The following is an 88,092-nucleotide window of genomic DNA, read 5'->3' as shown; positions in this document are numbered from 1 at the left end:
CTGTGGATCCTGCAGACCGCGGTGGCGCTGGTGGCCGGCCTGTTCACCCGCTGGTTCCACCGCTGGGCGCTGCTGGCCGGCTGGGCGGCCGGCATGGGCTACGGGACGTGGACGGCCTGGGGGATCGCCTCCCCGGCGACCGGGCACTTCGGCGGGAACAGCGCGGAGGTGCCCGGCCTCGGCGAGACCGGCTACATCGGGCTGACCGCGTTCGTGCTGAACCTGGCGGTGGCGGTGGTCCTGACGCTGGTCCTGCGGGCCGTGAGGGCCCCCGAGGGGGCCGACGAGACCGCCCCGGCCGACTACCGCGCGGAGGCCGGCGACGAGGCCGTGGAGCGCGCCCCGCAGCCCGCGGCGGCGCACTGACGCACCAGGGGCGCGCACTTCCTCGTCGTGCGCCCTGTGGTCGCGCCGTCCCCCCGATCGACACTGGGGTGACGGCGCGACCGTCCGTCACCGCCGGCCCCGCGCCGGAGGACCGGGAGCGACGGCACACCGCAAGCGCCACCGACACGGGGAGCCACCGCCATGACCGACCTCAGCACGGTACGCAACGGACACCGCCCCGAGGCCGACCAGCCGGACCGGACGCGGCGGCTGCCCTCGGTGCTGGTCGCCACCCGGCACGGCGAGTCGACCGCCAACGTGGAGTTCCGGCACGCGGACGCCAGCGGGGCGCTCGCCGTCCCGATCACCTGCCGGGACGCCGACATCCCGCTCTCCCTGCACGGCCAGGACCAGGCCCGCGACCTGGGCCGCTGGTGGGCCGAGCGGCCGCCCGCCGACCGGCCCCGCTCGGTGTGGTGCTCCCCGTACGTGCGCACCGCGGAGACCGCCCGGATCGCGCTGGCCCAGGCGTCCGGGCTGGGCGCCGTCCCGGTGGGGCTGGCGGTGCGCTACGACGAGCGGCTGCGCGACCGGGAGCTGGGCGTGCTGGAGATGCTCACCAAGGCGGCCATCGAGCGCGACCACCCGGCGGAGGCCGAGCGGCGGCGGCGGATGGGCGAGCTGTACTACCGGCCGCCCGGCGGCGAGTCCTGGCTGGACGTGGCGCTGCGGGTGCGCGACCTGCTGCGCGACCTGTGCGAGGAGGAGGCGGGCCGACCGGTGCTGGTGGTGGCGCACGACTGCACGGTGCTGATGCTGCGGCACGTGCTGGACCGGCTCCCCGAGGAGGAGTTGCTGGCGCTGGACCCGGTGGCGAACTGCTCGGCCAGCGTCTGGCGGGCCCGCGAGGGACGGCTGCGGCCGGCCGGCTGGAACCAGACCGGCCACCTGTCGGCCTGACCCGCCCCGCCCCCGCCGCTCAGCGTCCCGCCGCCCCCGCCCCCACCGCACCCGCCGCCCGGCGTTCCGGCTCGCTGCCCTCCCGCTCGCGGCCGTCCGGCTCGCGGTCCCCGGTCTCGGGCCCGGCGGGCCGTCGCGGGCCGCCGAAGGCCCGCCGGTACGCCTGCGGGGTGGTGCCGAGCCGGAGGCCGAAGTGGTGCCGCAGCGCGGCGGCGTTGCCGAAGCCGCAGCGGGCGGCGACCGCGTCCACGCTCTCGCCGGTGGACTCCAGCAGGCGCTGGGCGAGCAGCACCCGCTGGCCGGTCAGCCAGCGGTGCGGGGTGGTGCCGGTCTCCTGCCGGAAGCGGCGGGCGAAGGTGCGCGGCGACATGTGGGCGAGCCGGGCGAGCCGGTCGACGCCGGTGTCCCGGTCGAGGTGGCGGCGCATCCACTCCAGCACCGGGGCCAGCGACTCGCCGTCGGCCTCGGGCAGCGGGCGGCTGATGAACTGGGCCTGGCCGCCGTCGCGGTGCGGGGCGACCACCATCCGGCGGGCGATCGCCCGGGCCACCTCGGCGCCCTGCACCTTGCGGACCAGGTGCAGGCAGGCGTCGATGCCCGCGGCGGTGCCGGCCGAGGTGATCACGGGGTGGTCGTCGACGTACAGCACGTCGGGTTCGACGGTGGTCAGCGGGAAGCGCTCGGCCATCAGGTCGGCGTACCGCCAGTGGGTGGTGCAGCGGCGGCCGTCGAGCAGGCCGGCCGCGCCGAGCAGGAAGCTGCCGGAGCAGATCGACAGCAGGTGGGCGCCGCGGTCGTGGGCGGCCCGCAGCGCCTCGACGACCTCCGCGGGGTACTGCTCGCGGATGCCGGTGGCGGTGGTGATGACCAGGTCGGCCGCGGCGATCCGTTCGGGGCCGTGCGGGACGTCGATGGTGAACCCGGCGTGGGTGCGCATCGGCCCGGGGCGGTCGCCGACCAGCGCGAAGTCGTAGACCGGCAGGCCGGATTCGGCCCGGTCCAGGCCGAACACCTCGCAGGCCACGCCCAGTTCGAAGGGGTGGACCTCTTCCAGCACCACCACGGCGACGTTCTCCAGCTTTCGCATCCCGCCAGGATGGCAGTGGCAGGATTTCGTGGCAATGGTGCGTTCCTGCCACTCGTGGGCGGCGGCCGGTGCGCGGACAGTGGAGGCATGACCACCGCGCTCGCCCTGCTGGGCCTCATCGGCACTTTCGGACTCCTCGGCGTCCTGGTCGGCCGCGACCTGGACCGGCACGGCCGCCACGGCCGCGACAACGCGCACCGCCCGACCGGCTACCCGTTCGACCCGGACCTGGCCGACCCGCGCCGCCGGCCGTCCGGCACACTGGCCGGATGCGCTCCCCGACCGTCCGCCGTGCCCTCCTCCCCGACCTCGCCGGAGCCGGAGAGGTCAGCGTCGAAGCCTTCGTCGGGGACGGCCACACCCGTCCGGACTCTCCGTACGTCGACCTCCTGCGCGACACCGCCCGCCGCAACCGGGAGGCCGAGCTGCTGGTCGCCGTCGACGGCGCCGGGGCGGTCCTCGGCTGCGTGACCTTCGCGCCCGGCGGCACCCCGTGGGCGGACGTCGCCGGGCCGGGCGAGGGCGAGATCCGGATGCTCGCGGTCGGCGCGGCGGCCCGCGGCCGGGGCGTCGGCCGGGCGCTGGTGGTGGCGGCGATGGACCGCAGCCGGGAACTGGGACTGGCCGGGATGGCGTTCTCCACCCGTCCGACGATGACCGCCGCGCACCGGATCTACGAGGCGCTGGGCTTCGTCCGCGCCCCCGAGCGGGACTGGTCGGCCGCCCCCGGCACGGACCTGATGGTCTACACGATGCGGTTCTGAGGCCCGGGGCCGGCGGCCCGGCGGACGCCCGCGGGCGACGCGCCGGGCTTCCCGGTTTTTCTCCGGCCGATCGGAAACATCCGCGCCCCGTTCCCCGTTCTCCCCCTCGGCCGTCCGCTTCGGCCGGGCCGCCGCAGCCGGCACCGGGCGCGGGGCCGACGGTCCCTCAGGAGCCGTCCGCCCCGTTTTCGTTGTCTACGCGCGGCGCCGCCGACGCGACACGCGCTACTACATCTGGTGCTTCCAGCTCCAGTCGCCACTACATGTATGCTCACTCTCGCTGTCGACGCAGGGGAATCCGGTGGAAGTCCGGGACTGCCCCGCAACGGTGAGCGGGCTGCAGCGACGCCCGCGCAGTCCGAGGACCTGCCGACGGCGTGCGACACGGCATCCCCGCAGACGCCATGCAGCACAGCTTTGCCGTCCGGTCTCGCGGGCGGACCGGGGGTGGTCTTCGGCGCGCCGGAACGCGTTCGCGTTCCTTCGTGCTGCCCTCCCCTGGCCGCGTGCGGTGCCGGACACCCGAGAGCACGTCCGCCGCCGCCACAGGAGAGAGTGCGCCTTGACCGTCGCCGCCTCAGTCACCCTGCCGTCCCAGGGATCCGCCGACGCCTTCACCGACCCCGGTGCGGCGTTGCTCCGGCTGCTCACCGACCGCAGCACCGACCTCCCCCAGGTGGACCCCGGCCACGTCGCCGCCGCCGCGCTGCGCGGCCGCCACGCCGGTTCGGACTTCGCCGAGCTCCGCGGGCTGGCCGTGGAGGCCGCCGCGTCGATGATCGCCGAGGACCCGCAGTACTCGAAGCTGGCCGCCCGCCTGCTGGCGCTGGAGATCCGCGACGAGGCCGCCACCCAGCACGTCACCTCGTTCTCCTCCTCGGTGGCCGTGGGCCACGCCGAGGGCCTGATCGGCGACGCCACGGCCGCGTTCGTGGCCGAGCACGCCGACCTGTTCGACTCGCTGATCGACGAGTCGGGCGACGACCGCTTCGAGTACTTCGGCCTGCGCACCGTGCAGTCCCGCTACCTGCTGCGCCACCCGATCACCCGCAAGGTGGTCGAGACCCCGCAGCACTTCCTGCTCCGCGTGGCGGCGGGCCTGGCGGTCGGCACGACCGAGGAGTCGGTGCGCGAGGTCGCCGAGCTGTACACCCTGATGAGCCGGCTGGAGTACCTGACCAGCTCGCCGACGCTGTTCAACTCCGGCACCCGGCACCCGCAGATGTCCTCCTGCTACCTGCTGGACTCGCCGCTGGACAACCTGGACTCGATCTACAACCGGTACGCCCAGATCGCCCGGCTGTCCAAGCACGCCGGCGGCATCGGCCTGTCCTACTCGCGGATCCGCTCGCGCGGCTCGCTGATCCGCGGCACCAACGGCAAGTCGAACGGCATCGTGCCGTTCCTGCGCACCCTGGACTCCTCCGTGGCGGCGGTCAACCAGGGCGGCCGGCGCAAGGGCGCGGCCTGCGTGTACCTGGAGACCTGGCACGCCGACATCGAGGAGTTCCTGGAGCTCCGCGACAACACCGGCGAGGAGGCCCGGCGCACCCACAACCTGAACCTGGCGCACTGGATCCCGGACGAGTTCATGCGCCGGGTCAACGCCAACGCCGACTGGTCGCTGTTCTCCCCGGCGGACGTGCCGGAGCTGGTCGACCTGTGGGGCGCCGAGTTCGACGAGGCGTACGTCAAGGCCGAGCTGGCGGGCAAGGCCGTGCGCACCATCCCCGCGCAGACCCTGTACGCCCGGATGATGCGCACCCTGGCGCAGACCGGCAACGGCTGGATGACCTTCAAGGACGCCTCCAACCGGGCCGCCAACCAGACCGCGCTGCCGGGCCGCACGGTGCACTCCTCGAACCTGTGCACCGAGATCCTGGAGGTCACCGACGACTCGGAGACCGCGGTCTGCAACCTCGGCTCGGTCAACCTGGGCGCGCACGTCGCCCCCGGCGCCACCGCCGCCGACCTCACGAGCGCGATGGACTGGGACCGCCTGGACGCCACCGTCCGCACCGCGGTGACCTTCCTCGACCGCGTGATCGACATCAACTTCTACCCGACCACCGAGGCCGGGACGTCCAACTCCCGCTGGCGCCCGGTCGGCCTGGGCGTGATGGGCCTGCAGGACGTCTTCTTCCAGCTGCGGATCGACTTCGACTCCGCCGAGGCGGTCGCCCTCTCCACCCTGATCGCCGAGCGCATCATGCTCACCGCGTACGAGCGCTCCGCCGACCTGGCCGAGCAGTTCGGCCGGCACGAGGCGTACGGCGAGACCCGGGCGGCCCGCGGCCAGCTGCACGTGGACCACTTCGAGTCCGCGAACCCGCACTGGGCCGCGCGCTGGGAGGCGCTGCGGGCCCGGATCGCCGAGGTCGGCCTGCGCAACTCGCTGCTGCTCGCGATCGCCCCGACCGCGACCATCGCGTCCATCGCCGGCGTCTACGAGTGCATCGAGCCGCAGGTCTCCAACCTGTTCAAGCGCGAGACCCTCTCCGGCGAGTTCCTCCAGGTCAACCCGTACCTGGTGCGGGAGCTCAAGGAGCTCGGCGTCTGGGACCAGCAGACCCGGGACGCGCTGCGCGACGCCAACGGCTCCATCCAGGAGTTCAACTGGCTGCCGCAGGAGGTCCGTTCGCTGTACCGCACGGCGTGGGAGCTGCCGCAGCGCGCGCTGATCGACCTGGCCGCCGCCCGGCAGCCGTACATCGACCAGAGCCAGTCGCTGAACCTGTTCATGGCGGCGCCGACCATCGGCAAGCTCTCCTCGATGTACTCCTACGCCTGGAAGGTCGGTCTGAAGACCACCTACTACCTGCGCTCCCGCCCGGCGACCCGGATCGCCCAGGCCGCGCCCGGAGCCGCCCGCACCGCCGCCCCCGTCCCGGTGCAGTCCCCCGCCCTCTCCCAGGCCGAGCAGGACGCCATCGCCTGCTCGCTGGAGAACCCCGAGTCCTGCGAGGCCTGCCAGTAATGAGCACCGAAGACCAGAAGAAGATGCTGCTCGACCCGGGCTTCGAGCTGACGCTCCGTCCGATGCGCTACCCGTCGTTCTACGACCGGTACCGGGACGCGATCAAGAACACCTGGACGGTGGAGGAGGTGGACCTGCACTCCGACGTCGCCGACCTCGCCAAGCTCTCCGAGGGCGAGCGGCACATGATCGGCCGGCTGGTCGCGTTCTTCGCCACCGGTGACTCGATCGTCGCCAACAACGTGGTGCTGAGCCTCTACAAGCACATCAACTCCCCCGAGGCCCGCCTCTACCTGTCGCGGCAGCTGTTCGAGGAGGCCGTGCACGTCCAGTTCTACCTGACGCTGCTGGACACCTACCTGCCCGACCCGGAGGACCGCAACGCCGCCTTCGCGGCGGTGGAGAACATCCCCTCCATCGCGCAGAAGGCCCAGTTCTGCTTCAAGTACATGAACGCGGTCGACCACATCGAGTCGCTGCAGAGCAAGGAGGACCGCCGGGCCTTCCTGCTCAACCTGATCTGCTTCGCGGCCTGCGTCGAGGGCCTGTTCTTCTACGGCGCCTTCGCCTACGTGTACTGGTTCCGCAGCCGCGGCCTGCTGCACGGCCTGGCCACCGGCACCAACTGGGTGTTCCGCGACGAGTCGATGCACATGGACTTCGCGTTCTCGGTGGTCGACACCGTCCGCGCGGAGGAGCCCGACCTCTTCGACGACAAGATGGCCCGGCAGGTCACCGAGATGCTGGAGGAGGCCGTCGAGGCCGAGCTCCAGTTCGCCCGCGACCTGTGCGGCGAGGGCCTGCCCGGCATGAACACCGAGTCGATGCGCGAGTACCTGCAGGCGGTCGCCGACCAGCGCCTGGCCCGCCTCGGCCTGCCGGTCCGGTACGGCTCGACCAACCCGTTCGGCTTCATGGAGCTGCAGAACGTCCAGGAGCTGACGAACTTCTTCGAGCGCCGGGTCTCCGCCTACCAGATCGCCGTCGAGGGCTCGGTCTCCTTCGACGACGACTTCTAGGCCGCACCGCGACACGGAGGGCCGCACCCCGCCCGGGGTGCGGCCCTTCCGCGTGCCTGCCCGCCGCGCCGTCAGTCGTTCGGGACGGTGGCGTACTTGGGGGTGCCGTCGGCCATCTGCCGCAGCGCGTCCTTGCGGTCGCGCTTGGAGAGCCGGTCGATGTACAGGTAGCCGTACAGGTGGTCGGTCTCGTGCTGGAGGCAGCGGGCGAAGAAGCCGGTGCCCTCGACCCGGACGGGGTTGCCGTCCTTGTCCTGGCCGGTGACGGCGGCGAAGTCGGGGCGGGCCAGCTCCTGGTACGCGGTGGGCACCGACAGGCAGCCCTCCTGGCCGTCGTCCAGCACCCGGCGGCCGGCCGGCAGCTCCTCCAGCACCGGGTTGACCACGTGGCCGACGTGCCGGACGCCCTCGTCGTCGGGGCAGTCGTAGACGAAGACCTTCAGGTCGACGCCGATCTGGTTGGCGGCCAGGCCGACGCCCTCGGCCGCGTACATCGACTGGAACATGTCGTCGATCAGCGCGGACAGCTCGCCGTCGAAGGCGGTGACGGTCTTCACCTCGCGGTGCAGCACCGGGTTGCCGACCACGGTGATCGGACGCGCGGTGCCCTTGGAGAGGTCCGGCTCCTCGCCGACCACCCGCTGGGGCTCGGTGTCCTCGTGCGCGTGGTCGTGTCCGTGCTCGTGCTCGTGGTCGTGCTGCTCGGCCATCGCTCGGTTCCGCTTTCGTCCGCTTCCGCCTGGTGTACCGGTCCAGGGTACGGGGCGCGGTCCGGCCGGGGGCGGCCGCGGGTCAGCAGACCTCTTCGAGGTCCCGGTAGGCGCGGGTGGCCGGGGAGGCGGCGACCCAGCGCTCCAGCAGCGCCCGGACCAGGCCGGCGGGCGCGGCGATCCCGCACTCGCGCTCGACCTGCCAGGGGCCGCCGGCCGAGCCCTGGCTGAGGTGGCTGAGGTGGCCGGGGTGCAGCGGGTCGCCGTCGTCGTGCGGGTCGTGGTGGGCGGTGTGGCCGTCGTCGATGGCCATCCGGGACTCCGAGCAGGTGCGGCACAGCAGCCGCACCGAGGACGTCCAGTCCTCGGCCGCGTACCCGGCGTCGGCCACCGTCTTCTCCAGCGCGTCCCGGTCGGCGGCGGTGGCGGCCTGCAGCAGCACCACCCAGGTCGGCACGGGCGAGGGCGCCCACAGCTCGATCTCGTCGAAGACCGGGTAGGCGACGCCGTCGGCGACCCGCTCGCCGTGCGGGGCGCCGTCGTGCAGCACCACCTCGCCCCAGCGGCGGCCGGAGGACGGCAGCGGGATGGACAGCACCTCGATCCGGGCCGGGTCCAGCCGCCGCCCCCACACCACCTCGGACTCGCCGTCCGGGGACAGCCGCACCGGGGTGGTGCCCAGGTCGAGCTCGATCGGCCCGTCCAGCGCGGGCCCGCCGGGCAGCCGCAGCCCGTACGCCTGCCAGGCGCGGCGGGCCAGCGGCCAGTCCTGCAGGGCGGTGGCGGTGATGCCCAGGTTCCACCAGTCCGGAGCGCCGTGCTGGCGGTCGAGCAGCGCGACGGCGCGCAGGCCGGCCGAGCGGGCCTGCTCCCAGTCGCGGCGGAACTTGTGCAGCAGGGCCAGGTTGAACCAGGAGTCCGACAGCCACGGCTCCAGGTCCGCGGCCATCACCAGCAGCGCCCCGGCGTCCTCGTAGCGGCCGTCGCCGATCAGGGTGAACGCACGGTCGGTGGTCTGCCGCCAGGTCGCCGACGGACGATGCCGTGCGCGGTGGAAGATCCTCACGTTGGTCCCTTGCCGTCGGTCGTCACCGGGTCGCCCCGCCTCCGGGTCTTCCCGCCACGACCGCATCCAACCACGCCCGCCCCCGGCCGCGCGCCCCGCGCGGCCATTCAGGCCGCCGGGCGGCAGCGCCCGTCCGGACCGCGGGCCGCGCGGTGGCCGCGGCGGCCCAGCCGGGCCAGCGCGTCCAGCACCACCGGGTCGTAGCCGTGCCCGGCGTCCAGCCGCAGGTGCTCCAGCGGGTCGAGCAGGCCCGCCCGGGGGCGGTCGGCGGCGGCGGTGCGCAGGTCGTCGTGGGCGTTGGCGACCCGGATGATCCGGGAGGCCAGCGGCAGCGTGGGGTCGTGCCGGCCGTCGGCGAGACGGCACGGGTCGGCCAGCCGGGCGACCTGCTGCCACACCTGCCGGGGCACCCCGGTGCGCTGGATCACCTCGCTGCCGAGCCGGGCGATCCGCTGCTGCTCGGCGTCGGGCAGCAGCGCCGTGGCCCCGCCCGGGACGGGTTCGACCAGCGACAGCTGCCCGATGTCGTGCATCAGCGCGGCGTACTCCAGCAGCGTCAGTTCGCGGCTGCCGAGCCCGAGCTCGCGCCCCAGCGCGCACGCCGTGTCGGCGACCCGGCGGGCGTGCCCGGGGGTGGTGTACCCGGCGATCTCGGTGGCCCGGGCCAGCGTCTCGATGGTCTGCCCGGTGGTGGCCCGCACCGCGACGGCCCGCCGGAACGAAGCCTGGGCGAGCAGCAGCGGCAGGCAGAACACCGGCAGCGCCCACAGCCCGGCCTCCCCGGCGAGCAGGCTCAGCAGCAGCCCGGTGGCGACCTGCGCGGAGCCGATGCCGAGCAGCGCGTGCAGCTGGTCGTCCAGCGCGGCGGCGTACCGCAGCCCGGTCCGGACGCCCTGCTGGGCGGCGGCCAGCACCGCGTCGCCGAGCGCGGCCAGCGCGGCCACGCCCGCCAGCAGCGCCCCGTACGCGGGCCCGGGCATCCGGTCGGTGACGCCGGAGTTGTACAGCGGCTGGAACAGCAGGGCGGCGAACGCGACGGTGACCAGGCGGCGGGCGGCGGCGTCGAGGCCGGAGAGCGGGGTCCGCGGGCGGTGCCGGAGCGCGGCCAGCAGGTGCTGCCCGGCGAGCTGGACGGCCAGTCCGGCCAGCGTGCCGACCGCGGTGACGGCGGCGACCTGCAGCACCCCGTGGGTGGTGGGCAGGCCGTGCAGCGGTCCGAGCAGCGCGTAGGCGAGGGCGACGGCGGTGGCGACGGGCGCGGGTTCGCGGTCGCCGGGCAGCGCGGGCCCGGCGCACTGGCCGAGCGCGACCAGCCCGGCGAAGGCCAGCGCCACGCCGCCCTGGGCGACGCCGTCGGTCAGCGCGTGCAGGACGGCGGCGGTGCCGAGCGCGACGGCGGCAACGAGCAGCAGGTCGGCCGGGACCGGGCGGCGGCGGGTGTTCACGCCGCTCCCCCGGTCGGCAGGCCGGTGCCGGACTGCTGGGGCAGCCGGGCCGGTTCGGGCACGCCGAGCGGGATGTCGGGCACCTCGCCGTCCCAGCCGCCGGGCGGCGGCGGTTCGGGCTGCCAGCCGTGCTCGGCGACGGCCTCGACCAGGGCGGTGACCATCACCGGGTCGAACTGGCTGCCCGCGCACCGCTCCAGTTCGGCGACCGCCTCCGGGACGGGGCGGCCGCGCCGGTAGGAGCGGGTGGAGGTCATCGAGTCGAAGGCGTCGGCGACCGAGATGATCCGGGCGAACTCGGGGATCCGCTCCCCCGCCAGCCCGTACGGGTAGCCGCGGCCGTCCATCCGCTCGTGGTGGTGCAGGATGCCGTCCCGGCCCTCGCCGAGGAAGTCCAGCTGCCGGACCAGCTCGTGCCCGAACACCGGGTGCACCTCCACGGCGCGCCGCTCGGCGCCGGTGAGCGGCCCGTTGCGGCGCAGCAGTTCGGTGGCCACGGCGAGCTTGCCGACGTCGTGCAGCGTCCCGGCGAAGTGCAGGGTGCGGACCCGGTCCTCGGCCAGTCCGAGCTGGCGGGCGATCAGCACCGAGGCCCGGCCGACCCGTTCGCTGTGGCCGCGGGTGTAGGCGTCCTTGATCTCCACGGCCTGCACCAGCGCCTGCACGGTGGCGCGGTGCGCGGCCCGCTCGCGGTGGCCCTGCGCGGACAGCCAGGCGGTGATGGTCAGCGGCAGCAGGCCGAGCACGGCGGCGAACGCCCCGTACGGGCCCTGCCACAGCACGGCGATCATCAGGCCGCCCGCGCCGTGCAGCAGCGCGGCGGGCGCGGCCCGGCGCAGGCCGCGCAGCGCGCCCGGGCCGGCCCCGGCGCAGGTCAGCCGGACCATGCCGGCCACCAGGGCGCCGTTGACCAGGCAGAACGTCAGGATCGCGGCCAGCGCGCCGAGCGCGGCCCCGGGGAAGCGGGTGCCGAGCAGCAGCCGGGACCCGCCGAGCAGCCGGAACACCTCGGCGGCGGCGGCCGCGGCCAGGGCCAGTTGGGCGGCGTTCCACACCCGGCGCGGCCCGCGCGGCGGCGCGGCGGGGCCGAGCAGCGCGCCGGGCAGGGCGACCAGGGCGGCGGCGGCGGGCGGCAGCATCAGCACGCCGGCGAACAGCACCGGGAAGAAGCCGCTGCCGCGCGGGTCGGCGGGGGTCTCCTCGGCGGGGCGGCCGCGCAGCCAGCGCCAGAACCGGGCGCACGGGGTGCGGGCGCCCTGCGCCAGCGACTCCAGGCACAGGTGCAGCAGGGCGAGCAGGCCGATCCGGGGCCACTGCGGCGCGGGGCCGGACAGGGCCAGCGGCAGCAGCACCGCGCACGCGGCCGCCAGGACGACGGCCAGGTAGGCCACGGCCCACCCCGGCAGGGTGGGGTGCTGCTCGCGTGTGCTTGCGATCTCGGCCTCCCCCGCCCGTACGGGCCCTCCGACGTGAGGACTCGTCAGAGAATAGGGCCCGCCCGGACGGGTGCGGCGCACGATCGCGCATCGCCGCAGCCGGAGCAGCGACAGCTCACCCGATCGAGTGAGCGCTACTCCGCGGTCGCGACCGCCGAGCCGTGCCCGGCCGTTCCGTCGACCGTCACCTCGACGCTCACCGAGGACACCTCGATCACCGAGGTGTCCACCTCGCCGGAGCGCTGGGTGCGGATCGAGTCGATCCGGGCCAGCACCTTCGCCCGCAGGTCGGTCGGGGTGTCGTCACAACCGCAGGAGCGCTTGATCAGCGCCTTGATCGCCTGCTCCAGGCCGTACTTCTCGAAGCACGGCGAGCACTCGTCGAAGTGCACCCGCAGCTTGACGCAGTCACCCTCGGGCATCTCGTTGTCGAGGAATTCGTAGAGGTGGTCGAGCACCTCTCCGCACTCGGTCTCGTGCGGATCGCCGCAGCTCATGAGCCCGCGCCCTTCGCTTCCTGCCCTGCACCGGTACCGGCCGGGACCAGCCCCCGCTCGCGGGCGTAGTCCTCCAGCATGCCGCGCAACTGACGGCGGCCACGGTGCAGTCGGGACATCACCGTACCGATGGGTGTACCCATGATGTCCGCGATCTCCTTGTACGCAAACCCCTCGACGTCCGCGAGGTAGACCGCGATCCGGAACTCCTCCGGGATCGCCTGCAGCGCGTCCTTCACGTCGCTGTCCGGCAGGTGGTCGAGCGCCTGCGCCTCGGCCGACCGCAGGCCGGTCGACATGTGCGACTCGGCGCGCGCCAGCTGCCAGTCCTCGATCTCCTCGGCCGCGGTGCGCTGGGGTTCGCGCTGCTTCTTGCGGTACGAGTTGATGAACGTGTTGGTGAGGATGCGGTACAGCCACGCCTTGAGGTTGGTGCCCTCGCGGAACTGGTGGAACGACGCGTACGCCTTGGCGAACGCCTCCTGGAGCAGGTCCTCCGCGTCGGCCGGGTTGCGGGTCATCCGCAGCGCCGCCGAGTACATCGGGTCCAGGTAGCCGAGCGCGTCGCGCTCGAAGCGCTCGCGCCGGGCCTCCTCGGTCTCGTTCTCGGACACCCGGAAGGTGTCCTCGCCGATCGCCTCGGCCAGTTCGTCGCCGGTGAGCTGCTCGCCCTCCGGACGGCCCTGGTCGGCGCCAGCAGCGCCCGACACGGCCGCGTCATCGGTCCCGACGACCGGACCCACCTCCTCGGAAACCCGCACACGGCCCACCTCGGGCCGACCCGCAAGCGAGGATATCGGGCTGACCGGCTTCTCGCCCGCGGCAACCCACTCCGACCAGTCCGGCAGGAGCGCAGACTGCGCGGCCCGCTCTTCCGGCCGCTCGCGGCACGCGATCGAACCCATGGACGCTGCCTTTCCACCGGGGGCATCTTCTGACGACTCGTGCAACCCCGCCCGCCGCCCGGACATTCCCGGGCCCCCGCCGTGCGACACAACTCACTTCCGGCGCGGCGCCCTTGCCCGACCGGCGCCGCTCAGCGGCGGAGCCAGTCGGCGACCGCCCCGGTGATCACTTCCAGGGCCGCCGCCCGGGTGAGCGGGGCCCGCTTGGGCACCTGGAAGCCGTGCCCGGCGTGCGGGACCTCGACCAGGCGGTGCCCGGCGGGCGGGGCGGGGAACTCCGCCGGGGTGCCGAAGGTGTCCGCGCCGCCCTGGACGACCAGCGTGGGCAGGCCGGTGCCGAGCAGCTCGTCCGCCCGGCTCCGCTCCGGCCGGCCCGGCGGGTGCAGCGGGAAGGCCAGCGCGAGCACGCCCGCCGCCCCGAGCCCGGCCGAGGTGCGGCAGGCGACCCGGGCCCCGGCGCTGCGGCCGCCCGCGTACACCGGCAGCCCCGCCTCGGCGGCGGCGGCGAACTGCGCGGGCCACCCCGCGTCCAGCACGGCCGGTGCCGGGGCCAGCCTGCGCCCCGCCACCCGCCAGGGCTGCTCGGCGAGCACCACGCTGACGCCGTCGGCCGGCAGCGCGGCGGCGAGCGCCTGCAGGTCGGGCGCCTCGACGCCGCCGCCCGCCCCGTGCCCGAGGAGCAGGACGGCCCGCGGCCGGGCGGCCGGGAACCAGTGGAGCCGGGCGTCCCCGGCGGGGGTGTCGACGATCCGCTGCATGGCGCAGAGCGTATAGAGGAGCGGCCCCCGGGCGGCTCCCGCCGCACCCCGCTGCGGGACCCCGCCGCTCAGAACAGCGTGGTGAGGTCGTCCTCGGTGAGCGGCCGGGTCAGTCCCGGGTGGTTGTTGCGGATCTTGCCGACCTCGTCGGGGACGGCGTGGACGCGCAGGTCGCCGGGCGGGGGCGGGGTGAGGTCGGCGGTCTCGGCGTGCGGGTCGAGCCAGGCGTCCCAGCGGTCGGGGCCGAGGTACAGGGGCATCCGCTCGTGGACCGGGGCGAGCAGCGGTTCGGCGGCGGTGGTGACGACGGTGCAGGTGACCAGCCAGGCGTCGGGGTGGCCGCCGGGGCGCTCGCGGTCGCGCCAGAACTCGTACAGCCCGGCGAGGGCCAGCGGCGCGCCGTCGGCGCGGTGCACGAAGTAGGGGCGGCGGGGCGGGCGGGAGACGTCGTCGGTGGGGGCGGTCTGCCACTCGTAGTAGCCGTCGACGGGTATCAGGCAGCGCCGGGAGGCGTACGCCTGGCGGTACGCGGGCTTCTCGTGGACGGTCTCCGCCCGGGCGTTGATCATCTTGACCGCGGTCTCGGCGCTGCTCGCCCAGCCGGGCACCAGGCCCCAGCGCAGCACGTGCAGTTGGCGCACCGGGCGGCGCTGCCCGCGCGGGGCCCGGTCGAGGACGGCGTAGGTCCGCGCGGTGGGGGCGACGTTCCAGCTGGGGGCGATCGTCTCGGTCGGGTCCCACTGCTCGACGCCGAACAGGCGGACCAGTTCGGCGGGTTCGGTGGAGGAGGCGAAGCGTCCGCACATGGCTCCCAGCTTGCCAGAGCGGGGGGAAGCGGGACCAGCGGCTACCGGCGGCCCGCCCTTCCGTGGGAGGCTGCCCGCCCCGGACCGGGGAGACGGCGGTGATCGGAGGTCGGCGATGGACTTCGCGGAGCTGTGGGAGCGGGTGGCGGCCGTGCGGCCGGAGCCCCCGCACTGGCTGGTGTGGGGCACGGCGGCGGTGGCGTTCCTGGCGGTGGCGGTGCGCCCGGTGTGGCTGTGGACCCGCACCGTGGTGACGATCGCGCACGAGGGCGGGCACGGGCTGACCGCGCTGCTGACCCGGCGGCGGCTGTCGGGGATCCGGCTGCACTCGGACACCTCGGGGCTGACGGTCTCCTCCGGGAAGCCGACCGGCCCGGGCATGGTGCTGACCGCCGCGGCCGGCTACCCGGCGCCCTCGCTGCTGGGCCTGGGCGGGGCGGCGCTGCTGGCGGCGGGGCGGACCACCGCGCTGCTGTGGATCGGCATCGTGCTGCTGGCGGCGATGCTGCTGACCCTGCGCAACCTGTTCGGGGTGGCGGCGGTGCTGGTCACCGGCGGGGCGTTCGTCGCGGTGTCCTGGTACGGGACGGCCGAATGGCAGGGGGCGTTCGCCTACCTGGGGGTGTGGTTCCTGCTGCTGGCGGGGGTGCGCCCGATGCTGGAGCTGTGGGTGACCCGGCGGCGCGGCGGCGCGCCCGGCTCGGACGCGGACCAGCTGGCGCGGCTGACCGGCGTTCCGGGGGCGCTGTGGGTGGTGGCGTTCCTGGCGGTGGCGCTGGCCTGCCTGGGGCTCGGGGCGGCCTGGCTGCTGCCCCGGTAGCGGCACGGCGCCTCATAGACTTGGCGCCATGACCGACTCCCTGTGGCCCGCTCCCGTCGCCACCGCCGCCGTGGACGCGACCGTGACCATCCCCGGCTCGAAGTCCGCGACCAACCGCGCGCTGGTGCTGGCCGCCCTCGCCGACGGCCCGGGCTGGGTGCGCCGCCCGCTGCGCAGCCGCGACTCGCAGCTGATGGCGGACGGCCTGCGGGCGATGGGCGTGACGGTCGAGGAGACGGTGAACGCGGCGTCCGGCGGCACCGGCGGCGGCGAGGCGTGGCGGGTGATCCCGGCCGAGCGGCTGCGCGGCCCGGCCCAGGTGGACGTGGGCAACGCGGGGACGGTGATGCGCTTCCTGCCGCCGCTGGCGACCCTGGCGGACGGCCCGGTGCACTTCGACGGCGACCCGCGCAGCCACGAGCGCCCGCAGCACGGCGTGATCGACGCGCTGCGCGCGCTGGGCGCCCGGATCGAGGACGGCGGCCGCGGCGGCTTCCCGCTGACCGTGCACGGCACCGGCGCGCTGGACGGCGGCGCGGTGGAGGTGGACGCCTCGTCCTCCTCGCAGTTCGTCTCGGCGCTGCTGCTCTCCGGCGCCCGGTTCAACTCCGGCGTGGAGATCCGCAACACCGGCGGGCCGGTGCCCTCGCTGCCGCACATCCGGATGACCGTCGACATGATCCGCAAGGCGGGCGGCCAGGTGGACGCGCCGGAGGACGGCGGCGAGAAGGACGTCTGGCGGGTCACCCCGGGCGCGCTGATCGGCCGCGACCTGGTGGTCGAGCCGGACCTGTCGAACGCGGCCCCGTTCTTCGCGGCGGCGCTGGCCACCGGCGGCCGGGTGACCGTCCGGGACTGGCCGAAGCACACGTACCAGCCGGGCGACCAGCTGCGCGAGATCTACACCGCGATGGGCGGCTCCTGCGAGTTCACCGACGACGGGCTGCGGTTCACCGGCACCGGCAAGATCCACGGCATCGAGGCGGACCTGCACGACGTCGGCGAGCTGACCCCGGTGATCGCCGCGGTGGCGGCGCTGGCCGACTCCGAGTCGCACCTGTACGGCATCGCGCACCTGCGGCTGCACGAGACCGACCGGCTGGCCGCGCTGGCCAAGGAGATCAACTCCCTGGGCGGCGACGTCTCGGAGACCGAGGACGGCCTGCGGATCCGGCCCCGCCCGCTGCACGGCGGCGTCTTCCACACCTACGAGGACCACCGGCTGGCCACCGCCGCCGCCGTGCTGGGCCTGGCCGTGGAGGGCGTGCTGGTGGAGGACGTGGCGACCACCGCCAAGACCCTGCCGGACTTCCCGCGGATGTGGGCCGACCTCCTCGGCCAGGTCTGACGGGGGGAGAGCAGCATGCGCCGCTACGACAAGAACGCCGACGAGGACGACATCCGCAGCCGCCCGGGCCGCCGGGGCTCCCGCCCCCGCACCCGGATCCGGCCCAAGCACGAGGACGCCGCCGAGGCGATGATCCTCACCGTGGACCGGGGCCGGATGACCTGCCTGGTCGACGGCGGCACGAAGGACGAGCGCCAGGTCGTCGCCATGAAGTCCCGCGAACTGGGCCGCAAGGGGGTCGTCGTCGGCGACACCGTCAGCGTGGTCGGCGACCTGTCCGGCGAGCCGGACACGCTGGCCCGGATCGTCCGGGTCGAGGAGCGCAGCTCGGTGCTGCGCCGCACCGCGGACGACGACGACCCGTACGAGCGGATCGTGGTCGCCAACGCCCAGCAGATGGCCATCGTCACCGCGCTGGCCAACCCCGAGCCGCGCCCCCGGCTGATCGACCGCTGCCTGGTGGCCGCGTACGACGCCGGGCTGGAGCCGCTGCTGGTGCTCACCAAGGCCGACCTGGCCTCCGCCGACGGGCTGCTGGAGTCGTACGCGCCGCTGGGCATCCGCTACGTGGTGACCCGGGCCGACGAGCTGGAGACGGCCGGGGCGGAGGCCGTCCGCACGCACCTGCGCGGGCGCACCACGGTGTTCATCGGGCACTCCGGCGTCGGCAAGACCACCCTGGTCAACGCGCTCGTCCCGGAGCACCGGCGGTCCACCGGCCGGGTCAACGCGGTCACCGGCCGCGGCCGGCACACCACCGTCTCGGCGCTGGCCCTGCGGCTGCCCCCGGCGCCCGGCGCGAAGCCCGGTTCGAAGAAGGCGCTCGACCCGGGCTGGGTGATCGACACCCCGGGCTTCCGCTCCTTCGGCCTGTCCCACATCGACCCGTCCCGGGTCATCCACGCCTTCCCCGACCTGGAGCCGGGCACCGCGGACTGCCCGCGCGCCTGCTCGCACGACGAGCCGGACTGCGCGCTGGACGCCTGGGTCGCCGACGGCCACGCCGACCCGGCCCGGCTGTACTCGCTGCGCCGCCTGCTGGCCGCCAAGGACGCCTCCGAGGGGGACTGAGATTCGGCGCGATCACGAGTCGCTGGGGCCGCTGCGCTGGGTAACGATAGGAAGGTCACACCGTCCTACCTGACAGGGAGTCAACCCGATGGCATGGGCCATGGTGATCCTCGCCGGTCTGCTGGAAACGGGATTCGCGGTCAACCTGAAGCTCAGCCACGGCTTCACCAAGCTCTGGCCCACCATCAGCTTCGCGCTCTTCGCGCTGGGCTCCTTCGGCCTGCTCACGCTCTCCCTGAAGACCCTCCCGGTCGGCAGCGCCTACGCGGTGTGGACGGGCATCGGCGCGGCCGGCACCGCGGTGTACGGGATGGTGTTCCTCGGCGAGTCCTCCTCCACCCTCAAGCTGGTCTCCATCTCCCTGGTCATCGCCGGGGTGATCGGTCTGCAGCTCAGCGGCTCGGGACACTGAGTCCGCTAGGGTTCCGTGCATGGCCGATTACCACGACGACCTCCGACTCGCCCACGTCCTCGCCGACTCGGCCGACTCGATCACCATGGAGCGCTTCAAGGCACTCGACCTGAAGATCGAGACCAAGCCCGACCTGACCCCGGTCAGCGACGCCGACAAGGCCGCCGAGGAACTCGTCCGCTCCGTCCTGCAGCGGGCCCGCCCGCGCGACGCCGTGCTCGGCGAGGAGTACGGCCTGCAGGGCTCCGGCCCGCGCCGCTGGGTGATCGACCCGATCGACGGCACCAAGAACTACGTCCGCGGCGTCCCGGTCTGGGCCACCCTGGTCGCCCTGCTGGAGGAGCAGCCGGACGGCGAGCACGTCCCGGTGGTCGGCATCGTCTCCGCCCCGGCGCTCGGCCGCCGCTGGTGGGCCGCGAAGGGGCTGGGCGCGTTCGCCGGCCGCAGCCTGGCCAAGTCCCAGCGCATCCACGTCTCCAAGGTCTCCCGCCTCGCCGACGCCTCGCTCTCCTTCTCCTCGCTCAGCGGCTGGGAGGAGCGCGCCCGCCTCGACGCCTTCCTCGACCTGACCCGGATCTGCTGGCGCACCCGCGCCTTCGGCGACTTCTGGTCCTACATGATGGTCGCCGAGGGCGCCGTCGACATCGCCGCCGAACCCGAGCTCTCGCTCTGGGACATGGCCGCCCCCTGCATCATCGTCCAGGAGGCCGGCGGCCGCTTCACCGGCCTCGACGGCATCGACGGCCCCACCGGCGCGGACGCGGTCGCCACCAACGGCGTCCTCCACGAGGCGGCGCTGCGCTCGCTCAGCGTGTAGCCCGCGGGCGGCGACCGCCGGGGAGCGCACCGCCGGGGCCCGGCGGCAGCCCTACGCGCTGAGCTCGGCGTTGAGCGCTCCCAGCAGCCGTCCCGCGCGCTCCGCGACCTCGGCCGGGCCGTACTCCGCGGCGCGCTTGCACCAGTTCTCGGCCTGGCGGGCCTCGCCGCGGCGCAGGGCCAGCAGGGCGAGCCGGAGCGCCGCGCGGCCGTGGCCGGCGTCCGCGGCGCGGGTGTACCAGAGCATGGCCTCGGCCTCGCTGTCCTGGCGGGCGAGCAGCAGGCCGAGGTTGAAGGCGGCGCTGCGGCTGCCGCCCTCGGCGGCGCGGCGGTACCAGCTCTCGGCGATCTGCAGCGCGCCGCGCTCCGCGGCCCGGACGCCCATCCGGACCTGGGCGCGGCGGTGTCCGGCGTCGGCGGCGATCGCGTACCAGTGTTCGGCCTCGGCGTCGGCGTCGCCGCGGCGGTCGAGCAGCGAGGCGAGCCGGAAGCCGCCTTCCGCGGAGCCGCCGTCGGCGGCCTGCCGGTAGCGTTCCAGGGCGCCGGCGAGGTTGCCGCGCTGTTCCTGGGCGACGGCGAGCTGCAGGGCGGCCTCGCCGTGGCCCTCGGCGGCGGCGCGGGCGTACCACTCCTGGGCCTGCCGGGTCTCGCCGCGGCCGGCGTGCAGCACGCCGAGGTTGAAGGCGCCGTCGACGGATCCGGCTTCGGCGGCCTTGGAGAACCAGGGTTCGGCGCCGGACTCGTCGCCGCGCTGGAGCAGGACGATGGCGAGCGCGTTGCAGGCTTCGCGGTGCCCGGCGTACGCGGCGCGGCGGTACCACTGCTCGGCCTGGGCCTCGCGGCCCGCCCCGGCGCACAGCAGGCCGAGGTTGAAGGCGCCGTTGTGGTCGCCGGCGTCGAGGGCGGCGCGGTACCAGCGCTCGGCGACGGTGCTCTCGCCGCGGCCCGCGTGCAGGGCGCCGAGGGCGTTGGCGGCGGTGCCGTCGCCGGCTTCGGCGGCCTCCTGCCACCATTCGGCGGCGGCGGAGAGGTCTCCGGTGTCGCGGAGCAGGAAGCCGAGGGCGCAGGCGGCGCGGGCCTCGCCGTTCTGGGCGGACTGCCGGTACCAGCGGGCGGCCTCGTCGAGGTCGCCGCGGGCTTCGAGCAGGACGCCGAGGCGCAGGGCGGCGCGGGCGTGGCTGCGGGCGGCGGCGGTGCGGTACCAGGTCTCGGCGGTGTCCTTGTCGCCGGCGGCCTCGCGCATCCGGGCGAGCCGGTAGGCGGCCTCGCGGTGGCCGGAGTCGGCGGCGGCCTTGAACCAGCGTTCGGCCCGGACGTCGCGGCGGTGCTCCATCAGGTCGCCGAGGGCGTAGGCGCCGAGCGGGTGGCCCTGTTCGGCGGCGAAGTGCAGCCAGTACTCGGCGGCCTCCTCCTCGCCCTGGTCGCGCAGTTGCAGGCCGAGGGCGTGCGCGGCGGGGGCGGAGCCGGCGACGGCGGCCTGCCGCCACCACTGGGCGGCCTCGGCGCGGTGGCCCTGCTGGTGGAGCAGGACGCCGAGGTTGTTGGCGGCGGCGCGCAGTCCGGCGGCGGCGGCGGAGCGCAGGTACGGTTCGGCGTCGCGCAGGTCGCCGCGGCGCAGCAGGAGGGCGCCGAGCTGGCTGGCGGCGTTCGGGTCGCCGGCGTCGGCGGAGCCGCGGTGGCGGGCTTCGAGGGCGGCCTGTTCGCGGGCGGCGAGGGCGGTCTCGAAGCTGTCGTCGCCGTCGTCGACGGCCGGGGCGAGGTCGCGGGCGGCGCCGGCCGCGGCCTGGTCGGCCGTGAGGTGGACCAGGCTCTCCGGGCCGTAGCCGGTCACGTCGACGGCACCGGTCGCGGTTCCGCGCTGGGCGGGCAGGCCGCCGGTGGCCTGCTCGGTGGGCCGGGCGCCGGTCTCGGTGTCCGCGCTGGATCCGGCGGCCTGTCGTTCTCCCGTCCCGTTGTTGCCGATGAGCTTCATGCCGACTCCCGCTCCCCCAGAGTGTCGCGGCATCCGCCCCGGGCCTTCGGCCCCGGGCGTGTCCCCCAGGGGGCACGTCGGACCGGACGGCCCGTCAGTGGCCGTGCCGTGTCCCCCTCGTGGTCCATCGTCGCATCACCCGCACACCGCGTACACCTGCTCCGTCCGTTTTGGCGGAGCGGGGCCGAAGCGCGGCGAGATCGCTTCGGCTCTTTGTCGATTTCCCGACACTTGAGCCCCACAAACCCCGGCCACGCATCGTACCGGAGTCGATCAACTCCGTGCGTCCGCAAGGGGGAAGGCCCGGAGGACGGAATCCTCCGGGCCTTCCTTAAAGCAGGGTTGACGCAGGCTCAGCTGACGCTGAAGTCATCGGCCTGGTAAGCACCCTGTCCGTACCAACCGTGCACCCAGACGGTCACCGAGGTGACCGAGGCGCCGGTGGTGAACTTGGTGGACAGCTGCGTCCACGCGCTCCCGCCGGGGGTCCAGGTCGAGCTGTCCGCGCCGGAGCCGGTGACGCCCAGGTAGGTGTAGTTGCCCTTGACCCAGGCGGACAGCGTGTAGGTGGTGTTGGGCTTGACCGTCACCACCTGCTGGCACTGCGCGGTGTCCCCGGCGCTGGCGTTGCCCTGCAGGGCGTACGCGCCGGTGTGGCCGCCGCTGACCGCCGATCCGCCGCTGCCCGCGCAGGTCCACGGGCTGAGCGCGCCGGACTCCAGGCCCGGGTTGGCGACGATGCCGCCGCCGGGCGAGGTGGGCGAGGAGGACGGGCTCGTGGACGGCGAGGTCGACGGGCTGGTCGACGGCGAGGTCGACGGGCTGGTCGACGGGCTGGTCGACGGCGACGGGGAGGAGGACTTCGTCGGCGAGGCGCTGGCGCTCGGCGAGCCGGTCGGCGGGGCCGGGCAGGAGGCGGCCGAGCCGTTGGTGGCCGTCATCAGCGGGTTGAGCAGCGCCGCGTTCGGGTCGTCGTACAGCGAGAACACGAACGATCCGCCGAGTCCGTTGCAGTGCGCGTAGTCCATCTTGGCCTGGATGGACTTGGCGTTCTCCCCGGACCAGAAGTTGTTGCCGTCGTAGAAGTACGCGGCCTGCGAGGCGGCGTCCCAGTAGGTGTAACTGGGGTTGTCCACCGTCCCGAGCAGTTCCTTGTACATCCGCACGCCGTTGACGTTGCCGGAGTTCGGCGCGCCCTGGGCCGGCCCGCTGGCGGGTTGGAACAGCCCGTGGTTGGCCCCCGCCGCCACGCCCGTCCAGCCGCGGTAGTACAGCGGGACGCCCATGTTCAGCTTGTTCGCCGGGAACCCGCCGGGGATGCCGTACGAGGAGTCGCCGACCGTGTACGCCTTGACCGCCTCGTCGATCGAGTACTTGGCGTTGCCCGGCGGCACGTTGTTCATCGGGTCGTTCGGGTTCTGGTAGACCGGCGTCTGGTGGTTGGTCGGCCCCTGGGCCTCCCAGCCGCCGTGCATGTCGTACGTCATCGGGTCCGCGAAGGTCAGGTACTGCCCGATCTTGTCGGTCTCGATGTACTGGATCTTGTCCTGGCCGGCCGGCAGCGCCGCGCTCAGCGCGTAGGTCTTGCCGTCCGCACTGCCCTGGGTGTTGAGCTGGTTGCGGAACTCGGCCAGCAGGGCGGTGAAGTTCTGCTTGTCGTTGGGCGAGGCGTGGTTGCCGAGGTGGCCGCCGCCGCCCGGGTACTCCCAGTCGATGTCGAAGCCGTCGAAGATTCCCTTGCCGGTGCCCGGGCCGCCGTAGCCGCCCTGGGCGGGCAGGTTGCCCTTGATGAACATGTCGACGCAGGAGGAGACGAACTTCTTGCGCGCGGCGTCGTTGGCCGCCACGTCGGAGAAGTACTTGGAGTACGTCCAACCGCCGATCGACATCAGCACCTTGAGCTTCGGGTACTTCGCCTTCAGCTCCTGGAGCTGGTGGAAGTTGCCCGCCAGCGGCTGGTTCCAGGTGTCGGTGGAGTTGTCCACGCTGTTGCCGTTGGCGAAGGTCTTGGCGTAGTCGGCGTAGTAGTCGCCCGCGCCGTCACCGGCGTTCGGATTGTTCTCGTCCTGCGAGGCCGCCGAGTTCGGCTCGAAGCAGGTCAGGTTGTTGGGGTCGATGTTGGCGAAGTCGTACAGCAGGTAGTCGAGCTTCCCGGCCATGCCGTTGGTGTCGACGTTCTTGAGGTAGAAGGCGTTCGAGTAGATCGACCACTGGTCGAAGTACGCGACCTTCATGCCGCCGCTGGTGGCGGGGGCGCCGGTCGTGTTACCCGGCCCGGCGGTCGCGCTGGGGGCTCCCAGCAGCGACACCGCCCCGGCGAGCAGCGTGGCGGCCGCGGCCGTGACGGCCCAGGCCCTGCGGTTGTTGCGATGCATGCGGATGTGCCTCTCTCCTGTCACGTGGGGATGCAGGAACACCGTCGGACACCCGGTCGGGAGAGCGGCAGACGGAACCAGAACGTGATCAATTCCCGTTACTGGCAAAGGACTTGCAGCGCATCAGGACGGGCGGTGGGGGCCGCCCGTCATGGGCATGACTCAGGTTGGACTAGACCACATGGCGTGTCAATCGACCGGACTTCCAAGGAATGGCAAAGGGAACGACAAAGGCCCGGAGGCTGATGCCTCCGGGCCTTCGTGCTACTGAGTAGCGGGGACAGGATTTGAACCTGCGACCTCTGGGTTATGAGCCCAGCGAGCTACCGAGCTGCTCCACCCCGCGTCGGTGAAACCACTGTATCACGATCACGGGGTGGACCAACAAACCGGTTTTCGCAGCTCAGCCGGTGGGCGAGGCCGAGGGCGAGCCGCTCGGCGACCCGCTCGGCGCGGGGGACGCCCCGCCGGCGGCCTTCTGCTCGGCGGCCACCGCGTCGGCGATCGCCTTCTTCAGCGCCTCCTGGGACTTGCCGTACGCCGTCCAGTCGCCGTTCTTCATCGCCGCCTGGCCGTCGTCGAACGCCTTCTGCGCGTCGGCGAGCGCCTTCTGCACGTCCGGGTCCTCGGTGCCGGGCGCGGTCGGGGTGCCCGGGTTCTCCGGCTGGCTCGGGGCGGTGGGCGTGGTGGCGCCGTCCGCCGCGCCGCCGAGCACCTTGGTCAGCACCTCGCTCAGGGTGTCCCCGATCGCCACGTTGCCGGTGCCGTACACGGCCAGCACCTTCTTCAGGGCCGGCACCTTGGCGCCGCGGGCCACCAGGTAGACCGGCTCGACGTTGAGGATGCCGCCGCCGACCGGCAGGGTCAGCAGGTTGCCGTAGACCAGGCCGGACTCGTTGTTGTTGCTCAGCAGGGTCAGCTGGTGGGCGACTTCGGAGTCGGAGTTGAACTTCGCCTGGACCAGCCCCGGGCCGAGCGCGCCCGAGCCGGACGGCAGCCGCAGGATCCGCAGCTTGCCGTAGTCCTCGCCCGGGTCGGCGTCCACCGCCATGAACGCGGCCAGGTTCTTGCGCCCCGAGGGCACGAAGGAGGTGGTCAGCGAGAAGCTGGCCTCCTTCGCGTCCGGCATCCGCACCGTCAGGTAGTACGGCGGCTGGACCTCGGTGGTGTCGAGCGTCGGGTCGGCCGGCACGTCCCAGATGTCGGTGCCGTTGAAGAACGCCGTGGCGTCGGTGATGTGGTACTGCCCGAGCAGGTCGCGCTGGACCTTGAACAGGTCCTGCGGGTAGCGCAGGTGCGGCAGCAGGGTCGACGGGATGTCCGCCTTCGCCTTCACCGTGCCCGGGAACGCCTTCATCCAGGTCTTCAGCACCGGGTCGGCCTCGTCCCACTGGTAGAGCGACACCTCGCCGGTGTACGCGTCCACGGTGGCCTTCACCGAGTTGCGGATGTAGTTGACCTGGTTGGTGGCGGTCAGGGTGCGGCCGCGCTGGTCGGTCATCGAGTCCTTGGTGGCGTCACCGAAGGTGGTCTTCGAGGAGAACGGGTAGCCGTCCGAGGTGGTGTAGCCGTCCAGCACCCACACCAGTCGGCCGTTCTGCACCACCGGGTAGGGGTCGGCGTCGATCGACAGCCACGGCGCGACCTTCTCGACCCGCTCCTTGGGGGTGCGGTCGTACAGGATCTTCGCGCCGTCCTTGATCGCCCCCGAGTAGAACAGCTGCGGCTCGGCGAACTTCACCGCGTACGCGGCCCTGGTCAGCGGGTTGTCCAGCGAGACGCCGCTGCCGCCGTTGTACTGCCAGGTCTGGTCGGGCTGGCCGTCCCGGGTGTAGTCGATCTCGTCCATGCCGGGGCCGACGACCGAGTACAGCGGCGACTTCTCGCCGTAGTACACCCGCTGCTCGTACGCGCCCAGGTCGCCGGTGGTCGGCAGCGAGTGCTCGGTGTAGACCGGGTTGCCGTTGGCGTCGACCTGGTTGCCCTTGGCGGACACCATGCCGTAGCCGTGGGTGTACTTGAAGTGGTCGTTGATGAAGTTGCGCTGCTGCACGCCCGACAGGTCCAGCTCGCGCACGCCCAGCACGGTGTCCTGGTCGCCGTAGCGGTCCACGTCCAGGGTCTTCGGGAAGGCGTAGTAGTTGCGCAGCGCCTGGTTCTGCTGGAACGTCGGCGAGACCACGTTCGGGTCCGCCAGCCGGATGTCGGTGATGGTCTGCGCGTCCTGCTTGAGCTTGTCGGCGTCGACGGCGCTGTCCGGCGCGTCGTACTGCTGCTCGACGGTGTCCGCGATGCCGTACGCCTGTCTGGTCGCGTCGATGTTCTTCTGGATGTACGCGGTCTCCTTGGCCTGCTCGTTCGGCTTGACCTGGAACTGCTGCACCAGCGCCGGGTAGAGGCCGCCGACCAGCAGCGCGGAGAGCGCCATCAGGCCGAAGCCGATCAGCGCCGGCGCCCAGGTCCGCCGGATCGGGGTCAGGAAGAACAGCAGCGCGCAGATGATCGCCACGAAGAACAGGATCGTCTTGGCCGGCAGGAACGCGTTCGCGTCCACGTAGCGCAGGCCGGTCCAGCCGTCGACCTTCTTGTACGACTCGCTCTTCACCGCCAGCGCGTACCGGTCCAGCCAGTACGCCACCGCCTTCAGCAGCACGAACACGCCCAGCAGCACGGCCAGGTGGCCCTGCGCCCCGGCGCTCGCCCGCCGCCCGGGCCCCTGCAGCCGCAGGCCCCCGTACAGGTAGTGCACGGCCGTCGCGGCCAGCAGCGAGACCAGCACCGCGCTGAACGCGAAGCCCAGCACGAACTGGTACCAGGGCAGGTCGAACGCGTAGTACGAGACGTCCTTGTGGAACTGGCTGTCCTTCACGCCGAAGGAGGTGCCGTTGACCCAGAGCATCCAGGTCCGCCACTGGGCGCCCGCGGCGGCGCCGGCCGCCAGGCCGACCAGCAGCGACAGGCCGATCAGCAGCCACTTGCGGAACGGCGCGACGCCCATCCGGTAGCGGTCCAGGCTCTGCTGCTCCACCGACATCGCGGCCAGCGGCGGCCGCAGCCGGTGCGCCAGCCACAGGTTGAAGCCGACCACCAGCGCCATCAGCAGCCCGAACACCGCGAACAGGCCGATCTTGGCGCCCAGTTGCCCGGTGAACACCGAGCCGTAGTGCACCGAGTCGAACCACAGCCAGTCGGTCCACAGTCCGGCGAACATCACGAACAGCAGGAACAGCGCGAACAGCACGCCGACCGTCAGCAGCAGCACCTTCGCCCGGCGCGACGGCGGGCCGACTCTCGCTCGGGAACCCGGACCTGAACGGTCCGGCATCTGGAAGGTCAAGGGGCCACCTCAGCTGTCGTCGTCGGAGTTGCGTGCCGCCGCACCATGGCGGACAGCGGTCTCCCATGCAACTTAATCAGTCTTTACCTGAGTTCCCGGACGCTGCGTCGGAGTTGGAGCGGGCCCCCTCGGACATGTGAGGATGGGCCCATGTCCGACTCCCCTGACCTGACCGCCGCCGCCTCCGGCCTCCCCGCGGCCACCCCCCTCACCCGGGCCGCCCTGGAGATCGACGAGCACGCCGCGACCCTCGGCTGGGACCTCCCCGCCCGCCTGTTCGCCCTGGTCGACAACGCGCAGATGCGCAAGGCCAATCCGCGGCTCGCCTCGCAGCTCGGCCTGGACGACAACCCGACCGGCCTCACCCCGGTCGAGCAGGAGGAGATCCCCGCGGGCACCGAGCTCGACCGCTTCCTCGGCACCATCGCCTGGCCCGACGGCGTCGTCGGCTGCGCGCTGGTGGTCGAGCGGCTGATGCTCCCGCCCGGCGCCGAGGCGTCCCGACCGAAGAACGCCACCGAGAAGGAGATCAACGACTGGGTGGCGACCCACCCGCAGCGCCAGGAGGTCCGGATCACCGCGGCCGTCCTGCGCGACGGCTCCCGGGAGGTCGCCCTGCGGCTGCGCGAGAAGGACCTCGCCCGCGAGGTCCTCACCGGCCCGGAACTCGTCCCCAACCTGACCGAAGCGCTGCTCGCGACCCTCGCCTGACCCTCGGAGGCGAAATCAGGGGCCCGGGGAACTCTCGGCAGGCGGCTCGGGAGCAATCAGGGGCCCGGGGAACGGCGGGTCGATGCTGCTGGTGGCCGGAGCCCATCGAAGTGTCCGTGCTGCTGCGTGCCGTAGACAGAACCGGAAGCAGACGCGCTGGGCGGCAGTGAACCGACCGCAGCCACGGCCTCGCCGTTCCCCGAGCCCCTGTCGGTGCTCGCTCTGCCGAGCCCCTGACGGTGCTCCTACTTGCAGCCGGGCAGCGCCGCCTTGTCGCCGCTGCGGATGCTGTCCAGCGCCTTCATCGCGCCGTCCAGGTTCTCCACCTTGACCAGGGTGAGGCCGGACGGGGTGCCCTTGACCGCCTCGGAGCAGTTGTCCGCGGGGGTGAAGAAGTACTCGGCGCCCTTGTCCCGGGCCGCGATCAGCTTCATCTGGATGCCGCCGATCGGGCCGACCGCGCCGTCGTCGTCGATGGTGCCGGTGCCCGCCACGAACTTGCCGCCGGTGAGGTCGGTGGGGGTGAGCTTGTCGACGATGCCGAGCGCGAACATCAGGCCGGCACTGGGGCCGCCGACGTCCTGCAGGCCGATGTCGATCTTGAACGGGTAGACGTGGTCGACGCTGGGCGTGATGCCGACCACCGCCCGCTCGGGGGCGTCGTCATCGGACTTGGCGGTGACCACGGACACCTGGACCTCGTCCGCCGGGTTCGGCGTCGCGCCGGCCTTGGCGTGCGGCACCACGGTGAAGACCACCGTCTCGCCGGGCTGGTGCTTGGTCACCTGCTCGGCGACCTGCGCCCGGTCGGTGATGGCGACGCCGTCGACCGCGACGATCTGGTCACCGGCGTGCAGCTTGCCCTCGGAGGGTCCGCCCGCGGCCACCGCGGCCACGACGACCTCGGTGCCGACCGGGATGTCCAGCTGCTTGAGGGCCGCGGTCTTGGCGCTGTCCTCGGAGGAGGCGAACTGCTCGGCGTTCTCCTGCTGGGCCTCCTGGTCGGTCTGGCCCTTCGGGTACACGTTGTCGTGCGGGACGACCAGCACGTCGTCGCGGATCCAGCCGACGATCGCCGAGACCAGGCTGGGCTGGTAGTTCGCCCCGGTGACCTGCACCGTGGTCATGTTGAGGTGCCCGCTGGTCGGGTAGGTCTCGTGGCCGGTGATGGTGATCACCGGCGTGCCCGTCTTCCCCTGCTCGCCGAGGGTGTTGTAGGTCGGCCCCGGGCTCATCTCGGTGAACGGAACCTTGAAGACGACCGAGGCGCAGAGCAGACCTATCAGCAGCAGGGTGGCGGCGAGCATCGTCGCCGATCGGCGTGGCATGCCACGACAGTACGGGAAGTGCGGGGCCGGGTGTACCGCTGGTCCGGGCCCCGCACCGCCGATCGGGGGCGCCCCCGTCAGTCCCGGGCGCCGGTGCTGCGTTCCATCGCGGCGCGGAACCGCTCGTGCTCGGCGAGCGAGCTCGGATCGGTCGTCGCGCGGGGCGGGCGGGCCGCCCAGGTGGCCCAGACCGTGGCCAGCACACCGGCCACCACGGGAATGCTCAACCAGGCGAGCACAGCCATTTTCGAACTCCCCACAGGCTCGTCGTGCGTATCAGCAGATTAGCCGCCCGTAGGGGGAACGGCGCGCGCGGCATCCGGGTTACGGGCCCGGGCCCGGCCTCCACCGCAAGGGGTACCGCCGAACGGGGAACGAGCCCCGCCCGGCCCGGACACGGGGGCGTCAGCAGGAGCCCGCGCCGACCCACTCCTCCTCGCCGTCGGTGAAGACCTGGTGCTTCCAGATCGGCACCTCGTGCTTGAGGTCGTCGATCAGCTGCCGGGAGGCCGCGAACGCCTCGCCGCGGTGCGGGCAGGACACCGCGACGATCACCGCGACGTCGCCGATCTCCAGCCGGCCGGTGCGGTGCACCGCGGCCAGCGCCCGGACCGGGAAGTCCGCGCAGACCTTCTCGGCGACCCGGCGCAGCTCGCGCAGCGCGCTCGGGTGGGCGCTGTACTCCAGCGCGGCGACCGGCTTGCCGCCGTCGTGGTCGCGCACCGTCCCGACGAACAGGGTGGTGCCGCCGGCCGCGTCGTCGCCGACCGCGGCGTGGACCTCGTCCAGCGAGAGCGGCGTCTCGCGGACGGCGAGCAGGCGGATCGGGCCGGGGTTCTCGGACGTGCCATGACTCTCGGACATGACGGCCATCATTCCGCATGCCCGCCGACGGGCCGCAAGGATTTTCGTATCACGATGAGGTAATTCCGTGATGCGAAAAGATGGTGATCAGATCCGCCGGTGCTTGCGGGCCCGGCGCACCAGCGCCGCGGTGCCGATCAGCGCGACCGTCGCCCCGGCCGCGCCCAGGCTGGTGGCCGCCTCCTTGCCGCCGAGCCGGCGCCCGGCCACCGCGTGCTTGCCCGACACCTGGGCCAGCAGCTCGGCCAGCACCTCCTCGTTGGTGTGCCGCGGCCGCCAGCCCGCCTCGTGCAGCCGGCTGCCGGACACCACCCACGGGTACATCGTGTAGGCCAGGTCCCCCGCCGGGGCCGGGGTCAGGCCCAGCCGGTGCAGCCGGGCCGCGGTGCCCAGGGCCAGCGAGGCGGGCAGCTCCATCCGGCGGATCCCGGACAGCTCCTCCACGTCCTCCTGCTCCAGCCAGCCGTCGCAGCCCACCGTCACCTCGCCCTCCACCAGGCCCAGCGCCGCGTACTCCAGCGCCGCGGCCAGGTCGTCCAGGTGGCAGAACTGCCAGCACGGGCGGGAACCCGCCACCACCAGCAGCCGCGGCGCCTCGAAGTGCCGGGTCAGCACGGTGTCGATGCCCGGGCCGACCACCACGGCCGGGCGCAGCACGGTGATCTGCAGCCCGGGGTGGGCGCGCGGGGCGCGCCGGGCCAGCCGCTCGATCTCCAGCAGGTCGCCGACCAGCGACGCCTCCTCGGTGGCCCGCAGTTCGGAGTCCTCGGCCAGCGGGACCTCGTTGTCGGGCAGCGCGCCGTAGACCATCGCGGAGGTGCACAGCACCACCCGGTGCACCCCCGCGGCCGCGGCGGCGGTCACCACGGTCTGCGCACCGCGCACGTTGTACGCGCTGCGGGTGCGCGGGTCGGACTCCATGCCGAGGTCCATCGCCAGGTGCACCACCACGTCGACCCCGGCCAGCCGCTCGGCCACCGCCGGGTCGCGCACGTCCAGCACCCGCCACTGCACGCCCTGGACGTCGCCGCGCCGCTCGTCCACCGCCAGCACCCGGCGCACGTGCGGGGAGTCGACCAGGCGCTGCGCGACGCGCTCGCCGAGCACGCCCGCCGCGCCGGTGACGGCCACGGTCAGCGGCTTGCCGCCGTAGGCTGGAGTCGGCGAACCGGCGTCGGTCGGCGCGTCCTCGCCCTCGGTCAGCCCAGAGCGAACGTCCGAAGGCGGGGAACTCACCGGCCATCCTCCACGGTTAGCTTAAGTGCGGACGTACGAGTGTCACGCACTTGACCATCCTGCCCGAGGCTCGGCCCCGGCGGTGCACCCGGCGCGGTCGCCGCGAGACCATTGAAACCGCTCGGAGCCCCCGGGCGGCAGACTTTCCCGCCACACCACCCGCGTGACGGCCGATCAGATCGAGGACCCCCGTGAGCGACCTCCCCTTCGGATTCGGCGTTCCCCCCGAGGAGCCCGAGGACGGCGAGAACAAGGGCAAGAAGGACGGCGAGCAGGGCGACTCGACCCCGCAGTCGCCGTTCGGCTTCGGCAACGGCAACCCCTTCGGGGCGCTGTTCGGCGCGGGCGGCCCAGGCGGCGGCCAGGGCGGGGACAACCCGTTCGCCGCGATGATGGGCGGCTTCAACCCCAACGACCTCGGCGCGGCCTTCCAGCAGCTCGGGCAGATGCTCTCGTTCGAGGGCGGCCCGGTGAACTGGGAGCTGGCCAAGAACATCGCCCGGCAGACCGTGGTCGCCGAGCAGCCCGAGGGGAAGACCAAGGACCGCTCGGTCGGCGCGGCCGAGCGCACCGCCGTCACCGAGGCCGTCCGGCTCGCCGACCTGTGGCTGGACTCCGCCACCGAGTTCCCGTCCACCTCCTCCGCGGCGGTGGCCTGGAGCCGCGCCGAGTGGATCGAGGCCACCCTGCCGGTCTGGAAGGACCTGGTCGACCCGGTCGCCGAGCGGGTCGGCAACGCGATGGGCGGCGTGCTGCCCGAGGAGATGCAGGCGGTGGCCGGGCCGCTGATGGGCATGATGCGCTCGATGGGCGGCGCCATGTTCGGCACCCAGATCGGGCAGGCGCTCGGCGCGCTGGCCGCCGAGGTGCTCGGCTCCACCGACGTCGGCCTGCCGCTCGCCCCCGCCGGGAAGGCCGCGCTGCTGCCGCAGAACGTCGCCGAGTTCGGCGAGGGCCTGAACGTGCCCGCCGAGGAGGTCCGGCTCTACCTGGCCCTGCGCGAGGCCGCCCACCAGCGCCTGTTCGCGCACGTGCCGTGGCTGCGGGCGCACCTGTTCGGCGCCGTCGAGGCGTACGCCCGCGGCATCAAGGTCGACACCTCGCGGATGGAGGAGCTGGTCGGCCAGATCGACCCGAGCAACCCCGAGGCCCTGCAGGACGCGCTGGCCGGCGGCCTGCTGCAGCCCGAGGACACGCCCGAGCAGAAGGCCGCGCTGGCCCGGCTGGAGACCGCGCTCGCCCTGGTCGAGGGCTGGGTCGACGCCGTGGTGCACACCGCCGCCGCCCCGCACCTGCCGCACGCCGCCGCGCTGCGCGAGACGCTCCGCCGCCGCCGCGCCTCCGGCGGCCCCGCCGAGCAGACCTTCGCCACCCTGGTCGGCCTCGAACTGCGCCCGCGCCGCCTGCGCGACGCCTCCCGCCTGTGGGCCTCGCTCGCCGACGCCCGCGGCGTCGAGGGCCGGGACGCGCTGTGGAGCCACCCCGACATGCTGCCCACCGCCGCCGACCTGGACGACCCGGACGGCTTCGTGCACCGCGACACCGCGGCGGTCGCCGAGGGCGGCTTCGACTTCGACGCGCTGGACAAGCTGCTCGGCGAGGCCGCGGGCGGGGGCGCCGGGACCGGCGGGGGCAAGGCCGACCTGAGCAAGGACGCCGCCTCGGACGAGAGCACCTCGGGCGAGAACGCCCCGAACGAGGACGGCAAGGGCGAGGACGCCCCGAACGAGGACGGCAAGGGCGAGGACGGCAAGGGCGGCGAGCAGGGTCCGGAGGGCACCGCCAAGTGACCTCGCTGCACGCGGACGCCGTCCGCGCCCTGACCGACTGGGCGCCCGACGGGGCCGGGCAGGACGCGCTGCGCCGCGACTACCTGGCCCACCTGGCCGAGCGCCCCGACGGCATGTGGCGGGCCTGCCTGCCCGGGCACGTCACCGCCAGCGCGCTGGTGGTCGACCCCGACGGCGGGCGGGTGCTGCTCACCCTGCACCCGAAGGTCGGGCGGTGGCTGCAGATGGGCGGCCACTGCGAGCCCGGCGACGACACGCTGGCCGCGGCCGCGCTGCGCGAGGCGGTCGAGGAGTCCGGCATCGCGGGCCTGGAACTGCTCGCCGTCGACGGCCGCACCGCGCCGGTGAAGCTGGACCGGCACCGGGTCCGCTGCGCCGGGAAGGACCGGCCGGAGAACACCCACCTGGACGTGCAGTACGTGGCCCTCGCCCCGGCCGGGGCCCGCGAGCTGATCAGCGAGGAGTCGCTGGACCTGCGCTGGTTCGACTGGGACGGGCTGCCCGCCGACACCGACCGCTCGGTGCGCGAGCTGGTCGCCCTGGCCCGCCGACTGGTCTGACCGACCGCCCGCGGCCTCCGGCCCGCCCCTGCCGGGGGCGGGCCGGAGGCCGCGGGCGTGCCGTCCCCGCTTCAGGTGGCGCGGGCGGGCGGGACGTGCGGCAGCCGGGCGGCGGAGGCGACGCCCTCCAGGTAGCCGCGGGCCCGCTCGGTGCGCGGGTAGCTCTCCAGCAGGGCCCAGAACCGGGGGCCGTGGTCGGGCACCAGCAGGTGCGCGAGCTCGTGCAGCAGGACGTAGTCGACCACGTACTCGGGCATGCCCTGGAGGCGGTGGGAGAGCCGGATGGTGCGCTCACTGGGGGTGCAGGAGCCCCAGCGGGAGTTCTGGTTGGTCACCCAGCGGACCTGCTCGGGGACGGCCCGGCCGCCCAGGTAGAGCCGGGAGAGCTCGTGGGCGCGGGAGTGCAGGGCCTCGTCGCCGAGCGTCCGGCGGCTCTCCTGCGCGGCCAGCTTGTCGAGCATCTGGGCCACCCAGCGCTGCTCCTCGGCGTGCGACATCCGGGCCGGGATCAGCACCACGGTGCGGTCGCCCTCGCGGTAGGCCGAGACGGTGCGGCTGCGGCGGGCGCTGCGGCGCACCTCGACCTTGCTGCGGTCGAGGCCGGCGCGCTCGGTGCCGGGCCGGTCGAGGTCGGTGCGGTCGAGGCCGGTGCGGTCGGTTCCGACGCCGCGCTCGCTGCCGGTCCGGGCGGGGCCGCCGCGGTCGGGCGGACGGTTCGGGTCGAGCACGTGCTCGCGGTCGGTTGTGCACTCACGACCGGCCCCGGTGCTGGCGTGCGCACCCGGCGCCGCAGTCGCCGCTCCGGAGGCTGCCCGGGAGCGCCGACGCGACGCCGACCGGTGGGAGTCCCGTTCGGCTGCCATGGCACAGGACGTTACCCCGTCCCCCTGACAGAAGTCCGGCACCGGGGCGGCGCGGCCCCGGGGTCCACCCGAGCGCGTTGTCCACAGGCTGTGCACAGTGACGATCCGATCGTCCTACCGGGGCTGTGGACAACGGATTTCCACCGTTCGGGACGGGCGGGCAAGCTGCGGTCACCAGCGATCCCGACGCCGGGGTCCCGACCGTGGGAGGAACCGCATGCGCCCCGTGATCAAGCCCGCCCTGTCCCGGTTGTGGCGGGAGAAGCAGGCCCTGCAGTTCGGCACCGTGCGGCGGCACGCCCGGCTGATCGAGGGCGTCGACCGGGGGCTGGCCGGCTTCCTGGAGCTGGTCGACGGCAGCCGGGACGGCCCCGCGCTGGTCGCCGCCGGGCAGCGGCTCGGCCTGAGCGCCGAGTACTGCCGGGCGGTGCTCGACTCGCTCCGCGACAGCGAACTGCTCGACGACGCCCAGGCCCTGCGGGACGTGCTGGAGCTGTACCCGCCCGCCCGGCGCGAGCTGCTCGGCCCCGACCTGGCCTCGCTCTCCCTGGTGCACCCGGCGCCGGGCGAGGCCGCCACCGTGCTGCAGGGGCGCTCCCGGGCCCGGGTCGAGGTGCGCGGGGCCGGGCGGATCGGGGCCGCCGTCGGGGCCGCGCTGGCGGCCGGCGGCATCGGCGAGGTCGCGGTGCTGGACCGCGGCCGGGTCACCGCCCGGGACTGCGCCCCCGGCGGCCTGCCGCCGGGCGACATCGGGCGGCTGCGCTCCACCGCCGCCCGCGAGCTGGTGCACCGCGCCACCGGCGCCCCGGTCGGCGAGCGCTACCGGCGCCCGCCCACGGCTCCCCCGCCCCCCACCCTGGTGGTGCTCGCCCCGCGGGACGGCTCGGCCGCGTACACCGGGGCCGCCGTCGACGCCCAGGAGCTGATGCGGGCCGGCATCCCGCACCTGTACACCGGGGTGCTCGAACACCTCGGCGTGGTCGGCCCGTTGGTCGTCCCCGGCGCCTCCGCCTGCGGCAGCTGCGCCACCCTGACCCGGCGGGACGAGGACGAGGCGTGGCCCCGGCTGCTGGCCCAGCTGATCGACGGCGGCCCGGGCCGGGCCCGCCTCCCGGCCTGCGACGGCGCGGTCGCCGCCGCGGTCGCGGGGCTCGCCGCGCTGCACGTCCAGCTGTACCTGGACGGGTCGCCGCCGCCGAGCGTGGACGGCTGGTGCGAACTGTCCGCCGCCGACGGCATGGTGCGCCGGCTGCGGCTGCGCAGCCACCCGGACTGCGGTTGCCTCTGGCAGTCCTCCGCACCGGGACGAACGGGCACAATGGCCTAGTGCCGCGTCGGCCGGCCTTCGCCGTGCAGGAGCGGAGTCCGGTGCGTGCTCTCGGCGCGCCGACCGGAAGCCTTCGTACCGGGTGTACTCGGGTTCTCGGCCGGTGCGGCGAGCGGGCGTGCCGGGGGTCGCGGCGGGCGAAGGTTGCCCGATGCGGCGCTAGGGTCTGTCTTCGAGCCCCGGGGCCCGGCCGGGCGTGCCGGACGGGAGCCGGGAACGCCGCTGTACCGACCGCCGGCGGGGCGCCGGTCGGTCCGGAGGATCAGGAGGTCCGGTGAGCGATCTACCGCGCAAGGCAGGAACCGGCGGGGTCCGGCCGGTCGCCGGCCCGCGTGCCGGGGCGGCCCCGGCCGTCACTAGCCGCACCGACCGGACGGGGGCGGCGGATGTCTGAGATGCCACGCAAGGCGGTCTCCCGGACGGCCCGGCTGGCGGCCCTGCCGCTGAGCTTCGCCGGGCGGGCCACCCTCGGCCTGGGCAAGCGCCTGGGCGGGCGGCCGGCCGAGGAGGTCGCGGCCGAGCTCCAGGCCCAGACCGCGGAGCAACTCTTCGCGACGCTCGGCAAGTTGAAGGGCGGTGCGATGAAGTTCGGGCAGGCCATGTCGGTCTTCGAGTCCGCCCTCCCGGAGGACGTCGCGGGCCCCTACCGGGCCGCGCTCACCAAGCTCCAGGAGTCCGCCCCGGCGATGCCGACCCGCACCGTGCACGCGGTGCTCGCCGAGGACCTCGGCGCCGACTGGGCCGACGGCTTCCGCTCCTTCTCCGACCAGCCGTCCGCGGCCGCCTCGATCGGCCAGGTGCACCGCGCCGTCTGGAAGGACGGACGGGAGGTCGCGGTCAAGATCCAGTACCCGGGCGCGGGCGACGCCCTGCTCAGCGACCTCGGCCAGCTCTCCCGGCTGGCCCGGGTGCTGGGCCCGCTGATCCCGGGGGTGGACGTCAAGCCGCTGATCGCCGAGCTGCGCGAGCGGGTCGCCGAGGAGCTGGACTACCGGCTGGAGGCGGAGTCCCAGCAGTTGCACGCCGAGGAGTTCACCGGGGACGCCGACATCCTGGTGCCCCGGGTGGTCGCCCAGTCCGGGCGGGTGCTGGTCACCGAGTGGCTGGAGGGCAAGCCGCTGTCCCAGGTCGTATCGGACGGCACCCGCGCCGAGCGCGACCGGGCCGGGCAGCTGCTCGCCCGCTTCCTGTTCGCCGGCCCGGCCCGCACCGGTCTGCTGCACGCGGACCCGCACCCGGGCAACTTCCGGCTGGTCAAGACCGGCCGCACCGCCGCGAGCTGGAAGCTCGGCGTGCTCGACTTCGGCACCGTCGACCGCCTCCCCGGCGGCCTGCCCCGCCCGATCGGCACCTCGCTGCGGCTGGCCCTGGCGGGCGACGCCGGGGCGGTGTACGAGCTGCTCCGGCAGGAGAACTTCGTCCGGGCCGGCGTCTCGCTCGACCCGGACGCGGTGCTCGACTACCTGCTGCCGATCATCGAGCCGACCCGGGCCGAACAGTTCACCTTCAGCCGGGACTGGATGCGCGCCCAGGCCGCCCGGATCGCCGACCCGCGCTCCCCCGCCTACGACCTGGGCAAGCGGCTCAACCTCCCGCCCTCCTACCTGCTGATCCACCGGGTCACCCTGTCCACCATCGGCGTCCTGTGCCAGCTCGGCGCCACCGTCCGCCTGCACGAGGAACTGCTCCGCTGGCTGCCCGGCTTCGCCGAGCCGGAAGCCGACTGAGCGATGGGCGCGGGGCGGCCGGGCGGCACGCCCGGCTGATGCTGGCGATGCGCGGCGGGCGGCCGGGCCGGACCGCTCCGGTGGCGAGTACCACCTGGCGGGAGCGGGCCTGCGGGACGAGACGGGCCTGCACTGTGCGATCGGTGAGGCGCTGCTCGGTCCGGGCGGCTACTACGGGCGGGAGTGGAACGGCCTGCGCGACTGCCTGGGCGGCGGCTTCGGGCTCGTCCCGCCGTTCACCCTGCACTGGCACGGCTTCGCCGCCACCGAGCGGGAGTTGGCCGGAACGACCGACCCGGCCTCCGGGCCCGGGTACCCGGAGGAGCTGGCCCGGATGCTGGAGCGGTGCGGGGTGACGGTCGTCCGGGCCTGAGCGGCCCGGGCCGTCAGGTCCGCTCGGTGCCGAGCGGGCCGGCGGTGGGCCAGGTGGTGCGGGCGCGGGCGGCGAGGGTGCCGCAGAAGCGGCCGAAGACCGGCAGCGCGGTGTCGGCGTCGGCCAGTTCGGCGACCACCCGCAGGCGGTGCAGGATGCGGCGGCGGGCGGTGGCGTTGCCCCAGGTCCAGTCGCCGTGGTGGAGCCGGGCCAGGTGGTCGGCGGTGCCGCGTTCGGCCTTGGGGACGAGGGCGTCGCCGCGGATCAGCCAGCCGGCGCAGGCGTCGGCGAGTTCGGCGGCGCCGGGGGCCGCGGTGCCGGTGGCCGCCCGCCAGGCGGTGCGGTAGGCGGCTTCGGCCTCGGCCAGGTCGGCGGCGGGCTGGGTGGTGGCGCACCAGCAGGTGGGGAAGCCGACCCGCAGGTAGGCGAGTTCGACCGCGCCGGGGCCGAGGGCGGACTGCTCGAAGTCGACGAACCGGACGCCGTCGGCGGTGTGCAGGTCGTTGCCGGGGCAGGGGTCGCCGTGCAGCAGCGCGTGCCGGACGGGGGTGGCGGAGAGCCGGTCGACCAGGGCCTCGGCCTCGGCGCGGGCGCCGGGCGGGGCGGGCACGTCGAGGATCCGGGCGAGCGCGATGAAGCAGCCGAGGTCGCGCTCGGTCGGGCCGGTCCAGGCGGGCAGGTCGGTGCCGGGGGGCGTCCCGGCGAGGTCGTCGAGGTCGGCGGGGGCGCTGGCGTGCAGCCCGGCCAGCGCGGTGGCGTAGTCGCGCTGCCAGCCGGGCCCCGGGGTGCGGTCCTCCAGGCGTTCCAGCACCAGCAGGCGGCGGGCCGGGTCGGTGCCGAGCAGCGCGGGCACCACCGGGGGGCCGGGGCGGCCGGGCCGGGCGGCCAGGGCGAGCGCGGCGGCCTCGCGGGCGAACCGCTCGTCGGCGCCGGGCGAGTCGACCAGTTGCTTGACCACCACCGGACGGCCGGAGAGTTCGGCCCGCCAGACCCGGGAGCGCGGGCTGCTGACCAGGCGGCGGACCTTGCGCGGCTGGCCGAGGACGGTGCGCAGCTTCTCGCCGAGCGGGAGGGAGGGCCACATGGGGCCCATCCTTGCACGACCCGTTCGAGAGGCGAACAGGGGTGCGGGTGGCGGCAATTGGGCCCGGTGGAATGAATGCGGCGGAACGGGGGCAGACGGTACCGGGGCAGCGCCGGGGGCCCCGGAAACACGCCGACGGCCGACTTCCCGGGGGCGGGAAGTCGGCCGTCGGCGTTCAGGGGCGGTTCACCGGCGGGGCCTCGTGGTCGGCCGGCCGGGGTGGAGCGTCCGTCACATCAGGGCGACGGCGAGGGCCTTGCGGGCGCGCAGGGAGGCACGTTCGGCCTTGCGGCGCAGTCGCGCCGCGCGCATCACCCGCAGGCCGAGGCGTTGCTCCTCGGCCTCGTGGAGGCGTTGCTGCATATGCGCGCGCGCCAGGGATTCTTGCAGGAGATTCATCTCAAGGGTCCTGTTCTGGATCTGGAGTTCGGTGGTCTGCTCGGAGCGGACGGTCGGATCGATGCCGGCGGGGTTCATGTGGTGGTCCTGCTCGTGGTGCGTGCTCGGGAAGGGACGGGTCAGTTCTGCGTCGGCCTTGGCGGCCGCGATGCGTACCGAGTGGCGCAGAGCGGTGTCCAGCGGGGGCTGCTCTCCCCTGCGGACGGCTCCGGTGCCGCTGCGGACGGTCCTGGCTGCGGGGTTCACGCCATGACCTCGGTCTTGCGCGGACGGCCACGCGGGCGCTTCCGGGCGACGACGACGCCCTGCACGAAGAGCTCACCGCCCCAGACGCCCCAGGGCTCGCGGCGCTCGACGGCACCGGTGAGACAGGCGGCCTTGACGGGGCAGGTGCCACACAGCGACTTGGCGTACTCGACGTCCGCGGGGGTCTCCGCGAAGAAGACCTCCGGGTCGAAGGCCCGGCACGGGATCGGGAGCCCGAGCGAGTCAGCCTCGTCGATGGCGGTGAGCTGCATGAGTGTTACCTCCGGGGGATCGGCCTGGTCGGCCTTGACGGTCTTGTCGGTCGGTACGGACGGGAGGGGCGGCGGTGTGATGACCGTGGACACTGTGGGCGTCTTCCTCGTCTTCGATGTGGATCCGGCCGTTCCGTGGTTCGGATCGGGCCGGAGGCCCCGTGGGGCCTGGGTAGGTCTTGCGTACCGGACAAAACAGAAGGGCCGCGGAACCCGGTTACTGGGTTTCCGCGGCCCTGGAGGCACCGCCCGTGACTGGCTCAGTCAGGGTCGTTCGCTCCAGGGTCCAGGCCCGCGGAAAGCCTGCTTCCGGCCTGCCTCGGCGCCGCGAGCGGCGGCCTCGGCCAGGGAGGTCTGCTGGTCCTGCTTGTTGGATCCGGCACCGATGACGGCCGCATAGCGCCCATGCAGGGCTTCTGCCGCTACTGCCTTCGGTGCCTCGGTCGGTCGCTCGTCGGACAGCGAAATGCCGTCGACAAACACCGCCCAGTCACGGGGGAGACCTGCCTCGACACGGGTGCCCACAGCATTGCCGAGATCACTGACAAGGCAGTGCTCCGACAGCAGGGCTCCGGCGTTGCCGCCGGCCGTACCGAGACCCAGACCCGTCACGCTGACGCGCGAGGGCATGGCGAGGGTGGTCATCAGGCTGGTCATTTTCGTGATCATCGTGGTCTCCACTGAACTCGCCTCCTCTCGGCGTCTCGCGGTGCCCGGTCGCCCGGGTTCCGGTATCTGGTTGATGGTCGGCGCACGCAGAAACAGGCCCTCTGCGAGCTTCGCGGTCTCGTCCCCTTGACCGCTCCGGCAGGCTATTGCGCCGTACACGCGGCGCGCAAACTATTTTTCCGGCGAGTTCTCAGCCTCGTTCTCAGCTTCGCCCTCGGCGGGGGCGGGCTCCGGCTCCCGGTCGGTCTCCCCCGCCGGTCCGGGACTCTCCCCCGCACACAACAAGAGCACGTCGGCGCCGTACTTGTCCAGCTTCATGGCGCCCACCCCGGAGATCCTGGACAACTCGGCGAGGCTGCCCGGCACGGCCTCCGCGATGGCCTCCAGGGTGGCGTCGGTGAACACCACGTAGGCGGGGGCGCCCTGTTCCTTGGCCTTGACCAGGCGCCACTCGCGCAGCCGCTCGTACAGCGCCTCGTCCATGTCGGACGGGCAGCCCTCGCAGCGGCGGAGCTTGAGCTCGCGGGCCTCGGTCAGGGTGCGCTCGCACACCCGGCACTTGACCGGGCCTCTAGTCCGGCGCGCGGCGGAGCGCTCCGCGCCGGGTTCGACGCCCCCGCGCCCGCCGCGGGTGCGCGCGCCGGGGGCGCCGGAGCCGGGGCGCAGCCCGTCCAGGAAGCGGGTGGGCTTGCGGGAGGCGCGGCCGCCCGGGGAGCGGGAGAGCGACCAGGAGAGGGTGAGGAAGCGGCGGGCCCGGGTGACGCCGACGTACAGCAGCCGGCGCTCCTCCTCGACCTGCTCGTCGGTCTTGGCGTAGATGATCGGCAGCGTGCCCTCGCTCAGGCCGACCAGGAACACCGCGTCCCACTCCAGGCCCTTGGCGGCGTGCAGCGAGGCCAGCGTGACGCCCTCGACGGCGGGGGCGTGCTGGGCGGCGGCCCGGGCGTCCAGCTCGGCGACGTAGGCGGCCAGGTCGGTGCGCTCCCCCGCGGCGGTGCGGGCGGCCTCGAACTCCTCGGCGAGCCGGACCAGCGCGTTCAGCGACTCCCAGCGCTCGCGGACGGCGCCGGAGCCGGCCGGCGGGGTGGCCGCGAAGCCGCGGGTGGCGAGCACCGCGCGGACCTGGGCGGCGAGGTCGGGCGCGCCGGAGGTGAGCGGGTCGTCGGCGGCCCGGGCGGCGCCCTTGAGCAGCACCCCGGCCTCGCGGACCTCGGGGCGCTCGAAGAACCGCTCGGCGCCCTTGAGCTGGTAGGCGATGCCGAGGTCGGCGAGGGCCTGCTCGTACACCTCGGACTGGCTGTTGGTGCGGAACAGCACGGCGACCTCGCTGGCCCGCACGCCGGTGCCGAGCAGGTCGCGGATCAGCCGGGCGGTGGACTCGGCCTCGGTCGGCTCGTCCGGGTACTCGCGGTAGACCGGCTCGGGGCCGGCCTCGCGCTGCGAGACCAGCTCCAGCCGGTGCTGGGCGGCCTGGCCGCGGGCCTGCGCGAGCAGCCCGTTGGCCAGGTGCACGACCTGCGGGGTGGAGCGGTAGTCCCGGACCAGCTTGACCACGGTGGCGTCGGGGTGCCGGTGGCGGAAGTTCAGCAGGTGGTCGGGGGTGGCGCCGGTGAAGGAGTAGATGGTCTGGCTGGCGTCGCCGACGACGCAGAGGCTGGCGCCGCCGTCGCCGCCCGTCCACTGCTCCAGCAGGCGCTGCTGGAGCGGGGAGACGTCCTGGTACTCGTCGACGGTGAAGTGCCGGTACTGGGAGCGGACCCGGTCGGCGATCTCCGGGCGCTCCTCCAGGATGGCGGCGGTGAGCAGCAGCACGTCCTCGAAGTCGATCAGGTCGCGCTCGCCCTTGAGCTTCTCGTACGCGCGGTAGACCCGGGCGGTCTCCGCCGGGTCGCGCGGGGCCTCCCGGCCGGACTTGGCGAGGGCGGTCGGGTAGTCGTCGGGGACGACCTGGGTGACCTTGGCCCACTCGATCTCGGCCGTCAGGTCGCGCAGTTCGGTGCGCTGGACGCGCAGGCCGCTGCGGCCGGCCGCCTCGGCGACCAGCTGGACCTTGCGCTCCATCAGCCGGGGGAAGGCGCCGCCGACGGCGCGCGGCCAGAAGTACTGGAGCTGGCGCAGCGCGGCGGAGTGGAAGGTGCGGGCCTGCACGCCGTCGGCGCCGAGCTGGCGCAGCCGGCCGCGCATCTCGCCGGCGGCGCGGGCGGTGAAGGTGACGGCGAGGACCTGGGCGGGGTGGTAGACGCCGCTGCGCACGCCGTAGGCGATCCGGTGGGTGATGGCGCGGGTCTTGCCGGTGCCGGCGCCGGCCAGCACGCAGACCGGGCCCTGCAGGGCGGTGGCCACGGCCCGCTGCTCGGGGTCGAGCCCGGCCAGCACCGCGTCCGCTCCGGCGGGGGCGTGGCCGTACTGGGCGTGGGGGTCGTCGAACCCGAGGAGGTCTTCCTGCATGCCCCCATCCTCGCAGGCGGGCCGGACAGTCCGGACGGGTCTGTCCACAGGCCGCCGGTGATGGTCGGATCGTCGGACCGCGATCCGCTCCGGAATGGGTCCGGGCCGCCGGACGTTGCACCGGGCGGCCGCCCGGCCACCGTCCGTCGACCGAAGGAGTCCCTCGCCATGTCCGGCACCGTCACGATGTACAGCACGACCTGGTGCGGCTACTGCAACCGCCTCAAGAGCCAGCTGGAGCGCGAGGGCATCGCCTACACGGAGGTCAACATCGAGCAGGACCCGGCCTCGGCGTCCTACGTGGAGTCGGTGAACGGCGGCAACCAGACCGTGCCGACGGTCGTGGTGGTCTCCGCCGCCGGCGCCGAGAGCGTGATGACCAACCCGAGCCTGCGCCAGGTCCAGGCCGCACTGGTGGACTGACCTGCGCGAGCATCATGCAGAGGCCCCCTCCACCGGGGGCCTCTTGCTGTCTGCACAGGTCGGCCGGAGCCGACCCCGCTACGCCGTGATCTCGTCCATGAGCATGCGCAGGGTAAGGCTGTGTTTCTCGCGAGGGAGCGAGTCCAGCGCGGCACGCGCGTACCCGACTCCACCGGATCGGTCACCCGACCGGGCCAGCATCAGGCCACGGTGCATTTCAAGGTGCGTCCGGAACCGGGGCAGGGTGGCAGGCAGCTTCCTGGCGGCCTGCTCCTGCGCCTCGACCGCCCGGCGCTCGTCACCCAGACGAGCAGCCAGCAACGACACGAAGACGTTCATCCGCCACTCCGGCACCGCGTAGTCCGACTCCTCGCGGTCGCCGGAGGCGGCATGCTCGAACACCCGCCAGCCTTCATCTGTGAGGGCCAGGGCGGCCCTGTGGTCACCCTTGAGGGCCGCCACGTGCGCCTTGCCCATCAATGCGTTCAGGCGCCCCAGGGAAGGCCGGTCGGACAGGGCCAGGGCCTCATCCGCGAAACGGTCGGCAACGGTCAGTGAGGCCCCCTCGTAGCCCAGCGCGATAGCAGCCCGACCACGGACCCAGACGCGAGAGTCCGTGTCTCCCGACCTGTCGGCCGACGTAGCGGCCATGCGGTACCAATCAACGGCCTTGGAGCCGTCACTACCGGGGAACGTCTTCGCGTACAGCGTGGCCAGCTTCGCGGCCACGTCCCACATGCCCGGAGTCTCCAACTGCTGTTGCAGCACTACGAGATCAGCACTCAGGCGACGTTGGATCTCTGCCGCTCCGGCCGACATGTAGTCACGGCCGTACGTCGCCAACTTGGCTTGCCAGTCGTCCACCGACGGACGACGCCGCAAGGCGGCATCAAAGCCGTGGGTAAGAAGGTCGGACGCCACGATCGGCGCTATGGCCGTGGCAGCAACATCGGTGAGGAAGGTACGGCGGTCCACGTCAGCCAACTCCAAAGTTGCAAGCGGTACTTGCAGGACCGTCGCAAGGTGTCTCAGCCACCAAGGGCCCGGCTTCACCTTGCCCCGCTCCCACCGGCTGATTTCCTCGCGCGTGATGTTGGCCTTGTAACCCGTCGCCTTGCACAACTCCTCGGCCAACCGGCCCTGAGACCAACCGTGACCCCTGCGGAGATCACGGATCAACCCACCGATGCCCATGCGGGCATCATGCCCCTAACGCTGCCCCTACGCGGCCTGATTCCCGCCGGTAGACCAGTAGTCGAGCCGGAAGACTGACCAGGGGAGCACCACATGTCGGCAACCACCCAAGCAGAACATCGGTACAGGGTCGTACCCCTGCCCCCGCAGGAGGGCTTGCCCTCGGTGGACCTGTGGGGCGTGGCCAAGGAAGTCGGCGAAGGCGGTCCCATGACAGGGCCGGACGGCAAGCCGCTGGTCTTCTACAGCTTCCCCGACGCCGCACGGTGGGCGGACGACCATGCCTGAGCGGTGGGAGCCCCAGGAGGGGCAGGCGGCCTACGACCAGCAGTCCGGCCAGGTGGTCAGGGTCATGTCCGTGCACGGCTTCGGCGCGTTCGTCCGGCCCCTCAAGGGCGGACGCGAGAGCATCGCGAAGCTGTGCGACCTGATCCCGCCGGAGCAGCGGACGGAGCAGCCGTGACGGATGCATCCCGACGGGCCTGGGAGGCGGCTTCCCGGCTGGCGGCGCTGACGGGTGCGGAGGTGCGGGTTTCGGAGGATGCCGAAGGGGTCCGCATCAGGCTCCCGGTGAATTCAAACGACAGCGACGTAGACCCCTTGGAAGTGCTTGCCGTCCTGGGTACGTCCGACCGCTACGGGCACCGAGGATCATCCAACGGCCACGGACACCTGTGGGCCGTCTACTACGAGAAGCGCTCCTGACCGTCCCGGACATGACGGGAGCCGCCCACCCGCGATGAGTGGACGGCTCCCAATTACCGCTGCGCTGCGCCCTACTCGGTCCCGAAGGCCCGGTACAGGGTCGCCCGGCTGATCCCGAGCGCCTTAGCGATCGCGGTCACACTCTCGCCCTTTGCCTTGCGGGCGCGGGCTATCCTCATCGAGGACGGTCGGCCGTCCACCGGTCCGCCCCTGAGCCTTGGCGGCCTCAAGACCGGCCTTCGTGCGGTCCTTCGAGGTCCATTTCTTCCGCGTCCGCCCGCTTGGTGATGCGGGTTCGCTGGACCTCCGGCCCTGTCTGGTTCTCGTTCCCGACCGAGATTCGAACGACCCCCAGAGCCCGCAGCCTGTCCATCTCTTGACCCCTACCACCTGCCTGATCACGTACGGGCCACCGCAAGGCGGCCGGGAGGGAACTTTCAAGACCGTGCCGACGGTCGTGGTGGTCTCCGCCGCCGGGGCCGAGAGCGTGATGACCAACCCGAGCCTGCGCCAGGTCCAGGCCGCGCTGGTCTGAGCCGCCCCGGCCGGAGGGCCCCGGGAGGTCCCGGGGTCAGCCGGCCACCGCGCCGTCGCCGAGCTCGTACAGCAGCCGGGCCCGGTCGGCGGCGTAGCGGGTCTCCACCACCCGGATCGGGCCGCGCCGGTCGCTGCTGATCCGGGTGTTGACCAGCAGCGGCACCCCGGGGCCGAGCCCGAACCAGGCGGCCTCGGCCGGGTCGGGCATCCGGGCGGTCAGGTGGTCGGTGGCGGCGGTCTCGGTCCGGCCGAGCTGCGCCAGTATCCGCTCGTCCCCGCCGGGGACGGGCTGGTCCTGCATCAGCGGGGTGCCGGCGGCCAGTCCGGCCCGGTAGTGGCTCTCCTCGATGGCGTACGGCTCGTGGTCGACCCGGCAGAGCTGGCGGCGCATCATCACGGTGTCCTCGGGCCGCAGTCCGAGCCAGGCGGCGATGTCGCGGCGGGCCCGGACGGCGGCCACCTCGAAGTCGACGGTGAGCTGCCGCCCGGCGGCCACCGCCTCGGCGGCGTACACCTCGGCGCTGGGGGTGAGCGGTTCGCGGCGGGCCGGGCGGGGCGGCCGGGCGTGCACCCGGTGGTCGTGCCGGGAGGGCTCGCGCAGGTAGGTGCCCTTGCCCTGGACGCGCACCACCCGGCCCTCGTTGACCAGCACGTCCACGGCGAGCCGGACGGTGTTGCGGGCGACCCCGTACTGCTCCTCCAGTTCGGTCTCGACCGGGAGCCGGCCGCCGCCCTCCCACTCGCCGGACGCGATGCGCCGGCGCAGGTCGGCGGCGAGCTGCTGGTACTTGGGCGGGTGCGCGGAGCCGCGGGGGATCGTCACGCGAGTGAATGTAGTCAGTGGGCTCGCGCGGTTTCAGCGGAATCCGACAACCGTGCCCCTGATTGGGGCACGGGAAACCCCGGCGGGGCGTTCCGCCGCGCCCGGGTGCTCCGGTCGGCCGGAGCCCGCCGGACGCACGGCGGGGGCGCGCGGACCGCTCCGCGCGCCCCCGTCGGCACCGGTCACCAGCGGGCGGCCGCCGGGAGCGGTTCGCCGTACCAGAGCTCGACCAGGTACCGGGCGATCGAGATGCCGGACGGCGGCAGGATCTCCCCCGCCACCATCCCGGCCCGCAGTTCCTCCCGGGTGAACCAGCGGGCCTCGGAGAGCTCCTCGCCGTCCACGGTGATCCCGGTGCCGTCGGGCAGCGCCCGGCCGAGGAAGCCGAGCATCAGGCTGGACGGGAACGGCCAGGGCTGGCTGGCCACGTACTCGACCTCGCCGACCCGGACGCCCGCCTCCTCCAGCACCTCGCGGGCGACCGCCTGCTCGATGGACTCGCCGGGCTCGACGAACCCGGCCAGCGTCGACCAGCGGCCCTCCGGCCAGAGCGCCTGGCGGCCCAGCAGGCAGCGGTCCTCGCCGTCGGTGATCAGCATGATCACCGCGGGGTCGGTGCGCGGGTAGTGCTCGGCCGCGCAGGAGGTGCAGCGGCGCAGGTGGCCGGCCCCGGCCTTCTCGGTGGGGTGACCGCAGCGGGAGCAGAAGGAGTGCAGCCGGTGCCAGTGCTCCAGCGCGACGGCGTGCACCAGCAGCCCGGAGTCCCGGTCGCTGAGCGTGCCGCCGACCTCGCGCAGGCCGGCCGGGCGGGCGTCGCCGTCGAGCCGGCCGGGCAGCGACTCGCAGTCCAGCGCGAAGTAGTGGGTGCCGTCCTCGTCGGTGCCCAGGAAGTACCGGTGGCCGGACTCCGGGGCCTCGAAGGAGGGCAGCAGCACCAGTTCGCTGCCGGTGGCGGTGTCCACCACGAAGGCTTCGCCGCCGGCGATCGGCAGCACCCGGGTGGTGGGGTGGCTCCAGGCCGCGGCCAGCCAGGGCTCGTCCAGCCGGCGGTGCGCCGCCCGGTCCACCCCGGCGCGGGCCAGCGCGAGGTGCTTGGTCTCGGGTGCGCTGCTCAACTCGTCCATCCCCGTTCGCGTTCGGTGCGGTGGTGGTGGCGGCGGGCCGTCACCGGAAGTTCTCCGCGAGGTCGCCCCACAGGTGGGCTGCGGTCTCGACGCCCTTGCGCAGCAGGTCGAGCTCCACCTTCTCGTTGATCGAGTGCCAGCCGTCCGAGGGCACCGAGATGCCGAGGAACAGCACCGGCGCCCCCAGCACGTCCTGCAGGTCGGCGGCCGGGCCGGAGCCCCCCTCGCGGGTGAACAGGATCTTCTGCTCGAAGGCCCGCTCCATCGCCCGGACGGTGGACCGCAGTGCGGGATGGTCCAGCGGCGTCAGGCAGGGGCGGGTCGCGCCGGGGAAGACGATCTCGTACCGGATGCCCTCCGGGACCTGCGCGGAAACCCAGGCCGCGACGGACTCCCGGACCTTTTCCACTTCTTGACCCGCGACCAGCCGGAAGGAGAGCTTCAGGTGCGCCTCGGCCGGGACGATGGTCTTGCCGCCGGGGCCGGTGTAGCCGCCCCAGATGCCGTTGACCTCGGCGGTCGGCCGGGCCCAGACCCGCTCCAGGGTGGTGTAGCCGGCCTCGCCCTGCGTGCCGTACGACTTGGCGACCTTCAGCCACTGCGCCTCGTCGAAGGGCAGTTCGGCGAAGAGCGCCCGCTCCTCGTCGGTGAGTTCGACCACGCCGTCGTAGAAGCCGGGGACGGCGACCCGGCGGTCGGCGTCGTGCAGGCCGGCCACCAGGGCGGCGGCCGTCTCGGCCGGGTTGGGGACGGCGCCGCCGAAGGAGCCGGAGTGGATGTCGTTGTCCGGGCCGTACAGGTCGATCTGGCAGTCGGCCAGGCCGCGCATGCCGGTGCACACCGTCGGGGTGGTCTCGGACCACATGCCGGTGTCGGAGATGATCACCACGTCGGCGGCGAGGCGCTCGGCCTCGCGGCGCACCAGGGCGGCGAAGTGCGGCGAGCCGGACTCCTCCTCGCCCTCGACCAGCAGCTTGAGGTTGACCGCGGGCGCGGTGCGGCCGGTGGCGGCGAGGTGGGCGCGCACGCCCAGGGTGTGGAAGAGGACCTGGCCCTTGTCGTCGGCGGCGCCGCGCGCGTACAGCCGGCGGCCGACCACGGTGGGTTCGAACGGGTCGGTGTCCCAGCCGTCCTCGCGGGCGGCGGGCTGCACGTCGTGGTGGCCGTAGACCAGCACGGTCGGCGCGCCCTCCTCGCCGGCGGGCCACTCGGCGAACACCGCCGGCAGCCCGTCCGTCTCCCACACCTCGGCGACCGGGAAGCCGGTCGCGCGCAGCTTGTCGGCCAGCCACTCGGCGGAGCGGCGGACCTCGCCCGCCCGGCCCGGTTCGGCGGAGACCGAGGGGATGCGCAGCCAGTCGGCGAGGTCGGCCAGGAAGGCCTCCTCGTGCTGGTCGATGAAGGAGCGGACGGCGCTGTCCGGCGTTTTCGTCATACGGACGACTTTAGTTCGCCCGGGTGGGTGCGTGCCCACGGCCTCCCCCGGCCGTGAGCACGGTCACTTCCCGGCGGTCCGCCGGCCGCGGGTCAGCCGGCCCGGCGGGTCAGCCCGATCTTGGACCGGGTGAGCAGCGCGGCCAGCAGGGCCGCCACCACGGGCAGGCCGACCAGCAGGAGGGCCAGGTCGGCCCACGGGACGGCGATGATCGCCTTGGCGTGGCCGACCATGTGGCCGTTGATCCAGAACGTCGAGTTCCGGGCCTCCAGGATCCGCAGCGCCACCGGTGGGACGGCCCCGCAGAGCAGGCCGAGCACCGCGCCCATCGCGGCGATCACCCCGCACTGGAAGCCGGACAGCCGCCGCCTGATGCCGCCGGACGCGCCGACCGCGGCCAGGGTGGCCAGGTCCTGCTGGGAGTCGGTGGCGGCCAGGCCGGTGGCGATGCCGGCCGCGCCGAGGGCGACCAGGGCGGCGAAGCCGATCAGGCCGGTGGTGATCAGGTCGCGCCCGGCCCGGAAGCCCTGCTCGACCGTCAGGTAGACGCTGTCGTCGAGCTTGGCGAGGTGCTCGCTGGCCTTCTGCGCCTGACCCTCGGTGAGTGCCTTGGCGGGCTTCCACATCGAGCCCTCGGCCTGGACGCCGAACCCGGCCTTCTCCGCGGTCTCCCGGCTCATCACGAGGGTGGCGAACGCGGCGGGCGAGTGCACCTCCACGGCCTCCACGGTGACGTCGTGGGTGGTGCCCCGGTAGTCGTTGGCGTCGATCTGCGCCTGGGTGGGCGGCTCCTCGGCCCGCAGGGTCACCTTGCCGTCGGCGACCCGGTCGGGGCGGAACACCAGCGCCTTGCCGTCCGCCAGGGCCCGTTCGGCGGCCGGGTCGTGGACGTCGAGCAGGTTGTGCAGCAGCGCGGCGTCGCCGATCAGGGTGTCGCCGAAGATGTTGCCCAGTTCCTCGGAGAGCGAGTTCATCCCGGCGCACCGGGGGTCGTTGTACGCCTGCTGCCGCTCCTCGTCGGTCTTCGCGTCCTCCGCCGGGCAGCGCTTGTCGATCGACTTCATCGTCTGGACGTACCCGCAGTCGTACTTCTTGGCACACTGTCCGGCGAGTGCGGTCGGGAGCAGCACGTCGGCGCGCTCCCCGAGGTCGCCGAGGTCCTTCTCGACGGCCGCGCGGACCGCCGCGATCTGGGTCGCGTCCTCGGCCGTGTAGCTGCGGTCCAGCAGCGCGACCGCGTTGGCCGGCAGCGAGGGCCGGTACTCCCGGCGCTGCTGCTCGACGTCGCTGGCGTGGTAGATGCCGACCGCGACGGCGCCGGCCACGGCGGCCATCACGGCGGCCACCGCGGGGGCCGTGCGGCCCCGGTTGCGCACCGAGTCGCGCAGCGCGAGCCGCGGGCTGAGCGGCAGCAGGCGGCCGAGCCGCCCGAACAGGCCGATCAGCAGCGGCGTGCACAGCAGCATGCCGATCTCGGCGATCACCGAGCCGCCGAGCAGGCCGGGCACGGCGGCGGTGTTGGTGGCCGCGCAGAGCATCGCCAGCGCGGTGCCGCCGGCCACCATCACCACGCCGAGCACGGCGACGACCCGGTTGGCGGGCTTGCTGCCGCCGCGGCCGGTGAGCGCCTCGACGACGTCCTGCCGGGCGGCCTGGACGGCGGGGACCACGGCCGCGAGCAGGCCGGTGACCAGGCCGACCAGGGCGACGGCGAGCAGGTCGAGGGGCTGCAGGTCGAAGTGGCCGAAGCGCCTGCCGGCGTACTCCTCGACCTGGTCGCGCAGCAGGCCGACCAGGCCGACGCCGCCGAGCAGTCCGAGCACGGCGCCGCCGGTGCCCAGCACCGCGCCGCCGGCCAGCACCACGGCCCGCACGTGCGAGCGGTCGCCGCCGCCGGCCGCGAGCAGGCCGAGCTGGCGGCGCGAGCGGCGGGCGCCGACCGCGAACGCGGGCCCGGCCAGCAGCACGATCTCCAGCAGCGCCATGCAGGGCACCATCGCGGCGACCGCCAGCACGCTCTTGTTCACCTCGCCGGAGGAGTACTGCTGTTCCTGGTAGTACGGCACGTCGGCGCGGGCCGGCGGGTGCAGCAGGACGTCCCGGGAGGTGACGAGGAAGCCGTACTCGTTGAACTCCCGCACCTTCGGCCAGTCGACCTGCTGCCCGGCGGGCAGCTTGACCAGCCAGCTCTCGGTGTTCTGCGGCCCGCTGCCGGCGGCCTCCGGGTCGGCCGCGGCGAGCGCGTCGACCACCGTGCCGGGGCGGCCGTACAGCCGGACCTCGCCCAGGCTGCCGGGGTCCTCGACGACGCCGGTGATGGTGTACGGCTTGGAGTCCAGGGCGCGCAGCGCGGTGCGGTCGCCGACCCGCAGGCCGGAGTAGTCCAGGAAGCCCCGGGTGGCGGCGAGTTGGTCGGGCTGGGTGGGGGCGCTGCCCTCGACCACGTTCAGCTTGCCGTGCCACACCGGGTCGGTCAGGTCGGCCTCCTCGATGGCCGCGGACATCCGGCCCTCCTTGGTGCTGACCGTGGCGCTCTTGAAGTTGCCGGTCGGCACCAGGACGGCCCCGGGCAGCAGTTGGGTGACCAGCTGCGCCGGGTCGGTGGCGGCGCTGCGCTTCTGCGCCTCGGTCGCCGGGTGGTCCTGGTCGGGGGACTGGCCCGTGTACTCGTCGCCCGCGGGGACCTGCTTGAGGCTGCCGCCGCGGACGGACAGGGTGACGGCGGCCTGGGCGGTGCCCATGGCGCGGTCGGCCTTCTCCGCCGGTTCCAGTTGGGCGCTGCGGGCGATCACGTCGACGCCGGCCACCCCGAGCACCGGCAGCGCGATCATCGCCAGGACGAGGGCGCTGCGGCCCTTGGCCCGGGCGGCGTCGCGGCGGGCGATCCGGAGGGCGGCGCGCCAGGCGCTGGGCTTCACCGGTCACCGTCCTCACGGGCGTTGGCGGCGGCGGTGACGAGCAGGGTCCCGGCGTCCTGCCGGGTGGTCTCGTCGACCAGCAGGCCGTCGCGCAGGAAGACCACCCGGTCCGCCCAGGCGGCGTGCCGGGCCTCGTGGGTGACCATCATGGCGGCGGCGCCGGCGTCGCAGCGGGCGCGCAGCACGGCGAGCACGGACTCGCCGGTGGTGGAGTCGAGGGCGCCGGTGGGTTCGTCGGCGAGCACCAGGCGGCGGTCGCCGATCAGCGCGCGGGCGATCGCGACGCGCTGCTGCTGGCCGCCGGACATGTCGTCGGGGAAGCGGTCGGCGAGTTCGGCGATGCCGAGCTCCTCCAGCGCGGCGAGCGCCTCGCGGCGGGAGGCGCGGGCGGAGACGCCGTCGAGTTCGCGGGGCAGCGCGATGTTCTCGGCGGCGGTGAGCGCCGGTATCAGGTTGTAGTCCTGGAAGACGTAGCCCACCGAGCGGCGGCGGACGGCGGCCAGCTTCTTGCGGTCGAGGTCGCCGAGGACGGTGCCCTCGACGACCACCCGGCCGCCGGTGGGGCTGTCCAGGCCGCCGGCCATGGTGAGCAGGGTGGACTTGCCGGAGCCGGAGGGCCCCATCACGGCGACCAGTTCGCCGGGGTAGACCCGCAGGTCGACGGCGCGCAGCGCGTGCACCTCGGCCGCGCCGTGGCCGTGCGTGCGGCTGACCCGGTCGAGGTGCAGGACGGGTTCCGCGGGCTTGAGCTGCGCGCCGGGCTCGAACTGGCCGGTCGGCTTGGGTTGTTCGGTCATCGCTCCCCCAGGAGGTTCAGATGCGGCCGCGGTCGCGGCTCTTGGCGGCGCGCCGGGCGGGCGGCGCGGCGGGTCCGGGCGGCGCGGCGGCGGCCCGTTCGGCGTGCTGGGCGAGCCGGGACTCGCAGTGGTCCAGCCAGCGGATCTCCGCCTCGGTCTGGAAGATCAGCTGCTCCAGCACCAGCAGCCAGGCCAGGTCGCCGCCGGACCCGGTGTCGGCGGCCAGCGCCCGGCCCTTGAGCCGGGTGTAGTCCTGGAGCGCCTGCATGCTGTGCCGGCGCTGGCCGTGCACCACGGCGGCCACGTCCACGCCCGGGATGGTCACCGCCATCGCCAGCTTGATCGCCAGTTCGTCGCGCGGCGGGTTGGTGCGCGGCACCGGGGTGTCGAACCAGCGGCGCAGTTCCAGGCGTCCTTCGTCGGTGACGGCGTAGAACTGGTGGCCCTCGTCGTCCTCTCCGGCGGCCTCCACCAGCCCGTCGCGCTCCAGGCGGCCCAGCGTGGTGTAGACCTGACCGACGTTCAGCGGCCAGGTCGCCCCCGTCCTGGCCTCGAACTCGGTTCTCAGTTGGTAGCCGTAGCGCGGGCCCTGGTCGAGCAGGGCGAGCAGGCCGTGACGGATCGACATACTGAGTATGTATACCCGGTATGGCCGTCTCCGCTCAAGCCGCCACCCCGTTCACCCCGGCCCGGTACGGTCGACGGCGTGACCACACTGCGGATCGCCACGTACAACCTGCTGCACGGCCAACCGCTCGCCCCCGACGGCAGTCCCGCGCCCTACCCCGTCGACCCGGGGGCCCCGCTGGCCGACGCCGTCGCCGCCCTCGACGCCGACGTGCTCGCCCTCCAGGAGGTCGACCGCCACCAGGAGCGCTCCGGCCGCACCGACCAGGCGGCCGTCGCCGCGAAGGCCATGGGCGCCGCCGACTGGCGCTTCGCCGCCGCGCTGCACGGCGTCCCCGCGCCCGGCGCGGGCTGGGTCCCCGACCCCGTCCGGCCCGGCCTCGCCGTCTACGGCCCCGGCGACCTCGACGACGCCTCCCGGCCCTCCTACGGCACCGCGCTGCTCACCCGGCTGCCCGTGCTGCACTGGCGGGCCCGCCGGTTCGCGCCCGCGCCCTTCGGCCTGCCGCTGCGGGTCGCCGGGCGGCGCGGGCTCACCCCCGTCCCGGACGAGCCGCGGGCGGCGCTGGCCGCCGTACTGGCCGGGCCGGGCGGGGAGTTCACGGTGGTGGCCGCGCACCTGTCCTTCGTCCCGGGCTGGAACGTCGGGCAGCTCGCCGCGATCCGGCGCTGGATCGCCGACCTGCCGCAGCCCTACCTGGTGCTGGGCGACTTCAACCTGATCGGCGCGGTGCCGCGCACCGTGCTCGGCTCGGCGCACGCGATCCAGCGCACCGCGCGGCGCGAACGGGTCCGCACCGCGCGGCGCACCCGCCTCCAGGGCTGGTACGACCTGGCCCGCACCCCCACCTACCCCGCGCACCGCCCGACCGTCCAGTTCGACCACATCCTGGGCATCGGCGTCCCCCGCAACACCGTCGGCTCGGTCTCCGCCCCGCGCACGGGGGTGTCCGACCACCGGCCGTTGGTCGTCGACATCGAAGCCTAGGAACCGGGGGCTCGGGGAACGGCGAGCCCGGGTCCGCGCGAGGTTCACTGCCGGAGCGCGCGTCGGCTTCCGGTTCGGTCCAAGACACGCGGCAGCACGGCCTCGCCGTTCCCCGGGCCCCTAGATGCGCGCCTCCCGGCCCTCCGGGGACTCGCTCTGCGTCGGCAGGACGACCGGGTCGAACTGGAGCAGCAGCATCGCCGCGTCGTCGCCGAGCTTGTGGCCGACGTGGCGGACGACGTCGTCGTGGAGGCGGTGCAGGACTTCGACCGGGCCGCCGTCGGCGAGCAGCGGGAGGCGGTCGGCGAGGGGGTAGAAGGCGCCGCGGTGGTCGCGGGCCTCGATGACGCCGTCGGTGTAGAGCAGGATGCGGTCGCCGGGTTCGGCTTCGAGGAGCTGGAGCGGGGGCCGCACGTCGGCGGGGTCGAGGACGCCGAGCGGGGGGACGGTCTCGTCGGCGGCCAGCAGTCGCGGCGCGTCCTCGCCGCGGAGCAGGACGGGTGCGGGGTGGCCGCAGTTGGCGATCTCCAGGACGCCGTCGGGGCGGACGCCGATCAGCACCAGGGTGACGAACTCCTCCTCGACGCCGGGGTGCTCGTTCTCGTGCAGGGCCCGGTCGAGGCTGACCGCGAGCCAGCCGGCCACCCGGTCGAGGGCGGCCTCCTGGTGCGCGGCCTCGCGGAAGGCGCCGAGCACGGCGGCGGCGGTCTCGACCGCGGCGAGGCCCTTGCCGCGGACGTCGCCCACCACGGCGCGCACGCCGTGCCGGGTGTGGACGACCTCGTACAGGTCGCCGCCGATCGAGGCGTGGGCCGCGGCGGCAGCGTAGCGGACGGCGGCGCGGACCGGGCCGACCCGTTCGGGGACCGGGCGCAGCAGCACCCGGCGGGCGATCTCGGCGACCAACTGGGCCTCGGCCAGGGCGACTTCCTGGCGCAGCCGCAGGTTGGCGCTGAGGTGGCCGATGCCGGCGATGATGACGATGGCGGCGACCGTGGCGGTGTGCACGGACTGGCCGAGGATGTCGTGGTACCAGGCCGTCCCGAAGGCGCTGACCTCGGCGAGGGCGCCGGTCAGCAGCGGGTACCAGGTGCGGCGGGAGACCACCGCGGCGAGGGCGGGGACGGCGGTCAGGGCGGGTTCGACGGTGACCTGGCTGTTGGTCAGCAGGTCGAGGGCGAGGATCAGTGCCATGCCGATCAGCGGCAGGGCGTGCGAGGTCTTGGGCCAGGTGCCGGTGACGGTTCCCGGCACGGGGCCCGGGGTGGGGCCGTGGAGGACGTCCCTGATCCATCCGGTCGCGCTCAACGTCGGTCTCTCCAGCGGAAGGTGCGGGTGCTGCTCGGCACCGGCGGGTCTGACGGGAGGTCAAGGGGTCGGGAGAGCCCTGACGGCGGCCGGAGTACGAGGGATGACCGGTTACCGACCCCACAATAGGCACGAAACGTGCAGGGCGCACGGGTTTCGCGTGATCTCGTGACGGGTTGGATGCTCTGAGTGACTCTTTTCTACCTATTCCCGATCAGAAGATCGCTCAACTCTTTTCGGCCGGGAAGTCCTGACGGGGTTTCGACCCGCCCGGAGCGCACGTAGCAGAACGAGGCGCTGACCCGCTCCGGCGGGACGCCCGCCTGTTCGGCCCAGGCCAGCCGGTAGATGGCGAGTTGCAGCGGGTCGCCGGAGTCCTCCCGGCCGGTCTTCCAGTCGACCACCTCGTAGCGCGGTGACCCTGCGCCACGGTCGGCGTCCCGGTAGACCGCGTCGATCCGGCCGCGCACCACCCGCCCCGCGAGCACCAGTTGGAAGGGCGCCTCGACCCGGTGCGGGGTGCGGCGGGCGTAGGGGCCGCGCAGGAACGCCTCCTTGAGGCGTTCGAGGTCGCGCTCGTCCTCGATCTCCTCGTCGTCCAGGCCGGGCAGCGCGTCGGGGCCGAGCAGCAGCGGCTGGTCGTAGCGGGACTGCACCCAGGCGTGGAAGCGGGTGCCCCGGCGGGCGGCGGGCGCGGGCGGGCGGGGCATCGGGCGGGCCAGGTCGCGGGCGAAGCCGTCGGGGTCGGCGGCCAGCCGCATCAGCTGGGAGGCGGACAGCGAGGCGGGCAGTTCGACGTCCCGGGTGCTGCGCCGGGAGCGCTCCAACTCGCCGACCAGGGCGGTCAGGTCGCGGTCCCAGGAGGCCAGCAGCCGCTGGTCCTCGGCGCCCATCGGCTCGGGTCCGGGCGCGGGGGCGCCGGCCAGCCGCTGCCGCACCACCCGGGCGACCCGGCGGCGGGCGTGCTGCGCGGTCGGGTCGAGCGGCAGCGGCCAGGGGGTCTCCACCGAGACGTCGAACGCCGGGTTCTGCTCCTCGGGGCCGGGCTCCTCGGCCCAGTGCTCGATCTCGCCGCCGCCGCCGGGCCGTTCGCAGTGCTCGCGCAGCTCCAGCAGGAAGTCGGACGGTCCGCGCCGGCGCTTCTGGGACGGCCCCCACCAGTGCCCGGAGGCCAGCAGCAGCGAGCGCGGCCGGGTGAACGCGACGTAGCCGAGCCGCAGTTCCTCGACCTCGCCGTGCCGCGCCATCTCCTGCTTGAAGGCGCCCATGCCCTTGGCGGTCCAGGCCGGGGTGCCGGGCAGGGTGGCGGCGTCGCCGCGCAGGGCGTGCGGCAGCACCCGGCGGGTGGAGGTCCAGCGTTCGCGCCCCTGGCCGGACGGGAAGCCGCCCTTGACCAGGCCGGGGACGGCGACCACGTCCCACTCCAGGCCCTTGGACTTGTGCGCGGTGAGCACCTTGACGGTGTCCTCGCCGCCGGGCAGCCCGGCGTCCAGGCCGCGCTCGTACTCCTGGGCGGCGCGCAGGAAGGCCAGGAAGGCGGCCAGTCCGGGGTCGCCGTCCAGGTCGGCGAAGGAGGCGGCGATGTCCAGGAAGGAGTGCAGGGTCTCCCGGCGGCGGGCGGCCAGTGCCAGCGGGGAGGCGGAGAGCTCGACCTCCAGGCCGGTGACGGTGAGCACCCGGTGCAGGACGTCCATCAGCGGTTCGGCCAGCGCCCGGCGCAGTTCGCGGATCTCCCGGGCGAAGCGGGCGAAGCGGACCCTCGCCTCGGGCGAGAACGGCAGTTCGTCGGGCTGTTCGGCGTCGACGAAGGTCTCCAGCGCGTCGGCGAGCGAGACCACCTCGGTGGGGTCGGTCTCGGCGACGGCGGCGCTGAGGGCGTCCTGCTCGCCGGGGCGGGCGGTGCGGACGAGTTCGGCGGCGCGGCGGCCGAGCAGCGCCAGGTCGCGCGGGCCGGTGCGCCAGCGCGGGCCGATCAGCAGCCGGACCAGGGCGGCGTTCGCGGTCGGGTCCTGGAGCACCTCGCAGACCGCCACCAGGTCGGCCACCTCGGGCAGTTGCAGCAGCCCGCCGAGGCCGACCACCTCGACCGGGACCTTCCGCCCGACCAGCGCGGCGTGGAGGTCGGGGAAGGAGCTGCCGGCCCGGCAGAGCACGGCGATCCGGCCGGGCGCGGTGCCGGTGCGCACCAGGTGCGCGATCGAGTCGGCCAGCCAGTCGACCTCCTCGGCGTGGGTGGGCAGCAGCGCGATCCGGGCCAGGCCGTCCCGTTCGGCGCCGGGGGCGGCCCGCAGCGCCTCGACGCCCTCGTGCATGGCGCGCAGCGGGGCGGCGAGCCGGTTGGCGAAGTCGAGCAGCCGGCCGCCGCTGCGGCGGTTCTCGCTGAGCGCGAAGCGGTGCGCGTCGCCGCCGTCGGCGCGCGGGAAGTGCCGGGGGAAGTCGTCGAGGTTGGCGACCGAGGCGCCGCGCCAGCCGTAGATCGCCTGGCAGGGGTCGCCGACCGCGGTGACCGGGTGCCCGGCGCCGTCCGCGCCGCCGAACAGGCCCGCCAGCATGAGGCGCTGGGCGACCGAGGTGTCCTGGTACTCGTCCAGCAGCACCACCCGGTACTGCTCGCGCAGCAGCCGGCCGACCTCGGGGCGCCGGGTGGCGAGCCGGGCGGAGGCGGCGATCTGGTCGCCGAAGTCGAGCAGGCCGAGCTTCTGCTTGCGGGCCCGGTAGTCCTCGACCAGCCGCAGCAGTTCCTGCCGGCCGCGGGCGGCCTTCGGGACGGCCCGCAGGTCCTCGTTGGTGAGCTTGACGCCGGCCAGCTCGTCCAGCAGCTCCTCGTCGTACGCCCGCAGCCGCTCGGGCTCGACCAGGTGCTCGGCGAGTTCGGAGTCCAGCGCGATGATCTCGGCGACCAGCGCGGAGAAGGTGCCGGTGAGCGCCGGGAACGGGCCGCGGGCCTGCCGCAGCACCCGGGCGGCGAGCTGGAAGCGGGTGGCGTCGGCGAGCAGCCGGACGTCCGGCTCTATGCCCAGCCGCAGGCCGTGCTCCTTGAGCAGCGTCCCGGCGAAGGCGTGGTAGGTGGAGATCTGCGGGTCGCCGAGGGCCTCCTCGTCCCCCGCGCGGACGCCGGCCCGCAGCAGGGCGGCCCGGACCCGCTCGGCGAGCTCCCCGGCGGCCTTGTTGGTGAAGGTCAGGCCGAGCACCTGCTCGGGGCGCACCGCGCCGGAGCCGACCAGCCAGACCACCCGGGCGGCCATCACGGTGGTCTTGCCGGAGCCCGCGCCGGCCACGATCACGCCGGGTTCCATGGGGGCGCCGATGGCCGCCAGCTGCTCGTCGTTGAACGGGACGCCGAGCAGTTCGCGGAGCCGGGCCGGGTGCCGCAGCGGCTCAGTCGACGACATGCCGGCCGTCCCGCTGCGCGGAGCAGCTGCCGCGGAAGGCGCAGCGCCCGCAGCGCTCGCCCGCGGTGGGGGTGAACTTCTCGGCGAGCACCTTCCCGGCGGTCTCCACCAGCAGGTCCTCGATCCAGGGGGTGCTCTCCTCGGGCAGCTGCCGCTGCACCTTGGGGGCCTCGGGGTCCTTCTTGTCCGGGGCGCGCAGCTGCACCAGCTCGGCGCCGCCGGGCACCGCGCCGTGCTCGAAGCCGGGCAGGCCGTCGAGCGCGCCGCGGCTCACCGCGAGCTGGTAGACGGCGAGCTGGCGGTTGTCGGGCAGCGAGCTGTTGGCGGGCGGGGTCTTCCCGGTCTTGAAGTCGACGACGTACGCCCGGCCCGCGGCGTCGGCCTCGACCCGGTCCATCGAGCCGCGGATCCGGACCGCGACGCCGCCGACGTCCAGGGTCAGGTCGAAGCCGTGCTCGGTGGCGACGGTGGTGCGTTCGCGCTCCAGCACGTGCCAGCGCAGGAAGCGCTCCAGGGCGGCCCGGGCCTCGCCCTTCTCCTGGGTGGACTTCCAGGGCGCGTCGAAGGCCAGGGCGTCCCAGACGGTGTCCAGGCGCTCCATCAGGACGGCCAGGTCGGCGGGGGTGCGGCCGGAGCCGACCTCGTCGGCGAGGGCGTGCACCACGTTGCCGAAGCCCTGGGCGGCGGAGGCGGTGGTGCCCGCCCTGACGTCCTTCTCCAGGAACCACTGGAGCGTGCAGGACTCCAGCTGCTCCAGGCCGCTGCCGGAGAGCCGGACGGGCTGCTCGGGCTCGCGCAGCGGCTGCGGGGCGGCGGTGGGGTCGTCCAGGCCCCACCACTGGTCGGGGTGGGCGGCGGGGACGAGCGGGCGGCCGTCCTCGTCGGTGGCGGCGGCCAGGGTGGCGAGCCGTTCGGCGGCGGCCCGGCGCAGCTGCGGGGAGCGGTCCGGGTCGACGGTGACGGCGCGCAGTTCGGCGACCAGCGCGGGCACCGACAGCGGGCGGCGCGGCCGGGCGGTGACGTCGGCGACCTTGACCCGGGGGACGCGCTCCAGCACCTTGCCGGAAATGGGGCCTCCCCGGCCGGAGGCTGGGGAAGGGTCGACGGTCTCCCGGTAGAGCTCGCGCAGGAACCGGGAGGGTTCGTCGCCGTCCTCGGCGGGCGCCTTGACGGCGGTGACCACCAGCCGGTCCTTGGCCCGGGTCGCGGCGACGTAGAACAGCCGGCGCTCCTCGGCGAGCAGCGCGGCCGGGGAGAGCGGTTCGGCGAGGCCGTCGCGGCCGATCCGGTCGGCCTCCAGCAGCGAGCCGCGGCGGCGCAGGTCGGGCCAGAGGCCCTCCTGGACGCCGGTGACGACGACCAGCCGCCACTCCAGGCCCTTGGAGCGGTGCGCGGTCATCAGCCGGACGGCGTCGGGGCGCACCGCGCGCACGTGCAGGGTGTCGGCGGCGATGTCCTGGGCCTCGACCTCGGCGAGCAGGTCGAGGGCGCCGCGGTGGCCGGTGACCCGCTCCTCGGCGCGGGCGGCGGTCTCGAACAGCGCGCACAGCGCGTCCAGGTCGCGGTCGGCGTTGCGCCCGGCGGGGCCGCCGCGCAGGGCGGCCCGCTCCAGGCGTTCGCGCCAGCGCCGGGAGCCATCCCACAGCTCCCAGAGCGCGTCCTCGGCGCTGGCGCCGCCGGCCAGCAGTTCGCGGACCTTGCGCAGCAGCATGCCGAGCTCGTGGGCGCGGCGGGCGTAGGGGGCGTCCACCAGGGCGAGCTGGTCGGGGTGGGCCAGCGCCTCGCGGATCAGCTCCTCGGCGGGGCGGACCACGCCGGGGGCGCCGTCGGCGGCGAGCGCGCGGCGCTCCTCCTCGCGCAGGGTGCGGCCCAGGCGGCGCAGGTCGGAGCCGTCGAGGGCGGCGAGCGGTCCGGTGAGCAGGGTGTGCGCGAGGTCGGCGGTGAGCGCGCCGGGGCCCTCGGCGCAGACCCGTAGGGCGAGCAGCAGCGGGACGACGGCGCCCTCCTCGCGCAGCGGCAGGTCGTCGCCGTCGATCTCCAGCGGGACGCCGGCGGCGGCCAGCGCGCGGCGCACCGCCGGTATGGTCCGGGAGCCGGCCCGGACCAGGACGGCCATCTCGCCCCAGGGGACGCCGTCCTCCAGGTGGGCGCGGCGCAGCAGGTCGGCGACCGAGTCGAGTTCGGCGCCGGGCGTCGGGTAGGTGTACACCTCGACGGCGCCGCCCTCCCGGGAGGGGAGCAGGGCGCGGTGCGCGGCGAGCTTGTCGGCGGGCAGCCGGCCCATCGGCATCCGGCGGGCGAGTTCGCGGGAGGCGGCCAGCAGCACCGCGCCGGAGCGCCGGGAGACCCGCAGCACCTTGACCTCGGCGGGGCGGCCGTCGGCGTGCCGGAAGGCGTCGGGGAACTCCAGGATGCCGTTCACGTCGGCGCCGCGGAAGGCGTAGATCGACTGGTCGGGGTCGCCGACCGCGACCAGGTCCCGGCCGCCGCCGGCCAGCCGCCGCAGCAGCCGGACCTGGGCCGGGTCGGTGTCCTGGTACTCGTCGACGAACACCACGTCGTAGCGCTCGCGCAGCTGGGCGGCGACGTCCTCGCGCTCGGCGAGCAGCACGGCGCGGTGGACGAGTTCGGCGTAGTCGAGGACGCCGCGCAGGTCCAGCACGTCCAGGTACTCGGCCAGGAAGTGCGCGGCGGCGGCCCAGTCGGGGCGCCGCACGCCCGCCGCGAAGCGTTCCAGCTCCTGCTCGCCGAGGCCGAGCTCGCGGCTGCGGGCGAGCACGGCGCGCACCTCGTCGGCGAAGCCGCGGGTGGTCAGGCAGGCCCGCAGGTCCAGCGGCCAGGCGATGGTGCCGACGCCCGCCTTGGCGTCCTCGGCGCCGCCCGCGAGCAGTTCGCGGACCATCACGTCCTGTTCCGGGCCGGAGAGCAGCCGCAGCGGCTCGGCGTACTCCTCGGGCGGCTGGTGGGCGCGCAGCAGGGCGTAGCAGAACGAGTGGAAGGTGGTGGCCTGCGGGGCGGTGGCGCCGATCCGGGCGGTCATCCGGTCGCGCAGTTCCATCGCGGCCTTGCGGCTGAAGGTCAGCACCAGGACGCGGTCGGGCGCGGTGCCGTCGGCGACCCGCCGGGCGACCGCCTCGACCAGGGTGGTGGTCTTGCCCGTCCCGGGCCCGGCGAGCACCAGCAGCGGCCCCGAGGCGTGCTCGACGACCGCCTGCTGGAAGGCGTCCAGCTGGGGCGGGTCGGGCTGGGCGAGGGGGCTGCGCACCAGGCGGAACGGTGAGGTCACTGCGGTCCAGGGTCGTACGGCGGTTCGGTGGCGGGCCGCGGGGCGGATCGCCACGGCGAGCCTACGATGGTGCACCCACAGACCCCTCCGGCGCACATCGCCCGGTCAGGACGCCCCGTCCCAGCGGGCGGCCCGCAGGTCGACCCGGGGTTCGCCGCCCACGGTGCGCAGCGGGGTGCCCTCGGCGCGGTACTCGGGCAGCGCGCGGTGCTCGTGGCCGGGCAGCGGCCGCCCGTCCGCCCGGATCACCCGCCACCAGGGCACCGGTGCCCCGTACAGTGCCATCACCCGGCCGACCTGCCGGGGGCCGCCGCGGCCCAGGTACTCGGCGACGTCCCCGTAGGTCATGACCCGGCCGGGCGGGATCCGCTCGGCGAGGTCGAGCACCGCCTCGGCGTACGGCGGGATCGCGGGGACGTCCTCGGAGTCGGTCATCCGCCGCATTCTTCCCCATCCGGTCGATTTCCAGCACCCCGTGCGGGCGACCCGGCGCGCGGGATGCGGCCCCTGGACGGCACCCGGGTGGCGGGCATGGCAGCATCTTCGGGGCAGTGCGACACACGAGGACGAAGACCAGATGACCGGGACGGCGGGATTGAACGTGGACGAGGGCTCCGAGCAGCCCGCCACCGACGGTTCTGCCGAACGGCCGGTCGACCTGCGCCACCGGGAGCGGGACGCGCACCACACGGGGGAGGGAACGGTGGCCGCACAGCTGCCGCCGGACGAGGGGCCGGAGCGTCCGGGCACACCGGACCGGCCACCGGAGCCGGACCGGAAGCAGGACGAGGAGCGGGGGCGGGAGCGCGACCGGGGGGAGCGGCCCGCCGAGGAGCCCGCCGGGGAGTACCTGGCCGTCGACGAACCGCTGCTCGCCCCGCGCGCGCACCGGCCGTCCGACCTGCTGAAGTTCCTGGGCGGACTGTTCCTGATCGTCCTGGTGTTCGTGCTGGCGCAGGTGGCGGTCTCCACCACCACCGGCATCGAGAAGGACATCACGGTCAACGCCGACCGGATCCCCGGCGTGCTGTCCAAGATCTCCGCACTGGTCTCCTCCATCGCGGTGCTCACCGTGCCGCTGGCCTTCGCGGTCGAACGGCTGATCAAGCGCGACGGCCTGCGGGTCGCCGACGGCGTGCTCGCCTCGGTGCTCGCGTACGGCGTCTCGCTGGGCGTCGACTGGTGGGTGGCGGCCAGCGCGCCCGAGGAGATCCGCAACGCGCTGACCCAGTTCCCGCCGGGCGGCGGCGAGACCCTCACCGATCCGGTGCACGGCTACCTGGCCCCGGTGATCGCCTACATGACGGCGGTCGGCATGTCGAGCCGGCCGCGCTGGCGGGTCGCCCTGTGGGTGGTGGTGATCCTCTCCGGCGCGGCCGAACTGATCAACGGCAACACCACCCCGCTGTCCCTGGTGCTGACCGTCCTGATCGGCTGGTCGGTGGCCTACGGCACGCTGTACGCGATCGGCTCGCCGAACATCCGCCCCACCGGGCAGCACCTGATGATCGGCCTGCGCAAGGTCGGCTTCGCCCCGTCCGCCGCCCACCTGGCCCCCGCCGCGCCCGGCGGCACCCGCCGCTACCTGGTCACCCAGCAGACCGGCCCGCTGCTCGACGTCCACATCATCGACCGCGAGCAGCAGGCGTCCGGCTTCTTCTACCGCGCCTGGCGGCGGCTGCGGCTGCGCTCGGTCGCGGTCCGCCGCAGTCCCCAGTCGCTGCGCCAGGCCCTCGAACAGGAGGCCCTGATCGCGTACGCGGCGGCCGCCTCCGGGGCCCGCGCCCCGCAACTGGTCGCCACCTCCGAGCTGGGCCCGGACGCCGCCATCCTGGTGTACGAGAACGTGGCCGGGCGGACCCTCGACGACCTGGCCGACGAGGAGGTCACCGACGCGGTGATGGCCTCGTTCTGGGCCTCCGTCGCCACCCTGCACGAGCGCCGGATCGCCCACCGCCGGCTCACCGGCGAGTCCCTGCTGGTCGTCGACGAGCGCACCGGCTGCCTGGTCAACCTCTCCGGCGGCGACATCGCGGCCGGCGACCTGACCCTGCGCATCGACGTCGCCCAGCTGCTCACCACCTTCGCCCTGCGGGTCGGCCCGGAGCGCGCGGTGGCCGTCGCCACCGGCGTCCTCGGCCCCACCCGGGTCGCCGAGGCACTGCCGCTGCTCCAACCGGTCGGCCTGAGCCGGCAGACCCGCGGCGACCTCCAGCGGATGACCAAGGAGCGCAAGGCCGCCGCCCAGGCCCTCGCCCTCAAGCAGGTCGCCGCGGGCGAGCGCACCCAGCAGCAGGCCGAGGAGGACATCGCCCAGGCCGGCGAGGACCTGCTCGCGAAGATCCGGGCGCAGATCCTGCAGATCGCCCCCGAGGCCCCGCTGGCCCCCGCCAAGCTGGAACGCCTCAAGCCCCGGACCCTGATCATGGTGGTGGCGCTCACCTTCGCCGCCTACCTGACCCTGACCACCGTCCGGCCCGACCAGTTCAAGGTCTCCCAGATGAACTGGGCCTGGGCCTCGCTCGCGCTGGCCGCCTCGGCGTTCTCGTACGTGGCCGCCGCGATGAGCCTGACCGGCTTCGTCCCGGAGAAGCTCCCGTTCTGGCGCACCGTCACCGCCCAGCTGGCCGGCTCCTTCGTCAAGCTGGTCGCCCCGGCCGCGGTCGGCGGCATCGCCCTGAACACCCGCTACCTGCAGAAGGCCGGCATCCGCCCGGTCCAGGCCGTCGCCTCGGTCGGCGCCTCCCAGCTGGCCGGCCTCGGCGGCCACCTGATGCTGCTGTTCGCCTTCGGCCTGATCACCGGCTCCCAGACCAACGGGGACCTCGGCGCGTCCCGGGCCGTCATCATCGGCGTCCTCACCGCGGCCGTCCTCGCCCTGGTGGTCGCCGCGGTCGCCCCGATGCGCCGGTTCGTGGTCACCCGGGTCCGCTCGCTGCTGTTCGGCGTCATCCCGCGGATGCTCGACCTGATGCAGACCCCCCGCAAGCTGATCACCGGCTTCGGCGGCATCGTCCTGCTGACCCTCTCCTTCACCGCCTGCCTGGACGCCTCCGTGCACGCCTTCGGCGGCGGCGCCAACGTCACCTACGCGGCCGTCGCCGTGGTCTTCCTCACCGCCAACGCGGCCGGCTCCGCCGTCCCCACCCCCGGCGGCATCGGCCCGGTCGAGATCGCCCTGATCACCGCCCTCACCGTCGCCGGCGTCCCCGCGACGGCCGCCACCCCCGCCGTCTTCCTCTACCGCCTGCTCACCTTCTGGCTCCCGGTCCTGCCGGGCTGGATCGCCTACAACATCCTCCAGCGCAAGAACGCCCTCTGAGAGAGCCCCGCCAGGGGCTCTTCGCCGCTACGGCCCCGGCTCCCCCTGAACGCACGGAACCGCCCGGCCGGGGAAGTTCCGCGGCCGGGCGGTTCCGGTGGTGCCACGACTCGCGCGCGGCCGTCAGTAGACGGGCTTCTCCGGCTCGATCTGGTTGACCCAGCCGATCACGCCGCCGCCCAGGTGCACCGCGTCCGCGAAGCCCGCGGACTTGAGGACCGCGAGGACCTCGGCGGAGCGCACACCGGTCTTGCAGTGCAGCACGATGCGCTTGTCCTGCGGCAGGTCCTGCAGGGCGTTGCCCATCAGGAACTCGTTCTTCGGGATCAGGCGGGCGCCCGGGATCGAGACGATCTCGTACTCGTTGATCTCGCGGACGTCGATGATGTCGATCGGCTCGCCGTTGTCGATCCACTCCTTGAGCTGCTTGGAGGTGATCGTGGAGCCGACGGCGGCCGCGCTGGCCTCCTCCGAGACGACGCCGCAGAACGACTCGTAGTCGATCAGCTCGGTGACGGTCGGGTTCTCGCCGCAGAGGGCGCAGTTCGGGTCCTTGCGGACCTTCACCGAGCGGTACTGCATCTCCAGGGCGTCGTAGATCATCAGTCGGCCGACCAGCGGCTCGCCGATGCCGGCCAGCAGCTTGATGGCCTCGTTGACCTGGATCGAGCCGATCGAGGCGCACAGCACGCCCAGCACGCCGCCCTCGGCGCAGGAGGGGACCATGCCCGGCGGCGGGGCCTCCGGGTAGAGGCAGCGGTAGCACGGGCCGTGCTCGGCCCAGAACACGCTGGCCTGGCCGTCGAAGCGGTAGATCGAACCCCACACGTACGGCTTGCCGAGCAGCACCGCGGCGTCGTTCACCAGGTACCGGGTGGCGAAGTTGTCCGTGCCGTCGACGATCAGGTCGTAGCCGGAGAAGATCTCCATCACGTTGTCGTTGTCCAGGCGCTCCTCGTGCAGGATCACCTCGACCAGCGGGTTGATCTCCTTGACCGAGTCCCGGGCGGACTGGGCCTTGGACCGGCCGATGTCGGACTGGCCGTGGATGATCTGGCGCTGCAGGTTCGACTCGTCGACGGTGTCGAACTCGATGATGCCGAGCGTGCCGACGCCCGCGGCGGCCATGTACATCAGGGCCGGGGACCCGAGGCCACCGGCGCCGACGCACAGCACCTTGGCGTTCTTCAGCCGCTTCTGCCCGTCCATGCCCACGTCGGGGATGATCAGGTGGCGGGAGTACCGGCGGACCTCTTCGACGGTGAGCTCGGCGGCGGGCTCGACCAGGGGTGGCAGCGACACGGGGACTCCGATGGTCGTCAGGTTCTGTTCGACTACGCCAACAGTGTCACGTGCCCCGGGTATTCCAAGACAGCGGGTCCAGTGGGTGAGATGCGCGACACCGGATGGCGAGACCTCCGCCCACGGGCCAACCGCCCGGCCCGAACGGGCCGTTCCGGGTCACACCCGGCAGGCCGTCTCCAGCCAGACGTCCGCCAGCGACTCCTCCAGCGGCACCTGCGTCCGCCATCCGAGACGGTCCCGGGCGGTCCGGACGTCCGCCTGCCGCCACTGCACCGGCTCGGCGACCGTCCGCGCCTCCACCGCCCGCAGCCCCTCCGCGCCCGCCTGCTGGGCGGGCAGCACCACCTGCCGGGCGTCCTCGCTGACGGTGCCCTCGAAGCCGGACGCCCGCACCAGCAGGTGCGCCGCGTCCCGGGCCCGGACGGCGTGGCCGGAGCCGATGTTGATCACCCCGGTGGCGGCCGAGACCGCCGCCGCCTGGATCGCCCGCGCCACGTCCCGGACGTCCACGAAGTCCCGGTAGCCGGACAGGTCGGGCATCCGCACCTGGTTCTCGTCCTGCTCCAGCGCCCGCCGCAGGCCCTCCGCCAGCCGCCCGAACAGCGAGGCCGTCGGCGCCCCCGGCCCGACCACGTCGAACACCCGCAGCACCAGCGCGTCCAGCCCCGAGTTCAGCACCAGCTCGGTGCCCGCCAGCTTCGACACCCCGTACGGGCCCACCGGACGCGGCTCCGCGCTCTCCGGGATCGGCCCCCCGGGCTGCGCCGGACCGTACTCGGCCGCCGAACCCACGTGCACCAGCCGCGCGGGCTCCCGGCTGCGCCGGATCGCCTCGCAGACCGTCGCCACCGCGAGCGTGTTGGACCGGATCAGGTTCCGCGACGTCCCGTACGTGGCCCCCGCGCAGTTGATCACCACCTGCGGGGCGACCGCGTCCAGGAACCGGGCCAGCGCGCCCGGACTCCCCGCGGCCAGGTCGAACCGGATGTCGGCGGAATCCCCCCGCCCCAGCACGGTCACCTGGGGCCCCTCCTCCGCCAGCAGCCGGTCGGCCACCCGCCGGCCGATGAACCCGTCGGCCCCCAGCAGCAGCACCCTCATCGGGCCCAAGTCCTTCCATCAGGCCCGGCAACCGCCGGGCGGAACGAGATCTGATCGACAAACCGGAACACGCGCCCGCAGGCGGCTCCCGGACGACACCGGCCCCACGACGAGCGGCCCCGGCCCACGACGACAGCCGAACGGCCCGGACCGCACGGCGTGCGGCCCCGACCCGGAACGCCCGCCGCCGCTCGCACCGCGTCCACGGGAACCCGCCACCGGACCCCGGTGGCAGCCCCGCACGACGAGCGGCCCCGGCCGACCGCACCGGCACCCCGGCCCCGGCCCGGAACGCCCACCGCCACCGGCCCCGCGGCAACCCGCCGCCGGACCCCGACGGCACCGGACACCCGGCCCCGGCGAGGGACGCGGCGTGCCGGGCCGCGCCCGGCGGTCGCCCGCCCGGCACCGGCCCGGCCGTCCGTCGTCGGCGCGCCGCCCGCCGCCGGAACCGCTCTCACCGGTACGCCCCCGGCCCGGTGGACGGCGGCCAGGCGCACCCGGCCAGCAGCAGGGCGGGTCCGAGCGCGGCGGCCGCGAGGCCGCCGGTCGGGGAGGCGCCCAGCCAGTGGGCCGGGGCGGGCAGGGCCAGGAGGGCCGCGCCGGCCGCCGCGGTGAGGACGGCGACCGCCGCCGTGCCCGGGCGTCCGGCGTCGCGGACGACGGCGGCCGGGAGCGGCAGGGTGCCGAGCACCAGCAGCGCGGCCCACCCGGTGGCGGGCGCGTCACCGGCGACGGCCCAGCCGAGGCCGGCGAGCAGGGCCAGTTGCGCCAGCACGGCCAGCGGCAGCGCGAACCGCAGCCGGGCACGGAACTCCCCCAGCGTGGCGGCCGATCCCTGCCGTTGACCGAACCGGCGCAGCCAGGCCGCCGCCCATCCGGCGCCCGCCCCGCCGAGCGCGGCGGCCAGCGCCGCGCCCGGGTCGCCGGCCGCGAGCAGCGCCAGCAGCAGGCCGGGGCCGGCCCCCTGGGCGGGCGCCGGCCAGGGGAACGGGCCCCGCCCGGGCGCCCGGCCGTCCGCCGCCCGCTCCCCGCGGTCCGTCCCCGGGGCGTCCGGATCACGACCGTCCGGATCCCAGCCGTCCGGATCCCGATCCTCCGTCCCCCGGTCCTCCCGCTCCCGGCCCCGGTCCCGCCGGGCCGTCAACAGGCCCGCGCCCGCGCCGAGCAGCAGGGCGAGCGCGCCGCCGGGCAGGCCGCCGGGTGTCGTGGCGGGGAGCAGGGGCAGCAGGTGGGTGGCGGCGCCGCGCAGGGCGGCGAGCGGGAGGGTGCGCCGGGGTTCGGCGGGCGGCAGCGGCTCGCGGGTGGGCGGGCGGCGCGGGACGCGGGCGTACAGCTCCTCGGCGAGGCCGAACACGTCGGCGTGCCGGTAGCGGGCGGCGCCGTCGGCGGCCAGGCCGGAGTCCTCCAGGGCGGCGGCGATCTCCAGCGGGTCGACCGCCTGTTCGCACAGGTCCCGGTTGGCGTCGAGGAGTTCGCGGACGGGGTCGGCCGGAGCGCCGGTCGCGGGGGTGCCGGTCGCGGGGGTGCTGGTCACGGGAGCGCCGGTCACAGCGCCTCCGCGAGGGCGGGCCCGGCGGCCCTGGGGGCCTGCTCGGCCGGCGCCGGGGTCGTGCCGCCGGCCACCCAGTACTCGGCGGGGCGGGCGAACGGCCGGGCCTGGGTGCCGGGGCGGGCCGGGAAGGCCGGGTAGCGGGAGACCAGGTCGAGGTAGATCTCGCGGAACGCGCCGACCACGGGTTCCACGGCGAAGCGTTCCTGCGCCCGCAGCCGGCCGGCCAGGCCGAGCCGGGAGCGGCGCTCGTGGTCGTTGAGCAGGGCGAGGCAGGCGGTGGCGAGGGCGCGCGGGCTGCGCGGGGGCACCAGCAGGCCGGTGGGGCCGAGCACCTCGCGGGTGACGCCGACCTCGGTGGCGACCACGGCCCGGCCGCTGAGCATGGCGTCGGCGAGCAGCCGGGGGCTGCGCTGGGCGAGCGCGCTGAACACCACGACGCTGCCGGACTCCCAGGCCGCGGCCGGGCCGTCGGGCCGGCCGGCGAACTCGACGGCGTCCTCGACGCCGAGCCGTTCGGCGATCGCCCGGCAGTGCGCGAGGTAGCCGGGGGCGCCCTCCTCGCCGTACACCCGCAGTCTGGCGGCGGGCAGTTCGGCGCGGACCCGGGCGAAGGCGTGCAGCGCCAGTTCGGGGTCGCGGCCGGGCTCCAGCGCGCCGGCCCAGACCAGGGTGGGCGCCTCGGGTTCCTTCCCGGCGGCGGGCCGTCCGGTGGCGGTGGTGCCCTCGTGGACGATCCGGGTGCGGGCGGGGTCGCCGCCGCAGCGCTGCTGCCACTGCCGGTCGTACTCGCTGCCGGGGGTGAGCACGGCGGCCCGCCGGTAGGTCTCCTCGGTGAGCTGCCGGAAGAAGGACAGCAGCAGGGCGCGCACCGGCCAGCGGTAGGGGGCGCTGCGGTAGCCGCGGTACTGCTCGCGCAGGTGCAGGCCGTGCTCGGTGACCACGAACGGGACGCCGTGCAGCTCGCGGGCGACCAGCGCGGGCAGCGCGGCCGGTCCGCCGCCGACCACGTGGCACAGGTCGGCGCCGCCGAGCCCGGCCGCCCCGGTGCCGTACCAGGGCGCGGACAGCGGCCGCAGGCACTGCTCCAGCAGGTCGGCGGCGACCAGCACGTCGCAGACCAGCGGCTGGCCGCCGGCGGTGTCGGCGCCGGGCGTCCGCCAGACCCGCTCCAGCACCCGGTGGGCGTGGCCGGAGGCGAGGAACGCGGGCAGCGCCTCGTCCTCCCGCCCGAGTTCGGCGAGCCGGTACAGCGCGGGCCCGAACCCGGCCCGCTCGCCGGGCATCACCAGGGCGCGGACGAGTTCCCCGTACGCCCTGGCGTACGCCCGGCGGCGCAGCGCGGTCGGCCCGCGCCCGCCGGGGCGGCGGCCCCACATGGGCAGTTCGTGGACGCCGTGCAGGCCGCGGACGCCGGTGGGCGGGGCGGGGCGGTCGGCCGGCAGCAGCCGGTAGAGCCGGAACTCGTGCTCGGGCAGGCCGTCGACCAGACGGCCGCACCAACCACCTTCGCCACGCTGCGCGTTGGTGAGGGTGCCCTCGGTGAGCAGAGCGATGCGCACGACGCCTCCAGAGCGTTCCACTGGGTTCACGGCCCTACGACACAGGGGAGTGCGTCCGTGCTCGACGGTCGCCCGGCCGGTGCCCGCTCCCCGCGGCCGCCGTCCTCGCCGTCTCGCCCCCCACACCTGTTCGGTCCGACAACACGACGGTAGAGCGCCGGGCCGAGCCCCCTAGGGGCCCGGCCCGGCTTGCCACACCATCGAGTGAACGCCCGTGACCTCGCGCGTCCCCGCTCCGTTTTCGGCCTTCGTCCCCCGCGCGCCCCGCGTGCGCCGGGCTCAGCCGAGCCGGTCGGCCTCGGCGAGCAGTTCCCGCACCGCGCGGGCGACCGGCTCGGGGTGCTCCAGCATCGCCACGTGCCCGGAGTCGGGCAGCACCAGCAGCCGGGCGTCCCGGAACGCGGCGCAGGCCCGCCGGGCGGAGCGGTAGGAGACCAGCTTGTCCTTGAGCCCGTAGACCAGTAGCACCGGCGCGGCGACCTGCTCGGCCTGCCGCCACAGCGACTGCTCGCCGCGCTCGGTGTAGGCGGTGACGATCCCGCGCGCGGACCCGGCCAGCACGCCCAGGGCGTACGGGAGCGCGGCGCGGCGGCGGTACTCGGCGACCGCGCGGGCCCGGCGGTGGGCGGGGATGCCGGCGGGGTCGGCGTAGACCAGGCCGAGCAGGTCGGCGGTGGCGGTCTCCGGGTCGGCGGCCGGGCCGCGGCGGCGGATCAGCTCGGCGACGCCGGGCACGGCCAGCAGCCCGGTGGACCAGGCGGTGCGCTGCGGGGGCAGCTCGGGCAGCGCCGGGGAGATCAGGGTGAGGCTGCGCACCAGGTCGGGGCGGAGCGCGGCGAGCCGGACGGCGACCGCGCCGCCGAGCGAGTTGCCGAACAGGTGGACCGGCCCGCGGCCGCTCTCCTCCAGGTACCCGATGACCGCGCGGACGTGCCCGGAGACGGACAGGTTGCCGTCCAGCGGCGGGGCGGAGTGGCCGAAGCCGGGCAGGTCGACGGCCTCGCCGTCGACGTCGTCGGCGAGCAGGTCGAGCAGTTCGAGCCAGTTGTCGGCGGACCCGCCGAGACCGTGCACGAACAGGGCGGGCGGCAGGCCGTCGCGGGGTTCGGAGTGCCGGCTGACGGCCAGGGCCGCGCCGGGCACCTCGACGGTGCGGTGCGGCTCCAGGGCGGCGAGGGGGTGCTGGGAGGCGCTCATGGAGCACGATGGTAGTGAGCGGGCGGCAGACCGCCGCGGCCGGTCACGGGGCCGCACTTCCCCCGTCACGAGCCCGTCTCGACCCGTGGACAGCGGGGGTCCGGGTCGTATTGTGGGGTCCCGACAAGGGCGGTTGTGCGCTTTACTCGGCTTCACCCGCGCACGAGCGGGTTACCGAAAAGTAGAATCAATCACCCCGCCAGTCCAACGCAGACCGTGAAGTGAGGAGCGCCGTGACGGCCATCCAGGAGGCGCAGGAGCGTCCGCGCGGTGCCCGCCTGCCGCGAAGCGCCCGCCGTGAACAACTGCTCGGAGCCGCCCAGGAGGTGTTCGTCGCCCAGGGCTACCACGCCGCCGCCATGGACGACATCGCCGAGCGGGCCGGCGTCAGCAAGCCGGTGCTGTACCAGCACTTCCCGGGCAAGCTGGAGCTCTACCTCGCGCTGCTCGACAAGCACTGCGACGCCCTGGTCGACGGCACCCGGGCCGCGCTGGAGGCGACCAACGACAACAAGCAGCGGGTCGCCGCCACCATGGAGGCGTACTTCCACTACGTCTCCGGCGAGTCGGGCGCGTTCCGGCTGGTCTTCGAGTCGGACCTGACCAACGACCCGGCGGTGCGCGAGCGGGTCGACCGGGCCACCGACCTGAGCGCCACCCTGGTCTCCAAGGTGATCGCCGAGGACACCGACCTGCCCGAGGCCGAGGCCAAGCTGCTCGCGGTCGGCGTCTGCGGCCTGGCCCAGATCACCGCCCGGTACTGGCTCACCCAGGACGGCGACATCCCGCGCGACGAGGCCGTCCGGCTGGTCGCCAGCCTGGCCTGGCGCGGTCTGAAGGGCTTCCCGATGCACCCCGCGCAGGAGGGTTCGGCCGACCCGGCGGACTGAACCGGGATTCGGCCCTGAGCGGACCGGCCCCCGACCTTCGCCTACCGGCCGGGTCACTGCCTTAAGGTGATGCCCGTACGGCGCGCCCACCGCGATCCGCGGTCGGGGCGCGCGCGGCCAGCTACCGGAGGGACGGAAGCCGTGGAGGTCAAGATCGGCGTGCAGAACGCGAACCGGGAGATCGTCCTGGAGAGCGCGCAATCTGCCGAAGAGGTCGCGGACGCGGTCGCCAAGGCCCTGGACGGCACCTCGAAGCTGTTCACCCTGGTCGACGAGCACGGTCGCCGGGTGCTGGTTCCGGCCGAGCGCCTCGCGTACGTCGAGATCGGCGAGCCGTCCGTCCGCAAGGTCGGTTTCGGCACGCTCTGAGCGCACAGCTCCGGGCACGCGTCACGGCGCCCCGTTCCCCCGCCCGGGGGGACGGGGCGCCGTGCTGTGCGTACCGGCGGCCCCGGGCGGGTAGGCGGACTGCTGCCGCAGCGTCGCAGGTCCCGGGAGGCAGCCGTGTGGGAGACGATCACGTCCGTCCTGATCGGACTCGCCGTCGGGATCGGCGCACTGCTGGTCCGACCGGACCTGTACCCGGGGCCGCGCGCGCTGCCGATCGGCACGGCGCTGGTCGCCGCGGTGGGCGCCGGCCGGATCAGCCACTACGTGATGGACGGGCACGCGCCGCTGGTCCAGCTGGCGATCTCCGCCGCGGCGTCGGTCCTGATGGTGTCGGTGCCGGCCCGCCCGGACCTGAAGCCCGGGCGCGGCGGCCGGCACCGCCAGGTCTGAGCCTCAGGAGGCCAGGCCCAGCGCGGCCATCCGCTTGGTGTGGGTCTCGGTGATCCGGTTGAACATCTTGCCGACCTCGACCAGGTCGAAGCCGCGCACCTCGGCCCCGCCGACCAGCAGGTTGGACAGCGCGTCGCGCTCGGCGACCACCCGCTGCGCCTGGCTGAGCGCCTCGCCCATCAGCCGCCGCCCCCACAGCGCGAGCCGCCCGCCGACCCGCGGGTCCTCGGCGATCGCCTGCCGCACCCGCTCGACCGCGAACCCGGCGTGCCCCGTGTCCGACATCACCCGCAGCACCAGGTCCCGGGTGTCGTCGTCGAGCCGGACGGCCACCTCGCGGTAGAAGTCGGTGGCGATCGCGTCGCCGACGTACGCCTTGACCAGGCCCTCCAGCCAGTCGGACGGGGCGGTCATCCGGTGGAAGTTCTCCAGCGGCTCGACGAACGGCTCCATCACCGCGACCGGGTCGGCGCCGACCTCGGCCAGCCGGTCGTGCAGCAGCTGGAAGTGCTGGTACTCGGCGGAGGCCATCCGGGCCAGCGCGGCCTTCTCCGCGATGCCGGGCGCGAACTTGGCGTCCTCGGCCAGCCGCTCGAAGGCGCTCAGCTCGCCGTACGCGAGGGCGCCGAGCAGGTCCAGCACGGCCGCCCGGTACTGCGGGTCGGCGGCCCGGGCCGCCCAGGGGCCGATCGAGTCGGTGGGCTCGTCAGCGGGTTCCGGAGTCTCCATGGCACCGACTCTAGTGCGCGCCGCGGGGCCCGCGGGGCGCTCCCGGAGCCCCCGCGACCCGGGCGGGGCCGACCGGAGTAGCGACCGTCACGTGTTCGAGTCGTCGCTTGACTGTATGGTAGGTGGTGAGGCCAGGTGTAGACCGGCGCGGCTCGTCCTTCCAACGGCAGGCCGCGCGGTCGTGCCCGGTGGCGTTTCAGCCGCCCGGTGCAGCACCCGGCGCTCACGTACGCGGATGCCCGGTCGGAGACCCGATCGGCTCCGACCTGGCCCGAGCCTCGGGCCCAGGCACCGCATCAGGCCGAGCGAGGGCCGCCGCGGACCGCGCCGACAGCGCGCCGCACGACCCCGTCAACGGGACGCCCTCCCCCGCGCCGCCCGCCCGACGCGCCCCGCACGGGGCTGCCCGGGCAGGCAGGACGCGTTCGGGCTCGGCCCTCCACACGGAAGAGGCAGCACCCTGTCCACCACCGCCGAACCCACCAAGTCGACCTTCCGCGATCTCGGGATCCTCGCGGAGACCGCCGAGGCCCTGGAGGCCGTCGGCATCGTCCACCCCTTCCCGATCCAGGAGATGACCCTGCCGGTCGCGATGACCGGCCACGACGTCATCGGCCAGGCCAAGACCGGCACCGGCAAGACCCTCGGCTTCGGCCTCCCGCTGATCGAGCGGGTCGTGGTCAAGGCCGACGTCGCCGCCGGCCGGGCCACCGCCGAGCAGCTCTCCGAGGGCCCGCAGGCGCTCATCGTCGTCCCCACCCGCGAGCTCTGCACCCAGGTCACCAACGACCTGCAGACCGCCGGCAAGGTCCGCAACGTGCGCGTGCTGGCCGTCTACGGCGGCCGCGCGTACGAACCGCAGGTCGAGGCCCTGAAGAAGGGCGTGGACATCGTGGTCGGCACCCCCGGCCGCCTGCTCGACCTGGCCGGGCAGCGCAAGCTCGACCTGTCCAAGGTCCGCGCGCTGGTCCTGGACGAGGCCGACGAGATGCTCGACCTCGGCTTCCTGCCGGACGTCGAGAAGATCATCACCATGCTGCCCGCCAAGCGGCAGACCCTGCTCTTCTCGGCCACCATGCCCGGCCAGGTCATCTCGCTGGCCCGCCGGTACATGACCCAGCCCACCCACATCCGCGCCGCCGCCCCGGACGACACCGGCACCACCGTCGCCAACATCGAGCAGCACATCTTCCGTGCGCACTCGCTCGACAAGGTCGAGATGGTCTCCCGGATCCTGCAGGCCGAGGGCCGCGGCCTGGCGATGATCTTCTGTCGCACCAAGCGCACCACCGCCGACGTCGCCGAGCAGCTCACCAAGCGCGGCTTCGCGGCCGGCGCGGTGCACGGCGACCTCGGCCAGGGAGCCCGCGAGCAGGCGCTGCGCGCCTTCCGCAACGGCAAGGTCGACGTCCTGGTCTGCACCGACGTCGCCGCCCGCGGCATCGACGTCGAGGGCGTCACGCACGTCATCAACTACCAGTGCACCGACGACGAGAAGACCTACCTGCACCGGATCGGCCGCACCGGCCGGGCCGGCGCCTCGGGCACCGCCGTCACCCTGGTCGACTGGGACGACATCCCGCGCTGGCAGCTGATCAACAAGGCGCTGGACCTCCCGTTCAACGACCCGGAGGAGACCTACTCCAGCTCGCCGCACCTCTACGAGCTGCTGCGCATCGCCCCCGGCACCAAGGGCATCCTGCCCCGCTCCGAGCGCACCCGGGCCGGCCTGGCCGCCGAAGAGGTCGAGGACCTCGGCGAGACCGGCGGCCGCGGCGCCCGCGGTCGCGGCGCCCGTGACGGACGCGACTCTCGCGACGCCCGCGACGGGCGCGACTCCCGCGGCGGACGGGGCGCCGCCCCCGAGACCCCGGCTCCCGCCGAGCGCCCGGCCCGCCGCTCCCGCGAGCGCCGCCGCACCCGCGGCGGCAGCACCGCCGCCGCGGTGGCGCCCGAGACCCAGACGGTCGAGCAGCCGCAGACCGCCCCGGGCAACGGCCCCGCCGCCGCTCCGGTGGAGGGCCGCAGCCCGCGCCGCCGCAACCGCAACCGCCGGGGCGGCTCGGCCGCGACGGTCGAGAACGCCGCCGTCCCGACCCCGGTCGAGGCGGCCCCGGCCGCCACCGCGCCCGCGCCCGTCGTGGAGGCCCCGGCCACCGAGGCCCCCGCCACCCGCGCCCCGCGCAAGCGCACCCGCCAGGCCGCCGCCCCGGCCGTGGAGACGGCCGTCGAGGCCGCCGCCCCCGCCCCGGTGGTGGAGCCGGTCGCCGCCGCGGAGCCGGTCGCCGCCGAGCCCGTGATCCGCTCCCGGAAGCCGCAGCAGCGGGCCGTCCGCAAGCCGGTCACCTCCCTGGTGTCCCCGGTCGAGGAGCCGGCCGCCCCGGCCCCGCGCAAGCGGACCGCCAAGAAGGCCGCCGTCGTCGCGGAGGCCCCGGCCGCCGTGGTCGAGGCCCCCGTGGTCGAGACTCCTGCGGTCGAGACCCCGGCCGTCGAGGCTCCGGCGCCGCGCAAGCGGGCCACCAAGAAGGCGGCCGCCGCCGTGGCCGAGACCCCCGTGGTCGAGACCCCGGCCGTGGAGGCCCCGGCGCCGCGCAAGCGCACCACCAAGAAGACCGCCGCCGCCGTGGTCGAGGCCCCCGTCGAGGAGGCCGCCGCCCCGGCCCCGCGCAAGCGGACCACCAAGAAGACCGCCGCCGCCGTGGCCGAGACCCCCGTGGTCGAGACCCCGGCCGTGGAGGCCCCGGCGCCGCGCAAGCGCACCACCAAGAAGACCGCCGCCGCCGTGGTCGAGGCTCCCGTCGAGGAGGCCGCCGCCCCGGCCCCGCGCAAGCGGGTCGCCAAGAAGGCCGTGGCCACCGAGGCTCCGGCCGAGGAGACCGCGGCCGCCCCGGCGCCGCGCAAGCGCACCACCAAGAAGACCGCCGCCGCCGTGGTCGAGGCCCCCGTCGAGGAGGCCGCCGCCCCGGCCCCACGCAAGCGGGCCACCAAGAAGGCCGTGGCCACCACCGCCGAGGAGATCCCGGCCCCGCGCCGGACCCGCAAGGCCGTCGAGCAGTAACCAGCACCACCCCCGCAGGGGAGGGCCGACACCACGTCGCCCTCCCCTGCGGCGTTCCCAGCCTCGAAAGCCCCGCCCCGGGGCCCGGGCCGCGCGACCGGCCCGCCTCCGTCCGCGCCCCGCCCCGTCCGCGCCGCGTTCCCTCCCCCGGTGGGGGCGCTGGCCGCCGTAGGGTGGCCCCCGAGACGTCGGGTGACCGGAGATGAGGGCCGCAGGGGATGAGTACGCCGCCGTTCTTGAAGTTGCCGTCGTGCGCGCGGGCGGTGCGGGTGGCGGGGCTGGCCGCGCTGTGGGGCGAGCCGGTGGGGGCGGTGCGGGGGACGGCGGTGCTGGTGCCGGGGTTCTCGGGGAGCAAGGAGGACTTCATCGCCTTGCTGGAGCCGCTCGCGGCGGCGGGTTTCCGGACGGTCGCGGTGGACCAGCGGGGCCAGTACGAGTCCGGGGGGCCGGACGACCCGGCCGCGTACGCGGTGGCGGCGCTGGGGGCGGACGTGCGGGCGGTGACGGCGGGGCTGGGGGTCGACGGGCCGGTGCACCTGCTGGGGCACTCGTTCGGGGGGCAGGTGGTGCGCGAGGCGGTCCTCGCGGCGCCGGAGGACCTGCCGTGGGCCTCGTTGACGCTGATGTCGACCGGGGCGGGGGCGATCGCTCCGGCGGAGGCGGCGCGGACGGCGATGCTGCTGGAGGCGCTGGACTCGATGGACCTGGAGTCGATCTGGCAGGTGATGCAGCAGTTGGAGGGCGAGCGGGTGCCGCCGCTGGACCCGGAGGTCGCGGACTTCCTGCACCGCCGTTGGGTGGCGAACCACCCGGTGGCGCTGCGGGCGATGGCGGCGCACCTGGTCTCGGCCCCGGACCGGGTGGACGAGCTGGCGGCGGTGGGCCTGCGGAAGCTGGTGCTGTCCGGGGACCGGGACTACGCGTGGCCGGTCGAGGAGCAGTCCTCGATGGCCGAGCGGCTGGGCGCGCAGCGGCTGGTGGTGTCCGGCGCGGGGCACTCCCCCAACGCGGAGCAGCCGGCCGCGACGGCGGAGTCGCTGGCGGCGTTCTGGTCCGCCTGACGGCCCGCCCCACGCCCGGCCCGCACGCCCGGCCCGCACGCCCGGCCCGCCCGGCGGGACTTTCCGGGCGGATCCGGTCCACGGGCGGGCCTCCTGACCGTCGTTCAGAAGTCGGCTGCGGTTTTCACGCGACAAGAATCGTTAGCTCGGGTAATATTTGATTTCGTCCGGGATCAACACCCTCCGACGGCCGCACCCTCCTCCGGCCGCCGAAACCACGGATTTACCGGCGGGCAACCGCCGGGAAGCAGCGTCGCGGCACCCTGGATCCGGGGCACTACAGCCCTCCTCCGGTGCCGCAAGGGAAAGTGCCGCTGAACGAGTCCTGCCTGAGAGTGGGGGGAGCGACGGGTGACTGCACCTGCCGGACGTCCGACCCAGCCAACGCCGACGAGCCACCGTCTGATGGCCGACCGTCGGCCGAGTCCGCCTCGGACCCCGAGGACGGGAAGGGAGAGGCCCATGCGTTTCGAGATCCTCCGTCTGGATCACGCGGGAACGGAGACCGATCGGCTGATCGCCGACGCGGAAACCGTCTCCGAGTACCTGAAGGCCGCCGCACAGACCGGCGAGCGCCTGTACATCCGGCCGTGCAAGGCCGTGTGAGCGGACGCGGACGGACCTCCGAGTCCTCCGACGTTCCGATACCCGGCTGACGCCCCGTCACCGCAGGAGACCCCTGGGATGACGGGGCGTCAGTGTGTTCGATGGCTGCCACCTGCGGGGGTTTGGCGGGGCCCCGGCCGGGACATCACCTCTGCCGGACCCGGGCCGTCGCCGGGGCGCCTCGCGACGCACTCCTTACGGGTGATCGTCCTTGACGCAGCCGTCCGGAGGGAGGACCGTTGTCGGTTATGAGGGGCGAGCCAAGCTGCCCGAGGTGCGCCGGTCGGGTCCGCGCCCCCGGCCTCTTCTCCGACACCTGGCAGTGCGATCTGCACGGTGCCGTGCACCCGATGCAGCCGGTGCTGCCGCCCAGCATCGAGGCCCTGAACGTGGCGGTGAACCGCTCCCAGGTGCCGGTCTGGCTGCCCTGGCCGCTGCCGGTCGGCTGGCTGTTCACCGGGATCGCGCACGCGGGTGACGACCTGTCCGGCGCCCGGGCCACCGCCGTCGCCTGCTCCGGCCCGGCCCCGCTGGGCGGGTTCGGCGAGCTGGTGCTGGTGGCCGAGGAGCTGGGCATCGGCCTGGGCGCCCGCTACGCGGGGCTGGACGGGCCGGACCCGGGCGATTCGGTGGCGCTGTACAAGCCGGCCGACGCCAAGCTGATGGCGGCGGGCCGGCCGACCCCGATGTTCCACGTGCCGGGCGCGCCGGACGACCGGGCGGTGTACGTCGGCGAGGCGCGCGGCCTGTGGCTGTGGGCGATCGCCTGGCCCGAGCAGTCGGCGCTGCTGATGCACGACGAGCTGGTGCTGACCGACCTGCGGGACGCGGGGGCCGAGCTCGGCCTGCTGCCCTGCGGGGCGCTCTCGCCCCGGCTGCTGGGCTGAGGCCCGGCGCCCCTCCGGTTCAGATCTCCAGCGCGTTGCGGAAGCGGCCGTGCCCGAAGCCGGGTTCGGTCACCAGCAGCCAGCCGTGGCCGCTGCGCGGGGTGTCCGCTCCGGTCCGGTCCGGGTCGATGCTGCTCCGGGCGGCCGCCTCCGCCGAGTCGGTCTCCATCGAGGCGCCGGGCGTCTCCTCGTCGTCCGGGTCCCAGTACGGGTCCTCGGTCTGCGGCCGCTCCCAGGGCAGCGGGTCCCCGGTCCACTGCGGGTCGCCCTCGGCGGCGTAGGAGCGGACGACGCCCCGGCCGCGTTCGGCGATCACCCAGTGGTGGGAGTCCTCGTAGTCGTCCCGGCAGTGGAAGTGCGCCCGGCCGCAGGCTTCGGCGACCCGCGCCACCAGGTCGTCGTCGAAGCAGGTCAGCATCAGGTGGTTGCCGAAGAACAGCCGCCAGCCCGCCAGTTCGGGCGTGACGAAGACCCGGCGCACGGTCCGCTCCGTGCCGTCGTCGTCGACCAGCCGGACCTCGTCGGACGCCGGGTTGGACCGGCCCATCGCCAGGGTGGCGGGGACGGGGTCGTGCAGGCCGAGCACCTCGAAGGCGGCCCGGTACTCGTCCCCGGGCACCGCCAGCCAGCAGTACTCCCACCCCTCGCCCGGGAGTTCCTCGTCCAGCAGCTTGACGTCCACCAGCCGCCGGAGCGCGGCCCGGTCGCGCGCGGTGAGCTGCTCGGCGGCGCCGAGCAGGGCGAGGGCGCGCAGGGCGTGGCGGCGCAGCGGGGCGGGGCCCTCGGCGCGGACGGCCAGCAGTTCGGGGACGGCGGCGGGGCCGATCCGCTCCACCGCCCTGGTGGCCTGGTAGCCGTGCCGCTCGTCGCCGAAGAGCGCCAGGACGGGGCGGAGCGCGGGCAGCGCGGCGGGGCCGAACCCCTGCAGGGTGTGCAGTGCGGCGGAGCGCGCCTCTTCGTTCGGGTGGCCGAGCAGGCCGGTCAGCGCGTCGAGGTGCTCGGGGCCGAACTTCCCGAGCAGCCGGTTGAGTTCGTGCGTCCGCGCCTCGGGGTCGGCCGCCAGGGCGGCCCGCAGGGCCGCTTCCGGCCCGCTCGCTGTCTCCATGCGAACAGCCTAGGGGGGTGGTCTGACGGCCCGTCCGCTGCCCCGGCGGCCGGGCGGGCTTCCCTATCCTGGGCGGCATGCGCATCGATCTGCACGCCCACAGCAACGCCTCCGACGGCACCGACTCCCCGGCCGAACTGGTCGCCAACGCGGTCGCGGCCGGGCTGGACGTGGTGGCGCTGACCGACCACGACACGGTGGCCGGGCACGCCGAGGCGGCGGCCGCGGTGGCCGGGACGGGGTTGGTGCTGGTGCCGGGCGCGGAGCTGTCCTGCCAGGTGGGCGGCATCAGCATGCACCTGCTGGCGTACCTGTTCGACCCGGCGGAGCCGGCCTTCGCGGCCGAGCGGGAGCTGGTGCGCACCGACCGGTTCCGGCGCGGGCGGGCGATCGTGGAGCGCTGCCGGGAGCTGGGGGCGCCGATCAGTTGGGAGCAGGTGCGGCGGATCGCGGGCGACGGTTCGGTGGGGCGCCCGCACATCGCCTCGGCGCTGGTGGAGGCGGGCGTGGTGGCGAGCGTCTCGGACGCGTTCACGCCCGAGTGGCTGGCCAACGGCGGGCGGGCGGACGTCCGCAAGCACGAGACCGACCCGGTGGCGGCGGTCCGGCTGGTGCGGGCGGCGGGCGGGGTGCCGGTGTTCGCGCACCCGGGGGCGGTGAAGCGCGGGCGGACGGTGTCGGACGCGGTGATCGCCGAGCTGGCGGCGGCCGGGCTGGGCGGGCTGGAGGTCGACCACACCGACCACGACGAGGAGACCCGGGCCCGGCTGCGCGGCCTGGCGGCCGAGCTGGGGCTGTTCACCACCGGCTCCAGCGACTACCACGGCAGCCGCAAGACCGTCCGGCTGGGCGAGCACACCACCGACCCGGCCGCGTACGAGGAGCTGCTGGCGCAGGCGAAGGGGGCCGAGCCGATCACCGGCTGACCCCGCCCGCCCGCTCGGCCCCCGCCCGCCGACCGCCCGGCCGACGGCCCGTTCCGGTCAGTCCAGCGGGACGCCGCGGCGGCCGGGGTCGCGCAGGTCGGTGCCGTGCTTCAGCCAGCGCTCCTGGAGGGCCTCGGCGCCCTGGACGCGCTTGAAGGCGGCTTCGTTGGGGGTCATCGGCAGCAGCGGCAGGAAGCGCACCGGGTCGGCCGGTTCGGGCAGTTCGAGGTCCTCGACCAGGCCGCCGGGCTCGGCGGCCAGCACCGAGGTGAACGGGGCGCCGGTCCACAGCGGGGAGCCCAGGTCGAGCGAGCCGCCGGGGGCCACCACCAGGCCCTCGACCTGCGGGCTGGCGGCGAACACGGCGAGCGCCCTGTGCGCCTCGTCGCGGCCGCCGCGCACGGTCAGCACCAGTTCGGCGCGCGGGCCGCGCACCGGGTCGGCGACCGGGGAGGTCGGGTCGGCCATCGGGGCGGCGGCCATGCCGAGCGTCGCGTACCGGACCAGGCCGTCGGCGTCGGGGCCGAACCGCAGCACCTCGATCCGGTCCGCGCCGACGAAGGTGACCGCGGCCCGGCCGGTGGGTTCGCCGAAGGTGCCGGTCAGCCGGGCCTCGACCAGGGTGAGGACGGTCTGCCGGGTCGGGCCGGCGTCGCCGCCCGGGTGCGGGAAGTCGCCGAAGTGAGGGAAGTCGTGCGCCATGCCGCGACCTTAGACCGCCCGGCGGGCGGAGGGCGGCGCCGCGTGCCGGTGACCGTCGCCCGGGCGGTCCTGGCGCGGGCCCGCCGCGTCGATCCTTGGCGCGAGCTTTACCCGGCGGACGACGAATGCCGGGCGCGGCACCGGGAAGAGCTGTTAATGTGAGCGGTCGGCCTTGTGAACGCGAACCAGGGCCGCGACGGCCCCCGCGCGGGCCCCGGCGTGGAGGAGGTGGTCACGATGGACAGCAGTCGACCATGCAGTACCGGCAGCTCTCTCCGGCCCACCCCTGCCCGCCGCCCCCGCGGCTGACCAGGGTCACCCCGCAGCGTCGCGCGCGGCCGAGAGAGCACCTTCCCCGGGTCTGATCCGACGAAACCCGCCCAGCGAACGGCTTTCTGACACTTCCTCAGCCCGGCGTGTCCACCGGTGTTTTCCGCCGTCGCGCTCCCCCGGCACGTCCCGGGGCGCGCCGGTCCGGCCCTAGGGAGCCCGCGCCATGTCGATGATGCACAACCTGCGCGCCGCCGTCGTCCGTCCAGCCCGCCGCCGGGTCAGCGACTCGTTCGAGCCGCTGCCCGGCGACACCCCGTCCGCGGTGGTGGACTGCGCCGTCTACCAGCAGGGCAAGCGGGCCGCCGAGACGTGCAGCCCGCGCGAGGCCGCCCGCCAGGTGAAGGCGGCACACCAGCTGGGACCGGGTTCGTTCAGCTGGATCGGGCTGCACGAGCCGACCGAGGCCGAGTTCGAGGGCATCGCCCAGCGCTTCGGCCTGCACCCGCTGGCCGTGGAGGACGCGGTGCACGCGCACCAGCGGCCCAAGGTCGAGCGGTACGACGGCATGCTGTTCGCGGTGTTCAAGACCGTCCGGTACGTCGAGCACGAGCAGCTCACCCCGACCAGCGAGGTGGTCGAGACCGGCGAGCTGATGGTCTTCGCCGGCCCGGACTTCGTGATCACCGTCCGGCACGGCGCGCACTCCTCGCTGCGCGAGCTGCGCCACCGGCTGGAGGCCGACTCCGAGGGCACCGGCCTGCTCGCCAAGGGGCCGGCCGCGGTGCTGCACGCCATCGCCGACCACGTGGTGGACAACTACCTGCTGGTCGCCGACCGCCTGCAGAACGACGTGGACGAGATCGAGTACGACGTGTTCGCCAACAAGGGCGGCCGCGGCACCGACGTCGGCCGGGTGTACCAGCTCAAGCGCGAGGTGCTGGAGTTCAAGCGGGCGGTCACCCCGCTGCTGCGGCCGATGCTGCAACTGGCCGAGCCCACCGCGCGGCTGGTCGACCTCGACATGCAGAAGTACTTCCGGGACGTCGCCGACCACCTGGCCCGGGTCAGCGAGCAGGTGCACGGCTTCGACGAGCTGCTGAACTCGCTGCTGCAGGCCAACCTGGCGCAGGTCTCGGTCGCCCAGAACGAGGACATGCGCAAGATCACCGCCTGGGCCGCGATCTTCGCCGTCCCCACCATGATCACCGGCGTGTACGGGATGAACTTCGAGCACATGCCGGAGCTGAAGTCGACGTACGGCTACCCGACGGTGCTCGGCGCGATCGTGGTGATCTGCGTCGGCATGTACCGGGGCTTCCGCCGCAACGGCTGGCTCTGACGGCCGCCCACCGGGCGGGGCGCCGCCGGGCGGGGCGTGAGCGGGCGGGGTGCCGGCGGGCGGGGCGTCAGCGGCGCTCCGCCCGGGCCACCAGCACCAGGCCCAGCAGGATCAGCCCCACCGCCGGGTAGGCGGCCGCCGGCGGCCACTGGCCCAGCCACACCGCGGCGATCAGCGCCGCGCCCGGGGTCTCCAGCAGGATCGCCGTCGAGGTGATCGACGGGCCCAGGGTGCGCACCACCCGGTTGCTCAGCGAGTGGCCGAGCAGCTGCGCCGACACCATCAGCAGGAAGATCTGCCACCACGCCCCGGCCGACCAGCCGCTCAGCCGGACGCCGGTCAGCAGGCAGACCGCCAGCAGCGCGACCGCGCAGGTCGCGTAGCAGACCAGGGTGTACGCGGTGGTCGACACGGTGCGCCGCACCTCCGCGCCCAGCAGCATGTACCCGGCCGCGGCGGCGCCCGCCGCCAGCGCCAGGCCGTCGCCCAGCAGCGCGCGGGCGGAGACCGACAGGTCGACGCCGGTCAGCACCAGCACGCCCGCGAACGCCACCCCCGTGCCGATCCACACCAGCCGCGGCGCCCGCACCCCGAACAGCCGCATCAGCAGGATCGTCCACAGCGGGGTGGTGGTCACCAGCGCCGTCGCCGACGCCACCGAGGTCATCCGCAGGCTCGGCATCCACAGCGCGAAGTGCAGCGCCAGCAGCAGGCCCGCCGCCGCCGCCAGCGCCAGCGCCCGCCGCGGGATGCCGCGCAGCTCGGCCCGGTGCCGCCACAGCGCGTACGGGCCGAGCACCGCCACCGACATGCCGTTGCGCCAGAACGCGATCGCCAGCGCGGGCGCGGCCGTCGCGCTGATCAGCGGCGCGGACAGCGAGATGCCCGCGACCGACACCGCCAGCAGCAGCAGGTCGGTGCGCGGCAGTTGCCGTCCTTCCCCGAGCGCCGGGGGTGCGGCGGGGGCGGTGGTGCTGACGGCGGTCACGGCGCTCCTTCGGGCAGTGCTTCGCGCGGTGGGCGGGGCCACGGGACTACAGGACTGTGGACGGCATATACGGTAAGGGCTGTTCCGGCGTTACGGCACTGTCGTCCGGGGGATGGGACCGGCCGTGGACACCCCAGGCCGTACGCTGTGCGGCATGGAGCGCACGACGACCCCGAGCCCGACCGACCTCCTCGACCGGGCCCTGGTGGAGGAAGCCGCCAAGAAGTCCGGTCTGCTCTGGGTCCAGCCCGCCGGGCAGCCGGCCGCCCGCCCGCTCTGGCACGCCTGGCACGACGGCGCGATCGTCGTGGTCGGCGACGGCTCCGAGCAGCCGCTGCACGGCCTCGCCGCGAGCGGCTCCGCCGCGGTGACCCTGCGCAGCAAGGACAAGTGGGGCCGCCTGGTCGCCCTCACCGCCGCCGTCACCCGCCTCGAACCCGGCACCCCCGCCTGGGACGGCGCCGTCGAGGAGCTCAAGGGCAAGCGCCTGAACGCCCCCGACACCGACACCATCGGCGAGCGCTGGGCCCGCGAGTGCCACGTCCTGCGCCTCACCCCCGACGACGCCCCCCTCGCCCCGCTCCCCGACGACACCCTGGCCGCCGCGCCGCTGCCCAGCCCGGCCACCACCCGGCAGCCGGCCCCGGCGGGGCTGCCCAGGCTGCTCTTCAAGAAGCGCAAGCGCTGAACGGAGCCGGGAGCGCGGAGAACTGCCGCGCCGGACCTGGCGCGGCCGGGGGCGCGGGGAACCGCGCGAGCGACCGAGCACCCGCCGCACGATCGCGAGCGGACGTCAACTCACCACCCACCCCGCGTCCTCGTCGGCGCCCGCCTCCGCCGCGCGCGGTTCCCCGCGCCCCTGAATGCACCATCCCGCCCGCGCCGACGCGTCTCCTTCCCCCCTCCGCCGCTAGATTTGGGGGGTTGTGTCCGTTTCCGCCGGAGGGAGTCGCGTATGGCGGGGCCAGGCAGCCGGGTCTTCATCTCCCACCTCGCCGGCGTCCCGGTGTTCGACCCGAACGGCGACCAGGTCGGCCGGGTCCGGGACGTGGTGGTCTCGCTGCGGCTGGGCGGGCGGCCGCCGCGGGTGCTGGGGCTGGTGGTGGAGGTGATCGGGCGGCGGCGGATCTTCCTGCCGATGACCCGGGTGACCAGCCTGGAGTCCGGGCAGGTGCTCTCCACCGGGCTGCTGAACATGCGCCGCTTCGAGCAGCGCCCGTCCGAGACGCTGGTGCTGGCCGAGTTGCTGGACCGCACGGTGACCCGGACCAAGACCGCCGACGAGGTGACCGTCCTGGACGTGGCGATGGTGCAGACCCGGCTGCGCGAGTGGGAGATCGACCGGGTCTTCGTGCAGGTCGGTCGGCCGAGCCGGCTGCGCAAGGCGAAGGGCGAGCAGCTGCTGCTGGACTGGTCGGCGGTGACCGGCTTCTCGCTGACCGAGGAGGGCCAGGGCGCGGCCAACCTGCTGGCCACCTTCGAGCAGTTGCGGCCCGCCGACCTGGCCAACGTCATGCACCACCTGTCGTCGAAGCGCCGGGCCGAGGTCGCCGCCGCGCTCGACGACGACCGGCTGGCCGACGTCCTGGAGGAGCTGCCCGAGGACGACCAGGTGGAGATCATCGGCAAGCTCAAGGAGGAACGCGCCGCCGACATCCTGGAGACCATGGACCCGGACGACGCCGCCGACCTGCTCTCCGAGCTCCCGGAGGCGGACGCCGAGCGCCTGCTGCGGCTGATGGAACCCGCCGAGGCCGAGGAGATGCGCCGCCTGCTCTCCTACGAGGAGGACACCGCGGGCGGCCTGATGACCACCGAGCCCATCGTGCTCGAACCGGACGCCTCGGTCGCCGAGGCCCTCGCCCGCGTCCGGGTCTCCGACACCAAGCCGGCGCTGGCCGCCCAGGTGTACGTGTGCCGCCCGCCGAACGAGACCCCGACCGGGACGTACCTGGGCACCGTGCACTTCCAGCGCCTGCTGCGCGAACCCCCGTACACCCTGGTCGGCTCGCTGGTCGACGACGACCTCGACCCGCTGCCGCCGAACACCCCGCTGCCGCTGATCACCTCCTACCTGGCCACCTACAACCTGGTGGCGGCGCCGGTGGTCGACGAGGACGACCACCTGCTGGGCACCGTCACCGTCGACGACGTGCTGGACCACCTGCTGCCGGACGACTGGCGCGAGGGCGCCGCGCACGGCATCGACACGGGAGCGGATCCCGGGACGGGCTCCGGGACGGGCTCCGGGACGGGCTCCGGGACGGGCTCCGGGACGGGCGAGGTGCACGATGGACGCTGATCGCAAGCGCCAGGGCGACGGCAGCCCGGGCCAGCGGATCCAGGG

Annotated in this window: 74 protein-coding genes, 1 tRNA gene, 2 pseudogenes and 1 riboswitch (1 of these 78 cut by a window edge); of the genes and pseudogenes, 33 read left to right on the top strand and 44 right to left on the bottom strand. The window is 74.5% G+C overall.

The window, feature by feature from the left end:
• Window positions 1-366: pseudogene (locus ABD345_RS15095) on the top strand (sodium:solute symporter); the annotation flags it as partial.
• A 162-nt stretch (window positions 367-528) separates the two neighbouring features.
• Window positions 529-1,287, top strand: a complete 759-nt coding sequence (locus tag ABD345_RS15090) for a histidine phosphatase family protein (protein WP_344552577.1) — start codon at window positions 529-531, stop codon at window positions 1,285-1,287.
• A 19-nt stretch (window positions 1,288-1,306) separates the two neighbouring features.
• On the opposite strand, the gene ABD345_RS15085 is transcribed toward ABD345_RS15090, so the two are convergent.
• Window positions 1,307-2,374, bottom strand: a complete 1,068-nt coding sequence (locus tag ABD345_RS15085; RefSeq protein WP_344552576.1) for a GlxA family transcriptional regulator — start codon at window positions 2,372-2,374, stop codon at window positions 1,307-1,309.
• A gap of 269 nt (window positions 2,375-2,643) precedes the next feature.
• Here ABD345_RS15085 and ABD345_RS15080 point away from each other — a divergent pair, with 269 nt between their 5' ends.
• The 3 genes from ABD345_RS15080 (at window position 2,644) to ABD345_RS15070 (ending at window position 7,134) form a co-directional block, all read left to right on the top strand.
• The gene (locus ABD345_RS15080) at window positions 2,644-3,138 is read left to right on the top strand and encodes a GNAT family N-acetyltransferase (RefSeq protein ID WP_344552575.1); all 495 of its coding nucleotides are present in this window, start codon (window positions 2,644-2,646) and stop codon (window positions 3,136-3,138) included.
• A 261-nt stretch (window positions 3,139-3,399) separates the two neighbouring features.
• Window positions 3,400-3,526, top strand: a riboswitch (cobalamin riboswitch).
• Between the two features lie 174 nt (window positions 3,527-3,700).
• Complete coding sequence (locus ABD345_RS15075) at window positions 3,701-6,115, top strand: ribonucleoside-diphosphate reductase subunit alpha (protein ID WP_344552574.1); 2,415 nt, start codon at window positions 3,701-3,703, stop codon at window positions 6,113-6,115.
• Window positions 6,115-7,134, top strand: a complete 1,020-nt coding sequence (locus ABD345_RS15070; protein WP_344552573.1) for a ribonucleotide-diphosphate reductase subunit beta — start codon at window positions 6,115-6,117, stop codon at window positions 7,132-7,134. The genes ABD345_RS15075 and ABD345_RS15070 overlap by 1 nt, the downstream gene beginning before the upstream one ends.
• Before the next feature lie 71 nt (window positions 7,135-7,205).
• On the opposite strand, the gene def is transcribed toward ABD345_RS15070, so the two are convergent.
• From def to ABD345_RS15030, 8 genes are all read right to left on the bottom strand, one after another.
• Entirely contained in the window at window positions 7,206-7,844 is a 639-nt protein-coding gene (def, locus tag ABD345_RS15065) for a peptide deformylase (protein WP_344552572.1), read from the bottom strand.
• A gap of 82 nt (window positions 7,845-7,926) precedes the next feature.
• Window positions 7,927-8,910 (bottom strand): tetratricopeptide repeat protein, encoded by a 984-nt coding sequence (locus ABD345_RS15060; RefSeq protein WP_344552571.1) that lies wholly within the window; start codon window positions 8,908-8,910, stop codon window positions 7,927-7,929.
• Window positions 8,911-9,017: 107 nt separating this feature from the next.
• Window positions 9,018-10,355 carry an HD-GYP domain-containing protein gene (locus ABD345_RS15055; RefSeq protein ID WP_344552570.1) on the bottom strand — a complete coding sequence of 446 codons (1,338 nt, stop codon included), beginning with the start codon at window positions 10,353-10,355 and terminating at the stop codon, window positions 9,018-9,020.
• Window positions 10,352-11,746, bottom strand: a complete 1,395-nt coding sequence (locus tag ABD345_RS15050) for an HD-GYP domain-containing protein (protein WP_344552569.1) — start codon at window positions 11,744-11,746, stop codon at window positions 10,352-10,354. Before ABD345_RS15050 ends, ABD345_RS15055 begins: the two co-directional genes overlap by 4 nt.
• A gap of 179 nt (window positions 11,747-11,925) precedes the next feature.
• Window positions 11,926-12,288 (bottom strand): mycothiol system anti-sigma-R factor, encoded by a 363-nt coding sequence (rsrA, locus tag ABD345_RS15045; RefSeq protein WP_344552568.1) that lies wholly within the window; start codon window positions 12,286-12,288, stop codon window positions 11,926-11,928.
• On the bottom strand, window positions 12,285-12,998 hold the full coding sequence (locus tag ABD345_RS15040; RefSeq protein WP_344552567.1) for a sigma-70 family RNA polymerase sigma factor: 714 nt from the start codon (window positions 12,996-12,998) through the stop codon (window positions 12,285-12,287). The genes rsrA and ABD345_RS15040 overlap by 4 nt, the downstream gene beginning before the upstream one ends.
• A 326-nt stretch (window positions 12,999-13,324) precedes the next feature.
• Window positions 13,325-13,951: an alpha/beta hydrolase family protein gene (locus ABD345_RS15035; RefSeq protein ID WP_344552566.1), complete on the bottom strand. Its 627-nt coding sequence runs from the start codon at window positions 13,949-13,951 to the stop codon at window positions 13,325-13,327.
• A gap of 68 nt (window positions 13,952-14,019) precedes the next feature.
• Entirely contained in the window at window positions 14,020-14,757 is a 738-nt protein-coding gene (locus ABD345_RS15030; RefSeq protein WP_344552565.1) for an SOS response-associated peptidase, read from the bottom strand.
• A 115-nt stretch (window positions 14,758-14,872) separates the two neighbouring features.
• On the opposite strand from ABD345_RS15030, the gene ABD345_RS15025 reads away from it, so the two are divergent.
• The 5 genes from ABD345_RS15025 (at window position 14,873) to hisN (ending at window position 19,225) form a co-directional block, all read left to right on the top strand.
• On the top strand, window positions 14,873-15,577 hold the full coding sequence (locus tag ABD345_RS15025) for a M50 family metallopeptidase (protein ID WP_344552563.1): 705 nt from the start codon (window positions 14,873-14,875) through the stop codon (window positions 15,575-15,577).
• Window positions 15,578-15,605: 28 nt separating this feature from the next.
• Window positions 15,606-16,925, top strand: coding sequence for a 3-phosphoshikimate 1-carboxyvinyltransferase (gene aroA, locus ABD345_RS15020; RefSeq protein ID WP_344552562.1), 1,320 nt, complete (start codon window positions 15,606-15,608; stop codon window positions 16,923-16,925).
• A 15-nt stretch (window positions 16,926-16,940) separates the two neighbouring features.
• Window positions 16,941-17,996, top strand: coding sequence for a ribosome small subunit-dependent GTPase A (rsgA, locus tag ABD345_RS15015; RefSeq protein ID WP_344552561.1), 1,056 nt, complete (start codon window positions 16,941-16,943; stop codon window positions 17,994-17,996).
• A gap of 88 nt (window positions 17,997-18,084) precedes the next feature.
• Complete coding sequence (locus ABD345_RS15010) at window positions 18,085-18,408, top strand: DMT family transporter (protein WP_014137991.1); 324 nt, start codon at window positions 18,085-18,087, stop codon at window positions 18,406-18,408.
• A 19-nt stretch (window positions 18,409-18,427) separates the two neighbouring features.
• On the top strand, window positions 18,428-19,225 hold the full coding sequence (gene hisN, locus ABD345_RS15005; protein WP_176189925.1) for a histidinol-phosphatase: 798 nt from the start codon (window positions 18,428-18,430) through the stop codon (window positions 19,223-19,225).
• A 51-nt stretch (window positions 19,226-19,276) separates the two neighbouring features.
• On the opposite strand, the gene ABD345_RS15000 is transcribed toward hisN, so the two are convergent.
• The 4 genes from ABD345_RS15000 to ABD345_RS14985 form a co-directional block, all read right to left on the bottom strand.
• Window positions 19,277-21,196: a tetratricopeptide repeat protein gene (locus tag ABD345_RS15000; RefSeq protein WP_344552560.1), complete on the bottom strand. Its 1,920-nt coding sequence runs from the start codon at window positions 21,194-21,196 to the stop codon at window positions 19,277-19,279.
• Between the two features lie 353 nt (window positions 21,197-21,549).
• Window positions 21,550-23,571: a glycosyl hydrolase family 18 protein gene (locus ABD345_RS14995; protein ID WP_344552559.1), complete on the bottom strand. Its 2,022-nt coding sequence runs from the start codon at window positions 23,569-23,571 to the stop codon at window positions 21,550-21,552.
• Window positions 23,572-23,843: 272 nt separating this feature from the next.
• A tRNA-Met gene (locus tag ABD345_RS14990) sits at window positions 23,844-23,917 on the bottom strand.
• A 57-nt stretch (window positions 23,918-23,974) separates the two neighbouring features.
• Window positions 23,975-26,896, bottom strand: a complete 2,922-nt coding sequence (locus ABD345_RS14985) for a UPF0182 family membrane protein (RefSeq protein ID WP_344552585.1) — start codon at window positions 26,894-26,896, stop codon at window positions 23,975-23,977.
• 162 nt (window positions 26,897-27,058) lie between these two features.
• On the opposite strand from ABD345_RS14985, the gene ABD345_RS14980 reads away from it, so the two are divergent.
• On the top strand, window positions 27,059-27,619 hold the full coding sequence (locus ABD345_RS14980) for a PPA1309 family protein (protein ID WP_344552558.1): 561 nt from the start codon (window positions 27,059-27,061) through the stop codon (window positions 27,617-27,619).
• A gap of 245 nt (window positions 27,620-27,864) precedes the next feature.
• Here the strand turns inward: ABD345_RS14980 and ABD345_RS14975 are convergent, their stop codons facing one another.
• The 4 genes from ABD345_RS14975 to ABD345_RS14960 all read right to left on the bottom strand — a co-directional run bounded on the left by ABD345_RS14975 (window position 27,865) and on the right by ABD345_RS14960 (window position 31,047).
• Window positions 27,865-28,947 (bottom strand): YlbL family protein, encoded by a 1,083-nt coding sequence (locus ABD345_RS14975; protein ID WP_344552557.1) that lies wholly within the window; start codon window positions 28,945-28,947, stop codon window positions 27,865-27,867.
• Between the two features lie 77 nt (window positions 28,948-29,024).
• Window positions 29,025-29,192 (bottom strand): hypothetical protein, encoded by a 168-nt coding sequence (locus ABD345_RS14970; protein WP_344552555.1) that lies wholly within the window; start codon window positions 29,190-29,192, stop codon window positions 29,025-29,027.
• A gap of 160 nt (window positions 29,193-29,352) precedes the next feature.
• Window positions 29,353-29,820: a molybdenum cofactor biosynthesis protein MoaE gene (locus tag ABD345_RS14965; RefSeq protein ID WP_344552554.1), complete on the bottom strand. Its 468-nt coding sequence runs from the start codon at window positions 29,818-29,820 to the stop codon at window positions 29,353-29,355.
• A gap of 78 nt (window positions 29,821-29,898) precedes the next feature.
• A complete protein-coding gene (locus ABD345_RS14960) occupies window positions 29,899-31,047 on the bottom strand; it encodes an NAD-dependent epimerase/dehydratase family protein (RefSeq protein WP_425556822.1) in 1,149 nt (382 codons plus the stop codon).
• Between the two features lie 191 nt (window positions 31,048-31,238).
• Between ABD345_RS14960 and ABD345_RS14955 the strand changes: the two genes are divergently transcribed.
• The gene (locus tag ABD345_RS14955; protein ID WP_344552553.1) at window positions 31,239-32,837 is read left to right on the top strand and encodes a zinc-dependent metalloprotease; all 1,599 of its coding nucleotides are present in this window, start codon (window positions 31,239-31,241) and stop codon (window positions 32,835-32,837) included.
• On the top strand, window positions 32,834-33,397 hold the full coding sequence (locus ABD345_RS14950) for an NUDIX hydrolase (RefSeq protein ID WP_344552552.1): 564 nt from the start codon (window positions 32,834-32,836) through the stop codon (window positions 33,395-33,397). Before ABD345_RS14955 ends, ABD345_RS14950 begins: the two co-directional genes overlap by 4 nt.
• A 71-nt stretch (window positions 33,398-33,468) precedes the next feature.
• Here the strand turns inward: ABD345_RS14950 and ABD345_RS14945 are convergent, their stop codons facing one another.
• A complete protein-coding gene (locus ABD345_RS14945; protein ID WP_344552583.1) occupies window positions 33,469-33,975 on the bottom strand; it encodes a M48 metallopeptidase family protein in 507 nt (168 codons plus the stop codon).
• A 502-nt stretch (window positions 33,976-34,477) separates the two neighbouring features.
• On the opposite strand from ABD345_RS14945, the gene ABD345_RS14940 reads away from it, so the two are divergent.
• The 3 genes and pseudogenes from ABD345_RS14940 to ABD345_RS14930 all read left to right on the top strand — a co-directional run.
• On the top strand, window positions 34,478-35,587 hold the full coding sequence (locus tag ABD345_RS14940; RefSeq protein ID WP_344552551.1) for a ThiF family adenylyltransferase: 1,110 nt from the start codon (window positions 34,478-34,480) through the stop codon (window positions 35,585-35,587).
• A 386-nt stretch (window positions 35,588-35,973) separates the two neighbouring features.
• On the top strand, window positions 35,974-37,314 hold the full coding sequence (locus ABD345_RS14935) for an ABC1 kinase family protein (protein WP_344552550.1): 1,341 nt from the start codon (window positions 35,974-35,976) through the stop codon (window positions 37,312-37,314).
• A 94-nt stretch (window positions 37,315-37,408) separates the two neighbouring features.
• Window positions 37,409-37,582, top strand: a pseudogene (locus tag ABD345_RS14930) (barstar family protein); the annotation flags it as partial.
• Between the two features lie 118 nt (window positions 37,583-37,700).
• Here ABD345_RS14930 and ABD345_RS14925 read toward each other — a convergent pair.
• The 5 genes from ABD345_RS14925 to ABD345_RS14905 all read right to left on the bottom strand — a co-directional run bounded on the left by ABD345_RS14925 (window position 37,701) and on the right by ABD345_RS14905 (window position 42,805).
• Entirely contained in the window at window positions 37,701-38,771 is a 1,071-nt protein-coding gene (locus ABD345_RS14925; protein WP_344552549.1) for an aminoglycoside phosphotransferase family protein, read from the bottom strand.
• A 231-nt stretch (window positions 38,772-39,002) separates the two neighbouring features.
• A complete protein-coding gene (locus tag ABD345_RS14920) occupies window positions 39,003-39,248 on the bottom strand; it encodes a hypothetical protein (protein ID WP_033212161.1) in 246 nt (81 codons plus the stop codon).
• Window positions 39,249-39,412: 164 nt separating this feature from the next.
• Complete coding sequence (locus ABD345_RS14915) at window positions 39,413-39,781, bottom strand: WhiB family transcriptional regulator (RefSeq protein WP_344552548.1); 369 nt, start codon at window positions 39,779-39,781, stop codon at window positions 39,413-39,415.
• Between the two features lie 171 nt (window positions 39,782-39,952).
• On the bottom strand, window positions 39,953-40,369 hold the full coding sequence (locus ABD345_RS14910) for a hypothetical protein (protein WP_344552547.1): 417 nt from the start codon (window positions 40,367-40,369) through the stop codon (window positions 39,953-39,955).
• Between the two features lie 159 nt (window positions 40,370-40,528).
• Window positions 40,529-42,805, bottom strand: a complete 2,277-nt coding sequence (locus ABD345_RS14905; protein WP_344552546.1) for an ATP-dependent DNA helicase UvrD2 — start codon at window positions 42,803-42,805, stop codon at window positions 40,529-40,531.
• A gap of 168 nt (window positions 42,806-42,973) precedes the next feature.
• Here ABD345_RS14905 and ABD345_RS14900 point away from each other — a divergent pair, with 168 nt between their 5' ends.
• Window positions 42,974-43,228 carry a mycoredoxin gene (locus ABD345_RS14900; protein WP_344552545.1) on the top strand — a complete coding sequence of 85 codons (255 nt, stop codon included), beginning with the start codon at window positions 42,974-42,976 and terminating at the stop codon, window positions 43,226-43,228.
• Window positions 43,229-43,306: 78 nt separating this feature from the next.
• On the opposite strand, the gene ABD345_RS14895 is transcribed toward ABD345_RS14900, so the two are convergent.
• Window positions 43,307-44,422: a helix-turn-helix domain-containing protein gene (locus tag ABD345_RS14895; RefSeq protein WP_344552543.1), complete on the bottom strand. Its 1,116-nt coding sequence runs from the start codon at window positions 44,420-44,422 to the stop codon at window positions 43,307-43,309.
• A 165-nt stretch (window positions 44,423-44,587) separates the two neighbouring features.
• Between ABD345_RS14895 and ABD345_RS14890 the strand changes: the two genes are divergently transcribed.
• A complete protein-coding gene (locus ABD345_RS14890; RefSeq protein ID WP_344552541.1) occupies window positions 44,588-44,710 on the top strand; it encodes a hypothetical protein in 123 nt (40 codons plus the stop codon).
• Complete coding sequence (locus ABD345_RS14885; protein WP_344552540.1) at window positions 44,703-44,885, top strand: hypothetical protein; 183 nt, start codon at window positions 44,703-44,705, stop codon at window positions 44,883-44,885. Before ABD345_RS14890 ends, ABD345_RS14885 begins: the two co-directional genes overlap by 8 nt.
• Before the next feature lie 313 nt (window positions 44,886-45,198).
• On the opposite strand, the gene ABD345_RS14880 is transcribed toward ABD345_RS14885, so the two are convergent.
• From ABD345_RS14880 to ABD345_RS14850, 7 genes are all read right to left on the bottom strand, one after another.
• Window positions 45,199-45,306, bottom strand: a complete 108-nt coding sequence (locus tag ABD345_RS14880; RefSeq protein WP_344552539.1) for a helix-turn-helix domain-containing protein — start codon at window positions 45,304-45,306, stop codon at window positions 45,199-45,201.
• Between the two features lie 392 nt (window positions 45,307-45,698).
• Window positions 45,699-46,487 (bottom strand): GntR family transcriptional regulator, encoded by a 789-nt coding sequence (locus ABD345_RS14875; protein ID WP_344552538.1) that lies wholly within the window; start codon window positions 46,485-46,487, stop codon window positions 45,699-45,701.
• Between the two features lie 182 nt (window positions 46,488-46,669).
• On the bottom strand, window positions 46,670-47,611 hold the full coding sequence (gene nudC / locus ABD345_RS14870; RefSeq protein ID WP_344552537.1) for an NAD(+) diphosphatase: 942 nt from the start codon (window positions 47,609-47,611) through the stop codon (window positions 46,670-46,672).
• A 40-nt stretch (window positions 47,612-47,651) separates the two neighbouring features.
• Window positions 47,652-49,046, bottom strand: a complete 1,395-nt coding sequence (locus tag ABD345_RS14865; RefSeq protein ID WP_344552536.1) for a dipeptidase — start codon at window positions 49,044-49,046, stop codon at window positions 47,652-47,654.
• A gap of 92 nt (window positions 49,047-49,138) precedes the next feature.
• Window positions 49,139-51,964 (bottom strand): FtsX-like permease family protein, encoded by a 2,826-nt coding sequence (locus ABD345_RS14860; RefSeq protein ID WP_344552535.1) that lies wholly within the window; start codon window positions 51,962-51,964, stop codon window positions 49,139-49,141.
• A complete protein-coding gene (locus ABD345_RS14855; protein ID WP_344552534.1) occupies window positions 51,961-52,761 on the bottom strand; it encodes an ABC transporter ATP-binding protein in 801 nt (266 codons plus the stop codon). Before ABD345_RS14855 ends, ABD345_RS14860 begins: the two co-directional genes overlap by 4 nt.
• 16 nt (window positions 52,762-52,777) lie before the next feature.
• A complete protein-coding gene (locus ABD345_RS14850; protein WP_344552533.1) occupies window positions 52,778-53,389 on the bottom strand; it encodes a PadR family transcriptional regulator in 612 nt (203 codons plus the stop codon).
• Window positions 53,390-53,467: 78 nt separating this feature from the next.
• Between ABD345_RS14850 and ABD345_RS14845 the strand changes: the two genes are divergently transcribed.
• A complete protein-coding gene (locus ABD345_RS14845) occupies window positions 53,468-54,376 on the top strand; it encodes an endonuclease/exonuclease/phosphatase family protein (protein ID WP_344552532.1) in 909 nt (302 codons plus the stop codon).
• 120 nt (window positions 54,377-54,496) lie between these two features.
• On the opposite strand, the gene ABD345_RS14840 is transcribed toward ABD345_RS14845, so the two are convergent.
• The 4 genes from ABD345_RS14840 to ABD345_RS14825 form a co-directional block, all read right to left on the bottom strand.
• The gene (locus tag ABD345_RS14840) at window positions 54,497-55,684 is read right to left on the bottom strand and encodes a PP2C family protein-serine/threonine phosphatase (RefSeq protein WP_344552531.1); all 1,188 of its coding nucleotides are present in this window, start codon (window positions 55,682-55,684) and stop codon (window positions 54,497-54,499) included.
• Between the two features lie 200 nt (window positions 55,685-55,884).
• Window positions 55,885-59,076, bottom strand: a complete 3,192-nt coding sequence (locus ABD345_RS14835; protein WP_344552530.1) for an ATP-dependent DNA helicase — start codon at window positions 59,074-59,076, stop codon at window positions 55,885-55,887.
• Window positions 59,063-62,362: an ATP-dependent helicase gene (locus tag ABD345_RS14830; protein ID WP_344552529.1), complete on the bottom strand. Its 3,300-nt coding sequence runs from the start codon at window positions 62,360-62,362 to the stop codon at window positions 59,063-59,065. The genes ABD345_RS14835 and ABD345_RS14830 overlap by 14 nt, the downstream gene beginning before the upstream one ends.
• A 105-nt stretch (window positions 62,363-62,467) precedes the next feature.
• Window positions 62,468-62,797, bottom strand: coding sequence for an MGMT family protein (locus tag ABD345_RS14825; RefSeq protein ID WP_344552528.1), 330 nt, complete (start codon window positions 62,795-62,797; stop codon window positions 62,468-62,470).
• Window positions 62,798-62,939: 142 nt separating this feature from the next.
• Between ABD345_RS14825 and ABD345_RS14820 the strand changes: the two genes are divergently transcribed.
• Window positions 62,940-65,684, top strand: coding sequence for a flippase-like domain-containing protein (locus tag ABD345_RS14820; protein WP_344552527.1), 2,745 nt, complete (start codon window positions 62,940-62,942; stop codon window positions 65,682-65,684).
• Between the two features lie 123 nt (window positions 65,685-65,807).
• Here ABD345_RS14820 and moeZ read toward each other — a convergent pair whose 3' ends face one another.
• From moeZ to ABD345_RS14795, 5 genes are all read right to left on the bottom strand, one after another.
• Window positions 65,808-66,986: an adenylyltransferase/sulfurtransferase MoeZ gene (moeZ, locus tag ABD345_RS14815; RefSeq protein WP_344552526.1), complete on the bottom strand. Its 1,179-nt coding sequence runs from the start codon at window positions 66,984-66,986 to the stop codon at window positions 65,808-65,810.
• Between the two features lie 159 nt (window positions 66,987-67,145).
• The gene (locus ABD345_RS14810) at window positions 67,146-68,090 is read right to left on the bottom strand and encodes an NAD-dependent epimerase/dehydratase family protein (RefSeq protein WP_344552525.1); all 945 of its coding nucleotides are present in this window, start codon (window positions 68,088-68,090) and stop codon (window positions 67,146-67,148) included.
• Window positions 68,091-68,547: 457 nt separating this feature from the next.
• On the bottom strand, window positions 68,548-69,627 hold the full coding sequence (locus ABD345_RS14805; RefSeq protein ID WP_344552524.1) for a hypothetical protein: 1,080 nt from the start codon (window positions 69,625-69,627) through the stop codon (window positions 68,548-68,550).
• An 11-nt stretch (window positions 69,628-69,638) separates the two neighbouring features.
• Window positions 69,639-71,204, bottom strand: coding sequence for a DUF3492 domain-containing protein (locus ABD345_RS14800; protein ID WP_344552523.1), 1,566 nt, complete (start codon window positions 71,202-71,204; stop codon window positions 69,639-69,641).
• A 279-nt stretch (window positions 71,205-71,483) separates the two neighbouring features.
• A complete protein-coding gene (locus ABD345_RS14795; RefSeq protein ID WP_344552522.1) occupies window positions 71,484-72,401 on the bottom strand; it encodes an alpha/beta fold hydrolase in 918 nt (305 codons plus the stop codon).
• Window positions 72,402-72,634: 233 nt separating this feature from the next.
• Between ABD345_RS14795 and ABD345_RS14790 the strand changes: the two genes are divergently transcribed.
• From ABD345_RS14790 to ABD345_RS14780, 3 genes are all read left to right on the top strand, one after another.
• A complete protein-coding gene (locus tag ABD345_RS14790; RefSeq protein WP_344552521.1) occupies window positions 72,635-73,291 on the top strand; it encodes a TetR/AcrR family transcriptional regulator in 657 nt (218 codons plus the stop codon).
• Between the two features lie 141 nt (window positions 73,292-73,432).
• Window positions 73,433-73,660, top strand: coding sequence for a DUF3107 domain-containing protein (locus ABD345_RS14785; RefSeq protein WP_030459953.1), 228 nt, complete (start codon window positions 73,433-73,435; stop codon window positions 73,658-73,660).
• A gap of 135 nt (window positions 73,661-73,795) precedes the next feature.
• Window positions 73,796-74,071, top strand: a complete 276-nt coding sequence (locus ABD345_RS14780) for a hypothetical protein (protein ID WP_344552520.1) — start codon at window positions 73,796-73,798, stop codon at window positions 74,069-74,071.
• A 3-nt stretch (window positions 74,072-74,074) separates the two neighbouring features.
• Here ABD345_RS14780 and ABD345_RS14775 read toward each other — a convergent pair whose 3' ends face one another.
• Window positions 74,075-74,800: a ferritin-like fold-containing protein gene (locus ABD345_RS14775; protein ID WP_344552519.1), complete on the bottom strand. Its 726-nt coding sequence runs from the start codon at window positions 74,798-74,800 to the stop codon at window positions 74,075-74,077.
• A 574-nt stretch (window positions 74,801-75,374) separates the two neighbouring features.
• Between ABD345_RS14775 and ABD345_RS14770 the strand changes: the two genes are divergently transcribed.
• From ABD345_RS14770 to ABD345_RS14755, 4 genes are all read left to right on the top strand, one after another.
• Window positions 75,375-77,858, top strand: a complete 2,484-nt coding sequence (locus ABD345_RS14770) for a DEAD/DEAH box helicase (protein ID WP_380274530.1) — start codon at window positions 75,375-75,377, stop codon at window positions 77,856-77,858.
• A gap of 218 nt (window positions 77,859-78,076) precedes the next feature.
• Window positions 78,077-78,919 carry an alpha/beta fold hydrolase gene (locus ABD345_RS14765; protein ID WP_344552518.1) on the top strand — a complete coding sequence of 281 codons (843 nt, stop codon included), beginning with the start codon at window positions 78,077-78,079 and terminating at the stop codon, window positions 78,917-78,919.
• Between the two features lie 462 nt (window positions 78,920-79,381).
• A complete protein-coding gene (locus ABD345_RS14760) occupies window positions 79,382-79,525 on the top strand; it encodes a hypothetical protein (RefSeq protein ID WP_162869915.1) in 144 nt (47 codons plus the stop codon).
• A 248-nt stretch (window positions 79,526-79,773) separates the two neighbouring features.
• Complete coding sequence (locus ABD345_RS14755; RefSeq protein WP_033211956.1) at window positions 79,774-80,412, top strand: DUF6758 family protein; 639 nt, start codon at window positions 79,774-79,776, stop codon at window positions 80,410-80,412.
• A 19-nt stretch (window positions 80,413-80,431) separates the two neighbouring features.
• Here the strand turns inward: ABD345_RS14755 and ABD345_RS14750 are convergent, their stop codons facing one another.
• On the bottom strand, window positions 80,432-81,517 hold the full coding sequence (locus tag ABD345_RS14750; protein WP_344552517.1) for a HEAT repeat domain-containing protein: 1,086 nt from the start codon (window positions 81,515-81,517) through the stop codon (window positions 80,432-80,434).
• 77 nt (window positions 81,518-81,594) lie between these two features.
• Here ABD345_RS14750 and ABD345_RS14745 point away from each other — a divergent pair, with 77 nt between their 5' ends.
• Window positions 81,595-82,443 carry a PHP domain-containing protein gene (locus ABD345_RS14745; protein ID WP_344552516.1) on the top strand — a complete coding sequence of 283 codons (849 nt, stop codon included), beginning with the start codon at window positions 81,595-81,597 and terminating at the stop codon, window positions 82,441-82,443.
• 57 nt (window positions 82,444-82,500) lie between these two features.
• On the opposite strand, the gene ABD345_RS14740 is transcribed toward ABD345_RS14745, so the two are convergent.
• Entirely contained in the window at window positions 82,501-83,145 is a 645-nt protein-coding gene (locus tag ABD345_RS14740) for a suppressor of fused domain protein (RefSeq protein WP_344552515.1), read from the bottom strand.
• Window positions 83,146-83,641: 496 nt separating this feature from the next.
• On the opposite strand from ABD345_RS14740, the gene ABD345_RS14735 reads away from it, so the two are divergent.
• Window positions 83,642-84,757 carry a magnesium and cobalt transport protein CorA gene (locus tag ABD345_RS14735; RefSeq protein WP_344552514.1) on the top strand — a complete coding sequence of 372 codons (1,116 nt, stop codon included), beginning with the start codon at window positions 83,642-83,644 and terminating at the stop codon, window positions 84,755-84,757.
• Between the two features lie 67 nt (window positions 84,758-84,824).
• Here the strand turns inward: ABD345_RS14735 and ABD345_RS14730 are convergent, their stop codons facing one another.
• Complete coding sequence (locus tag ABD345_RS14730; RefSeq protein ID WP_344552513.1) at window positions 84,825-85,745, bottom strand: DMT family transporter; 921 nt, start codon at window positions 85,743-85,745, stop codon at window positions 84,825-84,827.
• Between the two features lie 154 nt (window positions 85,746-85,899).
• On the opposite strand from ABD345_RS14730, the gene ABD345_RS14725 reads away from it, so the two are divergent.
• The 3 genes from ABD345_RS14725 to ABD345_RS14715 all read left to right on the top strand — a co-directional run.
• Window positions 85,900-86,433: a pyridoxamine 5'-phosphate oxidase family protein gene (locus tag ABD345_RS14725; protein ID WP_344552512.1), complete on the top strand. Its 534-nt coding sequence runs from the start codon at window positions 85,900-85,902 to the stop codon at window positions 86,431-86,433.
• 267 nt (window positions 86,434-86,700) lie between these two features.
• Window positions 86,701-88,047 carry a magnesium transporter MgtE N-terminal domain-containing protein gene (locus ABD345_RS14720; protein ID WP_344552511.1) on the top strand — a complete coding sequence of 449 codons (1,347 nt, stop codon included), beginning with the start codon at window positions 86,701-86,703 and terminating at the stop codon, window positions 88,045-88,047.
• Window positions 88,037-88,092, top strand: partial view of a DUF1003 domain-containing protein gene (locus ABD345_RS14715; protein WP_344552510.1) — the 5' portion only. The gene runs 577 nt beyond the window's last position; 56 of the gene's 633 nt are visible here — the first part of the coding sequence; its start codon is at window positions 88,037-88,039; its stop codon lies off the right edge, out of view. Before ABD345_RS14720 ends, ABD345_RS14715 begins: the two co-directional genes overlap by 11 nt.

The organism is Kitasatospora saccharophila (assembly GCF_039529925.1).
GTDB lineage: Bacteria > Actinomycetota > Actinomycetes > Streptomycetales > Streptomycetaceae > Kitasatospora > Kitasatospora saccharophila.
The sequence above is the reverse complement of the archived record's forward strand: the minus strand, read 5'-3'. Positions and strand labels throughout refer to the sequence as shown.

What these genes read in the sequence shown, in the direction of transcription:
- ABD345_RS14765 (WP_344552518.1), top strand. Translation starts at nt 78,077, where the DNA reads ATGAGTACGCCGCCGTTCTTGAAGTTGCCGTCGTGCGCGCGGGCGGTG.
- ABD345_RS15025 (WP_344552563.1), top strand. Translation starts at nt 14,873, where the DNA reads ATGGACTTCGCGGAGCTGTGGGAGCGGGTGGCGGCCGTGCGGCCGGAG.
- ABD345_RS14745 (WP_344552516.1), top strand. Translation starts at nt 81,595, where the DNA reads ATGCGCATCGATCTGCACGCCCACAGCAACGCCTCCGACGGCACCGAC.
- ABD345_RS14985 (WP_344552585.1), bottom strand. Translation starts at nt 26,896, where the DNA reads ATGCCGGACCGTTCAGGTCCGGGTTCCCGAGCGAGAGTCGGCCCGCCG.
- ABD345_RS14735 (WP_344552514.1), top strand. Translation starts at nt 83,642, where the DNA reads ATGTCGATGATGCACAACCTGCGCGCCGCCGTCGTCCGTCCAGCCCGC.
- ABD345_RS14880 (WP_344552539.1), bottom strand. Translation starts at nt 45,306, where the DNA reads ATGAGGATAGCCCGCGCCCGCAAGGCAAAGGGCGAGAGTGTGACCGCG.
- ABD345_RS14920 (WP_033212161.1), bottom strand. Translation starts at nt 39,248, where the DNA reads ATGAACCCCGCCGGCATCGATCCGACCGTCCGCTCCGAGCAGACCACC.
- ABD345_RS14925 (WP_344552549.1), bottom strand. Translation starts at nt 38,771, where the DNA reads ATGTGGCCCTCCCTCCCGCTCGGCGAGAAGCTGCGCACCGTCCTCGGC.
- ABD345_RS15070 (WP_344552573.1), top strand. Translation starts at nt 6,115, where the DNA reads ATGAGCACCGAAGACCAGAAGAAGATGCTGCTCGACCCGGGCTTCGAG.
- rsgA (WP_344552561.1), top strand. Translation starts at nt 16,941, where the DNA reads ATGCGCCGCTACGACAAGAACGCCGACGAGGACGACATCCGCAGCCGC.
- ABD345_RS14885 (WP_344552540.1), top strand. Translation starts at nt 44,703, where the DNA reads ATGCCTGAGCGGTGGGAGCCCCAGGAGGGGCAGGCGGCCTACGACCAG.
- ABD345_RS14940 (WP_344552551.1), top strand. Translation starts at nt 34,478, where the DNA reads ATGCGCCCCGTGATCAAGCCCGCCCTGTCCCGGTTGTGGCGGGAGAAG.
- rsrA (WP_344552568.1), bottom strand. Translation starts at nt 12,288, where the DNA reads ATGAGCTGCGGCGATCCGCACGAGACCGAGTGCGGAGAGGTGCTCGAC.
- ABD345_RS14995 (WP_344552559.1), bottom strand. Translation starts at nt 23,571, where the DNA reads ATGCATCGCAACAACCGCAGGGCCTGGGCCGTCACGGCCGCGGCCGCC.
- ABD345_RS14865 (WP_344552536.1), bottom strand. Translation starts at nt 49,046, where the DNA reads ATGACGAAAACGCCGGACAGCGCCGTCCGCTCCTTCATCGACCAGCAC.
- ABD345_RS15080 (WP_344552575.1), top strand. Translation starts at nt 2,644, where the DNA reads ATGCGCTCCCCGACCGTCCGCCGTGCCCTCCTCCCCGACCTCGCCGGA.
- ABD345_RS14835 (WP_344552530.1), bottom strand. Translation starts at nt 59,076, where the DNA reads ATGTCGTCGACTGAGCCGCTGCGGCACCCGGCCCGGCTCCGCGAACTG.
- ABD345_RS14855 (WP_344552534.1), bottom strand. Translation starts at nt 52,761, where the DNA reads ATGACCGAACAACCCAAGCCGACCGGCCAGTTCGAGCCCGGCGCGCAG.
- ABD345_RS15090 (WP_344552577.1), top strand. Translation starts at nt 529, where the DNA reads ATGACCGACCTCAGCACGGTACGCAACGGACACCGCCCCGAGGCCGAC.
- ABD345_RS14825 (WP_344552528.1), bottom strand. Translation starts at nt 62,797, where the DNA reads ATGACCGACTCCGAGGACGTCCCCGCGATCCCGCCGTACGCCGAGGCG.
- ABD345_RS14905 (WP_344552546.1), bottom strand. Translation starts at nt 42,805, where the DNA reads ATGCAGGAAGACCTCCTCGGGTTCGACGACCCCCACGCCCAGTACGGC.
- ABD345_RS15010 (WP_014137991.1), top strand. Translation starts at nt 18,085, where the DNA reads ATGGCATGGGCCATGGTGATCCTCGCCGGTCTGCTGGAAACGGGATTC.
- ABD345_RS14900 (WP_344552545.1), top strand. Translation starts at nt 42,974, where the DNA reads ATGTCCGGCACCGTCACGATGTACAGCACGACCTGGTGCGGCTACTGC.
- ABD345_RS14740 (WP_344552515.1), bottom strand. Translation starts at nt 83,145, where the DNA reads ATGGCGCACGACTTCCCTCACTTCGGCGACTTCCCGCACCCGGGCGGC.
- ABD345_RS14755 (WP_033211956.1), top strand. Translation starts at nt 79,774, where the DNA reads ATGAGGGGCGAGCCAAGCTGCCCGAGGTGCGCCGGTCGGGTCCGCGCC.
- ABD345_RS14760 (WP_162869915.1), top strand. Translation starts at nt 79,382, where the DNA reads ATGCGTTTCGAGATCCTCCGTCTGGATCACGCGGGAACGGAGACCGAT.
- ABD345_RS14820 (WP_344552527.1), top strand. Translation starts at nt 62,940, where the DNA reads ATGACCGGGACGGCGGGATTGAACGTGGACGAGGGCTCCGAGCAGCCC.
- ABD345_RS14795 (WP_344552522.1), bottom strand. Translation starts at nt 72,401, where the DNA reads ATGAGCGCCTCCCAGCACCCCCTCGCCGCCCTGGAGCCGCACCGCACC.
- ABD345_RS14980 (WP_344552558.1), top strand. Translation starts at nt 27,059, where the DNA reads ATGTCCGACTCCCCTGACCTGACCGCCGCCGCCTCCGGCCTCCCCGCG.
- ABD345_RS15000 (WP_344552560.1), bottom strand. Translation starts at nt 21,196, where the DNA reads ATGAAGCTCATCGGCAACAACGGGACGGGAGAACGACAGGCCGCCGGA.
- nudC (WP_344552537.1), bottom strand. Translation starts at nt 47,611, where the DNA reads ATGGACGAGTTGAGCAGCGCACCCGAGACCAAGCACCTCGCGCTGGCC.
- hisN (WP_176189925.1), top strand. Translation starts at nt 18,428, where the DNA reads ATGGCCGATTACCACGACGACCTCCGACTCGCCCACGTCCTCGCCGAC.
- aroA (WP_344552562.1), top strand. Translation starts at nt 15,606, where the DNA reads ATGACCGACTCCCTGTGGCCCGCTCCCGTCGCCACCGCCGCCGTGGAC.
- ABD345_RS14810 (WP_344552525.1), bottom strand. Translation starts at nt 68,090, where the DNA reads ATGAGGGTGCTGCTGCTGGGGGCCGACGGGTTCATCGGCCGGCGGGTG.
- ABD345_RS14775 (WP_344552519.1), bottom strand. Translation starts at nt 74,800, where the DNA reads ATGGAGACTCCGGAACCCGCTGACGAGCCCACCGACTCGATCGGCCCC.
- def (WP_344552572.1), bottom strand. Translation starts at nt 7,844, where the DNA reads ATGGCCGAGCAGCACGACCACGAGCACGAGCACGGACACGACCACGCG.
- ABD345_RS14750 (WP_344552517.1), bottom strand. Translation starts at nt 81,517, where the DNA reads ATGGAGACAGCGAGCGGGCCGGAAGCGGCCCTGCGGGCCGCCCTGGCG.
- ABD345_RS14770 (WP_380274530.1), top strand. Translation starts at nt 75,375, where the DNA reads ATGACCCTGCCGGTCGCGATGACCGGCCACGACGTCATCGGCCAGGCC.
- ABD345_RS14850 (WP_344552533.1), bottom strand. Translation starts at nt 53,389, where the DNA reads ATGTCGATCCGTCACGGCCTGCTCGCCCTGCTCGACCAGGGCCCGCGC.
- ABD345_RS14895 (WP_344552543.1), bottom strand. Translation starts at nt 44,422, where the DNA reads ATGGGCATCGGTGGGTTGATCCGTGATCTCCGCAGGGGTCACGGTTGG.
- ABD345_RS15035 (WP_344552566.1), bottom strand. Translation starts at nt 13,951, where the DNA reads ATGCAGCGGATCGTCGACACCCCCGCCGGGGACGCCCGGCTCCACTGG.
- ABD345_RS14965 (WP_344552554.1), bottom strand. Translation starts at nt 29,820, where the DNA reads ATGGCCGTCATGTCCGAGAGTCATGGCACGTCCGAGAACCCCGGCCCG.
- ABD345_RS14725 (WP_344552512.1), top strand. Translation starts at nt 85,900, where the DNA reads ATGGAGCGCACGACGACCCCGAGCCCGACCGACCTCCTCGACCGGGCC.
- ABD345_RS15030 (WP_344552565.1), bottom strand. Translation starts at nt 14,757, where the DNA reads ATGTGCGGACGCTTCGCCTCCTCCACCGAACCCGCCGAACTGGTCCGC.
- ABD345_RS14975 (WP_344552557.1), bottom strand. Translation starts at nt 28,947, where the DNA reads ATGCCACGCCGATCGGCGACGATGCTCGCCGCCACCCTGCTGCTGATA.
- ABD345_RS15085 (WP_344552576.1), bottom strand. Translation starts at nt 2,374, where the DNA reads ATGCGAAAGCTGGAGAACGTCGCCGTGGTGGTGCTGGAAGAGGTCCAC.
- ABD345_RS14935 (WP_344552550.1), top strand. Translation starts at nt 35,974, where the DNA reads ATGTCTGAGATGCCACGCAAGGCGGTCTCCCGGACGGCCCGGCTGGCG.
- ABD345_RS14970 (WP_344552555.1), bottom strand. Translation starts at nt 29,192, where the DNA reads ATGGCTGTGCTCGCCTGGTTGAGCATTCCCGTGGTGGCCGGTGTGCTG.
- ABD345_RS14720 (WP_344552511.1), top strand. Translation starts at nt 86,701, where the DNA reads ATGGCGGGGCCAGGCAGCCGGGTCTTCATCTCCCACCTCGCCGGCGTC.